Source organism: Halovenus anhuiensis (assembly GCF_037080055.1).
GTDB lineage: Archaea > Halobacteriota > Halobacteria > Halobacteriales > Haloarculaceae > Halovenus.
Window position 1 is genome coordinate 220,730 of record NZ_JBAOJI010000003.1, and the last position, 111,290, is coordinate 332,019.

Annotated in this window: 120 protein-coding genes and 1 pseudogene (2 of these 121 running past the window's edge); 51 read left to right on the forward strand and 70 right to left on the reverse strand. The window is 60.9% G+C overall.

Annotated features, from left to right (window positions below; translation table 11 throughout):
- The 3 genes from V8P86_RS09920 to V8P86_RS09930 all read right to left on the reverse strand — a co-directional run.
- On the reverse strand, positions 1-339 hold the start of the coding sequence (locus V8P86_RS09920; protein ID WP_336327105.1) for a protein translocase subunit SecF. The gene continues 543 nt to the left of window position 1, outside the view; 339 of the gene's 882 nt are visible here — the first part of the coding sequence; its start codon is at positions 337-339; its stop codon lies off the left edge, out of view.
- Positions 340-435: 96 nt separating this feature from the next.
- On the reverse strand, positions 436-1,887 hold the full coding sequence (locus V8P86_RS09925) for an amidase (RefSeq protein ID WP_336327106.1): 1,452 nt from the start codon (positions 1,885-1,887) through the stop codon (positions 436-438).
- A 43-nt stretch (positions 1,888-1,930) separates the two neighbouring features.
- On the reverse strand, positions 1,931-2,608 hold the full coding sequence (locus tag V8P86_RS09930) for a DUF5812 family protein (protein WP_336327107.1): 678 nt from the start codon (positions 2,606-2,608) through the stop codon (positions 1,931-1,933).
- A 103-nt stretch (positions 2,609-2,711) separates the two neighbouring features.
- Here V8P86_RS09930 and V8P86_RS09935 point away from each other — a divergent pair, with 103 nt between their 5' ends.
- Genes V8P86_RS09935 through V8P86_RS09945 form a run of 3 tightly spaced genes read left to right on the forward strand, consistent with a single transcriptional unit; the run spans position 2,712 to position 5,055 of the window.
- Entirely contained in the window at positions 2,712-4,007 is a 1,296-nt protein-coding gene (locus tag V8P86_RS09935) for a phosphoglucose isomerase-related protein (protein WP_336327108.1), read from the forward strand.
- Positions 4,008-4,051: 44 nt separating this feature from the next.
- Complete coding sequence (locus tag V8P86_RS09940; protein ID WP_336327109.1) at positions 4,052-4,834, forward strand: CPBP family intramembrane glutamic endopeptidase; 783 nt, start codon at positions 4,052-4,054, stop codon at positions 4,832-4,834.
- Positions 4,835-4,893: 59 nt separating this feature from the next.
- Positions 4,894-5,055, forward strand: a complete 162-nt coding sequence (locus V8P86_RS09945) for a CopG family transcriptional regulator (RefSeq protein ID WP_336327110.1) — start codon at positions 4,894-4,896, stop codon at positions 5,053-5,055.
- A 5-nt stretch (positions 5,056-5,060) separates the two neighbouring features.
- On the opposite strand, the gene V8P86_RS09950 is transcribed toward V8P86_RS09945, so the two are convergent.
- Complete coding sequence (locus V8P86_RS09950; protein WP_336327111.1) at positions 5,061-5,519, reverse strand: NOB1 family endonuclease; 459 nt, start codon at positions 5,517-5,519, stop codon at positions 5,061-5,063.
- 3 nt (positions 5,520-5,522) lie between these two features.
- Positions 5,523-5,765: a PRC-barrel domain-containing protein gene (locus tag V8P86_RS09955; RefSeq protein ID WP_336327112.1), complete on the reverse strand. Its 243-nt coding sequence runs from the start codon at positions 5,763-5,765 to the stop codon at positions 5,523-5,525.
- A 126-nt stretch (positions 5,766-5,891) separates the two neighbouring features.
- Between V8P86_RS09955 and V8P86_RS09960 the strand changes: the two genes are divergently transcribed.
- From V8P86_RS09960 to V8P86_RS09970, 3 genes are all read left to right on the forward strand, one after another.
- Positions 5,892-6,050, forward strand: coding sequence for a DUF7559 family protein (locus tag V8P86_RS09960; RefSeq protein ID WP_201289238.1), 159 nt, complete (start codon positions 5,892-5,894; stop codon positions 6,048-6,050).
- Complete coding sequence (locus V8P86_RS09965) at positions 6,050-6,508, forward strand: Hsp20/alpha crystallin family protein (RefSeq protein ID WP_336327113.1); 459 nt, start codon at positions 6,050-6,052, stop codon at positions 6,506-6,508. The genes V8P86_RS09960 and V8P86_RS09965 overlap by 1 nt, the downstream gene beginning before the upstream one ends.
- Positions 6,509-6,584: 76 nt before the next feature.
- A complete protein-coding gene (locus V8P86_RS09970; RefSeq protein WP_336327114.1) occupies positions 6,585-7,766 on the forward strand; it encodes a thiolase family protein in 1,182 nt (393 codons plus the stop codon).
- Positions 7,767-7,822: 56 nt separating this feature from the next.
- On the opposite strand, the gene V8P86_RS09975 is transcribed toward V8P86_RS09970, so the two are convergent.
- The 3 genes from V8P86_RS09975 to V8P86_RS09985 all read right to left on the reverse strand — a co-directional run bounded on the left by V8P86_RS09975 (position 7,823) and on the right by V8P86_RS09985 (position 9,029).
- Complete coding sequence (locus tag V8P86_RS09975; RefSeq protein ID WP_336327115.1) at positions 7,823-8,194, reverse strand: DUF5518 domain-containing protein; 372 nt, start codon at positions 8,192-8,194, stop codon at positions 7,823-7,825.
- Between the two features lie 169 nt (positions 8,195-8,363).
- On the reverse strand, positions 8,364-8,720 hold the full coding sequence (locus tag V8P86_RS09980) for a VOC family protein (protein WP_336327116.1): 357 nt from the start codon (positions 8,718-8,720) through the stop codon (positions 8,364-8,366).
- Between the two features lie 6 nt (positions 8,721-8,726).
- Positions 8,727-9,029, reverse strand: coding sequence for a DUF5779 family protein (locus V8P86_RS09985; protein WP_336327117.1), 303 nt, complete (start codon positions 9,027-9,029; stop codon positions 8,727-8,729).
- A 442-nt stretch (positions 9,030-9,471) separates the two neighbouring features.
- Here V8P86_RS09985 and V8P86_RS09990 point away from each other — a divergent pair, with 442 nt between their 5' ends.
- Positions 9,472-10,620 (forward strand): 5-(carboxyamino)imidazole ribonucleotide synthase, encoded by a 1,149-nt coding sequence (locus V8P86_RS09990; protein ID WP_336327118.1) that lies wholly within the window; start codon positions 9,472-9,474, stop codon positions 10,618-10,620.
- Between the two features lie 197 nt (positions 10,621-10,817).
- Here V8P86_RS09990 and V8P86_RS09995 read toward each other — a convergent pair whose 3' ends face one another.
- The 4 genes from V8P86_RS09995 to V8P86_RS10010 all read right to left on the reverse strand — a co-directional run bounded on the left by V8P86_RS09995 (position 10,818) and on the right by V8P86_RS10010 (position 14,493).
- Positions 10,818-11,501 carry a sensor domain-containing protein gene (locus V8P86_RS09995; protein WP_336327119.1) on the reverse strand — a complete coding sequence of 228 codons (684 nt, stop codon included), beginning with the start codon at positions 11,499-11,501 and terminating at the stop codon, positions 10,818-10,820.
- A gap of 336 nt (positions 11,502-11,837) precedes the next feature.
- Positions 11,838-13,520, reverse strand: coding sequence for a sensor histidine kinase (locus tag V8P86_RS10000; RefSeq protein ID WP_336327120.1), 1,683 nt, complete (start codon positions 13,518-13,520; stop codon positions 11,838-11,840).
- 328 nt (positions 13,521-13,848) lie between these two features.
- A complete protein-coding gene (locus V8P86_RS10005; protein WP_336327121.1) occupies positions 13,849-14,022 on the reverse strand; it encodes a hypothetical protein in 174 nt (57 codons plus the stop codon).
- A gap of 246 nt (positions 14,023-14,268) precedes the next feature.
- Complete coding sequence (locus V8P86_RS10010) at positions 14,269-14,493, reverse strand: hypothetical protein (protein WP_336327122.1); 225 nt, start codon at positions 14,491-14,493, stop codon at positions 14,269-14,271.
- A gap of 172 nt (positions 14,494-14,665) precedes the next feature.
- Between V8P86_RS10010 and pdhA the strand changes: the two genes are divergently transcribed.
- Positions 14,666-15,799 (forward strand): pyruvate dehydrogenase (acetyl-transferring) E1 component subunit alpha, encoded by a 1,134-nt coding sequence (gene pdhA, locus V8P86_RS10015; RefSeq protein WP_336327123.1) that lies wholly within the window; start codon positions 14,666-14,668, stop codon positions 15,797-15,799.
- A 1-nt stretch (position 15,800) separates the two neighbouring features.
- On the opposite strand, the gene V8P86_RS10020 is transcribed toward pdhA, so the two are convergent.
- Both V8P86_RS10020 and V8P86_RS10025 read right to left on the reverse strand, forming a co-directional pair.
- Complete coding sequence (locus V8P86_RS10020; protein WP_336327292.1) at positions 15,801-16,607, reverse strand: HD domain-containing protein; 807 nt, start codon at positions 16,605-16,607, stop codon at positions 15,801-15,803.
- A 155-nt stretch (positions 16,608-16,762) separates the two neighbouring features.
- Complete coding sequence (locus tag V8P86_RS10025; protein WP_336327124.1) at positions 16,763-17,242, reverse strand: redoxin domain-containing protein; 480 nt, start codon at positions 17,240-17,242, stop codon at positions 16,763-16,765.
- Positions 17,243-17,375: 133 nt separating this feature from the next.
- Here V8P86_RS10025 and V8P86_RS10030 point away from each other — a divergent pair, with 133 nt between their 5' ends.
- Complete coding sequence (locus tag V8P86_RS10030) at positions 17,376-17,681, forward strand: Sec-independent protein translocase subunit TatA/TatB (protein WP_442909381.1); 306 nt, start codon at positions 17,376-17,378, stop codon at positions 17,679-17,681.
- 75 nt (positions 17,682-17,756) lie between these two features.
- Here V8P86_RS10030 and msrB read toward each other — a convergent pair whose 3' ends face one another.
- Positions 17,757-18,161, reverse strand: a complete 405-nt coding sequence (gene msrB / locus V8P86_RS10035) for a peptide-methionine (R)-S-oxide reductase MsrB (RefSeq protein WP_336327125.1) — start codon at positions 18,159-18,161, stop codon at positions 17,757-17,759.
- A 139-nt stretch (positions 18,162-18,300) separates the two neighbouring features.
- On the opposite strand from msrB, the gene V8P86_RS10040 reads away from it, so the two are divergent.
- The 6 genes from V8P86_RS10040 to V8P86_RS10065 all read left to right on the forward strand — a co-directional run bounded on the left by V8P86_RS10040 (position 18,301) and on the right by V8P86_RS10065 (position 25,189).
- A complete protein-coding gene (locus V8P86_RS10040) occupies positions 18,301-19,398 on the forward strand; it encodes a mandelate racemase/muconate lactonizing enzyme family protein (RefSeq protein WP_336327126.1) in 1,098 nt (365 codons plus the stop codon).
- Between the two features lie 32 nt (positions 19,399-19,430).
- Positions 19,431-20,996, forward strand: a complete 1,566-nt coding sequence (locus V8P86_RS10045) for an aldehyde dehydrogenase family protein (RefSeq protein WP_336327127.1) — start codon at positions 19,431-19,433, stop codon at positions 20,994-20,996.
- Positions 20,997-21,102: 106 nt separating this feature from the next.
- Entirely contained in the window at positions 21,103-22,170 is a 1,068-nt protein-coding gene (locus tag V8P86_RS10050; protein ID WP_336327128.1) for a zinc-dependent alcohol dehydrogenase family protein, read from the forward strand.
- A 49-nt stretch (positions 22,171-22,219) separates the two neighbouring features.
- Positions 22,220-22,651 (forward strand): SCP2 sterol-binding domain-containing protein, encoded by a 432-nt coding sequence (locus V8P86_RS10055; RefSeq protein WP_336327129.1) that lies wholly within the window; start codon positions 22,220-22,222, stop codon positions 22,649-22,651.
- 40 nt (positions 22,652-22,691) lie between these two features.
- The gene (locus tag V8P86_RS10060) at positions 22,692-23,348 is read left to right on the forward strand and encodes a helix-turn-helix domain-containing protein (protein ID WP_336327130.1); all 657 of its coding nucleotides are present in this window, start codon (positions 22,692-22,694) and stop codon (positions 23,346-23,348) included.
- Positions 23,349-23,476: 128 nt separating this feature from the next.
- Entirely contained in the window at positions 23,477-25,189 is a 1,713-nt protein-coding gene (locus V8P86_RS10065; protein ID WP_336327131.1) for a thiamine pyrophosphate-binding protein, read from the forward strand.
- Positions 25,190-25,198: 9 nt separating this feature from the next.
- On the opposite strand, the gene V8P86_RS10070 is transcribed toward V8P86_RS10065, so the two are convergent.
- The 26 genes and pseudogenes from V8P86_RS10070 to V8P86_RS10200 all read right to left on the reverse strand — a co-directional run bounded on the left by V8P86_RS10070 (position 25,199) and on the right by V8P86_RS10200 (position 40,686).
- Entirely contained in the window at positions 25,199-25,966 is a 768-nt protein-coding gene (locus V8P86_RS10070; RefSeq protein ID WP_442909386.1) for a formate/nitrite transporter family protein, read from the reverse strand.
- A gap of 195 nt (positions 25,967-26,161) precedes the next feature.
- Positions 26,162-27,649: a preprotein translocase subunit SecY gene (gene secY, locus V8P86_RS10075; protein WP_336327133.1), complete on the reverse strand. Its 1,488-nt coding sequence runs from the start codon at positions 27,647-27,649 to the stop codon at positions 26,162-26,164.
- Between the two features lies 1 nt (position 27,650).
- Positions 27,651-28,127, reverse strand: coding sequence for an uL15m family ribosomal protein (locus V8P86_RS10080; protein WP_336327134.1), 477 nt, complete (start codon positions 28,125-28,127; stop codon positions 27,651-27,653).
- Complete coding sequence (gene rpmD / locus V8P86_RS10085) at positions 28,127-28,591, reverse strand: 50S ribosomal protein L30 (protein ID WP_336327135.1); 465 nt, start codon at positions 28,589-28,591, stop codon at positions 28,127-28,129. The genes V8P86_RS10080 and rpmD overlap by 1 nt, the downstream gene beginning before the upstream one ends.
- Positions 28,588-29,232, reverse strand: coding sequence for a 30S ribosomal protein S5 (locus V8P86_RS10090; protein WP_336327136.1), 645 nt, complete (start codon positions 29,230-29,232; stop codon positions 28,588-28,590). Before V8P86_RS10090 ends, rpmD begins: the two co-directional genes overlap by 4 nt.
- On the reverse strand, positions 29,229-29,789 hold the full coding sequence (locus V8P86_RS10095) for a 50S ribosomal protein L18 (protein WP_336327137.1): 561 nt from the start codon (positions 29,787-29,789) through the stop codon (positions 29,229-29,231). The genes V8P86_RS10090 and V8P86_RS10095 overlap by 4 nt, the downstream gene beginning before the upstream one ends.
- Positions 29,789-30,241 (reverse strand): 50S ribosomal protein L19e, encoded by a 453-nt coding sequence (locus tag V8P86_RS10100; RefSeq protein WP_336327138.1) that lies wholly within the window; start codon positions 30,239-30,241, stop codon positions 29,789-29,791. The genes V8P86_RS10095 and V8P86_RS10100 overlap by 1 nt, the downstream gene beginning before the upstream one ends.
- Positions 30,238-31,194, reverse strand: a complete 957-nt coding sequence (locus V8P86_RS10105) for a 50S ribosomal protein L32e (protein ID WP_442909382.1) — start codon at positions 31,192-31,194, stop codon at positions 30,238-30,240. Before V8P86_RS10105 ends, V8P86_RS10100 begins: the two co-directional genes overlap by 4 nt.
- The gene (locus V8P86_RS10115; protein WP_336327139.1) at positions 31,194-31,730 is read right to left on the reverse strand and encodes a 50S ribosomal protein L6; all 537 of its coding nucleotides are present in this window, start codon (positions 31,728-31,730) and stop codon (positions 31,194-31,196) included. The genes V8P86_RS10105 and V8P86_RS10115 overlap by 1 nt, the downstream gene beginning before the upstream one ends.
- A gap of 3 nt (positions 31,731-31,733) precedes the next feature.
- The gene (locus V8P86_RS10120) at positions 31,734-32,126 is read right to left on the reverse strand and encodes a 30S ribosomal protein S8 (protein ID WP_336327140.1); all 393 of its coding nucleotides are present in this window, start codon (positions 32,124-32,126) and stop codon (positions 31,734-31,736) included.
- Positions 32,123-32,305, reverse strand: a complete 183-nt coding sequence (locus V8P86_RS10125) for a 30S ribosomal protein S14 (RefSeq protein ID WP_336327141.1) — start codon at positions 32,303-32,305, stop codon at positions 32,123-32,125. Before V8P86_RS10125 ends, V8P86_RS10120 begins: the two co-directional genes overlap by 4 nt.
- Before the next feature lie 13 nt (positions 32,306-32,318).
- Positions 32,319-32,846, reverse strand: coding sequence for a 50S ribosomal protein L5 (locus tag V8P86_RS10130; protein WP_336327142.1), 528 nt, complete (start codon positions 32,844-32,846; stop codon positions 32,319-32,321).
- Positions 32,843-33,610: a 30S ribosomal protein S4e gene (locus V8P86_RS10135; protein WP_336327143.1), complete on the reverse strand. Its 768-nt coding sequence runs from the start codon at positions 33,608-33,610 to the stop codon at positions 32,843-32,845. The genes V8P86_RS10130 and V8P86_RS10135 overlap by 4 nt, the downstream gene beginning before the upstream one ends.
- The gene (rplX, locus tag V8P86_RS10140) at positions 33,607-33,972 is read right to left on the reverse strand and encodes a 50S ribosomal protein L24 (RefSeq protein WP_336327144.1); all 366 of its coding nucleotides are present in this window, start codon (positions 33,970-33,972) and stop codon (positions 33,607-33,609) included. The genes V8P86_RS10135 and rplX overlap by 4 nt, the downstream gene beginning before the upstream one ends.
- Positions 33,973-33,974: 2 nt before the next feature.
- Positions 33,975-34,373, reverse strand: coding sequence for a 50S ribosomal protein L14 (locus V8P86_RS10145; RefSeq protein ID WP_336327145.1), 399 nt, complete (start codon positions 34,371-34,373; stop codon positions 33,975-33,977).
- Between the two features lie 11 nt (positions 34,374-34,384).
- Positions 34,385-34,717, reverse strand: a pseudogene (locus V8P86_RS10150) (30S ribosomal protein S17); the annotation flags it as partial.
- Positions 34,708-34,995 carry a ribonuclease P protein component 1 gene (locus tag V8P86_RS10155; protein ID WP_336327147.1) on the reverse strand — a complete coding sequence of 96 codons (288 nt, stop codon included), beginning with the start codon at positions 34,993-34,995 and terminating at the stop codon, positions 34,708-34,710. The pseudogene V8P86_RS10150 and the gene V8P86_RS10155, both read right to left, overlap by 10 nt.
- Complete coding sequence (rpmC, locus tag V8P86_RS10160) at positions 34,995-35,228, reverse strand: 50S ribosomal protein L29 (RefSeq protein WP_336327148.1); 234 nt, start codon at positions 35,226-35,228, stop codon at positions 34,995-34,997. The genes V8P86_RS10155 and rpmC overlap by 1 nt, the downstream gene beginning before the upstream one ends.
- On the reverse strand, positions 35,225-36,142 hold the full coding sequence (locus tag V8P86_RS10165) for a 30S ribosomal protein S3 (protein WP_336327149.1): 918 nt from the start codon (positions 36,140-36,142) through the stop codon (positions 35,225-35,227). The genes rpmC and V8P86_RS10165 overlap by 4 nt, the downstream gene beginning before the upstream one ends.
- Complete coding sequence (locus V8P86_RS10170) at positions 36,142-36,615, reverse strand: 50S ribosomal protein L22 (protein ID WP_336327150.1); 474 nt, start codon at positions 36,613-36,615, stop codon at positions 36,142-36,144. Before V8P86_RS10170 ends, V8P86_RS10165 begins: the two co-directional genes overlap by 1 nt.
- A 3-nt stretch (positions 36,616-36,618) precedes the next feature.
- A complete protein-coding gene (locus V8P86_RS10175; protein WP_336327151.1) occupies positions 36,619-37,041 on the reverse strand; it encodes a 30S ribosomal protein S19 in 423 nt (140 codons plus the stop codon).
- 58 nt (positions 37,042-37,099) lie between these two features.
- Positions 37,100-37,822, reverse strand: coding sequence for a 50S ribosomal protein L2 (locus V8P86_RS10180; RefSeq protein ID WP_336327152.1), 723 nt, complete (start codon positions 37,820-37,822; stop codon positions 37,100-37,102).
- Between the two features lie 2 nt (positions 37,823-37,824).
- Positions 37,825-38,076, reverse strand: a complete 252-nt coding sequence (locus V8P86_RS10185) for a 50S ribosomal protein L23 (protein ID WP_442909387.1) — start codon at positions 38,074-38,076, stop codon at positions 37,825-37,827.
- The gene (rpl4p, locus tag V8P86_RS10190) at positions 38,076-38,819 is read right to left on the reverse strand and encodes a 50S ribosomal protein L4 (RefSeq protein WP_336327154.1); all 744 of its coding nucleotides are present in this window, start codon (positions 38,817-38,819) and stop codon (positions 38,076-38,078) included. The genes V8P86_RS10185 and rpl4p overlap by 1 nt, the downstream gene beginning before the upstream one ends.
- A 3-nt stretch (positions 38,820-38,822) precedes the next feature.
- A complete protein-coding gene (locus V8P86_RS10195) occupies positions 38,823-39,830 on the reverse strand; it encodes a 50S ribosomal protein L3 (protein ID WP_336327155.1) in 1,008 nt (335 codons plus the stop codon).
- A 4-nt stretch (positions 39,831-39,834) separates the two neighbouring features.
- Entirely contained in the window at positions 39,835-40,686 is an 852-nt protein-coding gene (locus V8P86_RS10200; protein WP_336327156.1) for a putative RNA uridine N3 methyltransferase, read from the reverse strand.
- 222 nt (positions 40,687-40,908) lie between these two features.
- On the opposite strand from V8P86_RS10200, the gene V8P86_RS10205 reads away from it, so the two are divergent.
- Positions 40,909-41,040 carry a hypothetical protein gene (locus V8P86_RS10205; protein WP_336327157.1) on the forward strand — a complete coding sequence of 44 codons (132 nt, stop codon included), beginning with the start codon at positions 40,909-40,911 and terminating at the stop codon, positions 41,038-41,040.
- Here V8P86_RS10205 and V8P86_RS10210 read toward each other — a convergent pair whose 3' ends face one another.
- Positions 41,041-41,472: a PaaI family thioesterase gene (locus tag V8P86_RS10210; protein WP_336327158.1), complete on the reverse strand. Its 432-nt coding sequence runs from the start codon at positions 41,470-41,472 to the stop codon at positions 41,041-41,043.
- A 166-nt stretch (positions 41,473-41,638) separates the two neighbouring features.
- Complete coding sequence (locus tag V8P86_RS10215; RefSeq protein ID WP_336327159.1) at positions 41,639-41,794, reverse strand: hypothetical protein; 156 nt, start codon at positions 41,792-41,794, stop codon at positions 41,639-41,641.
- A 149-nt stretch (positions 41,795-41,943) separates the two neighbouring features.
- Here V8P86_RS10215 and V8P86_RS10220 point away from each other — a divergent pair, with 149 nt between their 5' ends.
- A complete protein-coding gene (locus V8P86_RS10220) occupies positions 41,944-43,479 on the forward strand; it encodes a globin-coupled sensor protein (protein ID WP_336327160.1) in 1,536 nt (511 codons plus the stop codon).
- Between the two features lie 362 nt (positions 43,480-43,841).
- On the opposite strand, the gene V8P86_RS10225 is transcribed toward V8P86_RS10220, so the two are convergent.
- The 4 genes from V8P86_RS10225 to V8P86_RS10240 form a co-directional block, all read right to left on the reverse strand.
- Positions 43,842-44,312, reverse strand: a complete 471-nt coding sequence (locus V8P86_RS10225) for a Zn-ribbon domain-containing OB-fold protein (RefSeq protein WP_336327161.1) — start codon at positions 44,310-44,312, stop codon at positions 43,842-43,844.
- 20 nt (positions 44,313-44,332) lie between these two features.
- The gene (locus V8P86_RS10230) at positions 44,333-45,499 is read right to left on the reverse strand and encodes a thiolase C-terminal domain-containing protein (protein WP_336327162.1); all 1,167 of its coding nucleotides are present in this window, start codon (positions 45,497-45,499) and stop codon (positions 44,333-44,335) included.
- Between the two features lie 2,426 nt (positions 45,500-47,925).
- Positions 47,926-49,449, reverse strand: a complete 1,524-nt coding sequence (locus tag V8P86_RS10235; protein WP_336327163.1) for an amidohydrolase family protein — start codon at positions 49,447-49,449, stop codon at positions 47,926-47,928.
- Positions 49,450-49,738: 289 nt separating this feature from the next.
- Complete coding sequence (locus V8P86_RS10240) at positions 49,739-50,497, reverse strand: SDR family NAD(P)-dependent oxidoreductase (protein WP_336327164.1); 759 nt, start codon at positions 50,495-50,497, stop codon at positions 49,739-49,741.
- A gap of 100 nt (positions 50,498-50,597) precedes the next feature.
- Between V8P86_RS10240 and V8P86_RS10245 the strand changes: the two genes are divergently transcribed.
- The 3 genes from V8P86_RS10245 (at position 50,598) to V8P86_RS10255 (ending at position 54,558) form a co-directional block, all read left to right on the forward strand.
- Positions 50,598-51,809, forward strand: a complete 1,212-nt coding sequence (locus V8P86_RS10245) for an MFS transporter (protein ID WP_336327165.1) — start codon at positions 50,598-50,600, stop codon at positions 51,807-51,809.
- Between the two features lie 71 nt (positions 51,810-51,880).
- Positions 51,881-52,534 carry a CAP domain-containing protein gene (locus V8P86_RS10250; RefSeq protein WP_336327166.1) on the forward strand — a complete coding sequence of 218 codons (654 nt, stop codon included), beginning with the start codon at positions 51,881-51,883 and terminating at the stop codon, positions 52,532-52,534.
- 56 nt (positions 52,535-52,590) lie between these two features.
- Positions 52,591-54,558 carry a DEAD/DEAH box helicase gene (locus tag V8P86_RS10255; protein WP_442909383.1) on the forward strand — a complete coding sequence of 656 codons (1,968 nt, stop codon included), beginning with the start codon at positions 52,591-52,593 and terminating at the stop codon, positions 54,556-54,558.
- A 44-nt stretch (positions 54,559-54,602) separates the two neighbouring features.
- Here the strand turns inward: V8P86_RS10255 and V8P86_RS10260 are convergent, their stop codons facing one another.
- The 4 genes from V8P86_RS10260 to V8P86_RS10275 are packed head-to-tail and all read right to left on the reverse strand — an operon-like array spanning position 54,603 to position 60,863.
- Positions 54,603-56,207, reverse strand: coding sequence for a DUF7519 family protein (locus V8P86_RS10260; protein ID WP_336327167.1), 1,605 nt, complete (start codon positions 56,205-56,207; stop codon positions 54,603-54,605).
- Positions 56,204-57,577: a DUF58 domain-containing protein gene (locus V8P86_RS10265; RefSeq protein WP_336327168.1), complete on the reverse strand. Its 1,374-nt coding sequence runs from the start codon at positions 57,575-57,577 to the stop codon at positions 56,204-56,206. Before V8P86_RS10265 ends, V8P86_RS10260 begins: the two co-directional genes overlap by 4 nt.
- The gene (locus tag V8P86_RS10270) at positions 57,574-58,167 is read right to left on the reverse strand and encodes a DUF7269 family protein (RefSeq protein WP_336327169.1); all 594 of its coding nucleotides are present in this window, start codon (positions 58,165-58,167) and stop codon (positions 57,574-57,576) included. The genes V8P86_RS10265 and V8P86_RS10270 overlap by 4 nt, the downstream gene beginning before the upstream one ends.
- The gene (locus V8P86_RS10275) at positions 58,164-60,863 is read right to left on the reverse strand and encodes a transglutaminase TgpA family protein (RefSeq protein ID WP_336327170.1); all 2,700 of its coding nucleotides are present in this window, start codon (positions 60,861-60,863) and stop codon (positions 58,164-58,166) included. Before V8P86_RS10275 ends, V8P86_RS10270 begins: the two co-directional genes overlap by 4 nt.
- 93 nt (positions 60,864-60,956) lie before the next feature.
- Here V8P86_RS10275 and V8P86_RS10280 point away from each other — a divergent pair, with 93 nt between their 5' ends.
- The gene (locus V8P86_RS10280) at positions 60,957-61,604 is read left to right on the forward strand and encodes a DUF309 domain-containing protein (protein ID WP_336327171.1); all 648 of its coding nucleotides are present in this window, start codon (positions 60,957-60,959) and stop codon (positions 61,602-61,604) included.
- 17 nt (positions 61,605-61,621) lie between these two features.
- Here the strand turns inward: V8P86_RS10280 and V8P86_RS10285 are convergent, their stop codons facing one another.
- On the reverse strand, positions 61,622-63,574 hold the full coding sequence (locus V8P86_RS10285) for a methyl-accepting chemotaxis protein (protein WP_336327172.1): 1,953 nt from the start codon (positions 63,572-63,574) through the stop codon (positions 61,622-61,624).
- A gap of 268 nt (positions 63,575-63,842) precedes the next feature.
- On the opposite strand from V8P86_RS10285, the gene rqcH reads away from it, so the two are divergent.
- Together rqcH and V8P86_RS10295 are read left to right on the forward strand one after the other, a co-directional pair.
- On the forward strand, positions 63,843-65,975 hold the full coding sequence (gene rqcH / locus V8P86_RS10290) for a ribosome rescue protein RqcH (RefSeq protein ID WP_336327173.1): 2,133 nt from the start codon (positions 63,843-63,845) through the stop codon (positions 65,973-65,975).
- Positions 65,976-66,035: 60 nt separating this feature from the next.
- Entirely contained in the window at positions 66,036-67,094 is a 1,059-nt protein-coding gene (locus V8P86_RS10295) for an NAD(P)-dependent glycerol-1-phosphate dehydrogenase (RefSeq protein ID WP_336327174.1), read from the forward strand.
- Here V8P86_RS10295 and V8P86_RS10300 read toward each other — a convergent pair whose 3' ends face one another.
- On the reverse strand, positions 67,095-67,577 hold the full coding sequence (locus V8P86_RS10300) for a hypothetical protein (RefSeq protein WP_336327175.1): 483 nt from the start codon (positions 67,575-67,577) through the stop codon (positions 67,095-67,097).
- Positions 67,578-67,718: 141 nt separating this feature from the next.
- Between V8P86_RS10300 and gatE the strand changes: the two genes are divergently transcribed.
- A complete protein-coding gene (gatE, locus tag V8P86_RS10305) occupies positions 67,719-69,587 on the forward strand; it encodes a Glu-tRNA(Gln) amidotransferase subunit GatE (protein ID WP_336327176.1) in 1,869 nt (622 codons plus the stop codon).
- 1 nt (position 69,588) lies between these two features.
- On the opposite strand, the gene V8P86_RS10310 is transcribed toward gatE, so the two are convergent.
- Together V8P86_RS10310 and V8P86_RS10315 are read right to left on the reverse strand one after the other, a co-directional pair.
- Positions 69,589-71,427, reverse strand: a complete 1,839-nt coding sequence (locus V8P86_RS10310) for a formate/nitrite transporter family protein (protein WP_336327177.1) — start codon at positions 71,425-71,427, stop codon at positions 69,589-69,591.
- Positions 71,428-71,495: 68 nt separating this feature from the next.
- Positions 71,496-73,118 carry a GTPBP1 family GTP-binding protein gene (locus tag V8P86_RS10315; protein ID WP_336327178.1) on the reverse strand — a complete coding sequence of 541 codons (1,623 nt, stop codon included), beginning with the start codon at positions 73,116-73,118 and terminating at the stop codon, positions 71,496-71,498.
- 136 nt (positions 73,119-73,254) lie between these two features.
- Here V8P86_RS10315 and V8P86_RS10320 point away from each other — a divergent pair, with 136 nt between their 5' ends.
- From V8P86_RS10320 to hmgB, 4 genes are all read left to right on the forward strand, one after another.
- On the forward strand, positions 73,255-74,550 hold the full coding sequence (locus V8P86_RS10320) for an archaellin/type IV pilin N-terminal domain-containing protein (RefSeq protein ID WP_336327179.1): 1,296 nt from the start codon (positions 73,255-73,257) through the stop codon (positions 74,548-74,550).
- 70 nt (positions 74,551-74,620) lie between these two features.
- Positions 74,621-75,499 carry a CFI-box-CTERM domain-containing protein gene (locus V8P86_RS10325; protein ID WP_336327180.1) on the forward strand — a complete coding sequence of 293 codons (879 nt, stop codon included), beginning with the start codon at positions 74,621-74,623 and terminating at the stop codon, positions 75,497-75,499.
- Positions 75,500-75,550: 51 nt separating this feature from the next.
- Positions 75,551-78,334, forward strand: coding sequence for an Ig-like domain-containing protein (locus V8P86_RS10330; protein WP_336327181.1), 2,784 nt, complete (start codon positions 75,551-75,553; stop codon positions 78,332-78,334).
- 119 nt (positions 78,335-78,453) lie between these two features.
- A complete protein-coding gene (hmgB, locus tag V8P86_RS10335) occupies positions 78,454-79,791 on the forward strand; it encodes a hydroxymethylglutaryl-CoA synthase (protein WP_336327182.1) in 1,338 nt (445 codons plus the stop codon).
- A 139-nt stretch (positions 79,792-79,930) separates the two neighbouring features.
- On the opposite strand, the gene V8P86_RS10340 is transcribed toward hmgB, so the two are convergent.
- From V8P86_RS10340 to bioB, 5 genes are read right to left on the reverse strand one after another with little or no spacing between them, the layout of a single operon-like run.
- Positions 79,931-80,638, reverse strand: coding sequence for a helix-turn-helix domain-containing protein (locus V8P86_RS10340; RefSeq protein WP_336327183.1), 708 nt, complete (start codon positions 80,636-80,638; stop codon positions 79,931-79,933).
- Between the two features lie 45 nt (positions 80,639-80,683).
- Positions 80,684-81,346 (reverse strand): dethiobiotin synthase, encoded by a 663-nt coding sequence (gene bioD / locus V8P86_RS10345; protein WP_336327184.1) that lies wholly within the window; start codon positions 81,344-81,346, stop codon positions 80,684-80,686.
- Entirely contained in the window at positions 81,343-82,542 is a 1,200-nt protein-coding gene (locus V8P86_RS10350) for an aminotransferase class I/II-fold pyridoxal phosphate-dependent enzyme (RefSeq protein WP_336327185.1), read from the reverse strand. Before V8P86_RS10350 ends, bioD begins: the two co-directional genes overlap by 4 nt.
- 1 nt (position 82,543) lies before the next feature.
- Complete coding sequence (gene bioU / locus V8P86_RS10355; protein WP_336327186.1) at positions 82,544-83,572, reverse strand: (S)-8-amino-7-oxononanoate synthase BioU; 1,029 nt, start codon at positions 83,570-83,572, stop codon at positions 82,544-82,546.
- Positions 83,573-83,574: 2 nt separating this feature from the next.
- Entirely contained in the window at positions 83,575-84,684 is a 1,110-nt protein-coding gene (gene bioB, locus V8P86_RS10360) for a biotin synthase BioB (protein ID WP_336327187.1), read from the reverse strand.
- A 118-nt stretch (positions 84,685-84,802) separates the two neighbouring features.
- On the opposite strand from bioB, the gene V8P86_RS10365 reads away from it, so the two are divergent.
- The 3 genes from V8P86_RS10365 to V8P86_RS10375 all read left to right on the forward strand — a co-directional run bounded on the left by V8P86_RS10365 (position 84,803) and on the right by V8P86_RS10375 (position 88,287).
- Positions 84,803-85,969, forward strand: coding sequence for an acyl-CoA dehydrogenase family protein (locus V8P86_RS10365; protein ID WP_336327188.1), 1,167 nt, complete (start codon positions 84,803-84,805; stop codon positions 85,967-85,969).
- On the forward strand, positions 85,969-87,690 hold the full coding sequence (locus V8P86_RS10370; protein WP_336327189.1) for an acyl-CoA carboxylase subunit beta: 1,722 nt from the start codon (positions 85,969-85,971) through the stop codon (positions 87,688-87,690). The genes V8P86_RS10365 and V8P86_RS10370 overlap by 1 nt, the downstream gene beginning before the upstream one ends.
- A 180-nt stretch (positions 87,691-87,870) precedes the next feature.
- Positions 87,871-88,287, forward strand: a complete 417-nt coding sequence (locus tag V8P86_RS10375) for a potassium channel family protein (RefSeq protein WP_336327190.1) — start codon at positions 87,871-87,873, stop codon at positions 88,285-88,287.
- A gap of 2 nt (positions 88,288-88,289) precedes the next feature.
- On the opposite strand, the gene V8P86_RS10380 is transcribed toward V8P86_RS10375, so the two are convergent.
- A complete protein-coding gene (locus V8P86_RS10380) occupies positions 88,290-90,149 on the reverse strand; it encodes a rhomboid family intramembrane serine protease (RefSeq protein WP_336327191.1) in 1,860 nt (619 codons plus the stop codon).
- Between the two features lie 91 nt (positions 90,150-90,240).
- On the opposite strand from V8P86_RS10380, the gene V8P86_RS10385 reads away from it, so the two are divergent.
- The 8 genes from V8P86_RS10385 to V8P86_RS10420 all read left to right on the forward strand — a co-directional run bounded on the left by V8P86_RS10385 (position 90,241) and on the right by V8P86_RS10420 (position 94,180).
- Complete coding sequence (locus V8P86_RS10385) at positions 90,241-90,474, forward strand: BolA family protein (protein WP_336327192.1); 234 nt, start codon at positions 90,241-90,243, stop codon at positions 90,472-90,474.
- A 114-nt stretch (positions 90,475-90,588) separates the two neighbouring features.
- Positions 90,589-91,482 carry a hypothetical protein gene (locus V8P86_RS10390; protein WP_336327193.1) on the forward strand — a complete coding sequence of 298 codons (894 nt, stop codon included), beginning with the start codon at positions 90,589-90,591 and terminating at the stop codon, positions 91,480-91,482.
- Between the two features lie 102 nt (positions 91,483-91,584).
- On the forward strand, positions 91,585-92,004 hold the full coding sequence (locus tag V8P86_RS10395; protein WP_336327194.1) for a CopG family ribbon-helix-helix protein: 420 nt from the start codon (positions 91,585-91,587) through the stop codon (positions 92,002-92,004).
- Between the two features lie 79 nt (positions 92,005-92,083).
- Positions 92,084-92,515: a DUF3054 domain-containing protein gene (locus V8P86_RS10400; RefSeq protein WP_336327195.1), complete on the forward strand. Its 432-nt coding sequence runs from the start codon at positions 92,084-92,086 to the stop codon at positions 92,513-92,515.
- Between the two features lie 49 nt (positions 92,516-92,564).
- Positions 92,565-92,777, forward strand: a complete 213-nt coding sequence (locus tag V8P86_RS10405; protein WP_336327196.1) for a hypothetical protein — start codon at positions 92,565-92,567, stop codon at positions 92,775-92,777.
- A 76-nt stretch (positions 92,778-92,853) separates the two neighbouring features.
- Positions 92,854-93,078: a DUF7123 family protein gene (locus tag V8P86_RS10410; RefSeq protein ID WP_336327197.1), complete on the forward strand. Its 225-nt coding sequence runs from the start codon at positions 92,854-92,856 to the stop codon at positions 93,076-93,078.
- Between the two features lie 32 nt (positions 93,079-93,110).
- Positions 93,111-93,545 (forward strand): SRPBCC family protein, encoded by a 435-nt coding sequence (locus V8P86_RS10415; RefSeq protein WP_336327198.1) that lies wholly within the window; start codon positions 93,111-93,113, stop codon positions 93,543-93,545.
- A 71-nt stretch (positions 93,546-93,616) separates the two neighbouring features.
- Positions 93,617-94,180: a response regulator gene (locus V8P86_RS10420; protein WP_336327199.1), complete on the forward strand. Its 564-nt coding sequence runs from the start codon at positions 93,617-93,619 to the stop codon at positions 94,178-94,180.
- A 4-nt stretch (positions 94,181-94,184) separates the two neighbouring features.
- On the opposite strand, the gene V8P86_RS10425 is transcribed toward V8P86_RS10420, so the two are convergent.
- Together V8P86_RS10425 and V8P86_RS10430 are read right to left on the reverse strand one after the other, a co-directional pair.
- Positions 94,185-94,583, reverse strand: coding sequence for a hypothetical protein (locus tag V8P86_RS10425; RefSeq protein WP_336327200.1), 399 nt, complete (start codon positions 94,581-94,583; stop codon positions 94,185-94,187).
- 48 nt (positions 94,584-94,631) lie between these two features.
- Entirely contained in the window at positions 94,632-95,753 is a 1,122-nt protein-coding gene (locus tag V8P86_RS10430) for a pyridoxal phosphate-dependent aminotransferase (RefSeq protein WP_336327201.1), read from the reverse strand.
- Positions 95,754-95,836: 83 nt separating this feature from the next.
- Here V8P86_RS10430 and V8P86_RS10435 point away from each other — a divergent pair, with 83 nt between their 5' ends.
- The 3 genes from V8P86_RS10435 (at position 95,837) to V8P86_RS10445 (ending at position 97,357) form a co-directional block, all read left to right on the forward strand.
- Entirely contained in the window at positions 95,837-96,385 is a 549-nt protein-coding gene (locus tag V8P86_RS10435) for a hypothetical protein (protein WP_336327202.1), read from the forward strand.
- Between the two features lie 49 nt (positions 96,386-96,434).
- Positions 96,435-97,127, forward strand: coding sequence for a metallophosphoesterase (locus V8P86_RS10440; protein ID WP_336327203.1), 693 nt, complete (start codon positions 96,435-96,437; stop codon positions 97,125-97,127).
- A gap of 68 nt (positions 97,128-97,195) precedes the next feature.
- On the forward strand, positions 97,196-97,357 hold the full coding sequence (locus V8P86_RS10445; protein WP_336327204.1) for a hypothetical protein: 162 nt from the start codon (positions 97,196-97,198) through the stop codon (positions 97,355-97,357).
- A 10-nt stretch (positions 97,358-97,367) separates the two neighbouring features.
- On the opposite strand, the gene V8P86_RS10450 is transcribed toward V8P86_RS10445, so the two are convergent.
- Positions 97,368-97,853: a hypothetical protein gene (locus V8P86_RS10450; RefSeq protein ID WP_336327205.1), complete on the reverse strand. Its 486-nt coding sequence runs from the start codon at positions 97,851-97,853 to the stop codon at positions 97,368-97,370.
- An 89-nt stretch (positions 97,854-97,942) separates the two neighbouring features.
- Between V8P86_RS10450 and V8P86_RS10455 the strand changes: the two genes are divergently transcribed.
- The 3 genes from V8P86_RS10455 (at position 97,943) to hflX (ending at position 100,847) form a co-directional block, all read left to right on the forward strand.
- Entirely contained in the window at positions 97,943-98,662 is a 720-nt protein-coding gene (locus V8P86_RS10455) for a diphthine--ammonia ligase (RefSeq protein WP_336327206.1), read from the forward strand.
- A gap of 67 nt (positions 98,663-98,729) precedes the next feature.
- The gene (locus V8P86_RS10460; RefSeq protein WP_336327207.1) at positions 98,730-99,455 is read left to right on the forward strand and encodes a ribosome assembly factor SBDS; all 726 of its coding nucleotides are present in this window, start codon (positions 98,730-98,732) and stop codon (positions 99,453-99,455) included.
- A gap of 81 nt (positions 99,456-99,536) precedes the next feature.
- Complete coding sequence (gene hflX, locus V8P86_RS10465; RefSeq protein ID WP_336327208.1) at positions 99,537-100,847, forward strand: GTPase HflX; 1,311 nt, start codon at positions 99,537-99,539, stop codon at positions 100,845-100,847.
- Between the two features lie 2 nt (positions 100,848-100,849).
- Here the strand turns inward: hflX and V8P86_RS10470 are convergent, their stop codons facing one another.
- Positions 100,850-101,371: a hypothetical protein gene (locus tag V8P86_RS10470; RefSeq protein ID WP_336327209.1), complete on the reverse strand. Its 522-nt coding sequence runs from the start codon at positions 101,369-101,371 to the stop codon at positions 100,850-100,852.
- Positions 101,372-101,456: 85 nt separating this feature from the next.
- On the opposite strand from V8P86_RS10470, the gene V8P86_RS10475 reads away from it, so the two are divergent.
- Positions 101,457-101,702, forward strand: coding sequence for a DUF8593 domain-containing protein (locus tag V8P86_RS10475; protein ID WP_336327210.1), 246 nt, complete (start codon positions 101,457-101,459; stop codon positions 101,700-101,702).
- Between the two features lie 274 nt (positions 101,703-101,976).
- Here V8P86_RS10475 and V8P86_RS10480 read toward each other — a convergent pair whose 3' ends face one another.
- Positions 101,977-102,954, reverse strand: a complete 978-nt coding sequence (locus tag V8P86_RS10480; RefSeq protein WP_336327211.1) for an MBL fold metallo-hydrolase — start codon at positions 102,952-102,954, stop codon at positions 101,977-101,979.
- A 241-nt stretch (positions 102,955-103,195) separates the two neighbouring features.
- Here V8P86_RS10480 and V8P86_RS10485 point away from each other — a divergent pair, with 241 nt between their 5' ends.
- The 3 genes from V8P86_RS10485 to V8P86_RS10495 are packed head-to-tail and all read left to right on the forward strand — an operon-like array spanning position 103,196 to position 105,726.
- A complete protein-coding gene (locus tag V8P86_RS10485) occupies positions 103,196-104,335 on the forward strand; it encodes an acyl-CoA dehydrogenase family protein (protein ID WP_336327212.1) in 1,140 nt (379 codons plus the stop codon).
- A gap of 2 nt (positions 104,336-104,337) precedes the next feature.
- Positions 104,338-105,180, forward strand: coding sequence for an alpha/beta fold hydrolase (locus V8P86_RS10490; RefSeq protein ID WP_336327213.1), 843 nt, complete (start codon positions 104,338-104,340; stop codon positions 105,178-105,180).
- Positions 105,181-105,201: 21 nt separating this feature from the next.
- Positions 105,202-105,726, forward strand: coding sequence for an Lrp/AsnC family transcriptional regulator (locus V8P86_RS10495; RefSeq protein ID WP_336327214.1), 525 nt, complete (start codon positions 105,202-105,204; stop codon positions 105,724-105,726).
- Between the two features lie 21 nt (positions 105,727-105,747).
- Here the strand turns inward: V8P86_RS10495 and V8P86_RS10500 are convergent, their stop codons facing one another.
- Positions 105,748-106,191 carry a PaaI family thioesterase gene (locus tag V8P86_RS10500; RefSeq protein WP_336327215.1) on the reverse strand — a complete coding sequence of 148 codons (444 nt, stop codon included), beginning with the start codon at positions 106,189-106,191 and terminating at the stop codon, positions 105,748-105,750.
- A 261-nt stretch (positions 106,192-106,452) separates the two neighbouring features.
- Between V8P86_RS10500 and V8P86_RS10505 the strand changes: the two genes are divergently transcribed.
- Positions 106,453-107,358, forward strand: coding sequence for a phosphoribosyltransferase HisG-related protein (locus V8P86_RS10505; RefSeq protein ID WP_336327216.1), 906 nt, complete (start codon positions 106,453-106,455; stop codon positions 107,356-107,358).
- 2 nt (positions 107,359-107,360) lie between these two features.
- On the opposite strand, the gene V8P86_RS10510 is transcribed toward V8P86_RS10505, so the two are convergent.
- The gene (locus tag V8P86_RS10510) at positions 107,361-107,546 is read right to left on the reverse strand and encodes a hypothetical protein (RefSeq protein ID WP_336327217.1); all 186 of its coding nucleotides are present in this window, start codon (positions 107,544-107,546) and stop codon (positions 107,361-107,363) included.
- Between the two features lie 413 nt (positions 107,547-107,959).
- On the opposite strand from V8P86_RS10510, the gene V8P86_RS10515 reads away from it, so the two are divergent.
- Positions 107,960-109,483, forward strand: coding sequence for a high affinity choline transporter 1 (locus V8P86_RS10515; RefSeq protein WP_336327218.1), 1,524 nt, complete (start codon positions 107,960-107,962; stop codon positions 109,481-109,483).
- A gap of 58 nt (positions 109,484-109,541) precedes the next feature.
- Here the strand turns inward: V8P86_RS10515 and V8P86_RS10520 are convergent, their stop codons facing one another.
- Positions 109,542-110,396, reverse strand: coding sequence for a ZIP family metal transporter (locus V8P86_RS10520; protein WP_336327219.1), 855 nt, complete (start codon positions 110,394-110,396; stop codon positions 109,542-109,544).
- A gap of 136 nt (positions 110,397-110,532) precedes the next feature.
- A protein-coding gene (locus tag V8P86_RS10525) for an agmatinase family protein (protein WP_336327220.1) crosses the window boundary here: on the reverse strand, positions 110,533-111,290 show its 3' portion. It continues 349 nt past the right edge of the window; the window shows 758 of its 1,107 coding nt (coding positions 350-1,107); the start codon falls outside the window, past its right edge — the gene reads right to left on this strand; its stop codon occupies positions 110,533-110,535.

Below are 111,290 nucleotides of genomic sequence, written 5' to 3' on the forward strand. Positions count from 1 at the left end.
ATACTCCTCATTGAGAGTCTGCTCGATGGCTTCGGCCTCCTCACCGGTCGCCTGTGTCTGGACAAGGTAGCTGTTTCCGTCCACACCGATGGATTGGACGCTCTCGATGTCGTGCTCTGAGAGGACCTGTTCGATCTCGTCGGTCGAGGTATCGTCCGCGACAAATTCGATTTCTGTACCCCCGGTAAACTCGAAGCCCAGCGAGACTGGTGTTCCTGTCAACACGTACGCGCTGGCGATAATCGCAAGAGAAATGCCGAGGATTACGAGTGGAATGACCGCCAGTTGGCGGTCAGTGTACTCCTCGTAAGGGGCTCGCTCGACGTCGATACGTCCCATAGGCTTGCTTCCGAGGTGGGGTTGAATAAGCCTTTTTATACAATTGTTTCGTCGTCTTGCCGTTTGGACTACCGGTAGGGCGGTTCTGCCGACGAATTAGGACGACGATTCGAGCGCCCGACCGAGTGCGACAGCCGTCGCCTCGTCGAACCAGTCGGTGACAAATTGACAGCCGACCGGATCGCCGGCTTCGCCACAGGGGACCGACAGTGCCGGATGGCCAGTCAGGTTGAACGGACTCGTGCAGGCAATCGTTTCGAGTAGATCCGCATCCGTTTCGACCGATCCGTACTCGGGAGCGGTGATCGGTGTCGTCGGAAGGACGAGCGCATCGTAGCTGTCGAGTCGCTCGTCGACGGTATCCCTGAACTGCTGGCGGGTGTTCTGTGCGGCGACGTAGCCGGCGCTGTCGTCGCCTGCTGCGAGTGCACGTCCGATGACCAGCCGCGCCCTGACGTTCTCGCCAAGTTCGTCGGCGTCCATCGTCGCCATCGCCTCGCGCCACCCCTCGCTGTACCCCGTGCCGACCCCGATGTCCTGGCCGGCCTGTGCGGCGAGCGTCGTGAACTCGGCGGCAGTCACCGCGGCGTTGACCAGCGGTTGTGTGTTGAATCCTGGCAGCGACACCGCTTCGACGGTCACGCCGGCGGCTTCGAGACGGTCGGTCGCGTGCTCGATGGCATCTGCAACCTCGTCGTCGGCCCGGCCCTGTGCTTCTTCGACGAGACCAACGCGGAGCCCGTCGGCGTCGCGTCCCAGTCCGTCGGTCGGCGCTGGTGTCGGGACGCCGTCGGTCGATGGATCTCGGCTGTCGGGGCCGTTAATCGCCTCCAATACTGTGGCTGCCGCCTCCACGTCGGGAGCGAGCGGACCGATGTGATCGAGCGAACTCGCCAGATCGGCGAAACCAAACCGTGGTACTGTCCGGAAGGTCGGTTTGAACCCAACGATACCACAGAACGATGCCGGAATGCGGATCGAACCGCCTGTGTCGGTCCCGAGCGCGGCGTCGACTAGCCCGGCCGCGACTGCTGCGCCACTCCCACTGGAGGAGCCGCCCGGCACCCCCTCTGCGTTGGGGTTCGTGACTGGCCCGTGTGCGCAGGTCTCACTCGTCGTGAAGTACGCGAACTCGTCCATGTTGGTCGTCCCGGCGAGGTTTGCCCCGCTTTCGAGCAGGCGGTTGGTGACGGCGGCGTGATACGACGGCTCGAAGTCGATGGCCCCGGAGCCGCAGGTCATTGGCACGCCCGCGACTGCGATGTTGTCCTTGACTGCAACGTCCCTGCCCGCGAGCGACCCCGAGTCCGCGCCCGCAAGCGTACACCGATAGAGAAAGGCGTTGTATTCGTCAGTTCCTTCGGTCACGTCTTCGGCAGGTGTGGACTCGAAGGCTGTCGCCGTGAGACTGCTCAGTAATGCCTCGGTATTCTCGATTTCAGTCCGGTACGCGTCGCGCTCCTCGTCTGTGAGTGTCAGTCCGTAGGTCTCGGCGGCGGCATCGATTGCATCCCCGATTCCCCGTTCTGCCGTGTCATCTGCTGGCATACTACGGACTGGGGAGATAACGATGGTAAGCGTTTCCCCAAAGTCAGGGCAGATATCGAATGCTGATGATACCTTCGTCCTCGTCGGTCCGGATCTCGACCCGGTCGACGCCCACGTCGACGGCGTTTTTGTACGGCTTCTCGTCGTCGTCGAGCGAGTCCGCCGTGCGCTGTACATCTTCCGACGCAATCTTGAGGATGTGAATCTCCCCGTCCCCTTCGCGCTCGATTGCGATCACTTCGTCTTCGTCCATCTGATCGGCGACTTCCATCACCTGTGTCGTCGGTGGTTCCGGACTGGTCTCGACCTCGATGGTGTAGTGGTCGTGTAGGTCCTTGATGATATAGGAGACTTCCATCGGTGGCTGTGCGATCAGGTCTGCCTTGATGATGTCGTGAGCCTCGAAACCCGGGTTTTCGATGAGGGTGTTGATCTCTGCCGTGTCGATGTCGTGCAGTGTCACGGCCTTCTCCTCGGCGAATTTGACGTAGTACGTCCCCGATTTGGTCTCGGGCTCCTCCGGCTTTTCTGCCATCGGACCAGTGAGTCCAGTCGAGTCATCATCGTCGCTGTCCCCGGCCTCCCCGGGCTTGACTGGACTCGGGTTGCTGTCCGGGTCGTCGTACATTCCCGCGATTGGATCGTCCTCGTGATCTCGGCCACCCGCTGACTCGTCACTATCCGTTTCGTCGACTGCCCCGTCGTCGTCCTCCTGAGACATACCGCAAAGTAGGTCACGGGCGTTCTTTGGGGTTTCGACTTCCACAATGGGGCTGTCCAGTCGGAGCCGTGAACCATTTAGGAGTGCCTGACGGAGAGCCAATATGCAGATTGATATCGGCAATATTCTGAGCGATGTCGTCGCTGACGGACTCGACAGGGCGGAACTTGAGGCTATCGACGAGGATGTCGAGCGTGCCCACGAACGGATCGAACGCGGCCGTGCCGACGAGGAGTTCGGCTATGCATCGCTGAATCTCCCGACTGCGACCGATCCCGAGGAGATCCAGACCGCCGTCGACCCGCTGGCCGACAGCGATGCCGTCCTCACCGTCGGCATCGGTGGCAGTGCGCTCGGCGCAGCGACGATTTCCGAAGCCCTCGGTCCGAGCGACACTGCTCACCACGTCCTCGACAACGTCGATCCGGCCCACATCGAGACGACACTGGCCGAACTGGATCTCTCACGGACTGCTGTCAACGTGGTCTCACGATCCGGGACGACGGCTGAGACGCTGGCGAATTTCCTGATCGTCCGCGATGCGATGGACGAGGCGGGTGTCGACTGGACCGAGCGGACCATCGTCACGACCGGCGAGGAGGGACCGCTGCGTGATCTCGCCGACGGCCACGGCCTCCCCTCGCTCCGGGTTCCCGAAGGTGTTCCGGGTCGGTTCTCGGCGCTGTCGGCTGTCGGGCTGGTACCGGCGGCGATCCGCGGCCACGATATCGAGGGGCTGCTGGCTGGCGGGCAGCGGGCCGCCGACTCGCTGGCTCCCTCGCTGTTCGACTGTTCGGCCTACGCGTACGGCGCGATAGCGTACGCCCTCGATCAGCAGGGCTACTCGACGAACGTGATGATGCCCTACGCCGAAGGCCTCGAAGCGTTCGCGGAGTGGTTCGCACAACTGTGGGCCGAGAGTCTCGGCAAAGACGGCGGCGGACAGACGCCGGTTCGCGCACTCGGCGCGACTGACCAGCACTCCCAACTGCAACTGTACAGGGCTGGCCCAAAAAATAAACTCGTCACGCTGCTGCGAGTGACCGATCAACCGGACAGAGCGATCCCCGAGACGGGAATTCCGGATCTCGCGTATCTGGGCGGGAAGGATCTCGGCGATCTGCTCGATGCGGAGTTCGAGGCGACGGAGGCGAGTCTGGCCGCCGCGGACTGTCCGAACGTCCGGCTCGAACTCGACGGATCCGACGCCGAAGCCGTCGGTGCGCTGCTGTACGAGATGGAGGCGGCCTGTATCCTCGCCGGCGAACTGTACGATGTTGAGACGTTCACCCAGCCGGCCGTCGAGTGGGGCAAACGAGCCGCTCGCGGACTGCTCGGCGGCGGCGAGTTCGAGGAAGCCGATGCGGTCGCCTCGAAAGAACGCCTCCAGATCGAGTAGCTGCAATCACAGCGGATTTGAACGAGTAACGCTTAGGACGTACAATGGCAGACGACTCCGGTGGCCTCGGTTCCGCACGGATGCCCGATGGTCGCCCGCTTTTCGAGATCGGCGATCGAGAGCACCGCCGGATCGGCATCATCCACTCGATTCTGCTCGTCCTCGGCGCGTTCATCGTCGCCGGACTATTCGTCAGCATCGGTAACGGGATGATCGACGCTGCCGGCCTGAATTCCGCCTCGCCGCCGGCACAGATCGCGGAGACCGCGACGAATTTCGTCGGGTTACTCGCGGCCCCGCTCGCGTACCTCGCCTGGCGTGACGACTGGTCGCTGGTGGGCGCTGCCAGCCCGACGATTCGGGATCTGGCTACCATCGCCGTCGGTGCCGTCGTCTTGATCGCCTTTATGATCGGCGCTGAACAGTTCGTCTCCTGGCTCGGCTTCAAGCCGGCAGAGAACGCCGCCGTCGAGAGCGGCCGCGAGAATCCGGAGCTGTTCCTGTACTATATCCCGGTGGTAATACTCCTGAACTCACCTGCCGAAGAACTGCTCTTTCGTGGAGTCGTTCAGGGGCTGCTCCGGCGCGCGTACGGCGTCGTCCCTGGAATTCTCGGGGCAGCCGCAGTATTCGGACTGGTTCACTACTCTGCGCTGGTCGCCACCGGAAGCGCCAGTGCGTACATTATCATCGCGCTCGGTTCGGGAATCATCCTCGGCGTGCTCTACGAGTACACCGAAAACATTCTCGTCCCGATCGTCGTTCACGCAATCTGGAACTGCTTGGTCTATCTGTCGCTGTATCTCGAAACGACCGGCGGGCTCTGACTCTCGATCGGACGCCCGTCTGACGAGCCTTTAATATCATGCGTGATATTGGCATACGTATGCCGACTTCCTACAGCGTCGTATTATCAGACGACCACGCCAGAGAGATCCGTCACCTGGCTCGGGAGAACAATCTCAGGGAGACGGAAGTTCTCCAGCAACTCGTCGACCTCGGGTTGGCGGAACTGGACGACAGCATCCGATCTGACCGGGTCCGGTAAGTCGTTCAGGCGGGATTTTTCCGTGAGAGCCCGCTGCCACAGATCGGACACCGGTCGTGGTTTTCGTCGAACTCGCGGCCACAGCCCTGACACTGGTAGGTCCAGCTTCGCTGTTCGTCGATGCCTTCGCGGGCGATTACTTCGACGGTGACGTTGAGTTTCTCGGCGACGTTTTGCATCGCGTAGTCGTCGGTGACGAGGGTTCCGTCGAGTTCGAAAGCCGCGGCGATCAGCCGGATGTCGGTGCGGGAGAGTTCGTCGTAATCGCCGGTTTCGCGGGCTGCCCGTTCGATCTGATCGACGGTTTCGGCATCGGGGATGTGCATGTGCATTCCCGAGCCTTCGAGTGCATCGAATCGGTAGGCGCTCTCATCTTCGAGTTCTTCTCTGACGAGCGGAATCGAGGCAATCTGTTCGTCGGTGTGATACTCGTTGATAAAAGCTGATGAATCGAGAATGTACATTCCTTACCGCTGGATGATCATGTGGTCTTTGACCGCCTGCACACGATTGACGGGAATCAGAAGTCGTCCCTGCTGGTCGGACTCGAAACCGTCGCCGCCGGTGTAGTTTTCGTCGGGGTTGATGACCAGATTCGTGAGTCGTCCCGAATCGAGATCCATCGTGATGTTGTACAACATACCGAGTTCGGCCCCATCCGAACCCATAACCGCTTTTCCGGAGAGGTTCTCGGCGAGTATCTCTGGCATATCATACCCTATTGATTGCCCCACATTTAAAATTACACATGGGTTCGTACCCGGAGTCGCGTCGACTGGCTCCACCCGAGTCGCCCAGCCACGGCATTGATTACGACCCCGCCCTAATTGTCGTCCATGCCAAAAACTCTGGAAGTTGTCTGCACGGACGACGAGTGCGAGATGGACATGTTCGAACTGCACTACACCTACGACATGCCCGACAGCGTCGGTGTAAGTGATTTCGTCTGTCCGTACTGCCAGCAAACCGACTGCCTCTCGGAGGTGGAGCTGTAATGCGGGGCGTGGGCGAGTCGGTCGGGTCCGCCGTCTTCGGGACTCTCGGCCGGGTCATGGCCCGCACGCAGGAAAAACGCGGGCTCCCGGTCGATCTATTGGAAAGCGACGACGCTTTCCTGGCGATTTTCGACGCGCCGGGCGCACACAGCAGTGACGTACAGGTCCGCTTCGAGGACGGGGCAGTTTCCGTCCAACTCGACCGGTTCCGCTCCGCACAGGAGGAATACGAGATGACCTATCCCGGCCGCGGCCTCGCGCTCAACGGTGAAGCGACGCTTCCGGAGGATGCGACTGTCGACCCCACTGCCGGGACGGCGGTACTCAAAGACGACGGCACGCTGCACGTCCGCCTCCCGAAAGCCGAGGAGGAAACCGAGCACGGACCCTCCGATATCGAAGCCGAAACAGATTCGACCGACGACGCGAGCGAGTCAGCCGAGGATGACGCCGAGTAGTTCCGTTCGGTTCTGTTTTGGTCAGGGTGGGTTTCCGGGATAAGGACTAAACAGCATGCTAGCTAACAGTGGTAGTATGCCAGAGGCATACATTGTCGATGCGGTTCGGACACCGTTCGGGAAGGATGGCGGAATATTCAGTGACACACACCCGCAGGATCTCGCTGCGGAACCGCTGCTCGCGCTCGAAGAGCGAAACGGCTTCGAGGGGAGTGAAGACATCGAAGACGTAGTCTACGGTTGTGTCTCGCCGACCGACGAGCAGGGACTGAACATCGGCCGCGTCGCGCCGATGGTCGCCGGGTGGGACGACGACGTACCGGGCGTTCAGCTCAACCGGATGTGTGGCTCCGGCCAGCAGGCGATCAATTTTGCCGCCGGGCAGGTCCGCGGTGGTATGCAGGATGTCGTCGTCGCGGGCGGCGTCGAGCACATGACTCGCGTCCCGATGGGCAGCGACAATCCGGCGCAGAATCCTGATCTCGACGGGCAGGCACTGACGGACACGTACTTCCAGTACTTCGACGAACTGACGACACAGGGCGAGGGTGCCGAGCGTATCGCCGAGCAGTGGGGTTTCAGCCGCGAGGAAGTTGACGAAATCGCCGCCGATTCACAGAAGCGCTGGGCCGACGCCGCGGAGGAGGGTGCCTACGACGATCAGGTCGTTCCGGTCGAGACAGAACTCGACGGCGAGGCGGTCACTGTCGAGGAGGACGAACATCCCCGGCCGGGAACGGATATGGACACGCTCTCGAACCTCCCGCTGGTCTTCAGAGAGGAAGGCGACGGTGTGATCCATCCCGGCAACTCCTCGGGTATCGTCGACGGCTCGGCGGCGACGCTGATCGCTTCCGGGGAGGCCTGTGAAGAACACGGCTGGGAACCGAAAGCACGGATCGTCGACTCGAAAGTCGTCGGCGTCGATCCGCTGACGATGCTCAAGGGTCCGATTCCTGCCACGCAGGAACTGCTCGAAGAGAACGACATGACCGTCGACGATATCGACCGTTTCGAGGTCAACGAGGCCTTCGCCTCCGTCCTCACGGCGTGGCTCGAAGAAACCGGCGCGAGTTGGGAGAAGACCAACGTCTGGGGCGGCGCAATCGCCCACGGCCACCCGCTCGGCGCGACCGGCGCGGCACTGCTAGGCAAACTGCCGTACCAACTCGAAGAGTGCGACGGCCAGTACGGCCTCTGTGCGATGTGTATCGGCTTCGGACAGGGCATCGCGACGATCATCGAACGCGTCGAGTAACAGGATTCCAACCGCCTCTTTCTGTGGTCGCACGTCCCTCACGGGTAGTATTCGGATTATCCGGCCAGTGCACCGCCAATAGCGCCCCCGAGAGCGCTTTCGAACGCTGCGAACATCGAGACGAAGACGATGATGAGGAAGGTTCCAACGCCGAGAACGCTGCCAACAGCGCCCACGACGGGACCCAGACTGAGTCCGACAATCGTGACGACCAACCAGACGATGATTGCGACGAAAATGCCGCCCAAGCTTCCTGCGAGGAGACCATGCCAGAAACCGCGGAATAGACCGCCGCCGGCGAGATAGCCCGCCACTACTCCGCCGATGACCGCTGCGAGCAACTGACCGAGCCCCGGAATGACGAGGCCGACAGTCCCCAGCAGGATGATCGATACGAATCCGACCGTGACGGCACGCCAGTCAGTCACGGCTCTCACCCCGACTCGTCGCCTGTCGGCGCAGTTTTTGAGAGCCATGCGTCTGTTCGCGGTTGAATCGACCAGTAATTGGCATACCGCCACTAGGATCAGCAGTCGGTTAGTTATCTCATGATTACTTCTCAGAACGAGCCTATTCTCGGAGAACGCCCCACTCTCGTCAGGAAACCGACGGCGTGTCGTGGAGGAACGTCTGAACCTCGACTGCGCGACCGTCGGGATCCTCGAGGAAAAACTGGTAGATATCGAACTCGTCGTTCGTTTCCGGCGGGCCGCGAGCGCGTCCGTCGAGTCGGCCGTAGAGATCATCGACCGTCTCCCGGTCCTCGACGACGATGGTCACGATGCCCTCGGTTTCGGACTCGGAAGCGTCACAGAATCCGACGAGAAGATTCTCTCGTTTGAGGATCGTACAGCCCCCGTCCTGTTCGAGCCACTCCCCGAATCCGAGGTCGGCGGTGTACAAATCGACAATCGCCTCGCGCTGGTCCGTTCGGAAGAAGACGATTCCAGCCATCTCGGGTCAGTCGAGTCGGTCGGTATCGATGGTCACGCCCGGCGGCGTGACGATCAGAAATCCCCGGAAGTGAACGAGGTTGCCGCCGCCCTCGCTGACTTCGCGGGCAAATTCCGAGCCGAGTTCGTTCAGATCGCCCTCGACGTTGAGCACGAGCACCGCACCGTCATCGACGAGGCCGACCCACTCCTCGCCGGGTGTCGTGCCGTCGAGTACGCCGAGTACGATCCGGCCGCCGCCGTCCGGGCCCTCTTTTTCACCGAGTTGGTCCTCGACAGACTGCAGATCGAGACCGTCGAAATCTCCCATGTGCGATACTATCGGGCTGTTAGCAAAAATCCACTGGCTGGTCGTCAGATTGTCTTCTGCCTCCTGGTTCCGTAGACCCATCTACAGGATTGTTGTCTCAATCGTAGAACCGGCTGAATACGCTGGAATGTAGGCGTGCGTACTGAGCGCCAGCATTCGCGCGAGCAAAGAGAGACGCGAGCGGAGCGAGCGTCTCTAAAGGCGAACGGCGGAGCCGTGAGCCAAGCGAGCGCGATTCACCGGAAGACGCTTTGCGTCATCCGAGCCCTCGGTCGTTCGCGCTACTCACTCCCGAGGACACCGGACGCGCCGCTGGCGCGTCCGGCTTTTTTACCCATGTTTTTCGAGGGGCCCTTCCTCGCTCGCTTCGCTCGCTGCGGGAGGGCCCCTCGAAAAACATGGGAAAACAACGTTTTTGCGGGTCGGTTGGGAAGAGACGCGTATGAAACTGACTTCGCCAGGCGTGACTGTCGGTGTCGTCGGCGGCGGCCAACTCGGCCGAATGCTCGGGGAGGCTGGCTCGCCGCTCGGGATCGAACTGCTCGTCTCCGATCCCACGCCGGAGTCGCCAGCCTCGCTTGTCGCCCGCGATCAGGTCGTCGGCGCCTTCGACGACGAGGAGACGCTGTACGAACTCGGCGAGCGGGCAGATTATCTCACCTTCGAGATCGAACTTGCCGATCCGGACGTGCTCGAAGCCGTCGAAGATGAAACTGGGACGCCGGTCCATCCGCGCCCGGAGACGCTGCGGATGATTCAGGACAAACTCGTCCAGAAAGAGGCGCTTCAGGAGGCAGGGATTCCGGTCCCAGCATTCAAGGCCGTCGATTCGGCCGCAGAACTGCGAGAGACACTCGACGAACTGGGCTATCCGGCGATGCTCAAAGCGCGCGAGGGTGGCTACGATGGCCGCGGCAACATCCTCGTCGAATCCTCCGAGGAGGTCGAGGAGGCCTTCGATGCGATCCAGGGTCCGGCGATGGTCGAGGAGTTCGTCGACTACGACCGCGAACTCGCGGTCATCGGCTGCAAGGGCGACGGTGAGACGGATACCTTCCCCGTGACGGAGACGATTCACCGCGAGGAAATCCTCCGCGAGACTGTCTCGCCGCCGCGGACAGACGAGGAGACCCGCGAGCGCGCTCGCGAAGTCGCAACAGACATTCTCGATGTGATGGAGGGGCGTGGTGTCTACGGTATCGAGTTGTTCGAGCGTGCGGACGGGAAGATTCTGCTGAACGAAATCGCCCCGCGGCCGCACAACTCGGGCCACTGGACCATCGAGGGTTGTCACACCTCCCAGTTCGAGCAACACCTTCGGGCCGTGACAGGCCTGCCGCTGGGATCAACCGACCGGCGGGAGCCGACTGCACTCGCCAACATTCTCGGCGATGTCGACCAGCGACAGGAGGCAGAACTCTCCGGGGTCGAGGATACGCTCCAAACCGATACCGTCTCCTTACACTGGTACGGCAAGCGGGAAGTGTACAACCTCAGAAAGATGGGTCACATCACCTCGGTCGGGTCGGAGTCCGAAAGCGTTCTGAGTCTCGTCCGCGAAGTCCGCGAGTGGCTCACGTTCCGGGAGTAGTCGGTCACGGATTCGGTCTACGTGTTCCGCCCCTCTCCGACTATTACCCGTTCCGGGTCGGTTTCTCTCACGAACGGATCGTTAATTTGCTCGAACTCCGCGTCGAGTGGTGCGTTCTCAGGCAGTGATGGGTGGATAGCTCGTTCCGGTCAGCATACAGACACCAGTACTGCGGCAGTGGCTATTTTTCCCAGTACTCACCCCGAAGAGGACAGCAGCGACTCGGTCACGTCAGCGTACACTCTTGCGGTGAGGTTGACTAGATGGAGGCCAACGACGGTGAGAACGATGCCGATCAGTGAGACGAGGAGTGCTTCTGGCAGGGTGTTGATCACGAGTTGCTGTTCGTTGACAGTGACGACCCCGAGATCGATCGATCCCTGGAAGTTGAAAAACTGGACTCCGTCAATCCGGTAGATGGCTGGTGCAGTCAGGAAGCTAACCGAGAGTGCAAACCACATTACGAGAGCGATAAACAGCGCGTTCCCTGTGACAAAAGAGACGAACGCCAAGATCAACAGCAGATAATTCGTTGGGTCGGTTGCGGCCTGCTTGAGGTACGGGACCATCGGTGTCTCATTCGGGTCGACCGTCGACCACGAGACATCCCGCCCGAGCACCCGCCGTAAGAGAGTGGCCTCGACGACGCCGACATAGCCTGCCACTGCGAGGACACCAGCAAGAATCGGAATTCCGACGAGCAGTGGCACGAGCGACACGCCCAGTGCAAGCCCGGTCACAAACACGGTAAGATACGCGATTCCCAGTGGAAACCGGAGCAAGAGATACAGCAGATTCTTGTACGTCTGCGAATCGACTGCGACGCCCAGTGTCCGGGTGAGCAGCGATTGTTTGGTTCGACTTGTGCTGGAATTTTGCATATGGATTGACAGGATCTCCGGGGTCTAATAATAGACACCACAGTTGCGTAGCGCGAAACACCTGGGCGTTCCGAATCGTCTGTTCGGATCCGAACCGAGCACACTGAGAGCGACTGCGTGAGGTGGCGGGCGCGTCTGTCGCGGTGTCGCAGTGAAACTGACGCGGTTCCTGTACCGAGGCCCGTTAGTGTCACAGTCATCTCACTGTGTGTGAGAAGCGTCTCACACATCGAAGCAAAACGGCCACGTTCAGGGTACGAGCAGCGCGTGATCAGATGTCACGAAACTACCCAACCACTCTGTGACTGGCTACACCCTCGTTGTACTGTCTGCGCGTCAGTCCTCGATGCGGAGGGTGATACTGGTTCCGCCCTCACCAGCGTCGTACTGGATTGTGCCATCTATTTCGTCGACCACCATGGTGACGATCCAGAGGCCGAGGCCACTCCCGTGATTGAGGACATCTTCATATCCGCGTTCAAGGACGGTCACCTCGTTGTTCGGAATGCCGGGGCCGTTGTCGTCGATCTTGATCACCACGCTGTCGGCGTTGTCTTCGAGTGAGACTCGAACCTCGGCGTCGTCGTCTGGATTGTGTTCGGCAGCGTTCTCGACGAGATTTTCGAGTGCGTGTGTGATGTCGGGGGTCACAGAAAGCGAGCACGATGGTGGACAGTCGACCGTGAAGGTGGTCTCGGGATAGAGTTGTTCGTACTTGGCAACGATCTCGGTGATGAGATCTGACAGCTCCACCGGCGTCGTCCGGCCGCGATGCTCCACAATCTCTTTCATGACGCGTGCTTTGTCGCTAATTGAGAGCAGATCATCAGCGGCAGCAGCGGCAACACGCGCCCGACTCTGTGTTTCACCATCGAGTTGGTCGACCAACTCCCGATTGTTCGCCTTGATGACGTCGACCTTATTGCGAATGTTGTGTCTGAGCGCGCGGGCGAGAATCTGGTTAAGCAGGTCAAAGTTCTCTTGTTGTCGCCGCCGGGTCGTCAGATCACGAGCAGTTACCGCGAGTCCCTGGCTATCACCGAACGAATCGAGTGGTTCGGCGTACAGTCGGTAGATCCGGTCCTCGCCGTCGTCGGTGAGTGTGACCTCTGTTTCGCTCTTCACGGGATCCTCCAGTGGCAAGACAGTTACAACCGCCTCCGGAAGCACGGTGTCGGCGTTGCGACCGGAGGTGAGGTCCTCGAAGGTCGCACTCGCCGACGCGTTGAAATCTACGACCTTCTGTTCCGGGTTCAGCACGATCACCGGGGCAGTGATTCCGTCGATCACGTCGGACATATCGACCGGCGTGTATCCGAAGAGATCGTAACGGTACAGACCGACCACATAAGAGACACCGACTCCTGTCACGGCCAGCGCAGGGTAATCGACGCCAGAAACAGCGTGTGGGATCGACGACTCGAACACTTCGGTGAGGATTGCGCCGGACGTTGCAAGGAAGATGAGCACGATCTGCCATCCCTGTACGTAGTTCGCGGTCAGCAGCTTGTACAGAATCAACCCAGAGCCGATAGCAAATGCGGCCAGTCCGAACACTTCGACGACCTCGGAGGGTAAGGTATCGGTCCACGTGACGAAGACAAACGGGTCGTCGATTATTCTCGGGTTCGTGCTCGTACGGACTGCAATCGGCGGAAACGATTCCACGGCGAGCATAGCCACTGCCATCCCGCCCAGCGGGTATGCGACCATCCGGCTGGTGAGTATCTCACGGTAGCCAGCGTAGACCGCAGCAAAGTAAAACCAGACGAGCGTCATCAGCACCTGGAAGAACTGCTCGATCAGGTGTAATTGCCACGCGAGTGAGACTGGGCCGACGATTCTGAGGAGGACGGTTGCGTTCCATGCAACGGTGACTGCGAGGAACACGAACAACGCCCGCGCGGCGTACTGGTCTCGTCTACGGTATGTCCAGACAGCACTCCCGATGCCGAGGACAAACGAGAGACTGAACACGAGTACGTGCCAGAAAAACACGCTACCGGATTGGGGGAGCATGACGTGGTGGAGGGGTCAACGGCAGTACGTATGATCGTATCTGCTGCTATCACATAATACTTAATTACCGAATGATTCCCGAAAGTCCAGTATTGCCACGACTGGCTACATCTTCCGCGATGAGGAATCTACTGTGGTTGACGGCCAGAACGGTGTTTTCCGGACACACTCCGTCTGGAACTGACCACACTAAGACACGTCACAAGGCCGGCCAGCCACAGTACAATGGCAAAAACGACAATTCCAGTTTCGTATAATGCTATCCCAACTCCAACGTCGGCAACTGCCAATGCCATCGGATACAGCCAAGACACGCTTTCTGAGACAGTCATCGGTACGAATCCAGGTCGACAACTGTGTCGGCGTCGACGGTCATCCACTCAGTGGGCGGTATGGTGTCGTCCGCGTCTCGACTACTGACGAAGGTGATTGTTCCGGTGTCGGCGTCGGTTACTACTTCGATATCACCAGCGTGGCCCGGAAAGGTGCGTATCGTGGACATCGTACTTACAACTCTGTCCCCACTTACAGTGTAAGCTCGTGCTAGGCATCACGAATCGTCTCTATATCGTGTCTAGCTATCCAGACAGGCAATGGGGCTGCTCGAATACCATTGCCCCTTGTCAGCAAATTTCTTGTACGGTAATTCTGACAGCCTTTCGATAAGCAGCGGATCCTGCCAGTTATCTAGTGGCCAGTATTGCTCAGCGATTCCAATCCATCACTCCCTCTCCTAATCAAATAGACGTTAGTTTCCGTCGAGCAAGTCGTCGATCGTCTCCGATACGTCCCCGTCCTGCTGAATATCGAAGGTTTCGCTCAGGCCGGCCGCTTCGATGGCGTCTTCGAGTTCCCATCGCGTCACTCCGCTCTGTTTTGCGGCCTCGTGAAGGCTGGCGTCGGTGAGTGCGAAGATGCCAACGGCTGTCGCGATGTCATCATCCACGTCGTCTCCCGCCCGATTTACGCCCATGTCTCCTCATAACAGTACCGGCCGGTATGTATTTTGCCCATACGCGAGGATTTTGTCAGACTCGACTGCACGCATATTTCGGCGACGGACGGAGTGTCGCCCTCGTGTCTGTCCCCGTCCTATCAAGTAGACGAGAAAAACAATTTTGCGACTGGGAAGCGACCCCATCTGTATGACAACGACCGGGAGTCTGCCGGGTGAGTCCGATCTGGTGCAAGTGTTAGACAGGGACGGATCCGTCCGTGACGACGCGACCGTACCGGACCTCTCCGAGGAGCAACTCGTCGAGATGTACGAGCAGATGAAATTCGCCCGGCATCTCGACGAGCGGGCGGTGACGCTGCACCGGCAGGGACGGATCGGGACCTATCCGCCGCTCGCCGGCCAGGAGGCCGCACAGGTTGCCTCCACCCACGCGCTCGCTGACGACGACTGGATCTCCTATCAGTATCGCGAACACGGTGCCGCTGGGGTCCGCGGGATGTCCTACGAGTATCTCCTCTACTGGATGGGGTACGAGGAGGGCAACGGCCACCTGGCAGACGACTACATCTTCCCGATGAACATCTCTATCGGGAGCCAACTCCCGCACGCCACGGGGATGGCGTGGGCCTCGAAACTCAAAGGCGACGACAACGTCGTCATGTGCCACTTTGGAGAGGGCTCGACCTCGGAAGGCGATTTCCATGAGGGGCTGAACTTCGCGGGCGTCTACGACGTGCCGGCGATTTTCTTCTGTAATAACAACCAGTACGCTATCTCTATCGGCCGGGAAAACCAGACAGCCAGCGCGACCATCGCTCAGAAAGCCCACGCCTACGGGTTCGAGGGGAAACGCGTCGACGGGATGGATCCGCTGGCAGTGTACGCAGTGACCAAAGAAGCCGCCGAGAAAGCCCGCGACCCCAACGCTGAGCCGCCGGAAGATATCGGTCGCGCGGGCCGTCCGTCGCTGATCGAGGCGGTGATGTATCGACTCGGCGCACACACCACTGTCGACGACCCGGATGCCTACCGGGAAGAGGAAGAAGTCGAGCGCTGGCGTGAGTTCGATCCGATCACACGCTACGAAACCTTCCTCCGTGATCGCGACCTGATCGACGACGAGCAGATCGAATCGATCGAGGAGGAGGTTGGAGATGAGGTGGCGGCGATGATCGACGAGGCCGAAGCGGCCGAACCGGACCCGATGGCGATGTTCGACCGTCCGTACGAGACGCCGACCCCGCGCGTGCAGGAACAGAAGGAGTATCTGGCTGATCTTCGCGAGCGCCACGGCGACGACGCGCTGACCCGAGACGAATAAGTTAGAGTTCGATCCGCTCGACGATCTGATCCTCGTTGTCGTCGTGAGAGTTGATCGCGACGATCCGCAGATACTCTTCGAGCCCGGAGTCTTCGACTTTCGCCTTGAGCAGATTGTCCACCTGGAAGACGCCCGCGGCGTTGGTCATGGCGATTTCGACGAGCACGGTCGGTCCGGACACGTCACGAAGCATGACTCGCTCGATGGCCTGGCTGGAGACGGTGTTGATTCCCCGTCCCCCCTGTTCGTAGGGTTGGCGTGAGCGACCGCGCTCCATATCCAGAGCGTCCGAGACGCGGACGACGCCGGCTTCGAGCGTCAGCGGGTCCTCTTCGGTGTGATGGCAGATGATCGCGTGCAGAACCTCGCCTTTCATCCGGACGCGGTCACCCAGATCGTAGAACTCCTCCAGGATGCGGTCGAGCATATCGGCCGCCAGCGGAATCGAGTAGTAGGGATGGTCGTCGCGGTGGACGACGTGTCCGATGTCGTGCAGCGTCGCCGCCAGCGCGATAATGACCGGTTCGTCGGCCTCGTCGAGACCCTGCTCGCGCGCGCCATTGAACTCGACACCGCCGCGTTTGAGCAGTTCGTACAGCGAGAGCGCGCGGTTGCGGACGATTTCGATGTGTTTGGGCCCGTGATCGTTGTACTGCTTGCGGGCGACGGGATTGACGTTTTGGGCTTCGAGGTAGACTTCGATCTCCTCGTCAGATTCGATGAACGCGAGAACCTCGTTGAGTCGTTCGTCGGGGAAAGCGTGGTCGCGGTCGGGGTCGTACCGTCGTATTTCCTCACCACCTTCCATCGAACTCTCTATGTCGCTGTCACTGTCGATTTCCCGACTTAGTTCGTCGACTCGCTGGTCAGTGCTGTCGGACGGGTCGCTGTCACGCGTCTCGGGGTTGTCAGTCATGCCCGGACCTACGACAGCCGATCAAAAAAGACCGCGGGTGAACGGGATTAGTTTGCTGCGGCCGCTGCGGCCTCTTCCACTTCGTCGTAATCGGGTTCCAGACCGGGATTGTCGCCGACCCACGCGTAGGTGACCGTCCCGGACCCGTCGATGACGAAGACTGCCCGCTGGGCGAGTTCGTCGATGCCGTACTGGTCGAAGCCAGTCACGATATCGTACTGTTCGATGACCTCTCGGTTCGCGTCGCTGATGAGGTCGAATTCGAGTCCAAGTTTGTCACGGAACTCGTTGAGCGTAAACGGCGAGTCGACGCTGACGCCGTACAGCGTCGCGCCAGTGTCCGTGAGTTCTGTCAGTCGATCCTGGAACGTATTCATTTCGTGGCTGCAGACGCTGGTGAACGCGCCGGGGAAGAAGGCGAGGACGACTGGGCCGTCCTCGAGTGCCTCCGAGAGATCGAACGTTTCGATGTCGCCGTTTGCGAGCGATGCCGTGAATTCTGGTGCCTTGTCACCTTCGGAAACCATATAATCCCGTTCGGAGCGGACTTTCATCATGGTTTGGATTGTGGTTACTGGCCAGGTAGGGAGTTGATACTCTCCCAACACCCTGTTACGAGCAAAAAGACTATAATCGGCACTCGGTAAGACACAAATAGAAATGGCTACGACACTCGTGCCCCTCTTCGGGCCGATCCCCGGCGGAATGGAGATGTTCGTCATTCTCCTGATCGCAGTCCTACTGTTCGGTGCAAACAAGATCCCGAAACTCGCCCGCTCGACTGGGCAAGCGATGGGAGAATTCCAGAAGGGCCGCCAGCAGGTTGAACAGGAACTCGAAGAAATGGAAGAGTCGATGGACCCCGAAGCCGACGTTGCTCCGGAAGACGACTCGACGGTCGACCTCGACGAGGAGGACCCTGACGAAGACTTCGAACTCGACGACGAAACCCAGAGTTCGAGCTAACACCGGCCATTTTCTGTCTCCGCTTCGTCCTTCGAGAACCCTCTCTACAGCCCTCGAAGCAGTAATAAAAAAGCGCTATTCGTCCGGCTCGAATTCGAGTGAGACGGAGTTGATGCAGTACCGCTTGCCGGTCGGGTCCGGCCCGTCGTCGAAGATGTGTCCGAGATGGCCGCCGCAGTTCGCACAGACGGCCTCTGTCCGGCGCATCCCGTGGCTCGTGTCGACATCTGTCTCGATGTTGCCTTCCTGGTAGGCATCGTAAAAACTCGGCCATCCGGAGCCAGAATCGTACTTTTGCTCGGAGTGGAACAGTTCGGCACCGCACCCGCTACAGTGGAAGGTCCCAGCCTCTTTGGTATCGAGCAGTTCGCCGCTGAACCGCGGTTCGGTCCCCGCTTCCCGGAGAATGTCGTACTCCTCGTCGGTCAGAATCTCACGCCATTCGTCCTCGGACTGTGGCACGTCCTCTTGCTGACTCATAATCACTCGTTGGGGCTGGATACGTATAAATTCGGTCTGTCTCCCACATTCGCTTACCCCTGAATTTCGACAACACGTATAAAGACCCGCACCTGTCCGTCCCAACCGTTAGGGACAAGCCCGGTGATGTATCGGTGGAATGCAAATTACGGGTGTCACCCAACATCACGTCAGCCATCCACTCGACGGCGCCTTCGAGCCGACGTGGATTCCGGGCTACGCACAGCACTCCCACGAGGCCGAAGTGTTCGAGGTGGAGACTGACGCCGGAATTACGGGCGTGACGGCAAGTCCGAGTTTCGCGGGCGGGCTGGAGTACGAGACGCCGCTCAGCCTGTTCTTACAGGGGGAGGATCCGCACGATATCGAGTCGATTATGGACAAACTGGCAGGTGTCGACCTCGTCGGCCCGCGGCCGTGGCACATCGAACTCGCGCTGTGGGACATCATCGGCAAAGATGCCGGCAAGCCGGTCTACGAACTACTCGGTGGATCGGCCGAGTCCATTCCCGCGTACGCGAGTACGGGGCAGATTCTCCCTGCCGACGAGCGAATCGACCGCATCGAGACCCGCCTCGACGACGGATTCGAGGCCGTCAAACTGCGAATCACCGACCCCTCTGAGGTCGACATCGTCCGGGAAGTCCGGGAGGCCTTTCCCGACCTGACGCTGATGGTCGACGCCAACAAGGGCTGGGCGGTGAGGGTCATGGAGGAGGAGGAGACGTGGACGGTCAAGGAGGCTGCCGCGGTCGCCCGAGAACTGGAAGATATCGGCGGTATCGAGTGGTTCGAGGAGCCCTTGCCTCGCCACGACTACGACGGCTACGCTCGCCTCCGGGAGATGACCGACGTTCCGATTGCCGGCGGAGAGTTCAACGGCAACCCCGGTGAACTGCATCAGTTCCTCGACCGCGAGGCACTGGACGTGCTCCAGCCAGACGCGGCGCTCGTGACGGGGATCAAACGCGCCGTCGAGGTTGCCGGCCGTGCCCGCGAGGAGGGAGTCAGATTCGTCCCACACACCTGGACCAACGCCATCGGCTTCGCGGCGAACCTGCACGTGATGGCCGCCGTCGATGCCGCCTGGTGTGAGTTCCCCCACGACGCGCCGTGGACGCCCGAGGCGTGGGCCGCGGTGATCGAAGAGCCCTTTACGGTCTCAGATGGACTGGTCCGGCCGCGGGACAGACCCGGACTGGGCGTCGAACTCGACCGGGACGTGATCTCAGCATAACTCGACAAGTGACCGAGGAAAACACAGAACCAATGCAAGAGCGATACTACGACGATAGCTACGAGGTGGCACAGTCGGTCCGAGAACGACACCGAGAGGCGGCCGAGGAATCACTCCCACGCGAGGAGTACGGCCTACTGATCGACAGCGAGTGGGTCGACTCCGAGGGGGGTTCCGAAGGCGTTGCAATCGATCCAACGACTGGCGAGGAACTTGCGACGGTCCAGGTCGGCACGAGTGCAGACGTGGATCGGGCAGTCGAGGCCGCCCAGAGCGCGCTCGGTGGCGCGTGGGGCCAACTCTCACCGAAACAGCGAGGCGAGAAACTCGACGAAATCGCGGACCGACTCGAAGAGATGCAGACCGAACTGGCGAAGTTGGAGAGTCTGGAGGCGGGCAAGCCCAACATGCACTCTCGCTTTGTCGACGTGGAAATCGTCGTCGAGCAGTTCAGACACTTCGCAGCAATCGCCCGCACGGCCGACGCCGGTCGCGTCGTCCCGACGGAAGATCAGAAACACACGGTGACCAAACGGGAACCGTACGGCGTCGTCGGTGCAATCTCTGCGTGGAACTTCCCCGCGATGTTCGTCGCCTGGAAACTCGGGCCTGCGCTGGCGGCGGGCAACGCCGTCGTCTTCAAGCCCGCCTCGAAGGCGGTGCTCTCCTCGCTGGTGATCGCGCGCGTCTGCGACCGGGTCCTTCCGTCCGGAACCGTGAACGTCGTCACCGGGCCGGGAAGCGAGGTCGGGACGGCGATTTCAGAACACGAAGGGATCAGTAAGGTCACTCTGACCGGGTCGAAGTTCGCAGGCGTCCAGACACTGAAGGGTGCGGCCGAGACCATCACACCCGTCTCTGTCGAACTCGGCGGCAAGAGCCCGAACATCGTCTTCCCCGACGCCGACCTCGACAAGGCCATCGAGGGGACGATGGTGAGCATCTTCTTCAACTCCGGCCAGCAGTGTACCGCCGGGTCACGGCTGTTCCTCCACGAAGATATCCGCGAGGAGTTTCTCGACCGACTGAACGATCGCATCGCCGACTTGCAGGTGGGCGACCCACTCTCCCCGCGGACTGACATCGGTCCGATGATCGACCACGAACACGCCCGAGAAGTCCGGGAGTACATCTCGGGAGCCATCGACGAAGGCGCGACGGTACGGGTCGGCAACGAGAGCGACGAGAGCGACGCAGGCGGCGCGGACAGCGACACCGCGGGCGCACCCTTCGTCCACCCCACCGTCGTCACGGATATCGATGACGACGACGCCATCTCCTGTGAGGAGGTCTTCGGCCCCGTGCTGTCGGTGTTCGAGTTCGAAGAACGCGAGGAAGTGATCGAGCGGGCCAACGATACCCAATTTGGCCTCGCCTCGGGTGTCTGGACCGAGGATCTGGAGACGGCCCACGCCGTCGCGAACGAACTCGAAGCCGGCACGGTCTGGGTGAACACCTACAACGACCTGCTCGACCCAGCCCCCCACGGTGGGTTCAAAGAGAGCGGAATGGGTCGCGAACTCGCCGAGGAAGCCCTGCAGGACTACTCACAGGTCAAGACGGTGAAGATGAACTTCGGAGGGGTGCCCAAGTTCTGAAGACGGCTGCCGTTGGTCGTCTGAAACTCCCGGACAGCAGCGGCACTCTCAATTCCTGACAGAATTGTGAGGTAATTTTTTACGTGTGGAGGGCAAGGGGGTAGATATGGATGCAGTAGTATTCCAAGGCGTGGGAGAACCGCTCCAGCTAGAGCAAGTCGACCGGCCAGATTGTGGGCCGGAGGAAGTCGTGGTCGAGACAGAAGCCTGTGGGATCTGCCGGAGTGACTGGCACGCCTGGCAGGGTGACTGGGACTGGATCGGACTCGTTCCCCAGCCAGGACTGATCTTCGGTCACGAACCGGTCGGCCGCGTCGTCGAAGTCGGCGAGAACGTCACACGATTCTCCGAGGGAGACCGCGTGACGAACCCGTTCAACCTCAGTGACGGGACCTGTCCGTACTGCCGGGCCGGGAAAGCCAATATCTGTGAGTCGTCGGTCCCGATGGGCTTTGTCGGCTTCCAGAAGGGTGCCTTCGCCGAGGAGTACTCGGTGCGCAACGCCGACCAGAATCTCGTCGAAGTGCCAGAGGATATCGCCGCACACAAAATTGCCGGACTCGGCTGTCGGTTCGCGACGGCTTTCCACGGCGTGAGCAAGCGCGTCGACATCGAGCCCGGTGACTGGGTCGCCGTCCACGGCTGTGGCGGCGTCGGCATGTCCGCGGTCCACACCGCCAACGCGCTCGGTGGCAACGTCATCGCCGTCGACATCATCGACGAGAAACTGGAGATGGCCGAGGAACTCGGGGCCGTCGAATCGATCAACTCGAACGAGGTCGAAGATGTCCCGCAGGCGGTCAAATCGTTCACCGAGGGTAGCCGCGGCGTGCAGGTCTCTGTCGAGGCGCTGGGCATCGCAGAGACGATCCAGAACTCGGTCAACTGTCTCGCGAAAGGCGGCCAGCACCTCCAGGCTGGGCTCACGACCTCCGAGGAAGAAGGTGAAGTCTCGCTGCCGGTCGACAACATCGTCTGGGACGAGCGGGACTTCCACGGCACCTACGGGATGCCACCGCACGAGTACGACGAGATCTTCCGCATGATGGACAGCGGTAAGATCGAACCGGGCAAGATCGTCTCCGAGACCTGCGGACTCGGCGACGTGCCGGACGTGATGGAGCGTCTCGGTGAGTTCGACACGATGGGCATCCCGGTCTGCACCGAATTCTAATCACTGAGTATAAACTTAACACGACTGCGAACAAAATTGGCTGCAAACCATGTCATTCAAACTTCCAAGCGGGGCAGACGAGTGGGTGGACGAGTATATGAACAAACTCAACGAATCGGACCAGTACTCTCACGCGGGTGAGGGGTGGGGTGTCGGATTCAACGGCGATTTCCTCTTCGAGATTCAGCCCGACGGCACCTACGACGGTGACCCAGTCTACATGTATCTCGAACTGCAGGACGGCGGTTGTCACGACGCCTACGTGACCGACGACCCCGACGGCGAGGATTACGGCTTCGCCTTCCGCGGCGGCTACGAGAAGTGGAAACAGCTCACGAACGGTGAAATCGACCCCGTGGAGGGGATGATGGACGGGACCTTCGAACTCGACGGCGACATGCAGAAGGTCATGCAGTACAGTCAGGCGGCGATCGTCATGACCGAGACTGCCGGCGAAATCGACACCGAGTTCGAGTACTGAGTCCACAGCGTTATTTTCGTGCCGGCCACAATGGGTGACAATGAGAGCCGTCGAGCTTCATCTCCTGCCCGAGGACGGATCTTTCCCCGGCATCGATACGACATTTGCGACGCTCGGGGCGGTCTCCCGGGAGGCGGTCATGAATCTCGGCTGGCACAGTGACGGTTCGTATACGCTGCTCTATCGACTCACAGTCACCGACTTCGAGCCGCTCGAAACGGCAATCGAGGACAACGAGGATATCCGCCAGTACGAACTGATCGTCGAAGACGAGACGAACGTCTATGCCTTTTTGCACGTTTCCGAACACGAGATTCTCAGCGAATTGCTGGCGATCACCGAAGAACACGCACTGCTGCTCGAACCGCCCTTCCGATTCACCGAGCGCGGCGTCCGGGTGACCGTCGCCGGTGAACAGGCAGCACTACAGGAGGCTTTCGACGAAGTGAGCGACCGCATCGCTGTCGATGTCGAGTGGATGGGCGGCTACTCACCCGACCGGACGGACACGCTCGGGCGATTGACTCATCGCCAGCGCGAGGCACTCTCGACCGCCCACGAACTCGGTTACTACGAGACACCCCGCGAGGTCTCGTTCGAGGAGGTCGCAGCGGAACTCGACTGTGCGTCGAGCACGGCGAACGAACTGCTCCGCCGCGCGGAATCGAAGATCATCGATTCGATCCTCGCGGAGTGATTGCCGTAAATCTGCTTTGGCAGATCTGTGATGAGCGTAAACGTATGACTGTGAATTAGTTACCAATAGCGAAAATTCAGCCGGTGTAGCCGGTAGAATTTTTACTCCGACCGGTAAAATGGGTGTGTATGGCAGACAGCGAACGGACGGGAGCGGAGTTGTTCGTCGAGACGCTGGAGCAGTACGGCGTTACCCATCTTTTCGGGAATCCGGGAACGACGGAGCTCCCCATCGTCCACGCGACGGAGGACAGCGACATCGAGTATATCCTCGGCTTGCACGAGGACATCGCCACGGGGATGGCGGGGGGATACGCGAGTACGCGGCGGTACCACGCTCACCACGAGGACGAACCCATCGGCGAAAGTGACGTGTTGCCGCTCGGCGTGGCCAATCTTCATCTCTCGGCCGGACTGGCGCACGGACTCGGCAACGTCTACGCGGCGTCTGTCGCCGGCGCGCCGGTCCTCATTACCGCCGGCATCCACAGCACTGATTTCCGCCACGAGGAGCCCATCCTGCACGGTGACCTCGTCGAGATGATCGACCAGTTCACGAAGTGGTCCGACGAGGTTCGCTCTGTCGAGGCACTGCCGACGATGCTCCGCCGGGCAGTCCGGACAGCGCTGACGCCACCCACAGGACCGGTCTTTCTAGCGCTTCCGCTGGATCAGATGCTCGCGGAGACGACGGCCGAACCCGAGCGACTCGGAACGATTCCGGACGGCGGCCGCGGCGACCCTGGCCAGGTCGCGCGGGCGGCGGATCTTCTCTCGGAAGGTACGGATATCGCCATGGTGCTCGGCGACGGCGTCGCCCGCTCGGGCCGGGATGCCGTCGAAGATGCCATCGCGCTCGCGGAGGCGGTCGGTGCGCGCGTCCACGGCGAAATCCTCGCCTGCGAGGTCAACTTCCCGACCGATCACGACCAGTGGGTTTCGTTCGTCCCGCCGAACGAGGATCTCGCTCGGACGCTGATGAGTGCCGACGTTCTGCTGCAGGTCGGCTGTTCGACGAACACGACGCTGACTCGCCACGAGAACGATCTGATCCCGTCGGAGACGACCTGCATCGACATCAGCGACGACGCCTGGCAGATCGGCAAAAACCAGCCCGCGGACGCTGCCGTCATCGGTGATCCGGGCCGTGTCATGTCCGAACTCGCCGATATCCTCGCACAGGATCTCTCGGAGTCGACCCGCGAGCAACGCCTGGAATCCGTCGCCGCTCGCCGGGAGTTCGTCGGCGCGAAGATGGAAGGCATGGGCGAAGGTGAGGCCACTGACGATCCGCGAGCCTCGAAGGCGGACTTGGTCGATGCGATGGAGGATGTCGCTGAGGACGCCTTCATCGTCGACGAAGGTGTCACATCGAAATACGCGATGTTGACCCGCTGGAGTCTCGAAGCCGATCAGTACATCTCGAACAAGGGCGGCGGACTCGGCTACGGCCTGCCGGCGTCGGTCGGTGCGGCTGTCGCCGAGAGTCTCCAAGACGAGCCCCGAGATGTCGTCGGCTTCATCGGCGACGGCTCGTATCTCTACTATCCGCAGTCCATCTACTCGGCGGTGCGCCACGATCTGGACCTGACGGTTGTGGTTCCGGACAACCGCAACTACCGGATTCTCAAGGACAACACGCTGGACATCATGGGCGGCGACGAAGACGACTACGACTGGGTTGGAATGGATTTCGACCCGCCGGTCGATCTCCCGAAAAACGCCGAGAGTCACGGGGCGCGCGGCCACCTCGTCGAATCGCCAGCGGACATTGCCTCGTCGTTCGCCGACGCGCTGGATCGTGAGGGTACCGACGTGCTCGACGTGCTCGTCCACGACTGAACTCTCAAGTCAGTTGCCGCCCCGGACCACGTGTCCGTACTTGAGCAGCGCAACGAACACTGCGCCCCCGACGGCGTTGCCGACCGTCGCCAGCGCGAGAAAAACGAGATAATCCAACGGCGTGACTGACGTGGACATGATCAGTCCAAACAGCACTTCGACGTTACCCGCGATCGAGTGCGGGAGATGCAGCAGGCCGATAGTTCCGGTGACGATCAACACGATAATCAGCCGACTGGTCGTCTCCTGGGCCGCTGTGATCAACCAGGCCAGCAGCCCCATCAGCCATCCTGCGAAGACACCGCCGACGAACAGCCACTCGGGTTCGTGTGAGACCAGTTTGTTCGCGATGGTTCCGAACGCCTCCGGCGAGACGACGCCGAGACCCGGCATCAACACGACGACCAGCAGTGTGAATATGAACCCACCGACGATGTTGCCGACGTACACCACGCCCCAGAGTCTGGAGAGTTGCTGTGCGGAGGCCTGACCGTCGAGGACGGGAATCACGGCGAGAGTCGTGTGTTCTGTGAACAGTTCCGACCGTCCGAGGATCACGAACATGAATCCGATCGAGTAGACACTCGCGAGCAGAAGTTCAGTGCCAAGATCACCGTAGCCGCCATCGGAGAGCGTCAATATGACTGCCATCATGAGTGGCCCGAAGCCGATATCAAGCCCCGCTGAAAATCCGGATAGCGCCAGCCCAGACCACTCGCGGTTCATCTCGTGAACGCCACTCTCGATTAGTGAGGCGAGCACGTTCTGAGATGTCATCTGCTCCGTAGAGTCGGTATCCTCTTGCTCCGGCTCACTCACTGGAACTCACACTCGTTTGTCAGCTACCGCGGCCACACATATCTGTGTTTGTTCGGTTTGCCGCGAATCGCCTCTGGAGTGGCACCGGCGAGAGATGTCACTCGCTCGGAGTCAAAAATAAAATCTCGAAAAGTGGTCGGAAATCGGTCGGCGTTAGCCGAACATCTTCCGCATCATCGGGTGCATCTCCATCAACTGCTCCTCGGCGATTTCCTCGTAGAGCTTGTAGGTGATGGACACTGTCAGCAGGAGTCCAGTCCCGGTCACACCGCCGATGGTGCCGAGCATGTTCGCCATCACGGCGAGGAAGCCGACGAGCGCACCGCCGATGACGGTCACCTGCGGGATGTACTGTTCGAGCACGCGCTCGATACTCCGGGTGTTCTGCCGGAATCCGGGGATCTGCATCCCGGAGCCGTGGATCTGCTTGGCCGTCGCCTCGGGGCCCATGTCAGTGGTCTTCACCCAGAAGATGGCGAAGATTGCACCGCCGACGATCATGATCGTCAGATCGATCCCCACGCGAATGAGGATCTCCCAGGCCTCGTTCTGTCCACCGAAGCCGGCGAACCACATCCAGTCCTGTGGGGACTGGATCGGCGAGAGGAAGTAGAACAGCCCTTCCTGTGGTTGGCCCTGATCGCTGTAGGTGCCCAGCCACGCGGGCATCCCGGTCCACTGGCCGTTCAGAATGCGCCCGAGGAACTGAACGTTCATCTGGAGTGCTCGAACGAGGATCATCGGCAGGACACTCGCGTAGATGAGCTTGACCGGGTATCGACCCCGTGCGCCCTTGACCCGCGTATTCGAGAGGGGGATCTCGACGCGAACGCTTTCCGCGTAGACGACGATGGCGAAGATTGCGAAGGTGGTAAACATCGCCAGCAGCCCGACCCGGAACTGTCCACCGGGGCCGAGCAGGACATCCTGCAACCCTGCTGGTGTGAGCAGGCTCCCCGAAAGCTCTCGCTCGCCGAAGATCACGCGAATCCAGGTCGCGATGATCCCGTCGTTGACCGTTCCGGGGAGTTCACTGAATCCGAGCAGGCCACCGATCATCCGCTGGCTCACACCAGCGATAATGAACAGCCCGATCCCGGATCCGACGCCCCACTTGCTGACGATTTCGTCCATGAACAGGATGAGGATACCGCCGATGAACACCTGCACGAAGATCAGAAACTGCAGTGTCCCCGGGCTCACGCCGATCGACCGAGCGACCGGACCCGCTGGCTGCAGGAAACCTGCATACACCATCGGGAGCGCGGTGAGCGCCGTCATGATGACGACGAGCAGTTTCTGCAGGCCCTGATAGAGGACCTGATCTCGTGGGTTATTCTGGGTATCGAGTCCCAGCAAGTCGGCACCGCCGAGCAGTTGCAGGACGATGCTCGCCGTGACGATCGGTCCAATTCCGACGTGCATTAGCGAGCCCTGCGATCCGGCCAGAATCGACCGGAAACGACCGAAGGCATCTGACGATGCGCCCAGCCCGAACAGCGACACGTTCGTCAGGAAAAAGTACAGCACCAGGATTCCTGCCGTCCAGCCGAGTTTGCGGCGGAACGGGACGTGTCCTTCCGGACGGCGGACTGCGGGCATCCGCGTAAGTACCGGTTCGGCGGTATCCTTCCAGCTCATATTATTCCTCGTCTGTCGATTCGTCGTCGTCGACCGGGTTTAGTGCTTCGGTCTCGCCACCGGCGGCCTCGATTTTCTCGACGGCACCGTCCGAGAAATCATCCGCGATGACGGAGAGTTCGTTCCGAACCTGCCCAGCACCGAGTACTTTCACTCGGTCTGCCGTGTCTGCGTCGTCGACGATTTCTCGCGCGTCGATCTCGTAGCCACCGTCGGTCTCCTCTGCGAGGCCCTCCGCTGCGAGCAGCGGGGCGTCCTCGTCGAGTTCGCGCACGTCGACGGTCACGACCGTGTCCTGCGCTTTCTCCGGCCGGGTGAAACCCGAGCCTTCCTCGCCGAGTGGCGGGTGGTTGTGGTGCTCGTGTTTGTCACGTCCTGCCGCGCCGCGGCCGCCACGGTGACCGGCACCGCGTCGGTTCTTCTGGGAACCGCCGCCGTGGGTCCGGGAGCCGCGCTGTCGTCGTTTTTTGCTTGTCATTATCGCATCGCCTCCAGTAGTGCATCGAGATCGTCCGTCTCGTGAGGACCGATCTGTCCGCCCGTCTTGACCGGCCGTTTGACGCCCTCGTGGCCGCCCCGCGGTGGGTGCAGCCGCAGCGTCGGCGAGAGGCCGGCATCTTGCAGAGTCGTTTCTTCGGCGATCAGTGCCTCGGCGAGCGCCGAGATACTGTCGTATTCCGTGTTCTCGGCGATCCACTCGTCGTCGATGTCGCCCTCGCCCGCTGCGGGCTCGGCTCGGCTCTCGATCAGGAGTTCGACCGTCTCCTGGCTCGGCTCGCCGTGGGCAACGTAGTCGTTGACCTTCGCGACCATCCCGTCGTAGGCTGGCTCTTCGGGCACCAGCGTCGCGTGGTTGACCCGACCGAGATTCAGCATGTCGAGGGTGTCTCGGGTGTCCTGATTGATGTTCACTTCACCGCGAAGCTGGACGAGCGCTTTCATTCCTCGACCACCTCACGCTGCTGTTCGCGAACGCGCTGGGGCACCCGCGATTCCGCGGCGTTTTCCAGTGCGTTGTAGGTCGCTTTTGCCAGGTTCACCGTCGTTCGGGTGTTGCCGTGGCTTTTCGTCCAGGCGTCTTCGATACCAGCCAGTTCGAGCACGTGCCGTGGCGTCTCTGCGGCAGCGAGCCCGAGTCCTTTCGGAGCCGGCTTGATTTCGACTTCGACACTGCCGGCCTTGCCCGTCGCGTTCCGGATCAGCGAGTGATCGCCACCCGGCTCGTCCTCCCAGGAACCGCTTCCCAGAGGGATCTTGACCAGGTTCAGCTTGCCGATGTCGATGGCCTTCTGAATCGCTCCGCCGACCTGATCGTCACGACCCTCGGCGTAGCCGATGAGGCCGTTACGGTTGCCGACGACGACGACACAGCGGAACTTGACTCGGCGCCCCGAGTCGGTCATCCGCTGGACCATGTTGATGTCCAGTACTTCGTCTTCCAGATCTGGAACGAGCTGGTCGACGAGCTCTGCTTCCTTCAGTGGCAGGCCGGAGTTCAGCGCCTCCTCCATCGTCTCGATTTCGCCTTCTGCCACCTTCTTGCCAAGTCGGGTCTGTGGGACCCATCCGTCTTCAGCACTCATAGTTCAACCTCATCTTCCAGCAGTGTTTCTCGCAGTTCGTCGAAGTGCTCCGGGAGCTCGGTCGCGTCGAAGTCGCCGCCGTAGAGGCCGTCCTGCTGCTCGGCGTACTCGGCGATGTGTTCCCCACGCGTGCGCGGCCACTCAGCCAGCACGTCGTCGTTGTGCGGGATTTCGAGCCCGGCGTCGATAGCACCTTCCTGTACTGCGAAGACCTTGCTCCCCGGCGTCGGGGAGTTCAGTCCGATATCGAGCACTGCTTCCTCGATACCTGCCTCGACCGCACGCAGGCCGGCGAGTAGACCGGTGAGGTACGCGGCGGGCATGTTGCTCGTCGGTGCCTCCCAGCCGTACTCGGCCAGATCCTGCGAGTGTGCGCTCGCAAGCGTGTTGTCTCCCTGTGGTCCTGTCGTAACCAGCTGCGCCCTGACATGTTTGTTGCTCTTTCGAGCGACCAGTCGTGGCTTGCCGGATTTCAGCAGGCGCAACCGCTGATGGTAATCTGTTCGTGCCTCGCGGCGTCGCCGCATAGGCACGGTGTATCGTGGTCCTGTTGCCATTAGATCTCACCTCTGAGTTCGTTTTCGAGATACCGTTCGAGGTCGGCGACACTGTCGAACTCGCCACCGCCGGCTTTGTCGTACAGGTCGCGATAGGTCGAGCGGTCGATCTCGTCGTCGTCGCGGAGTTCGCGCAGTCGCTTGCGCTGTGCGCGAATCTTCGATGTCCAGTCGTCCTTTTCGTTCTCTCGGGCGCCGGCCTTGCCCTTCCGGGAGCCGGGACCGCTCTGGTGGCCGTACGAGCGTTTCTGCTGGCGCTCGCGGGCCTGTCCGCGGGAGTTGCCTTTCGGCTCTTCTGCGCGGATGGCACCCTCGTCGACCAGTTCACGGATGTCTTCGCGGGTAATCGCCTCCGCGATGTCACCCTGTCGGCTGGGGTCCAGCCAGATCTTGTTCTGCCCGACATCGAGAACGTCCGATGCGAGTCGCTTCTGTGCGCTAAGATCAGTCATTCTACTTCGACCTCCACGTAGGTTGGGTTGAGGACGCGGATGCCCTCGTCTTCTGCGACCTCTTCGATTCGTTCGCGCTTGCGCGCGCCGACCTTCGAGGCGATCCGGACCGCTTCGGTGTCACCGTCGACACCCTCCAGATCGTCCACGTTGTGCACGCGAACTTCCTCGAAGCCGGACGGGTGGCGACCGCGAACCGCTTTCGGCGAGCGGAAGCCCGCCTGTACCTTGTCGCCTTTGCCCTTGATACCGCGACGCTGTTTCGACAGCGTCCCTTTCGGGCGCCGCCAGGAGGTCGGCACTCGTTTCTTCTTGTGGTGGTCCTGTCGGTTGAACTTCGGCGTGCCCACGCGTGACCGCTGCGTGAGAAGCCGCTGCTCGTCGTCGTCGAGGTCAGGCGTCTTGTCGACGAGTCCACGAGGCTGGAGTTCCGTCTCCACGTCTTCTGCTTCCTCGGCTTCCTCGTCTTCGACTTCTGCCTCGACCTCTTCGCTGACGTCGAGGTCGCCGACGTCGGCTTTGATTCGGGCGGCGAGTGCCATCCCGATGCCGTCTACGTCGGCGAGTTCGTCCTGGCTCGCGCCGCGGACCTTGTCGACCGTGCCGTAGCCGGCGTCTTCGAGCGAACCCGCCTTCGAGTCACCGACGCCGCTGATGTCGGTGAGTTCCTCGATTTCGGGCTCGTCCTCGTCGTCTTCGTCGTCTGCGGCTTCGTCTTCGCCGGCGTCGTCGGGTTCGAGTTCTTCGATCTCGGCCTCGACACCGACGCTCACTTCGACCTCGTCGGTCTCGGCTTTCAGCCGGGCAGCCAGTGCCGTCGAGATTCCCTCGACGTCCTGAAGCTGGTCCTGGCTGGCCGCGGCGACGTGTTCGGGCGTCTCGTAGCCCGCGTCACGGAGCGCCTCGGCTTTCTCTTCGTCGACACCGCCGAGTTCAGTAAGTTCGTCTGCCATCAGGCGTCACCTCGATTTGGTTTCTGTGTGATGTAGACGCCGTCCTGGAAGACGCGAACGTCCTTGTCCGTCACACGCGTCAGCTGCTCGATATCGGCTGCTGTCTGTCCGACTGCCTCGATGTCCGGTCCGTTCAGCGTGACGATCTCGCCGTCGATCTCCACGTCGGTGTCCCCGTGAATCGGGGCTTCTCGCGGCGCTTTCTCGCCGAGGAAGTTCTCGATGACGACAGAGCCGTCCTGTACGGCGACGTCCATCGGGAAGTGAGAGTAGAAGATCTCCATCTCGTACTCCCAGCCCTCGGTCACGCCGTGGTACATGTTGCGGACGTGGCTCTCGAAGGTGCCAAGCGTCGACATCGTCTTGGCGTCGTCTCCGTCGCTCGTGATGACGACCTCGCCGTCATCGACGCTGACGTCGATGTCCGGGTACCAGAGGCGTCGGGTGACGCTGCCGTTCGGTCCCTCGACGGTCAACTCGAGATGGTCCATCTCGGCGTCGACCTCGTCTGGAATCTGTAGTGTAGTTTCTGGCATTGTTCAGTAGACGTATGCGATGACCTGACCACCAATTCCCTGCTCTCGGGCCTCGTAGTGGCTCATGATGCCATGCGAGGTGGTGACGATGAGCGTCCCGTAGTCACGGGCCGGGAGGAATCGCTTCTCCCATTTCTCGAACTCGTCGGCACCGGCCGAATAGCGGGGCTTGATGGGGCCACACTCGTTGATTGCTCCTTTCAGTTCGACCTCGAATTTCCCGGCTTTACCGTCGTCGATGCGCTGGAAGCCGTCGATGTAACCGCGATCGTACAGCACCTCCAGTACACTACCGATCTCGTTCGAGGCGGGCGATACGTCCTGTGTGAGATGACCAACGCTACCGCCGTTGTCGATCGCCGACAGCGCGTTGGCAAGTGGGTCGTTTCCTGTCATGAGTACTTCTTGAAGCCCATGCTTCGGGATACTTCGCGGAAGCACTGTCGACAGAGCCAGATGTCGTACTTGCCGACCAGACCCTGCTTGCGGCCACAGCGCTGGCACTCCCGTAGCTGTCCGGTTCGTTTCGCGGCTTGCTCGCCGGTTGCCTCTGCTTCCTGTTCGCTCTCGCTCATGCTGTCTCCTCCATCATTGCTGGACCTCCACGTCGAATGCCTTCTCGACGTATGTGACCGCATCGTCGATGCTGAGCCGGTGCGCCGACGGGATCGAACGCGAGCCCTTGTCGCGCTTTGCGACGCGGTAGCCCGGACGGACCAGATTGACCGTCACGTCCAGCCCGTAGATCCCGATGGTCGGGTCGTACTCCTGGCTCGGGAACTCGGTGTGTTCCTCGATCCCGTAGCTGAAGTTGCCGGTATCGTCGAACTGAGCACGATCGATATCGACCAGTTCGAGCGATTTGTCGAGGAACTCTTCGGCGAGTTCGTCTCGCAGCGTGACCTTCGCACCGATCGGGTCGCCCTCGCGGATGTTGAACTCCGGTTTGGTCGCCTTTGCGGTGGTTCGGACGGACTCCTGGCTGGTGATCTCTTCGAGGATCTCCTCGGCCTGTGCGAGGGGTTCACCACCCTGACCGACGCCCATGTGGACGACGACTTTCTCGACGCGCGGTTCGCGCATCGAGTGGAACTCACTTCCGGTATCCGAACTCATGCGTCATCACCCTGCTCGCGGTTGTCGCCGCTCGCTTCCGGGTCGGAACCCGACCCGCTCACGAAGTTCTCGTCGATCACGACGATGTACTCCTCGATGGTCTCGAAGCCGTCGTCGGACGAGACTGGAGCATCCTCCTGGTCGACGAGGACGTTGTTCTGAGAGCTACCCGGCGTGACCTGAATCTCGTCGACTGCGCCGATCTGTCCGGCGTGTGCGCCGTTGACGGCGGTCACGAGCGCGCCCTCTTCGTACTCGAAGTGGGCGACAATCTCGTCGTCCTCGTTGGCGATGACGATCGAATCGTCGACGCTGTACGGACTGCCTTCCTCGACGAGCAGGGTGTGCCCGTCGTGGAGGGTCAACTGAACGTCCCCGCCTGGGACATTCGCCTTCTTGACGATCTTGCCGAGTTTACTCTGTGCCGATTCCTCGTCGATCGGGGTCAGCGAGAGCCGGCCACCCTCGTCGGGGAACACGCGGTAGTACTCCTCGCGTTCCTCGAAGGCGACGATGTCGAACATCCCGACTGGACGCTCCTCGTCGCTGATGATCTTCCCGTTGATCTCGACGTTACCTTCGTTCAGTGCGTATCGTGCTTCCTTGCGGCTGTCGGCGTAGCCGAGCACGTCCCGCAGAATGATGAGCAGGGGAACCCCCGACTCACCGTGGGGCCCGGCGTCGGCCTTGACCGTGAAGGTCTCCTCCTTTCGCTCGACGGGCCAGCTCTTTGGGACTGAGAGCCGCTTCTGATGTTTCGTCATTCGTTATCCTCCTCCGTAGCTTCGAGGCGCTCCTCTCGCAGTTCGTCCGAGAGGTCGAGTTCGACCACGCGAAGGTTACTCGCGTCGACTGGTCGTGGGACCTCTTCGCCGTCGGCCGTTTCGAGGGTTACGTCCTCGACGTGGACGGCGGCGTCTTTGAGGTCGACGTTGACGACTTCGCCCTGCTCGCCCGCGTCGTCGCCACGGAGCACCTCGACGGTGTCCCCGGCGTTGACTCGGACCGAGCGGGTGTCGTACTCCTCGCGGAGATCCTCCGACAGCGTCGCCTTGACCTGCTCGTGACGTTCGTGCAACGGAGCGCGTCGCGTTGCCGTTCGCTGTTTGTGTGGTTGTTCGCTCATATCTATACGATCATTGTCGCTGTGGAGGCGATCGACCCGAACCGCTCTGCGACTTCCCGGGCGATCGGCCCCTTGATCTCTGTTCCGCGTGGCTCCTCGTTGTCGTCGATGATGACGGCGGCGTTGTCCTCGAACTGCAGGCGGGTGCCGTCCGGCCGGCGGATCGATTTCCGCTGGCGGATGACGACCGCTTCGAGCACCTGCCGTCGCATCTCCGGCGTCCCTTTCGTGACCGAGACGGTGATCTTGTCACCGATGCCGGCCTTGGGATGTCGGTTGATCGTGCCGGAATAGCCGTGGGTGCTGATGACTTTGAGTTCGCGTGCGCCCGTGTTGTCGGCGCAGTTGATCAGCGAACCCTTCTCCAGGCCCTGGGTTACGTCTGCTTTCAGGGCCTCCATCAGGCATCACCCTCGGTTACTTCGACGACGACGTGTGATTTCGTCTTCGAGAGCGGGCGGGTTTCTGCAATTCTGACGGTCGCACCTTCAGAAACGGGTCGCAGGACCTCCGGCACGTGTGCCGGGATCCGCGAGCGTCGTTTCATCAGGCGGTCGTACTTGGGAACCTGCACGTCGTATTCCCGTTCGACGACAACCGTCTTCTCCATGTCCGTCGAGACGACCTCGCCTTCGAGGACTTGGCCTCGAACGGGGAGATCGCCGAAGAACGGACATGTCTCGTACTCGTACTCCTCTGGATTCTCTGGTTCTGGTGGTGTGTCTACGTCTAATCCTATCGCCATTTCGAGTCACCTCGATGTTCTGTGCGCCGTGCTGGTCGTGCCACGAGCCGAGTCCCCTCGGTCGCGACGACCTCGCCCGATGGCAACGTCCACACGAACTCCGCAGCCGCTTTCGGCACCTGCCGGACACGACCCTCGGACTCGATGCCCAGCGTCTGTGTCGTTTCGGTGACGCACTCGCCGCTAATCCCGACGAGATCCGGATTCGACGCCGACCGGATCTCGACGGAGAGGCCGACGAGTTCGTGTCGTGGGAGCGTTGTCGGGCGTACTGGCATTATTCGTTCACTTCGGGCGTGTCCTCGCCCTCGAAGTCGCCTTCTTCTGTCTGGATCGTCTTGATCCGGGCGATTGCCTTCCGCAGTTCCTTGATCCGACCCGGATTCTCCGGCTGTGCACCGGCGGCTTTCGCTGACACGGCGTTCAGCAGTTCCGTCTCCAGATCTTCCAGCTCTGCCTGTCGTTCGGTCGGGGTCATGTCACGGATCTCGACTGGATGCAGGACGGTCATTCGTCATCACCCTCCTCGTCCATTTCGTCCATGAGCTCTTCCGCTTCGGCCTCGGTATCCTCGTCGAGTTCCTCCTCGACGTCGGCTTCGAGGTCTTCGAGTTCGTCCTCGACGTCTGCCTCGTCCGGCAGGTCGGGATCGTCGAACTCCTCTGCGGCTTCCTCGACAACTTCTTCCTCGACGTCTGGCTCGCTGTCCGCATCCGACGGCGTCTCGGTCTCGGACTCCTCACCGTCTTCGGCTTCACCCTCCTCGGGTTCGCCGGCGAGCAGTTCTTCGACGCCCTCGCCCTCTTCGACGACGTAGTCTTCGATCTCCTGGTCCTCGTAGACCTCGAAGTCGTCGGGCAGTTCCGCACCCGGCGGGATGATCTTGACCTGCACCCCGATGGTGCCGAGTTGGACGACGGCCGTTCCGATGCCGTGGTCGACGATCTCCTCTGCGGGTTCGCCGTTGTGCTTGATGTAGCCACGGTTGAACTTCTCCACGCGTGAGCGTGCGCCCGTGACTTTGCCTGAAAGGACGATCTCTGCACCGAGTGCGCCGGCTTCCATGATCCGGTCGATGGTCGTGTGACCGGCTTTGCGGAAGTACCAACCGCGTTCGAGTGCGTTCGCGAGTCGGTCTGCGACGATCCGGGCGTTCAGGTCAGGTTCTTCGACCTCCTGAACGTCGACCTGCGGATCTTCGAGTCCGAAGTCCTCTTCGAGCGTGGTGGTGATCTTCCGGATGTTCTTCCCGCCTTTGCCGATGACCATTCCTGGCTTCTCGGCTTTGAGCACGATCTGTGTGCCCATCGGCGTCTTCGCGATCTCCATCCCGCCGTAGCCGGCGCGACCGAGTTCGTCCTGGAAGAACTCGTCGATCTGGGTGCGCTGAAGCCCGTTCTCGATGAACTGGAGTTCGTCAGCCATTATTCATCACCCTCCTCCTCGACGTCTTCGAGGATGAGTTCGACATCGACTTCCGGTGTGTTCCACGGGCTGGCCCGCCCCATCGCTCGGGGCTGGCGACCCTCTGCTTCGCCGACCTTGTGGGCGGCGACGTGCATGATCTCCATGTTTTCGCCCTCGAATCCCTGGTACTCGGCGTTACCGATCGCGTTGTCCAGCAGATCGAGGAAGGCCTTGCTCGCTTTCTCGGGGTATCGACCGGCGTCCCAGCCGTCGACATCCTTCCGGTGACCGACGCCCGAGTTGTGCTGCTTGAAGGGCACCGACCGCTCCTCCTCGACGACAGCCTCGAGATACTCGATTGCGTCGGTTGCGGTCATCCCCTTGATCTCACGGGCGATGGCCTTACTGTGCTTGTGGCTTACGTGCCGCTCCCGGAGCATCGCTTTCGCCGTCGTGTCCGGGTCGGCCTCGACTGAGTAGCTGATTCCCATGATTTATTTGAGGGGTACGAACTTCGAGGAGCGTGTCGCTCCGATGCCGGCCTGTCCGTGTTCGACCGACGTTCGGGTGAGCTGGAACTCGCCCAGGTAGTGCCCGAGCATCTCCGGCTCGACTTTCACTCGCTCGAAGGCTTGTCCGTTGTGGACCGCGAAGGTCAGCCCGACCATCTCCGGGACGATCGGCATGTCCCGCAGGTGTGTGCGGATCGGGTTGTTCGCGGTCTCCTCCTCGCCGGCCTCGCGGGCCTCTTCGAGGAGCTGTTCTTTCTCGTAGGACAGGCCGCGTGTGATACTTCGCCGCTGGCGTGCGGGCAGCAGTTCCGCGACTTCCTCGAGACTCAGTTCCTGCAACTCGTCAAGCGTGTGACCACGGTAGGTAAACTCGCCTTCGTGGCCGATCTGATAGTCAGAACTCATTCGTTTTCACCTCGGGTGAAACTCATGAGGTCGTCGCGCGCTGTGCGTGCGACGGAACTCATCGTTCTCCACCTCGTCCGGTACGTTTCGAGGAGATGTCCCCGACCTTCCGCCCCGGCGGGGCGTCACGCGAGATACTCTTCGGCTTGCCGGGGTGCTGGCGGCCACCGCCACCGAATGGGTGGTCGACGGCGTTCATCGCGACGCCACGCACCCGGGGCCAGACGGTCCCGCGGGATTTGACTTTGTGGTACTTCTTCCCGGCCTTGAGGACGGGTTTCTCCGTTCGGCCACCACCTGCGACGACACCGATTGTCGCCCGGCACTGTGGGTCGAGTCGCTTGACCTCGTCGCTCGGCAACTGCACGACCGCGACGTTGCGGTCGTGGGTCATCAGCGTCGCGTTGACACCCGACGCGCGGGCGAACTTCCCGCCGTCGCCAGGGTTGGCCTCGACGTTACAGACCGGCACGCCTTCCGGAATCTCCGCGAGCGGAAGGGTGTTGCCTGCTTCGATTGTCGCCGAGACACCGATCTGGATCTCGTCGCCGACCGCGATGCCTTCCGGTGCGAGCACCAGTCGGCGGTCGCCATCGTCGAACTGCACGTCCGCGATCGGTGCGCTCCGCGCGGGGTCGTGCTCGATGTCCAGCACTTCACCGGAGACGATATCTTTGTCTTCGAGTTTCCGGTGATCCATGCTCGCTTTGTAGCGATGGGAGGGGGCTCGGAACGTCGAGCCACCGCGTCCACGTCGCTGTCCGCGAATTCGTCGTCCCATTCTTAGAACACCCCAATTCGTGACGCGACTTCCTGCGCGTCGTAGTCGTCTGAGAGTGTCAGTTCTGCCTTTTTGTCGCCTTTCGGCGTGATCATGGTATTGATGTCCGTCACTTCGAGGTCGAACTGCTGTTCGACCTCACTCTTGATCTGGTCTTTCTCTGCGTCGGTGTGGCAGATGAAGACCATCTTGTTGTCGAAGTCCATCTTGTCGACGGTCTTCTCCGTGACGTGTGGATGTTTGATGGCGTCCATCATCGGTCAGCCACCTCCTCGACTGCGCTTTCGGTCCAGACAGTGAGTCGACCGGGGTGCGTTCCCGGCGCGAGATCCTCTGCGTTCAGTTCGTCGGCGGTCGTCACGTCCGAACCCGCGAGGTTGCGGGCCGCTCGTGACGGTTCCTCGCTGGTAACAAAGAGGACCGATGTCGGTCGCGTGTACTTGCGGCCACGCGCCGAGCCCTGTCCGGCCTTGATCTTGGTCTCGTCGGCCCGCTCGATGTCGGCCGAAAGGCCGAGTTCCTCGAGCATGGCGACGGCTTCCTGTGTCTTGTAGACTTCCTCGAACTCGTCGGAGACGACGACCGGCAGTTCGACATCCTCGTCGAACTCGTGGCCGCGCTCTGCGACGACTTCGGGATCGGCGGTTGCGGCGATTGCCGAGCGGACCGCTTTCTGTCGCTCCTTGTCGTTGATGTCGAGCGAGCGGTCCTTTTCGGCTTTCGGCGGGTGCGCTGGTCGACCGCCCACCGTCTGTGGGACGCGTCGGCCCTTGCCACCCTCTCGCGGGACGTGTGCCATCCCGCGGCCGCTACCGAACGATTCGGCGGGCGTCCGCATGCCCGCGTACTCGTCGGCACCGTAGTCCTGTTTGCGATTCGCCTGTGCAGCGAGGACGGCCTTCTTGATGAGATCCGGCCGGTACTCGCTCTCGAACACGTCGGGGAGGTCGACCTCTCCGTCCGTGTCGCCCTCGGTTGTGCGTACTGGTACCTGCATAATTTATCCCTGATTCGATGCTGTCGAGACGTACCGAACCTCTGGATCGAGGCGCGGTTGGTCGTTCGGGCGTACTGCGGGGCGCAGGCGGACGAGTCGTTTGTCCGGACCGGGCACCGATCCCTTGACCAAGGCGTACTCGTTGTCGACCTCGCCGTAGTCGATGAATCCGCCCTCGACGGTCGGATCCTCGTCGTCGCCGAGATCGATGAGACGCTTGTTGAGTTCGGTGCGCTGGTGGTACCCCGTCTGTCCCTGCTGGGGGACCGTCGAGCGAACACGGGACGGGTTCCACGGACCGAGGTTACCGATCCGTCGTCGCCAGCCCTGCCGGGCGTGTTTGCCCTTCCGCTTCTGGACGCCCCAGCGTTTGACGGGACCCTGCGTCCCTTTGCCTTTGGTGATGGCCGCCACGTCGGCGTACTCGCCGGCGCGGAACACGTCGTTGACCGAGTACTCCTCGCCGTCGAGGAGGTCGAGACCGAACTCGACGCGGTCTTCGAGTGAGCCGCCACCGACGCGATTCTCCATCACGTCAGGCTCTTTTTTGGGCACGCCGTCGACGTCGTCGGGGACGGTGTACGTGATCGCACGCACGTCGCCGAGTCGACCGTCTTCGAGTGCCTCGTGAATCTGTTCCTCCGAAGCGCCGCCCTCTTCGGGCACGTCGAGTGCCCGCTCGAGGTCTGGGTGGAAATCGTCGGCCCAGACTTCGGTGAGCGGTCGCTTCCCGTACGGTGTGTCTTCGTAGGCTCGAAGCGCAGCAACCCGCATCGGTGGCGTCTCGACGACGGTCACCGGCACTGTCTCCTCCATCCCCTGTCGCGGGGAGTCGGGTTCGTCGTTGATCATCACGACGTGGGTCATGCCGGCTTTGTAGCCGGCGAATCCCTGCAGTGCGGGCTGGCCGTCGTCGTCTGGCCAGCTATTGAAGCGAGGCGTCTCGCTGGACGCTCGCTTGCGCGGGCTGAAGCCCATCGAACCTTTTCGTGGTCGTTCTGGTTGTGGCATGGTGTTAGTCCATGAGGTTCAGGCAGGCAAGTGTCGCAAACACCGCTTCTTCGGTGCGGACGACCTGACTGCCCTGGTTCGGAACCGTATTCAGCCAGAGGTCGAACCCTCCAGTCTCTTTGAAGCCGTCTTCGCGAACGTCCTCTGGTCGGCACCCGATGATTTCGGGGAGACCCCGTTCGGGTGCGCCAAAGGCGACTGTGTAGTCGTGCTCGCCAGCGTCCGCGCCTGCGGACTCGGTGGCGAGTTCGTCCAATCGGTCGGTGCTCAGAACCTCACCGTGCCGCGAGGCGGCGATGGTGAGTCCAGCGTCCGACCGTGATACTGCCGCGTCGAGGTCCGGAGCGTCGACGGTCAGGCCATCTGGCCTACCGACGATCTTGGCTCGGACCGGCTCTCGCGAAGAGACGTCGATGGTGACGCGCTCTCCCTCCGTGAGATCCATCTCGTCGGGGATGGGGAGAGAGATCGGGTGTTGCAGTCCGCAATTGACCCGGACGCGCCCATCGGATACGGCCTTCGTCACGATTCCCTGTCTTAACGACCCCGAATCGGTAGATCCGGAGCCGGTCTGTGAGAGCGAGCGGAGCGGCGGCAGAACGCCCGCGTACGCTAGTTCGTCCCGCGTATCCCAGAGCTCCTTTCGGAGATCCGGGGGCGTTGCGGCGTACTTGAGTACGGTTTCGACGAACCCGTCGTCGTATTTTCGTTCGCCCTCGGGATCGGGGTAGACCGACAAGCGGTCCACACGGAAGACCGTGGCCGCGCGGGCCACGTAACCGATTTTGCGAGTTGCCTCGCGTTTGTCTTCGGCTTCCCGGGCGAGCGACGACGGCACGAGTACGCTGACTGTCATGCCGTAACGCTTCCACGTCGCGCCACTAGACTGTAGCGATTACTCCCGCACGCTAACTTAAAAAGCCCCCGTTTCGTTTGCGGGCTGAGAGGCGTTCACATGCGGTTTTCGGCGGGTCTATCGCCGATTTTGTTCGGCTTACTCGTGGGGAATGGTCACACAGTGTTTCCAAGCGAGAACCACTGGAAAATAATCATGCAATCGTGTTCGGGAACAGTACGTATGGACGACATTCTACTCGGGGTGCTCAAGGGCGGGGAGGTCGTCGTCGACTTTGTCGGGGAGATCTATCAGAAGATCCGCGGAGGCGACGAGGACGAAAGTGAGGACGAGAAGTCCGATTCTACGGAGTGATCACTCGTAGCCGATCTCCGCATCGAGTTCGATCTCGCTGGGGACGAAGGTTGCAGTCGCCCGCGCCAACTGATTGCCGTCGTCGTCTTCGACGACGGATTCGGCGATGTACTGGCCAGGGTGTTCGTGCAAGACTTCGCCGCGAGCATGCATCGTCCCTTCCGAGATGGGTCGCGTCAGATAGAGGTTCATCTGCGTCGTCAGCACGAACACGTCCTCAACCAGCGAGTTCGCCGCGAAGAAGGCAGCGTCGTCTAGCGCCTTGAAGTAGGCCGTCCCGTGGACTGCACCGCCGGGGTGATAGAGTTTTTCCGAGACTGGTAGATCGAGCGTCGCTTCTCCCTCGGAGATGGTCAACTCCGGGTCGAAGAAGTCGTTGATCGGCGCGTGGTCGTGATACATCCGTTCGAGTTTGCGGTAGTGTTCTGACATCGGTAATCTGGTTGGCGTTCGACGGGGGCGGTAGTAAGCGCTGGGGGTTGGCGAATCGAAATCCCCGTGCTGAAACTCACCGGCGAAGCGATAGCGAGTGTGATGGGGCTGAACGATCAGATGACTGGCACACAATTTCCCCCCGGTTTCGACCGGCCCACAGCCACTACTGCCTGTCCGGCCACGGGACGGTCACTGTCCGATCGGTGGCGAACAGCCCAAACAGTGCAAATAGCCCGAACAGTGCGGGTTCGTTCGTCACGATGCCGAACACACCCAGTATGCCAAAAACGCCGAGTCGATTTACGTTCAGTTCTGTCATGGTTGCCAATCGAGATTGTCTCCCGAGACTGCGCTGTAGTCCGCGTGCAGTCTGCTGTTCTGCTGTGATCTTTCTGGTAAACTGTATATATCAGTTACACCCCAATATTGCGCACATTTATACGCTCCGAGTTAATGAGCCACGTAGCAATGGGAACGAATCGGTACGGTATGGCGGATTTTGGGGATGGTGGACTGAACTCCGAACTCGATTTAGCTGCACTCGTTTCAGAGATCGGCCTCGACGACGCTGATATCCAGTGGCGCAAGGAGTTCATCGGGTTCGACGAACGTGACGCCCAGCGGCTGAGCACCTACGAGGAGACATTCGAGAACAACGCAGATCAGATCGCGGAGGACTTCTACGAACACTTGACGGCCTACGATGAGACCACCGAAGTGATCGGTCGCTCTCCGAAGTCGGTCGAGCAGCTAAAACGGACTCAGTCTGCGTATTTCGTTACGCTCGCCCGCGGCGAGTACGGACGCGATTACTTCCAGAACAGAGCCAGAATCGGCAAGTTACACGATCTGTTGGATATGCCGATGAAGCAGTATCTCGGCCAGTATGTGGTGTACTTCGAGATGTTGCTTCCGCTCGTCGGGTCACGACTCGGCGACGCACTTACCGAACGCCTGGCTGCCACCGCAGACTCGCCAGCGTCCGATCGGGGACTTCCGGACGATTTCGAGGCCATCATCGACGACGAAATCGAGTCGGCAATGGACGATCTCCTTTCGATGTTGCGGATCACCAATCTCGATATGCAGATTGTCGTCGACACCTACATGCACTCCTACAACGAGAACCTCCGCGACGAAATCGCACAGCAGGAGGAGATCAGACACAACGTCGAAGCAGCCGTCGAGGAGGCCGATGCAACCGCCGAAGAAGTGGCGGCCCGGACTGAGGGGGTCGTCGACCTCGCGGAGGCGCAGGCCGATTCGATGGAAGACGCATCGAGAGAGGTTGCAGACATGTCGGCTACGATCGAAGAGATCGCCTCGACGGCCCAGCAAGTCGCAGCGACGAGCCAACAGGCGGAGCAACTGGCCGAAGAGGGGCGCGAGTCGGCAACGACGGCAATCGAACTCATGGAGCGCGTCGACGACTCGACTGCCGAGGTCACCGCCGACGTGGATCGACTCGAATCCCGGATCGACGAAATCGACGAGATTGTCGACGTGATCGACGACATCGCCGATCAGACGAACATGCTCGCGCTGAACGCCTCGATCGAAGCCGCTCGTGCCGGCGAGGCCGGCGATGGATTCGCCGTCGTCGCGGAGGAAGTCAAGTCGCTGGCTGAGCAGTCCCAGCAGCGAGCGAGTGAAATCGAAGAGATGGTCGAGCAGATCAAATCCGATACGAACAGTGCCGTGGCGAGTCTGGAAGAGACGACCCGACAGGTCGATCAGGGAATCGAGCAGGTGACAGAGTCGATGGAGACACTCAGAGATATCGCCGAGGCCATTCAGGAGACGAACCGCGGCATCCAGGAAGTCTCGAGCGCTACCGACGACCAGGCGGGAAGTGCAGAGACGGTCGCGTCGATGATCGACGAACTGCTTACACAGGCCGACGAGGTCGCAGACGAAGTCGACCAGATCGCGACAGCGAACGAACGGCAGGCGGACCGCGTGTCAGAGATCAGCCAGACCGTCGACCGCCTCGGAAACGAGTGATCGACAGAACGATCGGACAATTCCGGCGTAGCGTCAGGGAGCCAAAGACGGATCTGTAAGGTGGTTGTTTCCATCGTGGAACTGGCCGACTGCGCTGGGACGTGGACCTGCGTAATGGCCGGCGGTTATCCTACCTGATCTGAAATATATTCTACGTACCGTGCAAGATACATAGCGCAAGTCTTGCACGACCGTTCGGTTTGTTCACAAGCAGGTGTCGCCCCCTGATGTCAGCCGCTATACCCAGCGCCTCGGGTACGTCACCGCACCTGAACCGACTTCCAGAACTCCTGGGAAGGCGAAGCCCCCGTCGGTCACGTCACGCGTTCACTGCAAACGAACATCGTCTGTGTTCTGTCTGTTTACACCGGCTTGAAGACGTGGATCGGCCAGTCCTCTTCGTAGGAGAGTTGGAACTCCGGGTCGATGCCAATCGCCTCGGGATCGCAGACCTGCAACTCCACGCGATCACCAATAGACACCTCTTCGAGCGGCGCCTCAACGCGGCCGGACAGCCGTGCCGACGAATCGAGTTCGATGACAGCGACGGTAATCGGTGCCAGATCGGCGAACGCTGACGGGGGCCGATTGACCGAGGTGTACGAGATCACTTCGCCGGTTCGGGGCTGTTCCTCGAGGGTGACTGCTCGGCTGCCGCAGTTGTAACAGGCCGGCCGGGGCGGGAGCATGTGTTCGTCACACTCCGTACACTGGGCGGCTACCAACTGGCCGTCCGCCAGGTCGGCGAAGAAGCCGGGCAGCGTGAACGGCGAGTCGGCGGTGATGTCGTCCGGTGCGAGCGGTCCCGTGGTGGTAGCGTCTGTGTCTTGCATTGGTGAATTACGTTTTTCGGTCATTGTGCTGTCAGGACGGTTGCGACAGTGTGGGCGTCGGCAACGCCGCCTTCGTTAATAAGCAGGGCCGTGTCGGCGTCGGCCACCTGGCGGTCCTGGGCACGGTCTGTAAGCTGTTCGTAGGCTTCGACCGCCTGAAGTATCCCGGTCGCACCGATGGGGTGTCCGCGGGCTTTTAGCCCACCGCTCGTGTTGATCTCGACGTCGGTCCAGCCCGCCGATCGATCTTCCGGCGCTTCGACGGTTTCGATGCCGTGTCCCTTGGGCGCGAATTCCGCTGCCTCAGCCAGCAGCGCTTCACAGACGGTGAAGGCATCGTGGACTTCTGCGATGTCGATGTCAGAAGCGGTGACGCCGGCGTCCTCGTAGGCGGTCGTGGCAGCGACATTCGCCCCCTCGACGTAGGTGAGATCCCGTTCGGCGACAGCAAGGTTGTTGGCCGCCGAGCCGACACCCGCTATCCGGACCGAATCCTCGCGGTCCAGCAGAGCATCCGCCACCTCGTCGTTCGCGACGACAACGGCCGCGGCGCCGTCGGTGACCGGCGCACAATCGTACAGCTTCAGCGGTGGGGCGACGTCGTCAGCGTCCATCACCGTCTCGAGGTCGACCGCCTGTTGGAACATCGCCCGTGGATTGTCAGCTGCGTTCCGATGGTTCTTGACGGCAATCCGGGCCAAGTCCTCCTCAGTTGCGTCGGTTTCGTGGAGGTACCGCCGCGCCAACAGCGCGTACGTGGCGGGCGCCGTAATTCCAGACCGTTGTTCGAGTGCTCGCTCGAAGGCGGCGCCCAAGGCGTTCGTCGCGCCCTCAGTGCCGCCGGCGGTCATCTTCTCGACGCCGCAGGCCAGTACCGCGTCGTGGACGCCAGCCCGGACGTCCCTGACAGCGTTTTTGAGCGCGAGCGCGCCGGCAGCCGCACACGCCTCAACACGCTCTGCGGGAACGTTCCGCAGGCCAGCCCATTCGGCCATGAGCGTTCCCTGCATGATCTGATTCTCGTACCGTTCGGACTGGGCACCAACGTACAGCCCGTCGACGACCTCCGCCGGGTCGGGCAACTCCGCGAACGCCTCCGCTACAGCTCGTGAGAACAGGTCGCGGCCGGGCAGGTCCGTCTTCCCCAGTGGGGAGGCACCGACTGCGATAAGATTGGCTGTGGACATCCTCTATCAGTTGTCAACTACTGATGTTAAGCGTTTGGTGAGAAGCAGTCAGATGGCGACTCTGGTCGGCGCAACCACTGATTCAGACGATGCAGTAAGTAAATGTATATGTGACTGGTCTCCATCGTTAAGTTCGAATTGCCGGGATGAGTCGGTCGTAATCTTTTCATCAACAAAAGATTCACCAGGCAAATCATCAACATCTTCTCCGAGGCTGGCTGTGTGTTCACCAGTATTTATTGTATCACCAATTTTTCAGCTTCGTGGTTATTCCAGGCTTCTCCGTCATAATCGCCTATAAAACCCGCCAATGCGCTATCACCCAGCGCAGAGCATAGTAGTCTTTAGAGATGGTTATTCACTTTTGAAATCGAAAGTTGCTCAAGAGCAGCATCGATCGCTGTCGTCAACTCGTTGAGGTTGTGGAGGCTGCGCCTTCGATGGCTGGCGGCGTCGTTATCCTAGGGACTGCGGGGCTCTGTGCAATGAGATGAAGTGGTGAGGTGGCTCGGCGTGTTGCCATCTTTGATACCTTGAATTGTCTAACCGTGTTTGCACTTCTCGTCCATACCCTGAGTGCTAACTACATGCTCTGTATCTTGCACGGCACTTTTGATGAATTCCTGACAACCAGTACATCTCATTGGTCGCTGTTTCACTTGTACTAATCAATGGGGTGGTGACAGAATCTGGACAGGATCTGTCCCATGCCACTGTAGTAGACAGGAAACTCGATTTCTCTACCAGAGAGTCTCACTGTGGATTTATACCGGTGGGCATAAACATCGTCTCTATGCCCTCCAGAAAGACAATTGGCGCAGCACCACTCATAACGGGAATCATTCTTGCGGTCCAATCGGCACAGGCGACCGTCCAAAGCGGACTCTCGCTTTGGTCAGCTTCCGGCGTTGTCGGCGGTTGTGCTGCTATTTTCGTTGGTCTCGGTACATTACTTGAATGGGGGAGATTTGATCAGAAACCTTCTGATAGCAGTCCGGCCACATTTGCAGTTCTTGGGGTTGCTATCGTCGCAATCATCGCTGGAGCAATCGTTGCTGTGCTGTAGATTCAGTCGTTACGAAGCCAGCAATGCAGTCTCAGCGGAAGAAGCAGTGATGTGGTGAATACCATTGTCCTCCAGAGAGATGGGAGCAGATCACCAGGCTGTGATGGCCGGTCTTATTGCGATCAGTGCGGTCATCGTCGCAACACTCGGTTCAGTCAGTACGTCTGCAAATTGAACAATCTAGTATATGATATCTCACGTGTGTTATTGCAGACTGTGCAGGATGTAACGCGCATAATCAGTACGGGGACCGATTCGATTCTCAAGAAAAGTGAACGAAATACCAGTTGTCGTCATACTGAGCAAGTGCGTTAGGTCTATTGTTCTCGTCCGTGAGTTGACTACGGAGATCACTGAATGCGTCCGAATATGGTCGACACTCCGTGTATGTCCTTTCGATTGCTTGTGTGATGATGTCTCGCTGTTGGCTCGTGAGAGAATCGAGGGTAGTACCGCGTTCCCTGCGGATATATCTGGAAAATTCCTCTGGTGATTCAGCTACAAGTTCCGTAGAGATTGTTGTGCTCGTAATCTCGACCGCTCGTTGCTCATCGAAGTCCAATCGTAACAATACATCGTTCCAGCGGAGATAGAGGTTGTCCGTCTCAGGGACAAATATCGATCGGTCCCGCTGCTCCTCATTTTCGTACGCGAACACCGCCGAGAACGAATAATGCGGTGCGTGAAGGAGATGTGGATCCCCGACAGCACTGAGGAGCGATTCACGGTCGTGAGCCGGGAGATCAGTAAATGAGTGGATCCGGGTGGTGTTCGGAAGCGTTGATTCATCGACACCGATGTCGGCCGAGTAGTCGTACCCCGCCGTCTCCGTCGCGTCGAAATCAGTCGTTTTGACGTGATAGAAGTCCGCAGATTCTGTGACGACGTATCTTTTCGTCGGGTGCAGCGAGTAATAGCTCCGAGACGTAGACTCACCAGTCTCTGACTCGAGTGCGTGAGTCACGAGAGCCTGTGAGGCGTAAGGTAGCGATTCGAGATAGGTACTGAACTCATTTTGACCGTGAGCCGCCGTTACCTGTTGTAAGGAAAAGTGGGTGCTGTCGGGGCACGAGTCCGATTGCCCATCACGGCCCAGCATTCGGAGACACCCAGCAGTCGGGAGGCTCGTGACCCCAATAACTGCCAGAACCGTTCGGCGTTTCATACGAGTGTGTACCGGATACTCTGATAAGTCCCTATTGTACGGTCAAATACCCGCTTGACACCTGCCAACGACACTGGCCCCAGCTGCCACTGACTCCGTTCTACACTCCTTGAAACGAATGCGTTTTGCTGATCCCACGCTCGCTAGCCAATAGTTTCTCAAATGACCTGTCTGATGGCCGTTGCAACGGCATGTTCAGTTTGCGAACGGAAGTGAGTCTTTCGTGGACTGGACGGCGATCCGACTGAGCATATGAACTGGCCCACGTTTGGGGAGGCTCTTGGCCACGTCAAGTGTGCCAGGCGAGTCGCTGCCCGTCCGTGAGAACGTCCACTCCGATTCTGTCTCGAACCGCTCAAGCGCACCTCTGACACGTTCTTGGACAGCACTCGGCTCGACGGTCTGGTATTCACCGTGGTCCAGCAAGATGGCGCCGTCAACGATGACCGTCTCCACATCTGCCGGTGCGGCGTGGCCAACGAGGTGCCCGGACACGTTCGTCGAGGGAGTGAATTTCGGGGCATCCCACCTGAGGACAATCAGGTCTGCTCGCTTACCGGGTTCCAGACTGCCGATTTCGTCGCCGACGCCGAGGGCTCGCGCACTCTCAATTGTCAACATCCGCAGCAGTTCCACGGAGTCGAACTGGTTGGCACCTTTCTTCAGGTTGGCCGCGAGCCGCGCTTGCCTCGCCTCGCCGAACATACTGTAGGAGTCGTGCCAGTAGTGGTCGTCAATGCCCAATCCGACATCTACACCTGCCGCGCGCAGCTCCGGGACCGGCGTCCACTGCATATCCGGGTCAACATTCCAGTGACAGAAGATGGACGGACAGTGAGCGACTGACACGCCCGCCTCGGCGGTTCGTTCGATGTCTTCCTCGTCCGCGACGCGGTAGTGTGCGCCCACGAGGCGGTCGTTCAATAGCCCCACTTCGTCGAGCAGGTTCAGTGAATCCTCGCCACCGCTTGAGCGCGCTACTGTATTGCTCTGCTCTAATTCCAGAAGGTGCGTATGGACCATGATGTCTGGATACTCTGCCGCAAGATCCGCACACTGCTCCCACAGATCTCCGGTGACCGACCAATCGTCGTGCGGACAGAGCGTCGCCCGGATACGGTCATCGTAGCTTCCGTGGTACTGCTCGGTAAACGACCGGAATCGGTCGATCTGTTCCTCAACGGGGTGGTCCCAAAAGAGGTCCGAAATACTTGGGCCAAAGAATCCCCGGAGTCCGGTCTCGGCGTACGCGTCGATACCCGCTCGTGGCCGAGCGTCCATCGAATTTACTGTCGTCACGCCGCCGCGAAGGAAGTTGAGTGCGGCTAACTCCATGCCTGACTCTATGAGATAGTCGAGATCGCCAGTCCAGAAGTCGTCGTACAGCGCGGTCATCCGGGTCATCATCTCCGTGAGTTCCATGTCGCTGAACGCCCCGAACAACGCCGTCATCTCCAGATGCGTGTGCGCGTTCACCAGCCCCGGCATCACGAGTTTCCCGTCACCGTTGATAACACAGTCAGCGTCACAGGTCGGATCTTCGTCGCGCGTGCACCGCACCTCGGTAATCACGTTGTCATGGACTACCACCGTCCCGTTCTCGAAAATTCTGTTGTCCCCGTCAACCGTCACTACCACTGCGTCGTGGATTACGACGTCCGCTTCGTCTGCCGATCTGTCGGCACCGACAGAAGAGCTTTGATCGGTTGGCGCTGTCATATCTTGATTTACGCTTGTCGAGCGGTATATGTGATGGAAGAGTATTTCAGGACCTGAAACAGGGTGGTATGTCTGTCTAGCATCTCGACATTGGTCCGGGTTCTTGACCGGACCAATGGTATCACGGATTATCTGAGAGTGCTGCTGAATCTACTCTCTGTATCTTGCACGGGACTTCTAATGAATTCTTAATAGGAAGTACAACTCCATCGGTCACAACACGGCCTATACCGAGCGATTCGGGAGGCCAAAAGATGGGTGTCTGAACTCGTCTCTAAGTTCGTTCAGCTTAGCAACTGGAGAAGCCACCGTCGACGACGAGTGCTTCACCGGTGATCCAGTCCGCCTCGTCGGAGGCGAGAAAGAGCATCGCGTTGGCGATATCTTCGGGTTTGCCCAGCCGTTTGAGGGGGTACTCCTCGGACATCTCGTTTTTCGTGTACTCCCACTCCTCTTCGCTGAGACTGCGCCGCGGCATCGAGGTGTCGGTGATGCCGGGACAGACCGCATTGACCCGGACGCCGTGGGGGCCGACTTCTGCCGCCACCGCTCGCGTGAAGTTGACGACCGCCCCCTTCGTGAGTGAGTACGCCGAGAGCATCGGTGCGCCGATGACGCCCGCGAGCGAGGCTGTATTGACGATTGCGCCGCTGCCCTGCTTCTTGAAGTGGCTCATTGCGGCGACGGTCCCGTTCCAGACGCCTTTGATATTCACGTCGATCAACTGATCGCGCTGCTCGTCACCGATGTCCTCGACGTGGATTCGCTCGTGGCTGATGCCCGCGTTGTTGAGTAGGATATCCAGGCCGTACTCCTCGACGGTCGCGCCGATGGACGATTTGAATGCTTCCCGGTCGCGCACGTCGAGTTCGTGAGCGACGCCCTCGCCGCCCAGTTCTTCGACCTGTTCGATGGTCTCCTCTGCACCCTCCAGATCGACATCTGCGGTGACAATCGTCGCGCCCTCCTTCGCGAATCGTTTCGCTGCTGCGCGGCCTAACCCGGAGCCGCCGCCTGTGATAAACGCTGTCTTGTTTTCGAGTCGCATGCCATACCCGCCGGCCGGCACTGATATAAAATACTGGGTCATCCGTAGGAGGACCGCCGGATGAACGGATCTTTCCGCTCGCCGCTCCCAGTCCCCGGTAATGACCGAGCAGCCGGTATCGTGGCGCTCGTACGCGCTGGTCCTCACGGGGACGCTGGTCTACACGTCGCTGATGTTCAGTTGGTTTTCCCTGCCTGCGTATCTCTCGACGATCAACGGAGACGTGGGGCTGTCGGGTACCGAAGCCGGGATGCTCGCCGGCGCGGTGCCGCTGACGTACGTTCCGCTGGCGCTGTTTTCGGGGCTCGCCGTCGACCGGATCGGTCCCGGCCGCAGTCTCGCCGTCGCGCTGGGCTGTATCGGGACGGCACAGATCGCCCGCAGTGCAGCCCCGGGGTTTGTCGGCCTGCTCGTGACGACAATCGCACTCGGCGTCGGGGCGACGCTGGTCACCTTCGGCCTCCCGAAACTCGTCTCGGTGCTTTTCCCGCCCGACGCGACTGGGTTTCCGTCCTCGATCTATCTGGTCGGGGCGTCGACCGGCACCGCCGCAGCCTTCAGCCTCGGCCGGCCGTTGATCGGGCCCGCGCTGGGTGGCTGGCGACCGCTTTTCTTCTGGACCGGCATCGTCGTCCTCGGCTACGCCGTCGTCTGGCTGGTCATCGTCTGGTCGTCGAGACTCGGCAGTGGGGCCGCGAACAGAGCTGACACGGCCGAGCAGCCACCGATGCTCGGGGATCTGAAGACCGTGCTGCGCCACCGAGAGCTCCGGCTGGTCGTCGTCCTCGGGATCACCTACCTGCTCATCATTCACGGCTTGCAGGGCTGGCTCCCGACGATTCTGGAAGCCCGCGGGCTCTCCGCCAGCCGTGCGGGGCAGACGACAACGATGCTCGTCGGGGCGAACGTCGTCGGAATTTTGACCGTCCCTAGCCTCGCGGATCGACTCGACGCCCGCCGAGCCGCCATCGTCGGAGCAAGCGCCATCGCTGGTCTCGGTGTCGTAGGGATCATCGGTGGCGGGCTCACGCCGCTGGTCGTCGCCGGTATCGTCGGGGCAGGACTCGGCGTCGGGGGGCTGTCGCCGATGGTCCGAGCGGTTCCGCCGGCGCTGGAGGGGATCGGCGCTCGGTTGACCGGGACGGCAGTCGGACTCGTCTTCGCAATTGGCGAACTCGGCGGCTTCGCCGGCCCGTTCTTGATCGGGCTGTTCAGAGATGCCACCGGGTCGTTCGTCCCGGGGCTTTCGCTCCTCGCAATTAGCGGTATCGCTGCCGTCCTCGCTGGCGCTCGGCTCGAAACCGTAGGATGAGCGCGCTTGCCGACAGCAGCGTTGCAACAGCCGGCACAACGCTCATTCGGCAGCGGACCCTGTTTTCGGATATGGCGACCCGCTCCGGTGGTGGTGTGGATACCCCGGACCGCGATGATCGGGCAGTCACGACCAGCGATCTCTGGACGGTGCTCGCCGGAATTGTTCTCGGGATGGTTGTTCTCGGCAGCGTGCTGTACGTCGGTGGGGCGAGTCCGCTTGGCCCGCCGGCCGACGATCAGTCGGCGCCGAATACGAGCGACGAGGTGGCCCCGGAACTGAATACGACCCTCGCAGAGCAGCAGATCACCGAGGCGATCAACGACGAGCGGACGGCCCGCGGTATCGAACCAGTCGAACACGAGGATGCTATCGCCGTCGTCGCCCGCAACCACAGCCGAGATATGATCGAGCGGGGGTACTACGCCCACGAATCACCCGAGGGCGAGACGGCCTTCGAGCGAATCGAGGAGGGGCCGGCCTCCTGCGGGACCGTCGGTGAGAACATTGCCGCGACGTGGTGGTACGAACCGTTCGAGACGACCGACGGTGAGCGCAATCGCCACACGACTGTCGAGGAACTGGCCGACGGCCTCGCCGAGCAGTGGCTCAATTCCCAAAGTCACCGCGAGAACATGCTCGACCCGCGCTGGGACCGGACTGGCGTCGGTGTCGCGGTGGCTGACGACGGCGAGGTCCTCGTCACGCAGAACTTCTGTGCGTAGGTGCGCCAGACCCGATGACGCAAGCCGTTTGTTTGCTGGGGCGTTAGTCCCGGGCAGTGACAGACGAACCCGATACAGACAGTTCGGACGGCGACCTCCCGGAATCGGACCCCGCGGGGTCTGACAGCGGGCAGGTCGGGCCTGACGAACAGAACACCGCCGACAGTACGGATGCAGATCTGTTCTACGACGCGCTGGAAGCGGTCGGTCGGCCGGTGCTCACTGCCACCCGGTATGCACAACTCAGGGAGTGTACACAGGACGAGGCAATCGAGGAACTGGACGACCTTGTTGATGCTGGAACGACCGAGCGTCTCGACGTGGCCAGCGATCCCGTGGTCTGGTATCCTGTCGATTGGACGCGGATGACCGACCGCGAGCGAGTGATCCTGTTTCCGGACCGCCGCGAGATCGTGGTCGACCAGCCCGAGCAGTTCACCCGCGCACAGCTCTCGCAGTTCGCGCATCTCGTCGATACCACCGGCTCCGGAGCCTACAAGTACGAAATCAGACAGGAGGACATCTGGCAGGCCCCCTACGAGACGCTGGAGGACCTGCTCGGCACGGTTCGGTCGGTTCTGCCCGAGCGATCCGACGCGCTCGAATCGTGGATTCGCTCACAGTACGAACGCGCAAACAAATTCCTCCTGCGGACCCACGAGGACGGGTACACCGTCTTGGAAGCGGAATCGGCGGATTTGATGGGCAACGTCGCCCGACAGAAACTCGACGACGAACAACTTCGCGCACCCATCTCCGATACCGAGAGCTGGGTCGCCGAGGAGTCTATCGCCGAGGTCAAGCGAATCCTCTACGAGGCGGGCTATCCCGTCCGTGACGAGCGTGATCTGGACAGCGGCGAACGGCTCCCTGTCGAGTTGAATCTCGAACTGCGTTCCTACCAGCAGCAGTGGGTCTCGAACTTCCTCGAAACAGCGTCGGGTGTGCTCGTCGGCCCACCGGGCAGCGGCAAGACCGTCGCCGCGCTGGGTATTCTAAGCGAAATCGAGGGTGAGACGCTGATTCTCGTGCCGGGCCGGGAACTGGCCAGCCAGTGGCGCGACGAGATTCTCGCACGAACGACCCTTGATCCCGAGCAGGTCGGAGAGTATCACGGCGGACAGAAAAAAATTCGACCGGTCACCATCGCCACCTATCGAACGGCGGGCATGGACCGACACCGCCAACTGTTCGACAGCCGCGAGTGGGGGTTGATCATCTACGATGAGGTTCATCACATCTCCGCACCCGTCTATCGCCGCAGTGCCGACCTGCAGACTCGCCACAGACTCGGGCTGTCGTCGAGTCCAGTCCGTGAGGACGACAACGAGAGCGATATCTTCACCCTGATCGGCCCGCCGATTGGAACTGACTGGGACGGCCTGTTCGAGGCCGGCTACGTCGCCGAACCGGAGGTCGAAATCAGGTTCGTTCCGTGGGGCGAGCGCGATCACAGAAATCAGTACGTCAGTTCTGAGGGCCACGAACGCCGCCAACTCGCTGCGACCAATCCCGCGAAACTGACCGAAATCGAGGCGCTGCTGCAGACCCACCCCGACGAGCAGGCGCTGGTGTTCGTCGAGTATCTCGATCAGGGTCAGGCCTATTCGGACGCACTCGATGCCCCCTTCATCAGCGGCGAGATGCCCCACGCCCGCCGTGAACAGTTCTTCGAGCAGTTCCGCAACGGGACGCTGTCGACGCTGATCGTCTCCCGCGTCGGCGACGAAGGGATCGATCTCCCGAGCGCTGCCCTCGCAATCGTCGCCTCCGGACTCGGCGGGTCGCGCCGACAGGGGACCCAGCGCGCCGGCCGGACGATGCGCCCGACCGGCCGCGCGCAGATGTACGTCCTCGCGACACAGGGCACCCGCGAGGAGGAGTTTGCCCGCCGCCGCATGCGCCATCTCGCCGAGAAGGGCGTCCGAGTGACGGAGACGACAGTCGAATCCGGCGGGATCGACGATGTGATAGAGGTCGAGGGTGGATCAGCGGAGCACGACGGCGACTCAGGTGAGGAGTAATATTTGAAGACATCGACCGAGACGAAGTGTGCTGCCGAGCTAGCTCACCCGAGCACGGAGTCACGCAGTGCGAGTGAGAGGGCGACGATGCCGCCGCCGAGACAGACCAGCGCGAGCGTCGCGGTCGGTGAGGTATCGACAGATTCCGGAGTCACCGACAGCAGGCCAAACGCGACGAGACCGGCACACGCACCGACGACGAGCGTTGCACTTGCATGCACTATTTCGACACTTCGAGTCCCTCCGTTGCCGATTTCGCGACCGAGTTCCGTACCGAAGGTTCCGATGTCCCAGACCACCAGACTGGCGACGATTGCGCCAAGGACGACCCACGCTGGGGCACCCTGCACGACGGCACCGACGGCGGCGAGAAAGAGCCCGCCGCTGGCGATCGAAAAGCCGGCTCCTTCGTCGGTGAGATAGCCGAAATAGACCGCGAGCCACGAACTCAGTCCGATCCAGCCCGCCAGTGCGACCAGCACACCCGCGAGTAACACGACGACGGCCATCTCGCCGTAGACAGTGACGATCGGTAGCACCCGGTTCTGCACTTCGAGTGCCAGCGAGGACGGCAGTCGACTCGTCGTCTCGGTGAGCATCCGATCGAACACCTGATCGGCTACCACGGCCGCGATCACCGTCAGTAGACTGCCAGCGACGAGGGGCCCGAGCCACTGACTGGCTCCCGGTTCGGACCACTCCGACCACTGCCGGAGGAGTGAATCGAGCGTGATCCATCCCAGTGTGACGACGACGACGAGAATCAACAGGAGTCTGATCGCTCCGGCGGTCGTAATCGATTGGATTGCCCCGTAGAGCCCGGCTCCGAGGGCTGATTCGATCTGTCCTGCGGGCAGGGTAAACTCGAGGACGAGCGCCGGAACCATCCCCAGTCCCGTTGCACTCACGCCAATCTGCAGCGCCCTGTTGAGGCGTTCGACCGTCCGATAACCGGATCGATTCCCGTCACTGACCAGCAGATCGGCAACGGGGACCTGCCGGACGAAAAGCAGCACCGATACGCCAGCAACCGTGAGGACGAACAGAAACGAGCCGAGGTGCAGTTGTGTCGGTGCCGGCGAGAAAATGACCTGAATCGATTGGGTGAGCACCTGCCCGAACAGACTCTCCGAAGCACCGGGCCGACCACTGAGTGCGACACGGACGAACAGGAATAATCCGACGACGATAGGCGCGCTCGCCGTCGTAAAGGCGATTTTCGTGTACGCCCGAAGCGAGGACTCCTCGAATACGTTCCGCCGCCCGAGCACGAATCCGAACAGGGTGATGGTACACCCGATGACGATACTGAGCCCGCCGAGAATCCGGAGGATAGCGACCGATATCAGCGGCGACCGCGGAACCGGGAACTGTGCTGCAACGAGGATGAGCACCGTTCCGAAAATCCCGCCGATGAAGCCGATTCCCACTGGTATCGTCAGCAGACCGAGGACGAAGCCACGGCCGGGACTGGTCCCGCCGTCGATGGTGAACTCGAAACAGGCGGCCAGACAGAGAATCCCGACGACTCCCATCGCAACCGGGACGTATAGCTGGGTTACCTCCCAAAAGAGAAGCGCGGCCGTGACGATTCCGACCGCAGTGGCGATGAACGAACTCGTTCGAGGTGGTGCCGTTGTTGCTGTCATAGCTGGGATAATGTCTCTCTGAGCGCGTACTCGACAGGGTAGGTGGCTGGCCAGTCAGTCACGGTGGTCTCGGTTCGTTCGAGGGCCTGGATCCTGCGTCGGCGGTGGATGTTGCTGATCCGGTGCCCTGTCGTTGCTGTCCCCGTCACGTCCGGGCTGAGGACGTGACACGGGTTCCCGTGGGCGGACAGCGCCGAAGCACAGTCGTGGGCCCACTCGTCCATGAGAGGAGAGCAGATGACGATCTGTGCTTCGCTGGGGACTCGCGCGCTAATCTGTTCGATCACCGCAGTGTCTGAACGGCTGACCCCCGAAGCGGGCCCGCCGTCGGCCCGTGCACTCGGTATTTGTGGCGGTTCCGGATCGGGTGCGCCGGGATCTGAATCGAGTTCGACCGATCCCGAGTCGACTGTCTCGGCTGCAGTCCGTGTCGCAGTTCGAAAGAGGGCTGTTGCCGCGCCGTCTGGAGCATCTGACCCGATCCACGGCAGGCCCGAGTCCCCAAGTGGCCCGGATTCCCCGTCGAGTCCGACGGCGGTCAGTGTCGTGACGACACCAGCACTGTCGAGAGCTTCGTAGATCCGCTCCGCAGCGTAGACAGCCAGTGCACCACCCGTCGGCTCGCCCTGGCTGTGTTTGACGCGAGCCGAGGGGCGACAGTCCATGACGATCACCGTCCGCGCCGCCCGTTCACGGCGGTACTGGATGGTGACGAACTCGCCGGTTTTGGCGACCTGATGCCAGTTGATCCGGCTCATCGGATCGCCGTGGTGGTACTGTCGCGTCGAGTAAAATTCGAGACCACTGCCACCGGTATCGGTCGCCACACTGCCGGCGTGTTGCAGCGTCGCGTCCGGCAGCGGGGACTTCTCGACCGGAGCCCCACACCGCAGGGTCCGGTCGCCGTCGACCGCAAGCGCACGCTCCTGTACGTCCGTCCCGGCAATCGAGCGGAGTCGACAGACCGGATCGTCGAACTCGAATCGGCCGCGTTCCAGAACGACGGTATACTCGACCTGCATCCGCTCACCCGGCCCGAGCGGCCTGCTCGCCCGTGCGGATCCGTCGACGACTGGACAGGCGTCCGGAACACCGTCGGCGATCCGGAGATCCGGCAGCACCTGTTCACCCGTATTTTCGACCTCGAGGACGACCTGTACCTCCGATCCGGGTCCGGCACCGCTCACCGCGAACTGCCGGCTTGCCGAGAGTTCGAACTCCTCTGGGACCGAAGACACGGAGCCGTACAGCACAAAGACGAGACCGACGACTGCGCCGGCGACGAGCACCAGATTCGCGAGCAGGACGCCGAAACCGAGGCCGACGAGAGCGGCCGCCAGCCCGACATCCCAGCGATCCGTCCCGCTCATTGACCCTGCACCCGCTCGATCACGGCGACGGTTCGTTCGATCCGGCGGCGGCGCTCGCGGCGGGGAAACACGAACAGCCGCACCTGTGCCGCGAAGGGGGGTGAAGGGCCGTCTGTCCCGGCCAGAAACGCCGCCACGAGGCTGTCCGAACACCAGTCTCCCTTCTCGATTGCCGGCCACGCCTGCCGTTCTGCACAGCCGACCGCATCTGCGTAGACTGACACGGCCGTTTGTCGGAGGGACTCGCGAACGGTCGCGAACGACTCACCGCCGTCGTCGATTGCGGTCTGGATCTGTCGATCCAGTTGATCCCCGGCGAGACCCAACTGCTCGGGTTCTGGCTCCGGAGCGAACCTGTCTGCTCCCAGTTCAGACTCGCTCGCGTCGGGTGACCGCAATCCGACGAGGAGATACGCGATCAACCCGCCGCCGGTCACGAGCAACACCTGCGTCGTTCCGGCCGCCTCGACGAACTGGAGTGTCTGTGTCACCGGGCCCACCGTGCCGATCCCCGGCGCGAGGAGCAACCCGATTCCGAACAGGATCGCAGCGATGCCGACGCCGCCGAACACCGGTCGGTGCCAGTTCATCGCTCGCCCTCCTGCTCGATCTGTTCGATGGCCCGCTGAACCCGTTCGAGTCGGTCTGACGCGTTTCGCGACCCGTATTCGACTTCCCTGAACGTATCCCGCAACTCCACGACTGGCTGTTCCGGGAGTCCGTCCTCCTCGATTGCGTGTCTCGCTAGCTCACCCGGCGTCTGGGTCGTCGCCGAGTTCGCACTGATCGAATCGAGAAACCGATTCCAGGCCTCCCGAACTGTCAGTTCTGCGCCCGACCGGGAGTGCTCGGCAGAGCCCCGTGACCGAACGACAGCGGCAATTGCTCCGGTTGTCGCAGCAATCCGCCCGCTCGTGCGACGCCAGAGTTCACTGACGCTCGTCGAACCGGTGAAGACGCCGGCGACCATTACCAGTGCGGTCCAGATCCGCCTGAGCGCACCCGCGACGTAGCGGTTGCCATCGGTAACGAGCGCGACGAATCCCCGACGGAGGCCTGTGACTATCGCCGTCACACCGCCTCGTAACTGTGTACCGACCGCCAGCCAGTCGATTCCGCGACGCCGTAGTGCGTATCCGACCACGCTGACGACGGTAACCAGCCCGACACCGACGCCGAGGGGAAGATACAGCAGTCCGGTGAGGTTTGTCGTCTCCGTCTGCCCGCTTGCCTCGATGGCGATTGTCGTTGCGTGAGTGAACGGCAGCGAAACCTGCGCCGTCCCGTTCGGCCCGGTTACGGCGACTTCCTCGCCGCCGACCAACACGGGCACCCCGGCGGCGGGAACTCCGTCCAATTTCGCAGTGATCGTCGCGGAACCGAACGAATTCGGGCCCAAGACCCCAGTTTCGACTGACATTGTCAACTCCGGTACGGTGATCGTCCGCTGGCCCGAGACCAGTTCGCGCTCTACTTCGACACTGACGTCTCCCGACCTGTCCGGGAGTTCGATCACGAGTTGTCCGCTCTCGTTGGTCCGTCCGACCGTCTCGCCGTCGACGGTAACCACTGCATCGTCGATCACGACATCGTCGATTCGCGCCGTGAGAAGTACCTCGCCGCCGGGGACAGGCTCTCCGTCGATGACAACCGAGGCGGTCCGATCGATCGGATGGGTATCCTGTGGCTGGTCAGTCCCAATCTGTGCCGGTGTTGGCGATGCACTGAGTTTCGTCTGCTGACCAGCCGCGAATGTCGCGGCAGACGGGGCGGCTCCTCCGGGAACCCGGATGCTCTGCGTGCTCGCTGATTCGGTCGTCAAATTGCCGTCGTCGAATTCCCCCTCCTCGGAGCCGAACAGTACGTCTGCCAGCGGATCGGGTGTGGTCCCGTCGCCTTTTCTGATCTCGACGGTGAGCTCCTCGGCATCGGGAACCTCTCCGACGACGCGGCCGAGCGGGTCGGTGATTCCAACCGACTCACCGTTGAATAACACCTCGACGCCACGGACTGGGGTGTCGTCGTACGTGACAGTCAGTTCGACTGCCGTTCCAGGGACTGCTGTTCGGTTGAGCGAGGTCTGGAGGCCTTGCTGCAGTTGCTCACCAGAGTTACCGCCCCCTTCGCCTGGCGTGAACTGTTCGCCGGGACTGCCGGCCTCTCCGATATCGAAGTCTCCTTCGAGATCGTCGAGTGCCTCCTGCTGAGTTTCGAGTCGTTCGTTACCGGGTGTCGGATCGAACCGAACCCAGCCGACCCCCTCGAAGTAGACCTCGACCCACGCGTGGGCGTTCATCCCGCGCACTTCGTAGGTATCCGGTCCGACACGCTGACCCGAAGAATAGCCGACGACGTACCGCGTCGGAATGTCCTGTGAGCGCAACATGACCGCCATCGAGGTGGCGAAGTACTCACAGTAGCCGGCATCCATCTCGAAGATGAACGTATCGGCAATCGAGTTGTCCCGTTCGCCGACATCGAGACTGTACTCCTTCGACGAGCGCAGATACTCCTGAACTGCGGCCGCCTTCTCGTAAGGATCGTCGGCGTTGGCGTCATCGAAGACCGCCGCGGTCTTTGACTCGATCCGGTCGGGGGTCCCGTCCGGTAACTGAGTGTACCGCTGTTCGATCTCAGAGGGGTAGGATTCGTCGGTCGACCGTAGCCGGTCGACATCGGCCTGTGGGGCGAAACTCACGCCCTCGATGGTCGTTCCGGCGTCGAGTGTCGATCCGGGCTGGATCGCCCCGTTATCGGTCACCTGCGGGTCGTCGATCCCGTCGATCAGTGCCGGTCGGTAAGCCGTCGGGACTGCCGAGGCGCGCTGCTTCAGCGTCACCTCGTAATCGATTCGTTCTCCATCGGGTCCGGGGTGATCGATCGATCCCTCGACAGGGTCGGTGTCGGTCGAGCGTTCCCATCCCGACCCGGTGTAGGTGCCGTAGGCGGCCGTCCGCCAGTAGGTCCGCTGGGAACTCTCGACGGTAAAGTGGACCTCCGTGCTCGTCGAGCCGAACGTTTCGCTGTTGAGCCCGATGTCGCCGCCGACACCCGTTCCTGCGCCGGGATTGAGCGCCCCGAGGCTCCCTCCAGCGCCGGAACCAGCCCCCGGATTCGGGTCCGCGCTCTCGCCCGGCAACACTCGTTCGAGCGGACTGCCTGCAAGGCCGTCAACCGCGAAGGCGGGCATCAACAACGTGACCACTATCGTTGCGAGCAGACAGCCGGCAACCAGTCCAACACGAGTCCAGTCGCGTCCGGAGGGATCAGCTGAATCTCCATCCATATGGCGGCAAGTTAGCCCTGGATTCGGTGCCGAGGAAGTTAGATGTATCGTTCGGTACAGTGACCTTTTGAGTCTCGATGTCAGAACAGAAGTATGGAGACACACCTGCGGGCCGGGATTGCCATTTTCAACGCAGGGGCATATCATACGGCCCACGACGCCTGGGAGGAGTACTGGCTCGATCTCGATGCCGACAGCGACGACGAGCGATTTCTCCACGGCCTGATCCAGTACACCGCCGCAGTCTACCACGCCCGAAACGGCAACTGGGGCGGTGCGATCGGCCTCGCTGAGAGTGCCGGGGAGTATCTCGCCGACCTCTCCGACACGTATCGCGGCGTCGATGTCGAGTCGATCCGGCGGTATCTGGCCCGGATCGCCGAGGATCCGGAACTGATCGAACGGCGGCCGCCGCTGGTGCTCACTCACCGTGGCGACGGAATCGACCCAGCAGATCTGGATTTCGAGGCGACAGCCGTGGCGGCGACGGCGATTGCGGAAGACCGCGGTGAGGAAGACCTGCTCGCCAGAGCAGTCGAGTACGCCCGCGAGGATATCGACGGGACGGCCGAACCGCTGCGCGGCGAGACAGACAGCAGGATCCTCCCGCTGGTGTTCGATTACGTGCGCGACCCCGACCACCGCGGGATCATCGCCCAGCGACTGCAACAGCACTGCGACCGCAGACAGGCCAAAGCCGACGATGTCGTCGGACTGTTCGATCCGGCCGAAGACGGTTGATCGCCTGCGACCGTCTGCTACTCTTCGTCGCCCGACAGTGTGTCGACACGAGACGATAGCTTGCTGACGACCTGCTGTTGGGTCTCTGTCTCGCTGGCAATGTCCTCGACCGCACCGGCAACGTCGACGGCCCGGTCGCGGATCCCGTCTATCTCGCTGGCCACCTGGTTCATCGTCTCGGTCTGCTCGTCGTTGGCCGCCGAGACCTGATTGATCCCGGTCGCGACCGTTTCGACCTGCGTCGATAGCTCTTCGAGCGCGTCGATGATCTGTTCGATGCTGTCGCCGACGGTCTCCATCTGGTCGTTGGTCGACTCCGCCGCGGTAGCCGTCTCTCTGGTCTGTGACTGAATATCCTCGACGTGTCCCGCGATTTCGTCGGTGTGCTCCTGGGTCTCTTGTGCGAGCGTTTTCACCTCTTCGGCGACGACGGCAAACCCGTCGCCGGCCTCGTCGGCCCGTGCTGCTTCGATGTTCGCGTTGAGCGCGAGCATCCCCGTCTGATCTGCCACCTCGTCGATGACCTCGACGACTGTCTCGATGTCACCGGCGTAGGTTTCCAGTTCTTCGACTGTCTCGACGAGGGCCTCGCTGGTCTCCTGTACGTCACTGGCGACGACACGCGCGTCTTCGCCGGCGGCCTGTCCACTCTCGACGGCCTCCAGTGCGGTTTTGGCCGCGTCCGCAACTTGGGCGGAGGTATCCGCGACATCGTCGACTGCCGCCGACACGTCGTTCATCTCCTCGGCGGCGGTGTCCAGCGATGCAGCCTGTTGCTGTGCCCGTTCGTCGATGGTGTCGGCCAACTCTGCGGTCGTCTCGATGGAGTCGGCCAACTGGGTGGCTGTCTCGTCGACCTGTCTGGTGATCGTCTCGAAGTTCGCGGCCATCTCGTTGATTTCTGCGGTCAGCGCCAGCAGATCCTGCTCGACGGCGTCGTGTTCGTCCTGGAACTCCGCCCGCGCGGAGAGGTCGCCCCGGCCGATCCGATCCAGCGTATCTGTGACCTCGGTGATCAGGTTCGTCATCGACTGTTCGCGGAGTACCTCCTCGCTGCGATCCCAGACCAGTTCGAGAACGGCGTCCAATTTCCCGCCTTCGCCGAACAGCGGTATCGCCAGAAACTCGATGTGGGTCTCCTCGCCGCTGGTGTCTTTCGTCACGCTCCGATCCCGGTAGACGATCCGGTCGGTGTGTTCGTACTCCCTGTCTGCGCGTTCGATGTCCCAGTGTTCGTCCCCATCGCGTGGATTTTCGACAACCTTGTCCGCCAGGCTGTAGTGTCGTCTGTCGTCTGTGTACGTCGCCGCGGCGATCGTCTCGCGGTTATCTTTGCCGATGAACTCCCGATGTCCGGCATCGAGGTTCAACAGGCTCCGAAGCCCGTCGTTGTACGCCAGAATTACGTCGTCTGAATCGACGAGAAAGGCAGGAAACGGCAACGCTTCGAGTAACTTGTCGGATACGACCCCGCCCGATGCGGGCGCGTCGGTGAACTCCGTAGCCCCGGTTTGCATGTCGGTCAGCACGTCGTTGAGACCTGCACGCAACTGCTGTTCGGCTTGCTTGGCATCTGGCCCGGATAGTCCCTCGAAGGCGGCATCGACGAGCGCATCCATCGTTTGCTCGTAACTCCCTAGAAACGCCGACACGGAAACGCAGCTGTCTCGCTGTTCGCTGGCAGCCGTGGCAATCCGATCGTTGCGGTCACCCTCGCCGGAACCGACCGTCGAGAGAAGTTCCACCTGCCTCTCGACGGCAGCCTCTGGTACGTCTGTGCCATACCGTTCTCTCACCCGTTGTGCATCGATTTCTTCGACCGCTGTTTCGAGGAGAGAGGGCGGTTCCTCCAACCGTTGTCCCCCGTCGGTCCGCCCGCGTGAGTTTGTCTCACCGCTGTTCGCTCGCCCATCGAGCAGTCGATTCAGCGCCCCCATCATCGACACCCCCCTGTGGCCGTTGGCACCCATCCTTGAAGTGTGCCGTATCGATCCGAATTGTACACGCAATCAATTACGGACTAGTTGTATAACTAAGCCGAGGTTAACAATGATAACCTGTGTCAATATATGTAAAGCACGAGTGGAGGGATCTTCGCAGGACGGCTACAGGATAGGGTGGAGTCGGTCGCCCATCGTAACGGAGAAGTTACACTTTCGGGTGAGCGCGGTTGTGCGACTGTGCGGACGAGCATCTCCCAACGACACTCCTTTGCCCGCCATGGTCCAAACCGGTGGTATGGAACAAAAGCGGGAGCTCACCAGCGTCGATTTGGCCGCCCTGACCGGGGAACTATCGGCCTACGAGGGGGCCAAACTCGACAAGGCCTATCTCTACGAGAACGGGCTGATCAGGCTCAAGATGCGACATTTCGACCTCGGGCGCACGGAACTGTTGATCGATACCGGCGAGACGAAACATCTCCGGGTGGCTCCGCCAGAACACGTTCCGCCGGCCCCGGAGCGACCGCCCAACTTCGCGATGATGCTCCGCAACCGCATCGAAGGAGCGGAACTCGCCAGCGTTGAACAGTTCGAGTTCGACCGCATCGTCTCGATCACCTTCGACCGGCCCGATGGCTCAACGACGCTCGTCGCCGAGTTGTTCGGCGACGGTAACCTCGCCGTCCTCGACGAGAACGGCGAAGTTGTCGACTGTCTGAACACCGTTCGGCTCAAATCCCGGACGGTCGTCCCCGGCGCAAAATACGAGTTCCCCGACGCCCGCTTCAACCCGCTTCGCGTGGATTACGACACCTTCGAGGCTCGACTCACCCAATCCGATACCGACATCGTGCGGACGCTCGCCACCCAACTGAATCTCGGCGGCATCTGGGGCGAGGAACTCTGTACCCGCGCTGGCGTCGAGAAGACACTGGACATCGACGACGCCGAGACTCGTCACTACGAGGCTATCTACGAGGAAATCAACCAACTTCGTGAGCGCATCGACAGCAGCGATTTCGACCCACGCGTCTACCGCGAGCGGACCGACGAGGAGGACACGAAGGGCCGGCGGATGGACGTGACGGCGGTGCCGATGGAGGAGTACGCCGACCTCGAACCCGAAATTTTCGAGCAGTTCACCGACGCCCTAGACGATTATTTCACGCACTTCGACGAGGAAGACGACGAAGAGGCGGCGGCGACGCAGGACCGAAACCGTCCCGATTTCGAGGCCGAAATCGAGAAACAACAGCGCATCATCGAACAGCAGCAGGGCGCAATCGAGAACTTCGAGCGGCAGGCCGACACCGAACGAGAGAAGGCTGAACTGCTCTACGCGAACTACGACTTAGCCGACCAGATTCTGACGACCGTTCGGAACGCCCGCGACGAGGGCACCCCGTGGGACGAAATCGAGGCCCGCTTCGAGCAGGGCAAAGAGCAAGGAATCGAGGCGGCAGAGGCGGTCAGATCCGTCGACGGCAGCGAGGGAACGGTAACGGTCAGCATCGACGACCACGACGTGACCCTCCGGGTCAGCGATGGCGTCGAAAAGAACGCCGACCGCCTGTACACCGAAGCCAAGCGCATCGAGGAGAAAAAACAGGGCGCACAGGAGGCCATCGAGAACACACGCGAAGAACTCGAAGCGATCGAGCAACGGCGCGAACAGTGGGAAGCCGAGGATCACGAGACGGACGACGAGGACGAGGAAGACGACGAAGAGGAGGACGTCGACTGGCTGAATCGCTCGTCGGTCCCCGTCCGCAAGTCCGAAAACTGGTACGAGGACTTCCGGTGGTTCCACACCAGCGACGACTTCCTGGTCATCGGCGGCCGAAACGCGGACGAAAACGAGGAAATCGTCAAAAAGTACCTCTCTCGCGGCGATCTGTTCTTCCACACACAGGCCCACGGTGGCCCCGCGACGGTGCTGAAAGCGACCGGGCCGAGCGAGGCCTACGACGACTCGATCGAGATTCCCGACCGCTCGAAGGAGCAGGCCGCCCAATTCGCCGTCTCCTACTCTTCGATCTGGAAAGACAGCCGATTCTCGGCCGACGCCTACATGGTCGATCACGATCAAGTCTCGAAAACGCCAGAGAGCGGAGAGTTTCTGGAGAAAGGTGGCTTCGCGATCCGCGGAGACCGGACCTACTTCGAGGACACACCCGTCGGCGTCGCCGTCGGGATCACCTGCGAACCGGAGACGCGAGTCATCGGCGGGCCGCCCGAACCGATTCGCGAGCGGGCCGAGACTGTCATCGAGGTCGAACCCGGCAAGTACGCCCAGAACGACATCGCCAAACGGCTCTACCGAGAGTTTCGCGAGCGCTTCGCAGACGATTCGTTCGTGCGGAAAGTCGCCAGCCCCGACCTCATTCAGGAGTTCTTGCCGCCGGGCGGCAGCGTGATGCGGGAGTAGTCCAGCTGAGACAACGAATAGATCCCTATCTTCTTACTGTCGGGCGGAATAGGGAGGGGTATGTTCGAGAAGACGACCTGGATTCGACTCCCGCGGAGCGTGGTGGTTGGCCACGGCGTCCTCGGCCAGACTGCGGATGTGGTCGCGGACAGTCATCTGCCCGGCCAGCCGCTGATTGTCACCAGTCCCACGCCCCGGGAAGTCGCGGGCGATCAGGTCATCGACGCGCTGTCGAGCGTTGGTCCCGAACCCGAAGTCATCGTCGTCGAAGAGGCGAGTTTTGACGCCATCGAGGAGGTACTCGCTCGCGCCGAGACGGTCGACCCCGGCTATCTGGTCGGTCTCGGCGGCGGGAAAGCCATCGATATCGCCAAGATGGCTGCCGCCGACCGGGATCTCGGTTTCGTCTCGATTCCGACGGCGGCGAGTCACGACGGTATCGTCTCCGGTCGCGGGTCGGTGCCCGACGGCGACACCCGCCACAGCGTCGCCGCCGAACCGCCAATCGCTGTCATCGCCGACACGGAGATTATCGCACAGGCTCCCTGGCGGCTGACGACCGCCGGCTGTGCCGATATCATCTCGAATTACACCGCAGTCCGGGACTGGCAACTCGCACACCGACTGAAAAACGTGGAGTACTCCGAGTATTCGGGAGCGCTGTCGCAGATGACCGCCGAAATCCTCGTCGAGAACTCCGATTCGATCAGGCAGGGGCTCGAAGAATCTGCGTGGATCGTTGTCAAGGCGCTGGTCTCCTCCGGCGTCGCGATGAGTATCGCCGGTTCGTCGCGGCCGGCCAGCGGTGCGGAGCATCTGTTCAGTCACCAACTCGACCGCCTCGCGCCCGGAACGGCCCTGCACGGCCATCAGGTCGGTATCGGTTCGATCATCACCGCCTACCTGCAGGCCGGCGACCGCGAAGAGTGGCAGGACGTACGGGACGCCTTAGAGAGCATCGGCGCGCCGACGACCGCTGCAGAAATCGGTATCGACGACAAGACGATCATCGAGGCGCTGACCACCGCACACCAGATTCGTGACCGCTATACGATTCTGGGCGACGGAATCAGCGAAGAGGCCGCCCGGGAAGCCGCGAGCGTGACCGGCGTTATCTAACTACGCGTAGACCGGATGGTCGTCGGCGTCGAACTCCCGCCAGACTGCCTCCGACGAAAGGGATCCATCGGTGTACTGCCCCTCGAACAGCACCGCGAGCGTGTACACCGTCTCCCGCTCTCCGTCGTTCCCATCGTGCAGACCGAGGATCGTTACGGCCTCGATGCCCCGAATTTCACAGGAGATGTCTGCCATTTCTGTCACTGTCGTTCGCGCCGCGCGCTCCAGTTCGTCGTCGATGCTCGCTCTCGTCGACGGGAGCACCTGCTTGCCATCTGCATCGACATACAGGACCTCTGCGTCGTCGTTTCGGACCTTCGCGTAGATGTCGACTTCCTCGCAGTCGGATCTATCGCGTTGTTGTTCGTACTCCACTGTCGGGACGGTTACTGTACGCTGGTTGACCGAAAACGAGCCGTACGACTCTTCCAGCGCCGTTAGCTGTGACTCCACGGCACCGCTTGTCTGCTCCACCACTCCCATGACTCCGGTCTTGCACTGCACGCACCTAAACCCAGCCGGACGTTATCACTCAGTAAAACACCTCTTATAAATGAGGAAACGTGAATGACCGGCAACAACGCATAGTACGTTTTTTGACGCTGGGTGACCCACCGAGAACCAATGAGCGAATACGACTACGACGATCTCGGGTTGGTTGCGGGCCTGGAGATTCACCAGCAACTCGATACCGAGACGAAGCTGTTCTGTAACTGTCCGACTCGACTCCGTGAACCCGAGGAGGCGAGACGGACGTTCACGCGGTATCTGCACCCGACCAAAAGCGAACTCGGGGAACTCGATCAGGCAGCCGTCGAGGAGAGCCGCGTCGACCGCGAATTCGAGTATCTCGCCTACGACAGTACCTGTCTCGTCGAGGAAGACGACGAACCGCCGGGCCGGGTCGACCGGGAGGCGACCGAAACCACGCTCGAAATCGCTCAACTCATGGAGATGGAGCCGGTCGATCAGGCTCACGTCATGCGAAAGATCGTCGTCGACGGCTCGAATACCACCGGCTTCCAGCGAACGATGCTCGCCGCGACCGACGGCGTCATCGAGACCGAGGAAGGCGCTGTCGGTATCGAGGACCTCATGCTCGAAGAGGAGAGCGCCCAGCGTGTCGAGGAGACGGAGTCGGGCGTCCGCTACAGCCTCGACCGCCTCGGCATTCCACTCGTGGAGATCGGAACCCGCCCGGATATCTCCTCGCCGGAACAGGCTCGCGACGCCGCCGAACAGATCGGAATGTTGCTGCGCTCAACGGGCAAAGTCAAGCGCGGGCTGGGAACGATCCGCCAGGACGTGAACGTCTCTATCGCGGAGGGTGCACGTGTCGAGATCAAAGGCGTACAGAGTCTCGACGACATCGACGATATCGTTCGCAACGAGGTCGGCCGACAGGTCGAACTGCTGGCTATCGCCGACGAACTCGCCGACCACGAGGGAGGTGTCGGCGAGATTCAGGACGTGTCCGAGGTGTTCGAGGACACCGACAGCGGCGTCATCGGCGGCGCACTCTCCGGCGGCGGGAAAGCGATGGCGGTCCCGCTGTACGGGTTCGACGGATTGGTCGGCCGAGAGATCCTGCCGGACCGACGCCTCGGAACCGAGTTCGCCGATCACGCGAAACGACACGGCGCAGGTGGTATCTTCCACACCGATGAACTGCCTGCCTACGGCGTGACCGAAGCGGAAGTCGAGGCGCTTCGAGAGGCGGTCGGCGCTGGTCCCGAGGACGCCGTTGCTCTCGTCGCGGACGACTCCGAAACTGCCGAACTGGCAATCGAAGCCGTTGCAGACCGAGCAGCACAGGCACTCGACGGTGTGCCCGAGGAGACGCGTGATGCCGAGGAAGAGGGGACGACGCGGTATCTCCGTCCGCTCCCCGGTGCAGCACGGATGTACCCCGAGACGGACGTGCCGCCGGTCGATCTGGACCCGAGCGAGGTCGACCAGCCGGAACTGCTGACCGAGAAAGTCAGCCGCTACGAGGACGAACTGGGCCTGGATCCGGGACTGGCCGAGCAGGTTGCCTACGGCCGCCGGATGCCCCTGTTCGAGCGTGCAGTCGAGATGGGCGTCGATCCGACGCTGGCGGCCGGGACCGTCGAGTCGACGATGACGGAACTGCGTCGTGACGACGTCCCCGTCGAGAACATCACTGACGACCACTTCGAGGAACTGTTCGAACTACTGGTCGCGGACGAACTGGCCAAAGAGGGAGTTCCGGAACTGCTGACCGCGCTGGCAGAGAATCCAGAACTCTCCGCCGCTGATGCCGCCGAACAGGAGGGGCTCGGCAGTGCCGGCAAAGACGAGGTTCGGGAGGCTGTCGTCGAAGTCGTCGAACGGAACACCGATCAGATCGACGCCGAAGGCATGGATGCGTTCTCGGCGCTGATGGGCGAGTGTATGGGTGCGCTTCGCGGCAAGGCAGACGGCGACGTTGTCAGTGACGTGTTGCGCGAAGAGATCCAGAAACGAGCCTGAGTCAGCCGAACAGTCGCTGGAGGAACGACCGGCGGTACGGTTTTTCTGCGAGCAGCACCGAGCAGTCGACCTGATTGACCACGTCCATGTGCAGGGAGTTCGACGCGAGTCGTGAGAGCAATCCCTTCTCAGTCGCGCCCATCAACACGAGCGAGTGCTGCTCGGCTTCGCGGGCGATGGCTTGTTCGACATTCCCGGAGTCGTCGACGATTATATTCGCATCGTCAAGCCCGCGGTCGGTGGCCCACTCCTCAAGGAACTGTTCGCCTTCCTCGCGGTCGGCTTCGCTGTCGACGACGTGCAGTAGCGAAAGCTCCGCACCGACTTCTGTCCGAAGGGCGCGGGCCACCTCCGCGCTGAGATCGGAGTCCGGCCCACCTGCTGTCGCGAGCAACACGTTGGAGAGATCGAGTCCACGGTCTTTCAGGACCAGGAACTCACAGGGCAGCGTCCCGATCAGTTCGTCGATTTTGCTGGCGGACTTGAGCGTCCCCCACGGTTTGTTGTCGTCCCAGGCCATCACGACCTGATCCGGCTGATCTTCGGACACCTGATGGAAAATCTCCCGGAAGGCGTTGTATGAGACCACTGTCGAACTCTCGACGTGGACATCGAAATCGGCTGCCCGTCCACAGAAGTCCTGTAGTTTCCGCTCTGACTCGGTGACGATCCGCTGGCGTTGCCCGGATCCAGCCCGCATCGTCATCCGGTTGGGAACTTGCACGATATGCACCAGATGGACCGAGGCATCCTCTTCCTGACTGGCCAGCGTGTACGCGAAATCAACCAGCGCAGACTCTGTCCGTGGATTCGAGATGGGGACCATAATTCGGCGTCCTTCTCCTCGTTGCACGTCAGTTCCGCCGTGTGTATCCAGTAGCGGGACGTACTGTCGGCCGACGAGGCTTCCGAAAGCCCACTCAGGCATCGACAGCCGACTGAACGTCCGCCCGTCGTCCATCGCGCCGAGGCGACCCTCGCTGGTCTGGTAGTAGTTGACGACCGTCACTAACACGACGCCGCCGATGGTATTACCGAAGAAGACGGGGATAACGAACTCTACCATTCCGACCGCAGCACCGACCTGACCCAGCGAGAGCAAAAAGACCATCTCGGTAAAGGAGACGACGACGTGGTACAGGTTCCCGAGCGGGATACAGAGGAAGGCGAGATAGACGACCACGAGCCGCGAGATCGTATCACGGGAGGCGTATTCGACCCAGACGACGCCGGCGACGATCAGCCCGGCAACTGCGCCTTTGAAAAAGAGGTTCCAGGCTGTTTCGTCGATCCCTTTCTGTCCGAGATACTCGACCATGTGGAACGCATCTGGAGAAAGTACGCCCGTGTGCGCGAGTACGATTGCCCCGATTGCACCGCCAGTAAAGTTGCCCAGCGCGACGATGCCCCAGTTTCGGAACAGTGCGGGGAACGACGCGAGGCGTTCGAGGGTGAGCGCGACCGGCGGCAGCGTGTTCTCGGTGTATAGCTGGTAGCCGCCGATGATGATGTAGATGAAGCCGATCGGATAGAGCAACGCCGAGAGGACCGGGTCGGCATCGGCGAACTCGCCTGTGGGCGAAGTCCTCGCCAAAAGCGATGCGTAGACCAGTAGCGTGATCGTGATCGCGAATCCGCCAGCGACGGCACTGAAGAACAACTCACGGCGACCTTCAGTGATTTCTTCTTCTGCCGCGGCGATGATTCGCTGGAAGATTTCGTCCGAAGAGAACCGATCACGGACGACTGATCCTTCTGAAGGTGCGGCCGGTCGGTCGGGATTCGGCCGAGAGTTGCTCCTCTCAGCACCGGCTTCGGGGGTCCCGTCGTCTGTCGACATCTGTTCGCACGCATATTGCCGCGGAGGCGTTAGTAACCCTTTGGGTTGCGCTTGTCGGGAACTGTCGATCAGGGATCGAGGTCGCTGACGGTGCCGACACCCTTCGACTGGCCTTCCCGGAAGACAAAGCGCTGGCCTTCCTCGACGAGATACGGCCGAAATTTGAACCGGACCGTCGCCGTCCCGCTGTCACCGGGAAGCAGTTGGCCATCTTCCGGGTAGATCGCTGCCGCCTCGCTGACCGTTTCGAGGTGGATCACCGGTTCGTAGCCGTCACCGATCGTGGTCGGGTGGTTGAGCACCATCACTTCCGCCTCGAACTCCCGGATTGGATCCGGATCCGAATCCCGAGGCAGTAGTGCCATCCCACGGTCGATCTCCTCTTCGTCGACGCCTTTGAGTGCGATGCCGACGATTCGACCCGCGGTTGCTTCCTCGACGCGGTGATAGTGCATCTCGATGCTTCGGACCTCCACGTCTCGGAAGGTGCCGTCGGGCATCGGTCCGAGCAGCAGTTCGTCGCCTGCCTCGACGGTGCCGGATCTGATGGTTCCGGAGGCGACTGCACCGACGCCAGTGACGTTGTAGGTTCGATCGATGTACATCTGGAAGGATTCCGATTCGGTGGGCTGGCCCGTTTTCGGCAACTGCTCGAACAGCGTATCCAGCGCGTCGAGTCCCTCCTGTGTCACGGCACTGGTCGTCACGATGGGGACGACTGTCTCGCTGATCTCCTCTATCGCTGCTTCGACGCCGTGTCGCTCGACCCGCAGCGGTGACCGATCCGCATCCCGAAGGAGTCGTTCGACTTCACGTTCGACCTCGGCCAGTCGGTCGTCGTCCACGAGGTCAGCTTTCGTGATTGCCACCATCGTCGGCAACTCCGTCGCGAGCAAGATTCCGAGATGTTCCCGTGTCGTCTTTGTCGGTCCGTCGTCAGCGGCCACCGTGAGCAGCCCATAGTCGAGTTTCTGACCGACGAGCCCCCGGATTGTCGTCCGTAGCCACGGCTCGTGACCGACAGTATCCACGAAGGAGACTAGTCGGTCAGCCTCTTCGACGATCCGCGCCCGGTCGCCCTTGCGATGGGGGTTGTCCATCCGAACGGCCCCCTCGTCGTCGAAGCCGTAGACGCCGTAGGAGAGATCCGCCGAGAGCCCGCGTTCGATTTCGTGGGGGCGAACGTCCAGAAAGCCCCGCGTTCCGCCCTGTCCGTCGTCAGCCTCGCCCGTGACGAGTGATCCAACGAGTGTCGATTTACCGTGATCGACGTGGCCTGCAGTTCCGATGACGATATGTTCGTCGTCTTCCATCACCGGCCCTTCTTCGACCGTCGCCAATCCGACCAGTCTCGTCTCCTCACTGTCTCCTTCTCGCCAGTCGACCCCCCACGTCTCGACATCGGCGATGTGGGCATCGGCCTTCTCGGCGAGCAAAGAGAGCACGTCCATCGATTCGGAGAAGGTCTCCTGGGCGATACCCGAAATCGTTCCGTCATCGCTGACGCCGACGACGTACGTCGCCGTCCCGTCACCGGACAGTACCCGATGTCGTAACTGTGCGACGAGACTGTCGAGCCGGTCATCGGAGAGATGAAGATCCTTCGTGAGCCGTTCTTTGAATTCCACGCTGCCGCCCTCGCGTTCACCGCGCTCGATGACGCGTTCGAGGGGGGCGGGTTGCGGACCCATGCTGTGGGGTTACATGCCACTGTAAATAAGTCTTCTCCGGCCGTGTTACCTGTTCAGGCGTCGACTTACTCGTCGTGAGGGTGACGGAACGTATTTCTCCCCAGGTGCAGAATCCTGTAGCAACGCCCGTATGCCAGTGAGTCGCGGACAGTCAGATACCGTCGGGGTCGTTCTCCTCACTGCGGTAGTCGTTGTCTCGTCCGTGACAGTTGGGGTCTTTCTACTCGGAAATTTCGACGGGAGTGGCGATCAGGAGCCGACTGTGGCTATTTCAAGTGATGTCGAGGGCAGGACGGTGGTAATCGAACATCGTGGCGGTGACAGCTACAATAGCGCCAACGTTCGAGTTCTCGTTCGGCAACAGGACAGCGACGACCGCGGGTACGCCCTTGGGGAGTTTTCACTCACTACCGGCGGTGATGAGCAGACGTTCGTGTCAGGAGATCGCTGGGAGAAGACTATCGACGGGTTGAACGGAGAGTTGCAGGTGCTCGTCGTCGACGAAAACGAAGGCGAAATTCTTCACGAGGCGACGTACGTTGTCGCCGAAGCGGGGATCCGAATCGAGATCGAAGACGAGACATTCGACGTAGAGATGCGTACGGGTGAACAGAGACAGTACACTGTCTTTCAGGTGTTTGAGGACGGCACGACGCGTGATATTACTGAAAATGCAACCGTCCGAGCGGACGGGAATATCAGTGTCGATGAGTCGACGACGACGGTGACAGCAGAAGAGGCTGGAGCAGGGACACTCACGGCTGAAACCGAGGCGTACACCGATAGTATCGACGTAAGCGCTGTCGATACGGATCTCCAGGTGGGTGCAATCGAACTGAACGATCCGGTGACCGAACGTGAGACACTGGCAATCAACGTAACCGTCGAAAACGTCGGCGACGTGGCGACCGATGGGCAAGATCTCACCGTCTCGATCCGCAGAGAGGACGGGAGCGAAGTCGCGACGCGCACGGAAGACGTGACACTGTCACCTGACGATCCACCCGCGGAATATAGCTTCACTTACGAGACCGAAGACGGCGATGCGCCCGAACTAACGATCAACGCCACCACAGCGGACGATCCGGTCGGGAGCCAAACGACAGCCACTGTCGAAGACCGGACGCCAGGCGGGAGTGGCTGGCTCGGGATTCTGGAGAACGAGACGCCAGTCGGAAGCGGTGATTCGTTCGACAGCTATCTCACCTACGAGAATCCCGAGGACGCGGACTGGACAATACTGCTGCGGACCACCGGTGGCGGGACAGAGCCGGATTCGACCGAAATCGAGATCGAACCAGGCGAAAGCCCTACCCCGACCCAACTCGGCTTCCCAGAGCAAGGAACCATCGTCAGCATCACTGACGACCCCCCAGCGGACGAAGAGCCGAGCGAACAACCAGAAGTCACCGTCGAAATTGAAGAGCAGTGAATGCTGACCTCTCTGAGGCGGTCGAAAGGCCGCAGAACATATATAATGGACAACCGTCGAGGTAACACGTATGGTTAGCCGTCGAGGAATCATCTCGAAGATCTGTGCGACGATGATCGGCGGCGGGTTTCTCTCACAGTCTGTAAGTGCAGAGGAGCGGACTGCCTCCGTAACGGTCGAAAACGATGCTCCAGGAGACATCGGTGTCGTCCCGAACGCACCTGGTCTCGATGGCGTGTCCGGGATCGATGCCGGCGTACAGATCGACATTGGAACCAACGGCACCGGCCTGCATCCAGAAGGGCGGACGGTCTTCGAGGACGTGATCGAAGTCTCGAATATGTTCTCCGCAATCGGGGTGACGTTCGGAATTGTCGACGACGGAGCAGGTGTCGGCTCGAACGAGGTGCTGGATCTCAAATATAATGGTGAATCCGCTGTCGTCGATAGTCCGGACGACATTTCGGTCAACGGCATTACGCTTGGCGGAGGAGAAACAGCTACGCTCACGCTGGAAATCGACTACCTGAACAACCCCGGGGGCGGTGATATCGACGGCACTGTCGCTATCACAACAGCAGGTGAAGAGGAACCAATCTTTTGTTTCATTACGACGGCGACGGCAGATTCTCCCGAGACGCTCGACTCTCTGCGCCGGTTCCGGGACGAATCGATGGCCTCGACCGCACTCGGGCGCGGACTGGCGGGGCTGTATTATCGAATCAGTCCACCAGTGGCAGAGACACTCAGCCGACATTCAGAGAGCAGGACGGTACGAGTCGTCAGATGGCTCGTCAACCGATGTGCTCGGCTCTCTGACGCACAGGCACAGACCGACTCGAAGACGAAAAGCGCACTCTTGGGCGTTGTGCTAACTGCGCTGTATATTCTTGGAGTGATGATTGGCGGCGGTGGCCATCTTTGGCTCCGCCTGACCGAGAAAATATAGCGCAACCACGGGCAAACAACTTTTTAACTGCTTGCACGAAAGGGGTGAGTAATGCGGTTTCTATCGGATAACAGAGCGCAGTCAATTCAGGTTGGGGCTGTCCTGTTGTTCGGGATTCTCATCATTCTCCTCTCGACGTGGCAGGCGTTTGTCATACCCGACCAGAACGAGGGAATCGAGTTCAACCACAACGAGGATGTCCAGCAGCAGATGACGGAACTGCGGACGACGGTGAACTCGATGCCGGACTCGGCGACGACGCGCTCGGCGACGGTCGATCTGGGTGTTCGGTATCCCTCGCGAACGATATTCCGGAATCCGCCGCCAGTGAGCGGGACGCTCGAAACCCGCGGAACGACAGAACCGGGAGTCAACATCTCCATCGCGAATGCACAGGCGGCAGACACGGAAGCAGTGGGAACTGGTGATTTCTGGGACGGGACGACGCGGTCGTATTCCAGTGGAGCGATTCAGTATCGGCCTTCCTACAACCAGTACGACAACGCCCCGACGACGATATACGAGCAGAGCGTTCTGTACAACCGTTTTGAGCGCGAGGGAACGCAGTTGCCGATCACCGACCAGACCATCGTGCAGGACGGGCGGTTGTCGCTCGTGGCACTCAATGGCTCTCTGAGCGAAACCCGTGTCGACAGTACGTCAGTCGATCTCGAACCATTGAGTACCCAAACCAGCCAGGTCGAAATCGAACAGACAGGATCGGCCCCGATCACGATCGAGTTTCCGACGCGGATGGCCGAATCACGCTGGCAGGAACTGATTCCATCACAGCACACTGTCACGACTGTCGACGGAGCATTTCCCGATTCGGAGCGTTCGCTACTGCGGATCGAACTGGACGAGAGCCGGGAGACCTACCAGTTGCAACTTGCAAAGGTCGGTGTCGGGACTGGGACAACCGTGCCCGGATCGGCGTATCTCAGCGGTCTTTCAGGAAACGGGACCGAGGTCGAACGTGGCGACTCTGTGGAACTGACGCTCGAAGTCCGTGACGATTTTAATCGGCCGCTAAGCGGGGAAGAGGTATACGCCGACGCAGCCGAGGGGACGATCGATACTAGCGGAACGACGAACAGCAACGGCGAAGTTACCTTCACTTACGAGACCGATTCGACAGTTCCAACGGGGCCGAACGAGATCGATTTCAGTATCGACGGTCCGATCGAGGCCGGGTATGACGACAGTTCGCCAACGAACTTGACGATGGTTGTCGACGTGTTTACGACCACCACGGACAGTGGACAGCAGGCCTACGAGGTCCGCTGGCTGAGTCCGGCCGACGAACCGGGAACCGAAAACTGCGACGAGACCAGTTGTACGCTCAACTACACGGTCGCACAGAGTCTCGACCTCGATATGGAGACGGTGCCGACGGCCGACGGCGTCTCGACCGAGTTCGGGGTCGAAAATCGAAACATCGGGGTTGTCTCCCCAAACGTCGTCCAGACAGACCCAGATGGGACAGCGACGACGACCTTCGAGCCCCAAGCGAACGGAACGGTAAAAGTGTACACGTGGGGTGGTGGCAGCGGTGACGTGATCGACGTGACAGTCGAGAAATTCGGCGTAACACAGGCTGGCGGGCTGAGTAACGCTCGTATTACCGATCTGGTTCCCGCTGCGGGGAGCCAAATGCAGATTGTCGAGTTTACCTTAGAGGAAGAGTTACCCTCGGATGAGACGGTCACTGTGACCCTCGACGAGGCCCAAGGCGAGTCACCGATACAGGTCGATTACGGCAGCGTCAACAAGGTGATTAGCGGGAGCGGAAGTGCCTCGATCAACGCGAACTCTGACACGGCCACACTGACCTACACCGCAGGAGGTTCGGACACAGCAGGGACGACGGTGAAAATCCGTGTCGGCAGTCTTCCAGTCGGATCACTCTCAGATCAGAATAGTCCGTACTCCATCGAGTTTACCCGAAGCGACAGCGGTGACTCGATCACGGATCCGTTTGAGGTTGCACGTGGTAGCGGCGACGCACAACTTCAAGATGTGTCGGTCAGCGATATTGAGACGACGAACAACGAAGATCAGACGATCAGTTTCACCCCGACCACCGACCTCGGTGCAGATGAAATCGTCACCGTGGAGTTGAACGAGCCAGAGCAAGGAAGCGTCGATTACGGTGACGCGTCGGTGTCAACCGTCTCAACTGGCTCAGCGGGTAAAAACAGTAACAACGGTAACGTGTACATCACGTACACGGCGCCCGATACCGGTGTCTCAGCCGGCTCGGTCGTCGATATAACGCTCTCGGGAGTCAGTGCAACTGCACAAGACAGCTACGATGTCGGATTGAGTCGGGCAGACGGCGATACCGCGGTGACGCAGTTCAACGTCACTGATCCGACGTTCCAGCAGCTGCAGGCGGTGGAATCTGCCGGTGTGAACGACGGCAGTCAGCTCACATACACCGTGGAAAACGTTGGATCAAGCCAGGTTACCGTAGAGAACTTTTCGATTGATGCCACCGGTGTTGCGAACAACGTCAGAATCAATAACGGAGACAGCCCCGAACTGTCGATACAGCGCGCAACTCAAAGCGGTGAAGCAAACCGCGCTGGCAACGGTAACGACGATCGCTTCGAGGCTGATGGGAGGACGTACGACTTCGTCGCCGATAGTATCGATGCGACGGGACAGTACGCCGAAATCGCGGCCGACGACGATGACGTGACCGTAGACTTCCGTGGATTCGACGAACAACTGAGCAACGTCCAATTTACAGACCAAGCGAACGCCGACATCACGGTTACACTCGGATTGTCCGACGGACGCGTCCAGACGTACTACTTCGCCGAAGGGTAGTACGAAAAGCTGGGTACCGACGGTCAAAGGGATTCACCTCCAATGAAATAGGAGAAGGTTCGACAATCGACGAACTAATAGTCGACAGAAACTTATAGCTATTCACCGATTTCTCAGGTATGACAGACGTAGGAATCGACGGCATCGAAATCTGGGCAGGCAAACTCGAACTCGACCTCGCGGAGACGTTCGCACCGGCGCAAAACGACGATCCCGGCAAGTACACGAAAGGGCTCGGTCTTTATTCGTCGTCGTTGCCGGATGTCTACGAAGACATCGTAACGATGGCAGCCAACGCCTCGAAGCGACTGCTCGAACGGAAGGATCTCGAACCGCAGGACATCGGCCGGATAGACGTGGCGACGGAGAGTTCCTTCGACAAGTCCAAGCCGATTTCGACGTATGTGGCTGGCTGTCTCGAACAGACCTACGAGGGGGATTTCCACCACGCCAACAAGGGCGAGCGGAAGTTCGCCTGTGTCTCGGGGACGCAGGCGCTCGACGACGCGTACAACTGGATCCGCGCGGGCCGCAACCGCGGCCGGAAAGCGCTGGTCATCGCCACCGATACTGCGCTGTACGCGCGTGACGACCCCGGTGAGGCAACCCAGGGCGCTGGCGCAGTTGCGATGTTGATCGACAAGGATCCCAACGTGGCTGCCCTCGGTGACGCGCAGGGCTTCGGCAGCGCCGACGAGACGGACTTTCTCAAACCCAACCAGCAGTTCCCTAGTGTAGACGGAAAGCGCTCGATGCAGGTCTATCTCGCACGCATGCGCGAGGCGATGATGGACTTCGAGCGGGCGGGCGGGGACACCCATCCGGACAACTTCGCGCTGATTCCGTTCCACACGCCGTTCCCGGGCATGGTTCGGAAGGCCGCAGTGCTCGGCTATCGACACTGTATCCGCGGCACGGAAATCGAGGACGAACTCGCCGAACAGATCGGACGCCAGCCACGGCGTGAAGGGTTCGACGACGAAGAGGCGTACCTCGAAGCAGTCAAAGAGTATACCGAATCCCTCGGTGAGACAGACGAATACGAGGCGTGGTACGCCAAGACCGTCGAACCGACACTCGCGATTTCCGAGGAAGTCGGCAACTGGTACACTGGCTCCGTCCACATCGCCCGCGCCGCGGGCCTCGCCGAAGCCCTCGAAGAGGGTCGAGAGATCACCGGGCGACAGCTACTCGTTGCCTCCTACGGCAGCGGTGCGCAGGCAGAGATCCACGCAGAGACTGTCCAGCCCGACTGGAAGGACGAAATCGAGCAGCTCAACATCCAGGAACAGATCGAGAATCGCGAAATGATCACCTTCGAGGAGTACGAGGCGATCCACGATGTCCACAACCACGACGCCGAGACGGATATGGAACCGCTGACGACGCCGGACGGCGAGTTCGTCTTCGACGGCTGGGGTCGGATGGGCGAGCGGAAGTACACCTACGTCGAGTAGTTAGCATCCGTGCCGAAGGCGCGGTTCACTTCACGCGAGGCCAGCGGCCGAGCGTGAAGGTCGTTTTTCCCCTAGTTTTTGCGACTGAGCCGGTTGCGAGCCAGTGGCTCGCAACCCGAAGGAGTAAAAAGAGGTAGGGTCAGGGCAACTCTTGATGGCGTTCGAGCATCGTCTCTAGCTCGATATCAGTCACCGCCAGCGAGAACCCATCGACACGGGCGAGATCCGCCGCGTGCTCCCAGACAGACTCTTCTTCGATGCCGTGCAGAATGACTGCATGCGGTGTCGGTTTGACGACACGAAGCGCGACGAGCGGCGATTCGCCTCGGGTGACATTGGTGAAGACGAGCGCGCGGTTCGTGCTCTCGCCGTAGAGATTGTAAAACTCGTCACTGGAGAGTTTGCGGATCGCTTCGATGCTGTCGATGATGGTGTGGCCGGCGATTGTGTCGCGGTTACCTCGGACGAGTTCGGTCGCGTCGATCGCTTCGTAGTAGCGGTCCAGCGGAATGTTGGCGGGATACTCCCGCAGATCGAGGACGACAGCGCTGTCGAAGCCAGCAGAGAGCACGCGGGCGTACTGGCGGATGTGTCGGCCGCCGTTGCGCTCGTCGATGGCGATCAGCGCCTCGATAGCACCTCTGATCATGCCGATGCCGGGGTTGTCCCGCCGACCGCTCTCGTAATCCGACACGACCGACGGCGAGACATCAAGTTCGTCGGCCAGACGGGTCTGAGCGACCTCGAAATCAGTTCGCCACTTGCGCAGGGTCGCCCCCGGATCGTCGCTGAGCGTGATCTCTCCGGCCATCTTCTCGGCGAGTCGGTCCCGATCCTCCCGAGCCATATGCTGTCACCGGCAGGGCGTGAAATAAACCTGCCGGATAGGAAGCTACAGGAACGTCTCTGGCCCTGGTAGATGATCCGAAACGGCAGTCGAGTCCGCCGGTTCGGACAGCGACAGTGTCGGAACGGTCCAGACTGGACAGTCGCACATCCGTTCGAGTTCGTCGGGATTGGTCCGTTCGGCGACAGTTGCACCCTCGTACTGGTTGAGGACGACACCGACGACCGGAACATCCCGGTTGCGGAGGGCCTCGACAGTGAGTGCCGTGTGGTTTAGCGTCCCCAGTCCAGACCGGGAGACGACGACCGCCGGCACCGAAAGATCGGCGACCAGATCGACAATTTCACGCTGTGGATCGTTCGAGAGTGGCACCCGTAGCCCGCCCGCGCCCTCGACGATTCCGACCTCGCTGTCTTCGAGTGCTCTTCTGGTATCGTCCAGCAACGACTCGTATTCGATCGGATCATCTGCTCGGCGGGCGGCGACAGCGGGAGCAAGCGGTTCTGGTCTGGATCGGAGGCGCACGCCCGCTGACTCATCGCCGCAGGCCTCGGCGACGTATTCTGCGTCGTCGTCCTCGGGAAAGGCTGTCTGTGCGGGCTTGATCGCTCGGGCATCGTATCCCGACTCACGGAACATTGAGACGAGTCCAGCGGTGATGATGGTTTTCCCGATTCCGGTGTCCGTGCCGACGACGGCCAAAGTCATAGCAGTCCAACCTCCTCGCCGGCGGCCTCGAAGGCGGCCAGACAGTGCTCGATGTCCTGCTCGGTGTGTGTTGCCTGCGGCGCGACTCGAATCCGACTCGTTCCCTCGGGAACCGTCGGCGGGCGGATCGCTGGCGCGACGATGCCGGCCTCTCGAAGCCGCTCGTCGAGAGCGATGGCATCTTCGCGCTCGCCGACCAGCACCGGCAGGATGTGCGTCTCACCGTAGACCTCGTAGCCCACGGATTCGAGCCCGTCCCGCAGGCGCTCGACGTTTGCCCACAGATCCGCACGCTGCTCGGGGGCGAGTTCGAGCGCGCGCTCGGCCGCACTCGCCGCTGGCGGCGCGAGACCCGTCGAGAAGACGAATGAGCGCGCGGCGTTGAGTATCCACTCGATCAGCGTCTCGCTGCCGGCGATGAATCCACCCTGCGCGCCCAGCGCCTTCGAGAGCGTCCCGAGTTGGACCTGCACGCGGTCTTCGAGGCCTAATTCGCCGACCATCCCGCCCTCGTATACGCCCGTGGCGTGGGCCTCGTCGGCCATCACCCACGCGCCGTACTGCTCGGCGATATCGCAGATGTCGGCCAGCGGCGCCACGTCGCCATCCATCGAAAAGACCGAATCGGTAACGACGAGCCACGACTCGCCGGGTGTCACCTCTCGCTCACGCTCGGCCATCGCGTCCGCCAGCGCGCTCGCATCACAGTGGTCGTACACCTCGACATCGGCGTCGGACAGCCTCGCGCCGTCGATGATGCTCGCGTGATTGAGTTCGTCGGAAAAGATCACGTCCGGAGAGAGCGCCGTGAGCGTGCCGACGTTCGCGGCGTAACCAGAGGAAAAGGCGAGTGCTCGCTCTGTGTCTTTCCGCTCGGCCAGCGCTCGCTCCAGCGAGCGATGGGCCGGTGTGTCGCCGACGACGAGACGAGACGCCCCTGCGCCCGCTCCGACTGTTCGTGCGGCGTCTGCTGCCGCCCGGGCGACGCGCTCGTCGCCAGCCAATCCGAGGTAGTTATTCGCCGCGAAAATCGTCTGTTCGTCGCCAAATGTCGGCTTCTCTCCCTTTGGATCCTCGGCGATGCGGCTGGTGGCGGCGACGCTCTCGATCGGCGAGAGATTCCGTCGCAGCCCTTCGGCCTCACGCTCTCGCAGTCGCTTCGCCAGTCCGAACCCGAACCCGGTCTGCAACGACATCTCAGAAGCCGGGCATCAGTTCCGCCGGCCCGAAGACGCCGTACTCGCCGGCACGATTCCGGCGGACACCGGTCTTCAGATACCCCAGCGCCGGGCCGTTGACGTTGGCTTCCATGCTCGTCGCGTCGTCGAGTTCGAAGGTGTTCGTCCCGCGCTCCCCGTCGAAGGTCTGTCCTGTGACGCGAACTGTCGTCGTCGTCGGCTTCTCGTCGGAGCGAACGTCGAGGATACCACCGACGGTTACATCCTCGGCGTCACAGATTCCAGCCCGCTCTAGGAGTACGTCGTCGGCGTGTTCCATGTCGTTAAACTCGATGACGCCGTCGTGTTCGTCGACAATCTCTTCGATCTCCTCGTCAGTGAGGCTGCGCGCGGTCTCGATATCGTAGTCGTCGAGGTGGGCGATGTCCTCTCGGACCGTGCCGCGGTTGTCCTCGTAGCCGGATTTGAGTCCAACGCCCCACCAGATCTCGACTTCTTCAATCTCGACGAACGACTGGGAGGCGAGCGCGGCCGCGCCGGTGAGGAAACCGGGGGTCGCGCCGGCCCCGCAGATGAAGGTGATGCCGCTGTCTTCGAGCATCTCCTCGCGGTCGTCGAGCATCCCGATCACGCGCGAGCGCTTGAGCACGTCCACGAGCACCCCCTCGTAGTCCGCCTCCGCAAATCGCTCGGCAACTCGCGGAATGAAATCGTGTTCGAGGTTCGGCAGGGCGATCAGGACGGCATCGATCATATCCGATTCAGCGATGATGTCGTCGATCGGTGTCTCAGTCGGCGAGGCCTGTGCAGAGGCCACGACGCCCTGCTGTTCGCCGGTCTGCTTGACTGCTGTTGCGCCGCCGTCGGAGGCGATGTTCCCTTCCGTTGCGGCGAGGAGTTCGTCCGCGTCGAGTCCGTCGTGATCGATTGCGACGCCGTCGCGGTCACAGGCCGCGACGGGCGTGAGGTGTTCTTTCGAGTTCGAGTATTCGATTGCGCGTCGTCCGATGCCACCAGTTCCCAGTACCGCAAAGTGTACGTCGTCCATAGTTAGTCGTCGATGTTCGCTGCGTTGCTCGTGGCCGTTCCCGCTGCATTCCCCGGGTTCGGCTCACGGTGTCGGTCCTTCACAGCCTTCGGATCGAAGGCATTCGACGAGCGGTTCGGTTCCAGGCCCGCTCGCTGGATGATATCGATATCATCGCCAGGGTCCTGCCCCTCCGTGGTGAGGTAATCGCCGGTCAGCAGGCCGTCGGCACCCGCCTCGAAAGGCAGGTGCTGATCCTCTGGCGCGAGATTCGCCTCGCGGCCGCCAGTCAACCGGACTCGCACGTCCGGGTGGAGGAAGCGGTAGACAGCGATGGTCTTCATGATCCCCGTCTTGGTGATGTCGGCGTGGTCCTGCTCTCCCATCGGTGTCCCCGCGACCGGATTGAGAATGTTGACCGGCAGCGAGGAGATGCCGATGTCCTGCAGTTCGATGGCGGCGTCTACCCGATCCATCGGTGTTTCGCCCATTCCGAGGATGACGCCGGTACAGAGGTCCATTCCGGCCTCCTTGGCGCGGCGTAGCGTCACGAGTCGATCCTCGAAGTCGTGCGTGTTGACAATCTCGTCGAAGTACCGGCGGGAGGTCTCGATGTTGTGATTGTAGTGGTTGAGGCCAATTTCGGAGAGTTCAGCGGCCTCTTCCTCGGTGAGCAGGCCCAGCGAGGCGTCGGCTTCCACGTCGGTTTCGTCGCGGATCAGCCGGATCGCCTCGCAGATCTCCTCCCACTCGTCGGGGCGGTTCTCTTTCGAGACGCCCTTCTCGGCGACGACGATGCCAAAGCGCTGAGCACCGTCGGCTTCGGCTCGTTTCGCGGCATCGAGGACCTTCTCCGGGCCGAGAAAGTCGTAGGTGTCGATGCCGGTGTCGAAATGAACTGACTGCGCACAGAACCCACAGTCTTCGGCGCAGTTGCCGGCTTTGGCGTTGACGATACTGCACGCGTCGACGGTCCCGTCCGAGAAGTGCTGTCGGACGAGATCCGCGCCGGCGGCGAGTTCCTCGACTGGCTGTGCGTAAAGCGCCAGTCCATCGGTCCGGTCGAGTGTCTCGCCGTCGAGCACTCGCCGCACCGCCTCATCGATCGTTCGGTTTCCCGTCTCGTAAACCACGCTAGCAGTGGCGGTTGACAGGATATTAAAGATGGGGGTTACACCAACTGTGGCCTTCGGAGAGACAGCACCCGTACTGATACCAACTACTAAGAGACGGACTCACATACGCCTACGTATGGATTTTAGCCCTGACCAGACGCACAATCTGATCCGGTCGACCGCGGCCGAGATTGCGGGGGAGTACGGGCCGGCGTACTGGCGCGAGAAGGAGGAAAGCGGCGAGTTCGCCGCCGACTTCTGGGACGAACTGGCTGCTGCGGATTTCCACGGCCTGCTCATTCCCGAGGAGTACGAAGGCGCAGGCATGGGGATGCAGGAGATGGGACTGGCGATGGAGACGCTCTGTGCTGAGGGCTGTGGGATGGCCGGCACTTGGTATCTCGTCCTCACTGGAGGGATGGCTGCATTGGGGATTCGCGACTTCGGCACGCCGGAACAGCGCGAGGCGTATCTGCCCGATATCGCCGCCGGGAACCGGAATTTCTCGATCGGAATCACCGAACCCGAAGCCGGAACGAACACGCTCAACGTTGCCACGCGAGCGGAACGCGACGGCGACGAGTTCGTTCTCAACGGCGAGAAGGCGTGGATCACTTTCTCCGACATCGCCGACAACATCATTCTCGTCACGCGCACGACCCCGAAATCCGAAGTCGAGCGCGGGACCGACGGCATCTCACTGTTCATCGTCGACATGGACGATCCAGGGATCGAAACTTCCCCGATACCGAAACACGGGATCAACTACTCGAACTCCTGTGAGGTCTTTATCGACGACGTGCGGGTGCACGAGGAGAATCTGCTCGGATCAGAAGACGACGGCTGGGAACCGCTGGTCCACATGATCAACCCCGAGCGGATCGGCTTCGCCGCCGCGGGCACGGGAATCGGCAAACTCGCCGCCAACGCCGCCATCGAATACACGAACGACCGCGAAGTCTTTGGCCGGCCCGTCGGCGAACACCAGGGTGTTTCCTTCCCGATCACGAAAGCTTATGCCCAGATGGAAACCGCCTCGGTGATGCGTGAGAAGGCCGCCTGGAAGTTCGACAACGGCGAGGACTGCGCCTACGAGACCAACGTCGCCAAGGCGACCGCCGTCGAGGCGGGTATCGAGGCTGTCAGGCAGTCGATGCAGGCCTTCGGCGGGTGGGGCTACGCCAAAGAGTACGATGTCGAGCGGTGGTGGCGCGAGATCAATCTCACCCGACTCGCCCCCGTGACCCAGCAGATGGCGTACAACCACATCAGCCAGCAACTCGGCTTCCCGAAATCGTACTGATGAAGATTCGTGTCCAACCCGAGACGACCGAACAGGACGCCCAGATCATCGCCAAGGCACTCGCCCAGCATCTCGACGACGATATCGAAGTGTACGCACGCGGCGGCGACGACCCGCTGGCGACGTTCGACCAGCCAGCAGCGACCAACAGCGCAGGTACCGAAACAGACGACGACTTCGGCCCAACAGAACGGGAGCAGCGACTTCGGGAAGAAATCGAAGACATCGAACAGGGCGGCCCCGAAAAGTACCGCGACCGCCTCGAAGAGCAAGGCAAACTGTTCGTCCGTAACCGACTCGACCTCTGGTTCGGGGAAGACGGCATCGCCTTCGAGGACGGCAAGTTCGCGGAGGTCGATTCCGAGGATCGACTGCCGGCGGACGGCTTGCTCACAGGCGCGGCGGAGTTCGAGGGCCGCGATGTCCACTTCATGGCCAACGACTTCTCGGTCAAGGCGGGGTCGATGGCCGAGAAAGGCGTCGAAAAGTTCCTCCGGATGCAACACCGCGCGCTCAAGACTGGCCGACCAGTGCTGTACCTGATGGACTCCTCGGGCGGCCGGATCGACCAGCAGACCGGTTTCTTCGCCAACCGCGAGGGGATCGGGAAATATTATTACAACCACTCGATGCTCTCCGGTCGCGTCCCGCAGATTTGCGTCCTCTACGGCCCCTGTATCGCCGGGGCAGCCTACACCCCCATCTTCGCTGATTTTACTATCATGGTCCGGGACGTGAGTGCGATGGCCATCGCTTCACCGCGGATGGTGAAGATGGTCACCGGCGAGGAAATCGACATGCAGGAACTCGGGGGTGCGGAGATGCACACCAGCGTCTCGGGGAGTGCGGATCTCATCGCCGAAGACGAGGAACACGCCCGCGAACTGGTGGCTCAGTTGATGAGCTATCTGCCGCGTAACAGCGACCACAAACCACCCCACAGCGATCCTGTCGAGCCCGAAAAATCACCAGAAGGGATCGACTCGGTGGTCCCACAGTCACCGAACAAGGGCTACGACATGCACGACGTGATCGAGCGGGTCGTGGATCGGGGCTCAGTGCTCGAACTCCGGCCCGAATACGGCAGCGAGATCATCACTGCCTTCGCGCGAATCGACGGCCGACCGGTCGGCATCGTGGCCAACCAGCCAGCGAAGCGGGCCGGCGCAATCTTCCCCGACGCTGCCCAGAAGGCCGCCCAGTTCATCTGGACCGCCGACGCCTACAACATTCCACTGCTCTACCTCTGCGACACGCCCGGATTCATGGCCGGGTCACAGGTCGAAAAAGAAGGAATTCTCGAACAGGGGAAGCGGATGATCTACGCCACCTCCTCGGCCACAGTCCCGACGCAGTCGGTCATCGTCAGGAAAGCCTACGGCGCGGGCATCTACGCGATGGCTGGTCCGGCCTACCAACCCGAATCCACCATCGCGTTACCCTCGGGGGAAATTGGGATCATGGGCCCCGAAGCGGCGGTCAACGCCGTCTACGCGAACAAACTCGCGGCAATCGACGACCCAGAGGAGCGCGCGCAGAAAGAAGAGGAACTTCGTGAGGAGTACCGCGAAGATATCGACGTACATCGGATGGCAAGCGAAGTCGTCATCGACGAAATTGTGCCACCGAGCACGCTCAGGACCGAACTCACCAACCGCTTCGACTTTTACGAGACTGTCGAGAAAGAACTCCCGGACAAGAAACACGGCACCGTTCTGTGAATGACTTTCGTGAGGTATCGAACATCTCAAGATTAAATCCAGTTGAGTCGGATGAAGTAAACTACTGAGGGTTTTTAGTGTATGATCGTACTCAGATATTGATTTTTGTTGGGTATTCAGGTAATTTCTAGGGGTATCTCTACTGGTTTATCTGTTTGTTCTCTATCTGGCGGTAGGAAGATGCTCAGACAGATCATCATCGTGGGTGGCGGCCGCGTCGGTCGACACAGTGCGGCGAAGCTTACGGACGACGGTTTTATGGTAACGGTTATCGAGAAAGATCCGGCGATGTGCGAGCAGTTTCCAAACCCGCTTGCGGGTCGTGTCATCGAGGGAGACGGGACGGAGTTAGCGACGCTCGAGGAGGCAAACGCGGAGACGGCAGATATCGTTGTTGCCCTGACTGACGATGTCCAAACGAATCTCTCGGTCTGTGAACTGGCCAGCGAGATCGCACCCGATGCCGAGACGCATCTGCGGATCGACGACGACGGACAGGAAGCCTACGCGCATCTCGATCACGTCGATCACATTGTCTACCCGGCGGCGCTGGCCGCACAACGAACGGTCAAACAGATCTCCAAGCCCGTTAGCTAACCTCAGCCGGACTGTTCCCGCTCGGCGATCAACACCCGGGTCCCATTTTCACGCGCGAACACCGACGCCGTTCCGCTGGTCGCTTCAGTCTCGAATTCGAGAGTCCCGAGACTGCTCGATTCGCCGACTGCCGGGATCTGTACCGCGCCGACATTCGTGTCCCCACGGGTGACGTTCAGCACGAACTGGTCTCGGATGACTTCGACGGCGACAGTTTTGTTCGCGATCTGCGCCCGTGCCTCGGCGGGACTCGAACGGAACGTCGGGACCGTTTCGTCGTCGTGGATGAGATCGACGATATACGCTGAACCGCCACCGTCGACGTTCCATCCGTGCCGTCTGACCGTTACCGTTTCGCGCCACCCCATGCCACCGACAGGCACCGTCACCTCCCCGCTGTTTTTCAGGTCGCTTTTGTCGACAGTCGAACTCCAGATGTTTCGTCGTTCGTTGACGATGATGACGCCGCTCTCGTTGGTCCCGAAGCGGCCGTGGGGTGTGTTTTCCGCATAGGTCACCTCGTATCCGTCGATCGAGATGCTCTCCGCGTCCGGGACCGGATCGTCACTCATCTGGATCGCATTCGTGATAACACTTGGCAAGGCGACGACCGCGATAATCAAGCCGAGTGATAACAATAGCAGATCCCGTCGAGAGAGTTGCGATCCGATCCGGGACGGCCCATTCGCTGGGAAGAACGGATAGATGAGCAGAATTAACAGGACGGGAACGATCCCGATGCCGAACACCGGAACGGATCCGCTGCCGATTGTTCCCGACCAGACAGCCCAGAGCAAGACTCCGATTGCACCGATCCAGATCAGCGCGACCAGCCGCATCGTCGGGACCCACGAGATATCCGTCACACGGCCGGGGAGTGACCTCTCTTCGGCCGCGATAGTCGCCGTGATGAGTATCGTCAATCCGAGCACGAAAATGACCCCGACGCCGCGTAACTGGAGGAAGACGTCGTCTTCTGGTGAGTCGGTGAAGACGTATAGCTGCCGGGAGAGGCCGAACAGAAGCGTCGCGAAAAAGATGATCGCCGGGCGTCGCGTCTCGTTTCGCCGGTGCAACAAGTAGAGTGCGAGCATCACCCCGAGCAGGAATCCGAGCAGATGGGCCTGTACGTTGACGCCCCACCAGCCCGGAGGGCCGGAGGAGCCAGCTTCCGCCGTTGCTCTCACCACCGGATCGAGCAGCGTGTTGATGACGATCGCGGTCCCAGTGAATCCGACCATCGCGATGACGGTCAGGAGTGGGAAGTAGACGACGGCGAACCCACCGAATGCGTAGACGGTTCCAGAGAAGCCAAGCGACCAGCCGAAGGCGAACACGGAGGTCGCCAGCGAGACGACGACGACCACTGCCGGAAAGACCACCAATGCCCGAACCCACGGCGTCTCCCATCGTGACTCGGTCTCGACAGGCTGTTCGGTCCCGCTGATCTCGCCCGGGGGCGGGTACTCGTAGTCGGTGTCGGTCCTGGTTGGAGGGTAATGGCCCCAGGCGTACTCGACGAGTGGGGCGAGTACGAGTGTCCCGATCATATTCCCGATCAGATGGGATGGGTTCGCGTGGGCGAACGCCGAGGTGAGCAGCCCCAGCGGATAGTAGTACGACCAACTACGAAAGGGCAGCGTAACCGGCGAGCTCCAGTGTGAGAACCCACTCTGTGCGAACAGATAGAACAGCACGACGCCGGTGATACAGAGCACAGTTCCCCACGGCACACCCAACACGAACCGCTCGGCGAGTCTGTCGTACCAGTGACCGTGGCCCACGAGCAGCCAGAGATAACCGATGGAGACGAGGAGGGCGGTGATGACGCCGATCTGTATCGGCTCGATACCGGCGGGCATACTGACACATCGTCGTCATACCTTGTGAGTGGTTCGGTCCCGGCGATTGTATGCCGGGACGTTTTTTCACCTCGAACACGTTCGTGAAGATATGACACCAGAAGAAGTCGAAACAATCATCGAATCGAATATTCCCGACGCGACTGCCGAAGTCGGTCAACCCCGAGGGGTCGACGACGACGACCACCTCGCTGCGACTGTCGTCTCTCCTGCCTTCGAAGGTAAATCTCTCGTCGAGCAGCACGACATGGTCTACGATGCGCTTGACGACCACATGACGACCGATATCCATGCCGTCGAACTGACGACCAGAACGCCCGAATAAGCCGATTCGGTGGGCCGGTTCTCTTTTCTAGTTCGCGAACGCTTTCGACGGCGGGCGTTCGTCTCCGAGAACCCCAAAGAGTTACATGACGGGGTGTGAACAGGTTGAGTACACATGAGTAATGAGGGAGAATCACATGCTGGTGACCTCACAGCGCCAGAACACACTGATGACGACGAAGCGACTGACGAGGAGCCGGTAGAGTCTGACTCCACGGCCGACGCTGAATCTGAACCATCCGACGAGCCCAGCGAGGAGAGAGACGAGACGGCTGGCGAAGACGAAGGTGAGCAGTCCGCGGAACCTGTGGCCGACGAAGAAGGCGAAGAACCGCCGGAAGACGAGGACGAGGAACTTTCCCGAGAGGAGGAACTCGCGATGCGCGAGCGACGACTGGACGAGCGCGAACGCGGGCTCGATCAGCTTCGGGCCGAACTCGACCAGCACGAATCCGAGCTTTCCGAACGAGAAGACGAACTACAGGAGTTCGAGGAACAGCTCCAGGGCCGGCAGGCCGACCTCGACGAGTGGGAGACGGAACTCGACCAGCGAGCAGCGGAGCTCGACGACAGAGAAGCCGGGATTAAGCAGGAAGAACAGGCCCTCGATCAGCGGGCCAGCGAACTCGACGAGAAAGAGGAGGTTCTCGAACACTACGTCGACGAACGCGTCGCCGAGTCGCTCGACGGGAGAGTCGACCGAATCGAGAAAGTGGTCGGCGAGCGGATTCAGGCGCTGGAAAACGATATCGGCGATACCGTCGAGAATCAGGTCGATGTCGCTCTCCAGAAACAGGATACTGCCGGCAGATTCGGTGTGATCGGTGGCACGCTCATCGGTCTTGGCGGCGTGCTGTTCGTGACACTCGGTGTACTGGCCGCGCTGTCAGGGCAGGTGAGTGCCTACCCGGCGCTCACGCCGGAGGCACCGACGAACATTGCAATCGGTGCCGTGCTGTTCATCATCGGGGCGGGACTCAGTCTGGGCGCTGCGGCTGACCGCCTCTAAATCGGTCCAGTCAGCCGTCACTGCAGAGAAGTCAGTGTCCAACAGTGTGTTCGTCTCCGTTGATAATAAGATTCTACTACTCTGGCCCCCACGAGTTAATACATGACAGTTGTCAGTGTCTCGATGCCGGACGAGTTGCTGGAACGGCTGGATTCTTTCGCCGAGGAACACGGCTACACCGGCCGGAGCGAAGTCGTCAGGGAGGCGTCACGGAACCTCCTGACGGAGTTCGAGGATAAAAAGCTCGAGGACCGTGATCTCATGGGAGTGGTGACGGTGCTGTTCGATTTCGAGTCGACCGATGTCGAACACAAGATGATGCACCTGCGCCACGAGTACGAGCATCTCGTGACCTCTCACGTCCACAACCACGTGGGAAACCACTACTGCATGGAGTTGTTCATTCTGGAGGGGAGTCTGGAGAACATTTCCACGTTCGTCGGGAAAATCCGCGCGACGCAGGATACACTCTCGATCGATTACTCGGTGATGCCGGTCGACCGCATCGGTAGCGTCGTCTGATTGGCCGCTTTCCAACTGGTGGGAGGGAGCGATACATAAAAGCCGAATGGGTCCAAAGCGGTGGATAGAGTAGTACATTATGAGCTACGGACAACAGATGCGACCGCTTCTCGGCGCTCGTCTTCCGACGACGCCGTCGATGGCTGCCGTACTCGCTGGTGATTTGTTCGTCCTGCTCGCCTTCATCGCGACGGGACAGATCTCACACGGTTACCTCCCCTGGGAAGCCCCCGCTCGGACCGTTCTAATCACATTGCCGGTCGTCGTCGGCTGGCTGGTGCTCGCGATTCCGGCAGGGCTGTTCGTCCCCGGGAAACTGGTCAAACTCAAACGAGCGGTGCCAACGGTGATCGTCGTCTGGGTCGGCGCGGCCCTGATCGGCGGATTCATTCGTTCGACGAGTCTCGTTCCGGGATCTGCCCCAGTTTCGTTCCTCCTGGCGAACGTCGTCTTCGGAACCGTCTTTCTCGTTCCGTGGCGGGTGCTGGTCGGCTGGCAACTCGGTCGATGAGCTCCCGGCGGATCGCATATATTAAGTACCGACCTGCGAAAGCACAGGTATGGCAGAGACGACGCAGAGTTCCGATCTCGGCAAAGGGCTCGTGCTAACGTTCGGTATCATCGGGGCACTTGGGGCGATTGCCATGGCAGGCAGTTCGTTCCTCTCCTTCGCGAACCACGACGAGACCATGCAACTGCTCTCGGGGGTCTTTCTGACCGTCGCGCTGCTGGCCTCTGGAATCGCCGTCGCCGCAGTCCACCTCTACGAGTAAGCGCGGCCAGCGACCACTCCCGCAACAGCGGCGAACAACTGCAAATTTAAGACGCTCGCACACGTAGGTTCGTTCAATGACAGAACTCGGTGAGACGGATCGAGAGATCCTCGATTATCTGCGGGAGAGCGTCTCCCGGGGCGAACAGTATATTCGCTCGAAAACCATCGCCAAACAGCTCGGGCTCTCCTCGAAGCAAGTCGGTGCGCGGCTGCCAAAACTCGACGAACAGTCCGACGATGTCGAGATCGAAAAGTGGGGACGCGCCCGGTCGACGACGTGGCGAGTCACTCGCAGCTAGGTGTTTTTATTCGCTTACCCGTAACGGGGAGTATGGTTGTTCGCGCGGAGCGAGTCGTGACGATTCCCGCCTCTCGGGAGCGCGTCTGGGAATTTATCGACGACGCGGAAAAACGAGCACAGCCGATCAGTGTCGTCGAGGACTTCGAGTTACTCGAGAACGGAAACGCGGTCTGGCATGTTTCCCTGCCGATCCCGCTCAGTGATCGGACGATTCGGATCGAGACAGAAGATCAAAACCGCGATCCGCCAGAGTACGTCGAGTTCGTCGGCACCTCCAAAGCCTTCCGCGTGCTCGGTGAACACGAACTAACCGAGGTCGACGGCGTTACTGAACTCCGCAACTCCTTCAGCGTCGATGGCCGCGTCCCCGGCGTCGAGCGATTTTTCAAAAAGAATATCGACGCAGAGCTCGAGAACCTCGAAATCGCTATCAAAGAAAACATAGGGGTCGAAGCTGATAAATAATCTCGGGCCCCGATTCTCAATGCTGATAATGGGGCGGCAGTTACAAACCTTCTGCGAGGGAAGGAGGTAGCATGGGAGCTGCCGAGGAAGACACGACCGTATTGGTCGTGGACGACGAAACAGCCGTCGCAGATGCATACACAGCACAGCTGCAACGTGATTACGAGGTTCGGACGGCCTACGGCGGTGAGGAGGCGCTGGATGCCGTAGACTCTACAGTCGACGTTGTCTTGCTAGACCGCCGGATGCCGGCTATTTCGGGAGATGAAGTCTTAGACGAGATTCGAGAGCGCGACCTCGATTGTCGTGTCATCATGGTAACGGCGGTCGACCCGGATTTCGATATCGTCGATATGCCGTTCGAGAACTATCTCCAGAAGCCAGTCGACAGAGACGACCTCCACACCGCGATCCAGAACCAACTCGCCGCCAGCGAGTACGACGAACAGGTCGACGAGTTCCTCGAACTGAACACGAAGATTGGACTGCTCGAGGAAGAAAAGCCGTCACAGGAACTCGAACAGTCCGAGGATGTCCAGGAGATCAAAGAGCGGGCCGAAGATCTCAAAGAGGACCTCGACGAGACAGTGATGGAGTTCGACGAACCGTCCGAAGCCTTTCAGAACCTCGTTTAATCTTTCAGTTCTGCCAGTGTGATCTGTCGAAGACGATTGCCGACAGTCGTGACGCTAACTCTCGTGCCTCCACTTCGCTGTCTGTATGCAGTTCACCAGATACGGGGCCTGCTTCCCCACCAACGCCTTCCGACTCTGAGATCGGATCTGTTCCTGTTGGATAGCTCTCCGTAGTCCCCGTCGGGTAACTTCGCTGTGCCCGGGTCTGTGCTCGCAGCCGTCTGAGTGCCGACGGCGTGAGTTCCGAACCGAGATGCTGGAGGTCGTACCGGACGATAAATCCTCGTCGCGCGTTGCGGATCCCGACGACCGGTCGATCCTCGGAATCACAGCGCTCCCAGAGCGAGCGCCGCTGTGATCCGGTCTCGTACATCGGGACGTGCTGGGGAGACAGTTGATCCATACACCTAGTTGGTCCGGACCATAATCGATCTGTCGGCTCCTGCAACCCTCACTGGACGGCGTCGGTCGCCTCGGCCATGATCTCCAGGGCTTCTTCGATCGTCTCGATATCCGTCGCATACGAGATGCGTGCGTAACCGTCGCCGTGGTCGCCGAAGGCATCACCGGGAACGACGACGACACCACGGTCGATAACTTCGTCGACCCAGCCGTCGGGGACCTTCGGCATCGCGTAGAAGGCTCCGGAGGGACGAGGACACTCCAGTCCCATCGATTCGAGGCCCTCCAGCAACACGTCACGGCGCTGCTCGAATGCCGAGCGCATCTCTTCGACGACATCCTGTGGTCCATTCAGTGCCGCTTCGGCGGCGTACTGGGCTGGTGCGCTCGCGCAGGCCTGTCCGTACTGGTGGACCCGGAGCATGCGCTCGATTCGCTCGGTCGAAGCGGTGATCCAGCCGAGCCGCCAGCCAGTCATCGAGTAGGCTTTCGAGCAGGCGTTGACGATAGCGACGTTGTCGCTCTCGCTGAACTCGGCGGGCGTGCGGTGTTCGCCCTCGAAAATCTGGTACTCGTAGACCTCGTCGGAGAGGCAGAGCACGTCGTGCTCGTCGGCAATCCGCGCAAACTCCTGCATATCCTCCGGCGACTGGACAGCACCGGTCGGGTTGGCGGGGCTGTTGACGACGAAGGCAGCAGTATCGTCGGTAATCGCCTCTTCGACCATCGCCGGATTAAGGGTGAGATCCTCCCGGAGCGGAACCGGTCGTGGCGTGCCGCCCGCGATGTGTGTCAGTGCCTCGTAGGAGACGAAGCCGGGATCTGGGAAGATGACCTCCTCGCCGGGGTCGACGTGGGCTTCCAGCGCAATGTGTAGGGCTTCGCTCCCGCCAGCAGTGGCGATGATATCTTCCGGATCGACATCGAGGTTGTTGTCACGCGCGTGTTTGTCTGCGATTGCCTCGCGGAGGGATTCGGTTCCCTTGTTCGAGGTGTAGGCATCGGCGTCGCCCGCACGGATCGCTTCGACGGCGGCTTCGCGGGCGTGGTCGGGTGTCGGGAAATCCGGCTGACCGAGACCGAGGTTGATCGCATCCTCGCCGGCGGCCTCGAACACCTCGCGGATGCCGCTGATAGATACCTGTTCGACACGATGTGAGAACGATGGCATACCCTAGTGAGACGACCCCGGCCGCATAACTTTTCATGTCCGAACCGAGCGGATTCTTGTAGCCGGCGGTCGGACCTGGTGGTATGTCTGCGCTCACTCCGTTCGGCGGCATCGTTCCGACCGTCGCGTTCGTCTTCGCCGTCATCTGGGCCGTGATTCTCGTCCACGAACTCGGCCACTACTACGCCGGCCGGCGGATCGTCGGGATTCCGAGCGACGACATCAGACTCGTAGCGCCGTACTTCCCGCGGTACGTGGCGCTGCGAGACGACGAGGAGTGGGTCGCCCCGACCGAGTTGGCCCGCTACCGTTCGGTGTACGAACGGCACGACCCCGAACGGGAACACGAACAGCGATTCGCCGCGGCCGGTGAACTCGTTCAAGCGGGGATCGTCGCACCGGTCGGGACACTGGTCGGACTGGCCGTCGATACCGATCTCGGCCTCATCATCCTCAGCGCCTCTCTGCTGGTCGTCTTCGTCTACGCTGGACTCGATGCCATCGCGACGCTGTACCGTGGGAGACCGTCCGGGGACTACTCCATTCTGTGGCAATCGACACCGAGACTGCCGATCCTGCTCGGACTCGGATTCGCGAGCCTCCACGTCGTCCCACTGCTGATTCTCACCTGAACGCTCGCGGGTCGGCAGCCATTTGATCGTCGGCACCCAACGCAGAGTCATGTCGGCGCTTTCGGGAGTCACGGTGCGGGATCTGGCAATTCACGTCAACGGCGTCCTCGTCGTGTCCGATCTTCACGTCGGTCGTGGCGCGGCCTCGAACGTCGAACTCCCGGTCGGCGAAGGCGATGATATGGTCGAACGATTCGACGCGCTCTGTGCCGAGTTCGAACCCGAGGAAGTCGTCATCGCCGGTGATCTATTGCACTCCTTCGAGTCTGTTCCGGGACCAGTCAGAGAGACACTCGCGGGACTGAACGAGGCCGCCCGGAACGTCGGTGCGCGGATCGTCGTTACACCGGGCAATCACGATACACTGCTAGAGGCCGTCTGGTCGGGGCCGACCGAGGCGGAGTACCGAATCGGCGACACCGTCATCTGTCACGGTCACGTCGAACCGCAGAGCGACGCAGAGCGGTACATCGTCGGCCACGATCACCCGACCATCGAGATCGAGGGGCGGCGTCGTCCCTGCCTGCTCACCGGGGACGGCGTCTACAGAGGCGGGAATCTCGTCATGCTCCCGTCGTTCAACAAACTCGTCCAAGGGGTGTGCATCAACGAGATGTCTGCCGGCGATTTCATGTCCCCACTCGTGACCGACGCCGACGCGCTCGCGCCGACAGTGCGAGACAGCGACGCCGGCGAGACGCTGTCCTTCCCGCCGCTCGGAGAGTTTCGCCATCGGCTCTGAGTCTGTTACTTTCACTTTCACTCCGGGGTTGGCTCGGTTATAGGTATCCCCTCCCCGAACGATCGGGTATGCTCAAAGACCTCTCTCTAACCTGTGACGCCGACGGATGCGACCAGACGCTATCGGACGCGGAGTGTATGCTCGTCTACGAGACGCCCGAAGGCGAGCGTCGGGCCTACGAGTGTTCCTGTGGCTCGGTGACGATCACAGTGGTCAGAGCACAACGGTGATCCGTTGGGTTCAGATGATCTCGAAGGCGACAACTTGCCAGTCACCGTCTTCCACAGCGGTGAGATAGCTATTCTGGACGGTAATTCGGCCGCTCGGCGTTCCGTCTCCGGGACCACTGCCTGATAGCTCGGGGGCCTCGATCTCGTATTTTGCCTTGACGAGCGCGTTTTCTTGCTGGGCGATACTGCTCGCCGTCTCGCCGGAGAGTCGCATCTGCAAGCTTTCGATCTCATCCGAGGAGAGGTCCCGGTCCTCGACGGCTATCGTGTCGAGCTGAAGAGATCCACCGTCGAGATCATCGCCTGCGGTGGGATCGAGGGGGGACTCGCTGTGCAGGAGTTCGGCCATCGCCTCCGGATCGCCGTCTTCGTGTTCGGCTTCGAGATACGCGCGGACGACTGACCGCGGACTCTCGGTGTCGTTGTTCCCGAAACAGCCAGCGACTCCAATAGTGATTGTGCTGGCTGTGGCCGCGATGAATCGTCGTCGCCGCATAGATGACTCGAATGTCGACTGTTCAAAGAACCTGTTGTTTGCTCGGGAGCAATCGGCAAGCGTAAATTTCGGACTCCGATATGAAAAGTATGACAGCAGACGCATGGGTCAGTCTTTTTTCTGGCGGAAAAGACTCCTCGTGGGCGCTCTATCAGGCGCTCGAAGAGGGACTGCCGGTCGAACGATTGCTCACCGTCCACCCGGACGGAGACTCGTATATGTATCACGTCCCCGCGACGGAACTCGCCTCGCTGGCCGCCGAGAGCATCGGAATCGAACTGGTCGACGTGCATCCCGACGAGTTCGGAGCGGAGGAGACGACCGACGCGAGCGCACAGGGCGACGCCGAACTCGCAGTGTTGGAGGACGCTCTTTCTGATCTCGACGAGGAACTTCCAGGGGGAGTCGGTGGCGTCACTGTCGGGGCGGTCGAAAGCGAGTTCCAGAACTCACGTGTGGAGGAAATGAGCAAGCGACTCGGCATCGACACGTTCGCACCGCTGTGGCAGCGCAACCCCAAACAGATCGCCGCAGATATGCTCACCGCTGGCTTCGAGATTACGGTCATCCGCGTCGCCGCGGGCGGCCTCGACGAATCGTGGCTCGGCCGCACCCTCGATGCCGATGCGATGGCCGATCTCGCAGAGCTACAGGAGGAGTACGGAGTTCACCCGCTGGGCGAGGGCGGCGAGTTCGAGACGCTGGTGCAGGACGGGCCGCACATGGACCGGCGCATCGAACTCGACTACGAGACGGAGTTCGACGGCACTCGCGGCACCCTGAAGATCGACGACGCCTGGCTGGTCTGAGTTTTGCGGCCGCCGCTCCGGAATTCGTGTCACAACAAACTTAACTCATCCACAAGTAGAGCACGGTATGATATCGCTTGACGAAGCGGTGACAGCCCGACTCGAATCCCACGGGGAACGGTTCGAGGTACTCGTCGACCCGGACGCTGCCCTGACGATCAAACGCGGCGAATTCGACGGCGATTTGGAGGACGTGATCGCCGCCGAAGATGTCTTCGAGGACGCCTCGCGTGGCGACCGCCCGGCGGAAACTGCCCTCGAGGAAGTTTTCGGCACGACCGATCCGCTGGAGATCATCCCTGAGGTGGTCAAAGACGGTGAGATCCAGGTCACCGCCGAACAGCGCAAGGAGATGAAAGAGAAAAAACATAACAAGCTCATCAACCGGATTGCGCGCAACGCGGTCAACCCCCAGATGGACGACGCGCCCCATCCGCCTGACCGCATCGAGTCCGCACTGGAGGAGACGGACTTCCGGATCGATCCGATGGAGACGGTCGAATCTCAGGTCGACGAGGCGCTCGACGCACTGCGGCCGGTGATCCCGATCCGGTTCGATACCATCACCGTCGCCGCGAACCTCCCCGCGGATTACGCGGGCAGCGGGCAGGCGCAGATCCGCGAGTTCGGCGATCTGCAAAGCGAGGAGTGGCAACCCGACGGCTCGTGGATTGGCATCGTCGAGTTCCCCGCCGGGATGCAAAACGAGTTCTACGATCTGGTCAACGAGGTCTCTAGCGGCGAAGCCGAGACTCAGATAATCAAAGACGAAGACGACCTGGATACACGGTAATCATCCCGGAGCAGATCCCTGTCGCCGTATTCCAGTCACGGACTTTGGGTTTATATGTGATCGAGACGTACGTGTGACCGAGTGACAGGAAATCCAGAGCGAACAGTCATCGCAAAGCGCGTCGACGCGGGGGAAGCCAATACTGACGAGATCACCGAACTCGCGCGTGCCGCGGGCTACGTCGTCGAGGATATCGTCACACAGACCCGCACGGAAGACCCCGCATACCACTTCGGAGAAGGAAAAGTCGAGACCATCGCCGAGCGCGTCCTTCGAACCGACGCGACGGCGGTCCTCGTCGACAACGAACTGGGTCCCTACCAGACCTTCAATATCGGAAATAAACTTCCGAAAGGAGTCCGTGTCATCGACCGCTTCCGGCTCATTCTGGAGATTTTCGCCCAGCGGGCACAGACCCGGAAGGCCCAGCTACAGGTCGAACTCGCCCAACTGCGGTACGAACTGCCGCGCGCGGAGGCGAAGGCGAGTCTGGCAAAACGCGACGAGCGACCCGGTTTCATGGGCCTCGGTGAGTACGACGAGAGTCGCGAACGGGATATCAAGGCCCAGATCGCTCGCATTCGAGAGGAACTCGACCAGATCGAACAGACCGACCAGCACCGCCGCGAACAGCGCCGCGAATCCGGTTTCGATCTGGTCGCGCTGGCCGGCTACACGAACGCGGGGAAATCGACGCTGCTCCGTCGGCTCGCGGCCGATCTCGATGTCGACGAAAACGAGGATCTCCATCCGGACTTGGATACGACCGCGGAGTCTGAGGACCGACTGTTCACCACCCTCGGGACGACCACGCGGCAGGCCGATTTCGACCGACGGGACGTGCTGGTGACCGACACTGTCGGATTCATCTCTGATCTGCCCCACTGGCTCGTCGAGTCGTTCAAGTCGACGCTCGATGCGGTCTACCGGGCGGATCTCGTGTTGCTAGTCGTCGACGTGAGCGAACCGATCGAGGAGATCCGTGAGAAAATCGTCACGAGTCACGACACGCTGTACGAGCGCAATGAAGCGCCGATCGTGACAGTCCTCAACAAATGCGACAAGGTCGAGGAGGCGGAGATTCGCGAGACGAAGGAAGCGCTGTCGGCGCTGGCTCCGAATCCGGTCGTCGTCAGCGCCAAAACCGGACAGAACGTCAGCCACCTCCGCGAGCGGATTCACGAAGAGCTCCCGGATCTCAAACGGGAACGGCTCGTCATGCCCATGACAGACGACACGATGAGCGTCGTCTCGTGGATTCACGACAACGCCCACGTCGAAACCGTCGAGTACGGCAATCAGGTCGTCATGGAGTTCGAGGCGCGGCCGTCGGTCGTCGAGCAGTCCCGGTCGAAGGCACAGCGGCTCATCGAATCTGGAGCGTCCGCCTGAGATCAGACGCCCGCGCGGTCCCGATAGGACGCGTCAGCGATTCCGACTGTCTGGCCGACACCCACGAGAACGATGCCAACGAGCAGTGTCGTCTCGGCTTCGGTGAGTATGCCACCTGCGCCGACGGCAGCGCCGACTGCCGAGAGCGCTGCCGTTGAGAAATAGAGCGTGCGCGCGTCGGGGAGCTCACGGCCCGTATAGGCCAACCCGGCGGCCGGTAGGATCATCCAGCCGACCAGACTCACGCTGAACAGCAGTCGCTCCGTCGACGGGAGGAAGAATCCGGCTAGCCCGGCCAGTGTCACCGGCAACCCGACGACCATCACGAGCCGCCACGCCCGGAACGCACCTTCGGACATCGCGGTCCACCCCGTCACGGCAAAGAATGCGATGAACACCGCCATCACGCCGTGGGCGATGAGCATCCCCTCGGATCCCAGGTGCCCGCGAATACTCGCGGCCGCGGCGAGCCACGCGGCAGGAACGAGCACGACCGGACCGAGATCACGGATCTCAACGAGCATATCCGGCCGTTCACCCACCAGTCCCAAGAGTGTACCGAGAGACAGTGCGAGGGGGTTTTTATGGAAGCGCGGACAAGACGGCCGTATGACAGTTCTGTCAACACAGGACGAAGGGAAAGTACTCATCGATATCGAGGGCGAGGAGATTGGCGTCGTGACGGACGTCGATCCTCACGAGCAGGTCGCGTTCGTCGATCCGGATCCGAGCGTTGCCAACTCGGTTATTCAGGGGCTCGGATTCGGCGACGCCGGCGAGGACGATATCGAGGTCCCGGCCGACAGCGTCGCGACGATCACCGACACTGAACTACGAGTCGCCCGAGATCTGTGAGACCGGCTCGGTTGCTGCTGGCTGCAACGACTAAGTAACTGCTACCGTGGGGTCGAACCTCTAACGTCAGGCGGCATTTGAGGGGCTGCCAGAGCTAGTCTGGATCACCTTTTCGACGCCTATGGAGAACCGTCTCGAAGTCGACGGTCCGTATCGAAGATGAGCGAAGGGTTGGGTCAAGATATCTCCGACCGACGAGAAGAGAACCGGAGCCGTCTTCCGTCCGTGCTCGCTCTGGGGTTCCCGGTCGTCGTTCTGGTCTTCGTCGTCCTGTTCAGTCGACGTAGTAGTACCTAACGTCGTCTTCGATTCGGGACTCGATTTCGCCATTCGCTTCGAGGTGTGCGAGTGCGCTGTAGACCTCCGGAAGGACGTAGTGGAAATCTCGGTCGCCAGCGCGTCGCTGAGCGAGATCCAGCACCGTTATCTCGCCGTCAGCGACGACATCCTTCGCGTCGGCCAGCATCTGCTCGATATTCTCGCGGGAGCGGTCGGCAATGTCTTGAAGCCGGTCGTGTTCGGGCCCGTGACCGGGCAGGACGTGCCGGGGTCCGAGTTCGTCAAGTCGGTCGAGCGCGCCGAAAAAGGCCGGTACAGCATCTTCGACGCCGTCGTCGAGGCCGGTATGGATAATGACCGAGCGGAACGGTTCGAGCAGGATATCTCCCGAAAAGAGCGTCTGTTGGCCGTCGAGTTCGACATCGTAGCAGAGATGATCGGCCTGATGGCCCGGCGTGTGGATGGCGTGGAAGTCGTACTCGCCGACCGAAACCTCGTCGTCGTCTTCGATCCACACGTCGACGGTGTCGGGGTCGAGCAGCGTCCGGTTCCGTTCCAGCGAATTGACCGACTGCTCGACGACCGTATCGAGTATGTCGCCGCGGATCCCTGCGCGCTTGGCGTGGCGTCTGATCGTCGCTCCGAGGTCGTCCGGATCCCGGTTGAGTCTGTCGCGTGCGCCGGCGGGCGCGTACACGGTCGGTGACCCTGCCTCTTGGATGGCAGAAACCTGCCCGATGTGATCGACGTGGGGATGAGTCACCACGAGGTGTTCGATGTCCGACAGCGCACAGTCGGCCTCGGCCAGGCCGGCCTCGAACTCCTCGGCCGCTCCGTCCATACCTGCGTCGACCAGAATCGGCTCCGATCCATCGATCAGGTAGGCGGCGACGTGACCCGGCGGCCAGTCGACCTCGATTTCGATCCGATGGACGGCTGACTGTGAGTGTGAGGAGGTACGAGGGGATTCCATTCCTCCCTCTGTAGTTCCACGACGAATATAAGCGTTCAGAATCGCCGCTCGTCGCACACTCATGCCGAAATCGAACTCGATAGCACCTTAGACACTCGATTCCGGACGCTCTCCGGCGTTCCGTCGCCCGTGTGATGTGGTACACTCCCACAGTAACGGGATCCCCCCAAGTGACAATTATCTGTTAACGGATGAAAACTGGTCCAGAATTTATTTTACAATGGAAGTGTAAGGGTTGAATATGTCGTTTGAACTGTCCGACGAGCACCGAATGATTCGAAAGGCGGTGCGAGAGTTTGGCGAAGAAGAGATCAAGCCCGTCGCCCGTGAGTACGACGAGAACCACACCTACCCCATCGAGATCAGAGAGAAGGCCGCGGAGAACGACTTTGTCGCCCCGAACATTCCGACGGAGTACGGCGGAGCAGGCATGAATACACTTGCGTCGTCTATCGTCACAGAAGAGCTGTGGCGAGCCGATCCGGGTATCGGAAGCGCGGTCGGCAGTGCTGGGTTCGGTTCCAGCATGATCGCGAAGTACGGCAAAGAGTGGATGAAAGAGGAGTGGCTGCCGAAGATCGCGGGCGGAGAGACGGCCTCCTGTTCGATGATCTCCGAGCCAGCACACGGCTCGAACGTCGCTGGTATCGAGACGACCGCGGAGAAGGACGGTGACGAGTACGTCATCGACGGGAACAAGATGTGGATCACCAACGGTACCGTCGCCGATGTCGGTGTCTGCATGACGAAAACCGACCCCGGTGCGGGCCACAAGGGCATCACCGCGTTCCTGGTCGAGATGGACAAAGACGGCGTCCAGACCGACAAAATCGACAACAAGCTCGGGATCCGTGCCTCCGATCTCGCAGAGGTCATCCTCAACGACGTTCGCGTCTCCGAAGAACACATCATCGGCGAGGAAGGCAAAGGATTCTACCAGCTGATGGACTTCTTCGCCTCCGGCCGAACCAGCGTCGCCGCACAGGCTGTCGGCTGCGCTCAGGCCGCTATCGACGCCGCGCTCGACTACGCCAAAGAGCGCGAGCAGGGCGGTCAGAAGATCAGCGAGTATCAGGCGATCCGACACAAACTCGCCGACATGGCAGCAACGAACGAGGCTGCCCGGTCGCTCACCTACCGCGCCGCCTCTCAGGTCGAGGCCGGCAACGAGCAGACCGCGACGAAGTTCGCCAGCATGGCGAAGCTATTCGCCAGTGAGAACGCAGTCGACATCGCCGACGAGGCCATCCAGGTCCACGGTGGTGCCGGCTACGTCTCCGATCATCCCGTCGAACGCTACTACCGGGACGCCCGGATCACCAAGATTTACGAGGGGACCAGCGAGATTCAGAAAAACATCATCTCTGACCAGATTATCTAACGATGGATCACGAACAGTGGTCGGACGGGCAGGATGAGCTGTCAGTGACCGTCGACGGACACGACCTCACCGCCGCTTACCGCGAGTTCGAGGGCGGCGAAGAGCCGCCGGTCATCTTCGTCCATGGCATTCCGACGTGGTCGTATCTCTGGCGGTCGATTGCGCCGGAGATTGCCTCCGACCGCCGCGTGATTGTGCCGGATCTGGTCGGCTACGGCAACTCCTCGATGGAGGACGGCTTCGACCGGTCGATCCGCGCACAGGAGCAGATGCTTGAACAACTGATCGACGAACTCGTCGACGGCGAAGTCGTCCTCGCGGCCCACGATATCGGCGGCGGCGTGGCGCTTCGCTACGCCGCGCACAACTCCGACCGTGTCGCGGGGCTGGTCATGTCCAACGCTGTCTGCTACGATTCCTGGCCTGTCGAGTTCATCAGCGACCTCGGCCTGCCGGAGACCGCAGACGCACCCGTCGAACAGATCGAACAGCAGGTCGGCGGTGCCTTCGAGGCCGGCGTCTACGCCGACGAGGCCGACCCCGAGTTCGTCGAGGGGATGGTCGCGCCGTGGCTGAGCGAGGAGGGCGTGACCTCGCTGTCCCGCTGTGCCGTCTCGACGAACACCAACCACACGACGGAACTCGATTACGACGAGATCGATACCGAACTGCTCTGTCTGTGGGGCGCTGGAGATAGCTTCCAGCCGATCGAGTACGGCGAACGGCTGGTCGAGGATCTCGGCGGCGAGATGGTCGAACTGGAGGCCTACCACTGGGTTCCGGCCGACCGCCCAGAAGAGTACGTCGACCATCTCGAACAGTTCCTGACCGAAACGCTTGGGTAAGATGACTGTGATGGACAAATCATGAACGACGATGATGCCCCCGATTGGGACTTCAAAGAGCGGGATATCCTGATCCTGCGGGAGCTGTCACGCGATCCACAGCTCTCCTCGCGGGATCTGGCACGTATCCTGGAAGAAGACCACGGAATCGACGTCTCGCACGTCACTGTCAGTGAATCGATCCGCGGGATGCGCGAACAGGGCGTCTTCCGGGAAGCGATCATCCCCAACGAGGAGTATTTCATCTTCGGGTTGTTCGAGTTCAAACTCGATCCGACGACCTTCGAGGAGGGCTGGCGGGAGGCGATGGAAGATATTCGAGACGACGAGCACACGATCTTCTACTTCCTCTCGGACGGGGAGTATCAGTGGAAGTCGGTCATGATGTTCCCGGACCGCGAAGCGGAGTCGAAGTGGATCCACGACTTCTACAAAAATCACGGCGAAGTCATCCACAACATCCGCAATTCGGTCGTCCACAACGTCCTCAAGTTCAGAACCGATCCCGAGATTCTCGAAGATCTCTCGGCGACGACTGGCGAATAACGGGTCACTCCCGTTCGTCGCTTATCTCGATTCTCTAAACAGCCGATAGCTCGCCGATCCTTTGACGACCGCCTTCTGTTCGCCGCTCGGCGCTTCTCCGTAGACAGTTACGTCAGTGTATCCCATTGACTCGCCCGCGCGGACAACTTCGGCCTCGACGGTGAGGTCGCTGCGGGCCGGGCGGAGATAGGTCACGTCCAGATCTGTGGTCGTCAGCGCCGGCGCAGTAGGGTCTGCGAAGGTCGTTCGGAGCGCGAATCCGCTCGCTGTATCGACCAACGAGGCAGTTACGCCGCCGTGGATCGTCCCCCGTGATCCCTCGACAATATTCGTCAGTTTCTGGTTGTGCGGCATCGACAGCACGGCCCGCCCTTCCTCGAACTCCGCAACCTCGACACCGAGCCAGGAGAGAAAGTCGTGGTTGTCGATCACCCCCTGTACAGAGTCGATCACATCCTCATCCATCGATGCCCACCTCGAACTGCCGCATGTATCGGATCATCTCTCCCGAACCCACTCTCTCTGGGGACTTAACTCCTCGGCAAATCTGCTTCCGATGTTAATGAGATTTGATAAGCAGGTAACGAAATGTCTATATTGTCAATCACTCTCGATTGTTGTTAAAAATACAGCCAGCACACGATTCAGTCAGGTCCGTTGGCAGCCGGGGGTCGGTCCTGTGTCGAACCGGTTTCGTTTTGGGGCTGGGTCACCTGCCGGCATATAATGGAGCCGATACGCGTGGCAGTGCCCCGGAAGGGGCGACCGCTGGAGGCCGTCCTCGAACGGATCACCCGGAGCGGATTCGAGGAGACTGCTGACGAGATTATCTCGACACTTCGTTACGAGAAGGCAATCACGAAAGGGAAGCGGTCGGATACAGATCACGTCTACGACCGGTTGCAGTCCTACAGCGAACTCTCGTCGCCGGAACAGCCGGAGTATACGCTCTTTCGAGACGCACGCGAGGGCATGCCGCGTCGGATCGTCTTCGATAGCGTCACGGTACCGTTCGGCGAGCAGCGACTCCAGTTGGTCGGCCGGGAAGAACCCCTTCGTGCGCTGCGCAAACACGAGTTCGCGCTGGGATTCGACAGCGCCGACCTCGTTCTCGAAGAGATTGTCTCGCTGGCAGACGACCCGTTGACCAGTCTCCAAGCCGTCAACGAACGGATCAGCCCGGCAGATACGGACGTTCGACTCGTCACGGGGCTCGGCGATACGGTCCATCACACCCTGCTCGCCAAACCGGAGGTGCTCGAGGCCCGCGATCAGCCACTCGACCGCGAGTTCGTTGCTGGCTACGAGGGAAACCTCTGTGTCTCTCCACGCTACGAACGGCTAGTGGAGGCGACGCTCGGCTCGAATGCTGTCGAGGGAATCGAATTTACCTATCCCGAAGAGGGGGAGGAGGAAGAAGCCGCAATCGCGGATTGCGGAGTCGGCGTCTATCTCACAGTTACTGGCTCGACGGCCCGCGAACACGGACTACTCGTCGGGGAGAAACTCTTCCCGAGCGAGACTGTGCTCCTCTCGAACGTCTCCGAAACGGACAGCCACACCGAGCAATTCGTCGAACAGTTCCTCGCGAACAGCGAACTCGAAACGGCGATGCCGACCCCGCAGAGTTGAGTTCAGTCCGCGCCAGCGTGTTTCCCATCGGCCGCTGTCCGTCGCCTGACGGATTCTGTCTCGTCTAGCGTATTTTCTGAAAGTGTCCCGTCGATCTCTGCTAACGTCTGCTCGTAGTCATCCAGCGTGGAGCCGAGCGCCTCTAACTCTGCGTCGATCTGCCGTTTGAGTTCCGTCACGTGTTCCATACCTTACCTACGGGTGGCTCGATACTGTCGTCGTTCCCTCTCCAGTTAGGCCGCCGAACGCAAGACAGTCCTAACTATGAAGGTACGAGGAGGAGCCAGGATCAACCGTCTTTTTTTTGTACATGAGTAAGAACCGTCCGAAAAACCAGTTTCTCGTCCATTGTTTCGTTCTCAATAGAAACGTAGCCGTGAAGATTGTGGTACAGAATTTAATCTATATTAATTTCATTCATGGGTCACCAGTGACAGGGACTGTTCCTATTGCACAACACTCCTAACTGACGACAATATTGTTTGTAGAAAAATCTTTTTTAGGTGTATAGATTTCAACCTAATAGCGATGTTACCCAAACGATTGTCCATGTCGTATCGGAAGCAAGATACCTTCGTCCAATTGTATGCGGAGGGAACCGATGAGTAACACTGCCATCGTCGGCGGCGTTGCCTTCTTTATCGGTATCACGATCATCGTCGGGTTGTGGGCGGCCAAACAGATCGAAGGCGACAGCGTCAATTACATCGTCGCGGGTCGGACGCTGATTTTGCCGCTCGCAGCAGCGACGCTAATGGCGCAGTCGTTGGACGCGAACGCGACGCTGGGGAACACCGATCTGACTTCTGCGTTCGGGTTCTGGGCTGGTGCCGCACTGCCGATTGGGCTGGCCGCCTGTCTGGTTATCTGCGGGCTCTTTTTCGCGAAACCCCTCAACAAGATGCGGCTGATCACCATGCCCGATTTCTTCCGCAAACGGTACGGCCGGACGACCGAAGTACTCGCGTCCGTCGTGACGGTGATGAGTTTCGGTCTTCTGTTGGCTGGCAACCTCGTCGCGATGGGCTTTCTGTTCGAGACGTTCCTGGGCGTCAATTACGCCATTGGCATCCTGTTGATCGGAATCATCATCCTCGCGTACACGCTCGCAGGCGGGCTGTTCGCAGTCGCGTACACCGATGTCATTCAGGCAGGGATCGCGCTGCTCGGCTCTGTCGTCTTGCTCGGCTACGTGGGTATCAACTTCGGGTTCACCATCCCGGCCGGGACAGGGCCGTCGAACATTGGACAGTTGACCAACGTCACCGATCCCACTTCGGGGGCGATGATCAACCTCGCGACGATCACCGCGCTGGCGTTCGGTAACCTCGTCGCGCTGGATTTCAACGAGCGGCTCTACGCCGCCAAGGATCCCGAAACCGCTCGGTTGGCCTGTTTCGCCGCTGCGGCCGGGACGCTCATCATCGGCATTCCGTTCTCGATTGTCGCACTCGGTGCGACGGATATCCTCGCCAGTATCGGTGCCGAAGCAGGCAGTGTACCAGTCCTCTACGCGCTCATTCAGGAGGCACTCCCGGCCTGGCTCGGCGTTCTGGTGATCGTCGGCATCGTCGGTGCCTCGCTGTCGACCGGTGACGGCGCGATTCTCGCGACGTCGTCGGTCATCGCGCGCAACGTGGTCGGTATTCGCTCGGAATCGAACACCGAGGGCCCGGTCAAGCAGGACAAACTCCTGCTGGTGACTCGGATCGTGGCCGTCGGTATGGCGATCCTCGGCTCGCTGATCGCGCTCCGGGACCCACAGACCGGCATGCTGCTCGTCCTAGCGTTCGATCTCAGCCTCGCAGGCGTTGCAGTGCCGTTCGCGTTCGGCCTGTTCTGGTCGAAGTCCACCCGAGAGGCCGCAATCTCTGCCATCCTCGTGGGCGCCACGTCCCGACTGGCGTTTTTCTTCCTCTCGCCGACCACCTACGGCCTCCCGAACAACCTGCTGTACATCGAGAACAGTCTGATCACCCCGGCGTTCGACGGCTTCCCGACGTTCATTAGTCCGCTGCTCGCCATCGGAACGTTCGTCGTCGTTGCGCTGGTTACCTACGAATCCAAAGCCGACAGCGACGTTCCGGCCGAACAGCCGACCGTCTTCGCCGAGGCGAACGACTAACCCCAACCGATCGGTTCCTTTTCTGCGTCGGCCTTGCGAGAGTTGCTTACGACGGTTTTCATCCGGCCAGCGCGATGTCAAGATACAACATGATGATGACACCGGCCATGAGTCCGAGCGTCGCGACCCGCTCGTGGCCGCTCCTGTGAGTCTCAGGAATAATCTCGTCAGAGATGACGAACAACATCGCACCCGCTGCGAACCCCATCGCGTACGGCAAGATCGGTTCGATTGTCGCGACCGCGATGGCTCCTAAAACAGCCAGGGGAATCTCGACGACGCCCGCCCGAATCCCCGCGACGGCGGCGTACAGTCGACGGTCGAGACCGGCGTTGATCGCCGCTACGGAGACCGCCAATCCCTCGGGAATGTTCTGCAGACCGATCGCGAACATCAGCGAGAGTGCGGAGCCGAGTTGTGCCGGATCCCGCCCGGCGGCACCGAATCCGACACCGACGGCCAGCCCCTCGGGCATATTGTGCAGTGTAATGGCCAGAATAAACAGCACGACGCCAGCCAGTCTCTCGTCTGTGACTGGCAGCGTTTCGTCGGGATTCGCCGCATCCGTCCGACGACTGCCAGTCAGCAAATAGTGGGCGTGAGGGACGAGTACGTCCGCCCGATCCAGAAACAGCGCACCGAGTCCGACACCGATCAGTGTCGGAATCGGATTGCCGCCCGAGTACTCTTCGATCCCGGGGATGATGAGGCTGGTAAAGGCCGCTGCGAGCATGACGCCGGCCGCGAATCCAAGCATCCCGTCCAGCGCACGCTCCGAGGGGTTTCGCCAGACGAGCACGAGCGATGCACCGAACAGGTTCATCGTCGCGATGATAATCCCGCCCGCGAGCGCCTGGATGACGGGAGATGTCCCGACGAGACGGACGAATGTGTCCGTAACCTCGACTGTCATGTCTACTGTTCCGAGAACTGAAACGATATAGCTGTGGGTTCTGCCCCGGGTTAGCAGCGGTTACAGATCTCCCACAGACGGGTTCTCATGCTGATCGTCTGGCTCGGCAGGCAGTAAAAACAAAAGAGCGGTTAGCTCAGTCGTCGCTCGGGGCCGGCGTCTTCTGGAGCTCCTCTTTCGGTCGGATGGGGTTCCCTTCTTCGAGGCCGCGATGGGAGAGTGCGAGTCCTTCCATCACCTCGATGCAGAGGCGGTTCGCGAAGCCAGAGGTGATCCCGCCGTTGTACGAACTCGTGTCGCTGGCGTCGTACTGCGGTGCAACCTCGACGACGTCGAATCCGAAGTTGTCGATATCCATCTGCTTGACAATTTGGCGGATCATCGCGAAGGTTTCTCGGGGCATGAGTCCGCCCGGTTCCGGTTCACCCGTCCCCGGGCAGTAGGCCGGGTCCATTACGTCGACGTCGAAGGAGAGCCACACAGCGTCCGTCCCGTCAGTCGCGCGATCGACTGCGTCCTGGGCAATCGAGGACAGGTCGCCGTCCATCACGTCGAAGGAGGTGTACCACTTCATGTCCGCATCCCGCATATCCTCGTAGACATCAGGGCCCGGCCAGTAGCCGCGCGGGCCGATCAGCGTGTAGTTCTCCCCCTCGAAGAGACCGTCGTCGTAGGCCCGTTTTACCCACGCACCGTGGTCGTACTCGAAACCGGTCAGTCCGTCGTCGCCGGTATCTGCGTGACAGTCGAAGTGAATCAGGCCGACATTGTCGTAGTCGTTGGCCTCGGCCCACCCTTTCATGTCGGGGTAGGTGATCGAGTGATCTCCACCGATCACGAGCGGCATCATCCCCTTCTCGGAGATGTTCCGTACCGACTCCTGGATGTTGAGTT

Coding starts and splice junctions, on each gene's coding strand:
- V8P86_RS10310 (WP_336327177.1), bottom strand. CDS start 71,427: ATGTCGACAGACGACGGGACCCCCGAAGCCGGTGCTGAGAGGAGCAAC.
- V8P86_RS10225 (WP_336327161.1), bottom strand. CDS start 44,312: ATGCAAGACACAGACGCTACCACCACGGGACCGCTCGCACCGGACGAC.
- V8P86_RS10455 (WP_336327206.1), top strand. CDS start 97,943: ATGACAGCAGACGCATGGGTCAGTCTTTTTTCTGGCGGAAAAGACTCC.
- V8P86_RS10470 (WP_336327209.1), bottom strand. CDS start 101,371: ATGCTCGTTGAGATCCGTGATCTCGGTCCGGTCGTGCTCGTTCCTGCC.
- rpl4p (WP_336327154.1), bottom strand. CDS start 38,819: ATGCAGGTACCAGTACGCACAACCGAGGGCGACACGGACGGAGAGGTC.
- V8P86_RS10250 (WP_336327166.1), top strand. CDS start 51,881: ATGGCGACCCGCTCCGGTGGTGGTGTGGATACCCCGGACCGCGATGAT.
- V8P86_RS10240 (WP_336327164.1), bottom strand. CDS start 50,497: ATGCGACTCGAAAACAAGACAGCGTTTATCACAGGCGGCGGCTCCGGG.
- V8P86_RS10420 (WP_336327199.1), top strand. CDS start 93,617: ATGGGAGCTGCCGAGGAAGACACGACCGTATTGGTCGTGGACGACGAA.
- V8P86_RS10450 (WP_336327205.1), bottom strand. CDS start 97,853: ATGCGGCGACGACGATTCATCGCGGCCACAGCCAGCACAATCACTATT.
- V8P86_RS10120 (WP_336327140.1), bottom strand. CDS start 32,126: ATGACAGGAAACGACCCACTTGCCAACGCGCTGTCGGCGATCGACAAC.
- V8P86_RS10195 (WP_336327155.1), bottom strand. CDS start 39,830: ATGCCACAACCAGAACGACCACGAAAAGGTTCGATGGGCTTCAGCCCG.
- V8P86_RS10475 (WP_336327210.1), top strand. CDS start 101,457: ATGACAGTTCTGTCAACACAGGACGAAGGGAAAGTACTCATCGATATC.
- V8P86_RS10245 (WP_336327165.1), top strand. CDS start 50,598: ATGACCGAGCAGCCGGTATCGTGGCGCTCGTACGCGCTGGTCCTCACG.
- V8P86_RS09995 (WP_336327119.1), bottom strand. CDS start 11,501: ATGCAAAATTCCAGCACAAGTCGAACCAAACAATCGCTGCTCACCCGG.
- V8P86_RS10115 (WP_336327139.1), bottom strand. CDS start 31,730: ATGCCAGAAACTACACTACAGATTCCAGACGAGGTCGACGCCGAGATG.
- V8P86_RS10300 (WP_336327175.1), bottom strand. CDS start 67,577: ATGGGAGTGGTGGAGCAGACAAGCGGTGCCGTGGAGTCACAGCTAACG.
- V8P86_RS10485 (WP_336327212.1), top strand. CDS start 103,196: ATGTCGTTTGAACTGTCCGACGAGCACCGAATGATTCGAAAGGCGGTG.
- V8P86_RS09970 (WP_336327114.1), top strand. CDS start 6,585: ATGCCAGAGGCATACATTGTCGATGCGGTTCGGACACCGTTCGGGAAG.
- V8P86_RS10040 (WP_336327126.1), top strand. CDS start 18,301: ATGCAAATTACGGGTGTCACCCAACATCACGTCAGCCATCCACTCGAC.
- V8P86_RS10340 (WP_336327183.1), bottom strand. CDS start 80,638: ATGGCTCGGGAGGATCGGGACCGACTCGCCGAGAAGATGGCCGGAGAG.
- V8P86_RS10010 (WP_336327122.1), bottom strand. CDS start 14,493: ATGGGCGTAAATCGGGCGGGAGACGACGTGGATGATGACATCGCGACA.
- V8P86_RS10430 (WP_336327201.1), bottom strand. CDS start 95,753: ATGCCATCGTTCTCACATCGTGTCGAACAGGTATCTATCAGCGGCATC.
- V8P86_RS10095 (WP_336327137.1), bottom strand. CDS start 29,789: ATGGCAACAGGACCACGATACACCGTGCCTATGCGGCGACGCCGCGAG.
- pdhA (WP_336327123.1), top strand. CDS start 14,666: ATGACAACGACCGGGAGTCTGCCGGGTGAGTCCGATCTGGTGCAAGTG.
- V8P86_RS10480 (WP_336327211.1), bottom strand. CDS start 102,954: ATGGAATCCCCTCGTACCTCCTCACACTCACAGTCAGCCGTCCATCGG.
- V8P86_RS09990 (WP_336327118.1), top strand. CDS start 9,472: ATGAAACTGACTTCGCCAGGCGTGACTGTCGGTGTCGTCGGCGGCGGC.
- V8P86_RS09955 (WP_336327112.1), bottom strand. CDS start 5,765: ATGCCAGAGATACTCGCCGAGAACCTCTCCGGAAAAGCGGTTATGGGT.
- V8P86_RS09930 (WP_336327107.1), bottom strand. CDS start 2,608: ATGTCTCAGGAGGACGACGACGGGGCAGTCGACGAAACGGATAGTGAC.
- V8P86_RS10325 (WP_336327180.1), top strand. CDS start 74,621: ATGGTTAGCCGTCGAGGAATCATCTCGAAGATCTGTGCGACGATGATC.
- V8P86_RS10265 (WP_336327168.1), bottom strand. CDS start 57,577: ATGAGCGGGACGGATCGCTGGGATGTCGGGCTGGCGGCCGCTCTCGTC.
- rpmD (WP_336327135.1), bottom strand. CDS start 28,591: ATGAAAGCGCTCGTCCAGCTTCGCGGTGAAGTGAACATCAATCAGGAC.
- V8P86_RS10460 (WP_336327207.1), top strand. CDS start 98,730: ATGATATCGCTTGACGAAGCGGTGACAGCCCGACTCGAATCCCACGGG.
- V8P86_RS09985 (WP_336327117.1), bottom strand. CDS start 9,029: ATGGGAGATTTCGACGGTCTCGATCTGCAGTCTGTCGAGGACCAACTC.
- V8P86_RS10295 (WP_336327174.1), top strand. CDS start 66,036: ATGTTCGAGAAGACGACCTGGATTCGACTCCCGCGGAGCGTGGTGGTT.
- V8P86_RS10270 (WP_336327169.1), bottom strand. CDS start 58,167: ATGAACTGGCACCGACCGGTGTTCGGCGGCGTCGGCATCGCTGCGATC.
- V8P86_RS10510 (WP_336327217.1), bottom strand. CDS start 107,546: ATGGAACACGTGACGGAACTCAAACGGCAGATCGACGCAGAGTTAGAG.
- V8P86_RS10170 (WP_336327150.1), bottom strand. CDS start 36,615: ATGGGAATCAGCTACTCAGTCGAGGCCGACCCGGACACGACGGCGAAA.
- V8P86_RS10520 (WP_336327219.1), bottom strand. CDS start 110,396: ATGACAGTCGAGGTTACGGACACATTCGTCCGTCTCGTCGGGACATCT.
- V8P86_RS10145 (WP_336327145.1), bottom strand. CDS start 34,373: ATGGAGGCCCTGAAAGCAGACGTAACCCAGGGCCTGGAGAAGGGTTCG.
- V8P86_RS10105 (WP_442909382.1), bottom strand. CDS start 31,194: ATGGCAGACGAACTTACTGAACTCGGCGGTGTCGACGAAGAGAAAGCC.
- V8P86_RS10125 (WP_336327141.1), bottom strand. CDS start 32,305: ATGAGCGAGAGCGAACAGGAAGCAGAGGCAACCGGCGAGCAAGCCGCG.
- V8P86_RS10515 (WP_336327218.1), top strand. CDS start 107,960: ATGAGTAACACTGCCATCGTCGGCGGCGTTGCCTTCTTTATCGGTATC.
- V8P86_RS10180 (WP_336327152.1), bottom strand. CDS start 37,822: ATGGGACGACGAATTCGCGGACAGCGACGTGGACGCGGTGGCTCGACG.
- V8P86_RS10205 (WP_336327157.1), top strand. CDS start 40,909: ATGGACGACATTCTACTCGGGGTGCTCAAGGGCGGGGAGGTCGTCGTC.
- V8P86_RS10500 (WP_336327215.1), bottom strand. CDS start 106,191: ATGGATGAGGATGTGATCGACTCTGTACAGGGGGTGATCGACAACCAC.
- V8P86_RS10280 (WP_336327171.1), top strand. CDS start 60,957: ATGGAGACACACCTGCGGGCCGGGATTGCCATTTTCAACGCAGGGGCA.
- V8P86_RS10395 (WP_336327194.1), top strand. CDS start 91,585: ATGACAGTTGTCAGTGTCTCGATGCCGGACGAGTTGCTGGAACGGCTG.
- V8P86_RS10005 (WP_336327121.1), bottom strand. CDS start 14,022: ATGTCCACGATACGCACCTTTCCGGGCCACGCTGGTGATATCGAAGTA.
- V8P86_RS10175 (WP_336327151.1), bottom strand. CDS start 37,041: ATGAGTTCTGACTATCAGATCGGCCACGAAGGCGAGTTTACCTACCGT.
- V8P86_RS10060 (WP_336327130.1), top strand. CDS start 22,692: ATGAGAGCCGTCGAGCTTCATCTCCTGCCCGAGGACGGATCTTTCCCC.
- V8P86_RS10210 (WP_336327158.1), bottom strand. CDS start 41,472: ATGTCAGAACACTACCGCAAACTCGAACGGATGTATCACGACCACGCG.
- V8P86_RS10100 (WP_336327138.1), bottom strand. CDS start 30,241: ATGACTGATCTTAGCGCACAGAAGCGACTCGCATCGGACGTTCTCGAT.
- bioD (WP_336327184.1), bottom strand. CDS start 81,346: ATGACTTTGGCCGTCGTCGGCACGGACACCGGAATCGGGAAAACCATC.
- V8P86_RS10415 (WP_336327198.1), top strand. CDS start 93,111: ATGGTTGTTCGCGCGGAGCGAGTCGTGACGATTCCCGCCTCTCGGGAG.
- rplX (WP_336327144.1), bottom strand. CDS start 33,972: ATGAGCGAACAACCACACAAACAGCGAACGGCAACGCGACGCGCTCCG.
- V8P86_RS10505 (WP_336327216.1), top strand. CDS start 106,453: ATGGAGCCGATACGCGTGGCAGTGCCCCGGAAGGGGCGACCGCTGGAG.
- V8P86_RS09945 (WP_336327110.1), top strand. CDS start 4,894: ATGCCGACTTCCTACAGCGTCGTATTATCAGACGACCACGCCAGAGAG.
- V8P86_RS10070 (WP_442909386.1), bottom strand. CDS start 25,966: ATGACATCTCAGAACGTGCTCGCCTCACTAATCGAGAGTGGCGTTCAC.
- V8P86_RS10055 (WP_336327129.1), top strand. CDS start 22,220: ATGTCATTCAAACTTCCAAGCGGGGCAGACGAGTGGGTGGACGAGTAT.
- V8P86_RS10130 (WP_336327142.1), bottom strand. CDS start 32,846: ATGAGTTCGGATACCGGAAGTGAGTTCCACTCGATGCGCGAACCGCGC.
- V8P86_RS10410 (WP_336327197.1), top strand. CDS start 92,854: ATGACAGAACTCGGTGAGACGGATCGAGAGATCCTCGATTATCTGCGG.
- V8P86_RS10230 (WP_336327162.1), bottom strand. CDS start 45,499: ATGTCCACAGCCAATCTTATCGCAGTCGGTGCCTCCCCACTGGGGAAG.
- V8P86_RS10370 (WP_336327189.1), top strand. CDS start 85,969: ATGAAGATTCGTGTCCAACCCGAGACGACCGAACAGGACGCCCAGATC.
- hmgB (WP_336327182.1), top strand. CDS start 78,454: ATGACAGACGTAGGAATCGACGGCATCGAAATCTGGGCAGGCAAACTC.
- V8P86_RS09950 (WP_336327111.1), bottom strand. CDS start 5,519: ATGTACATTCTCGATTCATCAGCTTTTATCAACGAGTATCACACCGAC.
- V8P86_RS10365 (WP_336327188.1), top strand. CDS start 84,803: ATGGATTTTAGCCCTGACCAGACGCACAATCTGATCCGGTCGACCGCG.
- gatE (WP_336327176.1), top strand. CDS start 67,719: ATGAGCGAATACGACTACGACGATCTCGGGTTGGTTGCGGGCCTGGAG.
- V8P86_RS09960 (WP_201289238.1), top strand. CDS start 5,892: ATGCCAAAAACTCTGGAAGTTGTCTGCACGGACGACGAGTGCGAGATG.
- V8P86_RS09935 (WP_336327108.1), top strand. CDS start 2,712: ATGCAGATTGATATCGGCAATATTCTGAGCGATGTCGTCGCTGACGGA.
- V8P86_RS10425 (WP_336327200.1), bottom strand. CDS start 94,583: ATGGATCAACTGTCTCCCCAGCACGTCCCGATGTACGAGACCGGATCA.
- V8P86_RS10400 (WP_336327195.1), top strand. CDS start 92,084: ATGAGCTACGGACAACAGATGCGACCGCTTCTCGGCGCTCGTCTTCCG.
- V8P86_RS10000 (WP_336327120.1), bottom strand. CDS start 13,520: ATGCTCCCCCAATCCGGTAGCGTGTTTTTCTGGCACGTACTCGTGTTC.
- V8P86_RS10440 (WP_336327203.1), top strand. CDS start 96,435: ATGTCGGCGCTTTCGGGAGTCACGGTGCGGGATCTGGCAATTCACGTC.
- V8P86_RS09940 (WP_336327109.1), top strand. CDS start 4,052: ATGGCAGACGACTCCGGTGGCCTCGGTTCCGCACGGATGCCCGATGGT.
- V8P86_RS10155 (WP_336327147.1), bottom strand. CDS start 34,995: ATGCCAGTACGCCCGACAACGCTCCCACGACACGAACTCGTCGGCCTC.
- V8P86_RS10330 (WP_336327181.1), top strand. CDS start 75,551: ATGCGGTTTCTATCGGATAACAGAGCGCAGTCAATTCAGGTTGGGGCT.
- V8P86_RS10185 (WP_442909387.1), bottom strand. CDS start 38,076: ATGGACGCCATCAAACATCCACACGTCACGGAGAAGACCGTCGACAAG.
- V8P86_RS10235 (WP_336327163.1), bottom strand. CDS start 49,449: ATGACAGCGCCAACCGATCAAAGCTCTTCTGTCGGTGCCGACAGATCG.
- V8P86_RS10435 (WP_336327202.1), top strand. CDS start 95,837: ATGTCTGCGCTCACTCCGTTCGGCGGCATCGTTCCGACCGTCGCGTTC.
- rqcH (WP_336327173.1), top strand. CDS start 63,843: ATGGAACAAAAGCGGGAGCTCACCAGCGTCGATTTGGCCGCCCTGACC.
- msrB (WP_336327125.1), bottom strand. CDS start 18,161: ATGAGTCAGCAAGAGGACGTGCCACAGTCCGAGGACGAATGGCGTGAG.
- V8P86_RS10445 (WP_336327204.1), top strand. CDS start 97,196: ATGCTCAAAGACCTCTCTCTAACCTGTGACGCCGACGGATGCGACCAG.
- V8P86_RS10405 (WP_336327196.1), top strand. CDS start 92,565: ATGGCAGAGACGACGCAGAGTTCCGATCTCGGCAAAGGGCTCGTGCTA.
- V8P86_RS10315 (WP_336327178.1), bottom strand. CDS start 73,118: ATGGGTCCGCAACCCGCCCCCCTCGAACGCGTCATCGAGCGCGGTGAA.
- V8P86_RS10045 (WP_336327127.1), top strand. CDS start 19,431: ATGCAAGAGCGATACTACGACGATAGCTACGAGGTGGCACAGTCGGTC.
- V8P86_RS09965 (WP_336327113.1), top strand. CDS start 6,050: ATGCGGGGCGTGGGCGAGTCGGTCGGGTCCGCCGTCTTCGGGACTCTC.
- V8P86_RS10285 (WP_336327172.1), bottom strand. CDS start 63,574: ATGGGTGCCAACGGCCACAGGGGGGTGTCGATGATGGGGGCGCTGAAT.
- V8P86_RS10260 (WP_336327167.1), bottom strand. CDS start 56,207: ATGACAGCAACAACGGCACCACCTCGAACGAGTTCGTTCATCGCCACT.
- V8P86_RS10200 (WP_336327156.1), bottom strand. CDS start 40,686: ATGACAGTCAGCGTACTCGTGCCGTCGTCGCTCGCCCGGGAAGCCGAA.
- V8P86_RS10050 (WP_336327128.1), top strand. CDS start 21,103: ATGGATGCAGTAGTATTCCAAGGCGTGGGAGAACCGCTCCAGCTAGAG.
- V8P86_RS10385 (WP_336327192.1), top strand. CDS start 90,241: ATGACACCAGAAGAAGTCGAAACAATCATCGAATCGAATATTCCCGAC.
- V8P86_RS10215 (WP_336327159.1), bottom strand. CDS start 41,794: ATGACAGAACTGAACGTAAATCGACTCGGCGTTTTTGGCATACTGGGT.
- V8P86_RS10275 (WP_336327170.1), bottom strand. CDS start 60,863: ATGGATGGAGATTCAGCTGATCCCTCCGGACGCGACTGGACTCGTGTT.
- V8P86_RS09980 (WP_336327116.1), bottom strand. CDS start 8,720: ATGGCTGGAATCGTCTTCTTCCGAACGGACCAGCGCGAGGCGATTGTC.
- bioU (WP_336327186.1), bottom strand. CDS start 83,572: ATGGACGACGTACACTTTGCGGTACTGGGAACTGGTGGCATCGGACGA.
- V8P86_RS10030 (WP_442909381.1), top strand. CDS start 17,376: ATGGCTACGACACTCGTGCCCCTCTTCGGGCCGATCCCCGGCGGAATG.
- V8P86_RS10135 (WP_336327143.1), bottom strand. CDS start 33,610: ATGACGAAACATCAGAAGCGGCTCTCAGTCCCAAAGAGCTGGCCCGTC.
- secY (WP_336327133.1), bottom strand. CDS start 27,649: ATGAGCTGGAAGGATACCGCCGAACCGGTACTTACGCGGATGCCCGCA.
- V8P86_RS10090 (WP_336327136.1), bottom strand. CDS start 29,232: ATGAGTGCTGAAGACGGATGGGTCCCACAGACCCGACTTGGCAAGAAG.
- V8P86_RS10025 (WP_336327124.1), bottom strand. CDS start 17,242: ATGGTTTCCGAAGGTGACAAGGCACCAGAATTCACGGCATCGCTCGCA.
- V8P86_RS10490 (WP_336327213.1), top strand. CDS start 104,338: ATGGATCACGAACAGTGGTCGGACGGGCAGGATGAGCTGTCAGTGACC.
- V8P86_RS10495 (WP_336327214.1), top strand. CDS start 105,202: ATGAACGACGATGATGCCCCCGATTGGGACTTCAAAGAGCGGGATATC.
- V8P86_RS09925 (WP_336327106.1), bottom strand. CDS start 1,887: ATGCCAGCAGATGACACGGCAGAACGGGGAATCGGGGATGCAATCGAT.
- V8P86_RS10165 (WP_336327149.1), bottom strand. CDS start 36,142: ATGGCTGACGAACTCCAGTTCATCGAGAACGGGCTTCAGCGCACCCAG.
- V8P86_RS10080 (WP_336327134.1), bottom strand. CDS start 28,127: ATGACAAGCAAAAAACGACGACAGCGCGGCTCCCGGACCCACGGCGGC.
- V8P86_RS10350 (WP_336327185.1), bottom strand. CDS start 82,542: ATGTCGTTGCAGACCGGGTTCGGGTTCGGACTGGCGAAGCGACTGCGA.
- V8P86_RS10220 (WP_336327160.1), top strand. CDS start 41,944: ATGGGAACGAATCGGTACGGTATGGCGGATTTTGGGGATGGTGGACTG.
- V8P86_RS10375 (WP_336327190.1), top strand. CDS start 87,871: ATGCTCAGACAGATCATCATCGTGGGTGGCGGCCGCGTCGGTCGACAC.
- V8P86_RS10020 (WP_336327292.1), bottom strand. CDS start 16,607: ATGGAAGGTGGTGAGGAAATACGACGGTACGACCCCGACCGCGACCAC.
- V8P86_RS10065 (WP_336327131.1), top strand. CDS start 23,477: ATGGCAGACAGCGAACGGACGGGAGCGGAGTTGTTCGTCGAGACGCTG.
- V8P86_RS10380 (WP_336327191.1), bottom strand. CDS start 90,149: ATGCCCGCCGGTATCGAGCCGATACAGATCGGCGTCATCACCGCCCTC.
- rpmC (WP_336327148.1), bottom strand. CDS start 35,228: ATGACCGTCCTGCATCCAGTCGAGATCCGTGACATGACCCCGACCGAA.
- V8P86_RS10390 (WP_336327193.1), top strand. CDS start 90,589: ATGAGTAATGAGGGAGAATCACATGCTGGTGACCTCACAGCGCCAGAA.